The following is a 97,348-nucleotide window of genomic DNA, read 5'->3' as shown; positions in this document are numbered from 1 at the left end:
TCGTCGTCGAAGGGCAGCTCCACGTCTGAATCCTGGGGCGCCCGCCCGGTACGCAGGCGCCCCAGGATTCAGACGTGGAGCTGCCCTTCGACGACGACGAGGTGGACCCGCTCCAGGCGGACGACCCGCGTCCCCAGCGGGTTCCCCAGTTTCCCGCCGGCGCTCGCCGCAGCCGGCGCCAGGGCCCCGGAGAGCGCGCCAACAGCGACCGCGAGCTCGCCTCCCGCTTCGACACCTCGAATGAGTACTCGGACCCCGGGTACGCGCCTGCCTTCCTGTACGTCGAGCGAGGCCCCGGCGCCGGGCAGCTGGTGCCCATCAAACAGGGGGCGCTGGTCATCGGGCGGTCCTCCTCGTCCGACCTCCGCCTGCAGCACCCGTCCATCAGCCGCCGACATGCGCACCTGACCCGCCGCGGCGACCGCTTCTTCCTGAAGGACCTCAGCAGCCAGAACGGCACCTTCCTCAACCGCCATCGCCTCGCCTCGGAGGTCGAGCTGATGCCAGGGGACGAGGTCTCCCTCGGCAATGCCCTGCTGCGCCTGCGCGGCCCCGGTGGAACACCCGCCCACGGGGTGCCCGCCGTCTCCCACGGCGACAAGCCGCCCTCGCGCAGGGCCTTGAGCGCGGTGGGGGTGGCCCTGGGCGCCGCGGCGCTGGGCTCGGGGGTGGCCGCGCTCATCGCGCTGCTTTCCATGCGGATGGCCGACGGAGCGGAGCACACACCCCCCGCTCCGCCACCGGCGGCCCCCGCCTCGCCGGCGGTGGTCGTGTCGGGTGCGCCCTCGCGGGTCGCCGCGGAAGCGCCCGCCGCGAACAGCGCCGAGAAGACAGGCGACACGGCGGTTGGCGCCGCGCCGGCCACGTCGGGAAATCCACCACTCGAAGCGGAGAACGCGCCCCTGACGCCCAAGGCCACGGGCATCAGCGCCCTGAACGTGGCTCGGGGCACCACGAAGCAGGTGCGCCCCGTGGCAGTGGCCCCCTCGAACGAGCGCACGACGGGGAGCAGTGAATCGGCGGCGAACGCCCAGCACCGGGTGCGCAGCCCGGAGTCAGCGCCCTCGAACAAGCGGACGGCCGGGGCGCTCGCTTCGGCGGCGACGCCATCCGACGCCAACTCCTCGAAGGAGATCGAGGTCCTGCGCCGCTACGAAGCGGGGGACGTGGCGGCGGCCCGGGACCTGGCCCAGGCGGAGAAGCTCACCGCGCTGCACGCACAGCTCATCCGCTTCGAGACAGCCGAGGCACAGGCGAAGAAGGCACTGGCGAAGCGGGACTTTCCGGAGGCCATCGCGCAGCTAACGGTTGCCCTCTCCGTGGACGATGCCCTGGCGCACGGCTGGAGCAAACACGGCCCGCCCCTGCGCAAGCAGTTGTCGCGGCTCCATGTCCAGGTCGGCGCGGAGCATGCCGCCGCGAGCCGGGTGGACGAAGCGCGCGCCGCCTTCGAGCAGGCCCTGAAGTACGACACCGGCAACCGCGAGGCCCGCGAGCGGCTCGGCCGGCTCACTGGCGCTTCAGCCCCCTGACCAACAGCATCGCGTTGAGCACCACGAAGGTGACCAGCGCCAGGCACACGAGCAGCAATCCCCTGTCCGCGCCGGGACGCTCACCCTCGATGAGCAGCCACAACCGGCCGTCCCGCGGTTGGAGCTCGCCCATGCGCTCCATCAAGGCCAGGGCCTCGCGATAACGAGCGGCCTCCTCTTGCGCCAGCAGCCGCCCTCGCACCGCGAAGGGGCGCTGGTCGGGCTGCGGTGGTGGACGGCCTTCCGTCCACTGCTCCCCCGGGAGCGCCGGCCGGCGCACCACGAAGGGCGAGTCGCGCAGCCCCACGAGGACATACAGCGCTCCGTCCGCGCGCTCATAGGCGCCCCGGACCGTAGGCACCCCATGCACCTGGGCGTAGCGGTTGGAGACGAGCGACTCGAAGCGGTAGGCCCCTTCCGCGCCCAACGTCAGCGGCACGCTCGGGGACAGGAAATACGACAGGTCCTTCCACTGCATGCCGAGCAGCGCCAGGCCCACGGCGATGGCCATGACCGCGGCCACGGGACGCACGCCCACGCGGCGGCGTGACAACCGGGCCTCGAGCTCCGCGATGCGGCGCGCTCGCGCCTCTTCCGTGGGGGACCGTGGCAGCGGCTCACTCATGGGCGGACATGATGTGGCATGAAAGACGAAGCCCCGAGCTCCCTGATTGGGAACCCGGGGCGACGAGTCTTGGACGGCAGTCCCGCGGCTCAGGCCAGATTGAAGATCTTCTTCAGGTCCGACTCGATTTCATCCTCGGTGCAGTCCTTGGCCAGCGACAGCTCCTTGATGAGCAGGGAGCGCGCCGTATCCAACATCTTGCGCTCGCCGAAGGAGAGGTCCTTGTCGCCCTTCAGGAGGTAGAGGTCGCGGAGCACTTCGGCGATTTCGAACACCGAGCCCGTCTTGATCTTCTCCATGTACTCCCGGTAACGACGGTTCCACGTCGTGGAGTCAACGGAGATGTCCTTCTCCCTGAGGATGGAGTAGACCTGCTTGACGTCCTCCTCGCTGATGATCTCCCGGAGACCGACCGACCCGACCTTGTTGATCGGAATCATGATCCGCATGCCGTTCTCCAGGATGCGCAGCACGTAGAAGGACTGGCGCTGCCCGGCCACCTCGGTGTGTTCGATACCCATCACCTCACCGACGCCCTGGCCCGGGTAGACCGCCTTGTCACCAGTCTTTAAGCTGGTCTGCACTCACTGCCTCCTTGAAAGACTCGTTCCCGGCCTCTCAGCCGGGCACTACTACCACAAACCACATCCACGGGCAACGATAACGCCTTGACCACCCAGGACGCGCCCGACTACGTTGTCGGTTTCTACACGCGGTGTCGGCAGATGTGTGCACCAGTGTGACGGGCGGCGGGTGGGGGTTGGAAGGTGGAACGTCATGCTTGGCGCGACCTGGGCGCGCGTCCTCTCTTCTTTCCCGCCCTGAGCCTGTCACTCGGAGCCCTCTGCGCCCCGGTAACAAGCACGTACGCGGAACCATTTCTCGTTTGCGGGCTTTTACTGGGAACACTCGGGCTGGCGCTTGCCAGGTTGCCTGGTGCGCATCTCGCCGTGCTGGCGTCGCTCTGGGCGGCGGGCGTGGGGCTGGCGCGCTGGGAATCCCAGGTGGAGGTGCCGGCGGAGCTGACCCGAGGCAACGCCATCGTCATCGAGGGAGAAGCGGAGCGGGTGGACCGCTTCGACGGGACGACGCGTGTCCGCCTGGCCGTCGCGCGGGCTGGCGTCGCCCCCGGACCGTTGGCGCCCGTCCGGTTCCGGATGAACCTGTCTCTGCGCGGCGACCCGCCGCCGCTGCTGCCCGGTCAACGTGTCCGGGCGGAGACGAAGCTGCAGCCCGACGCGCCTCCATCCAACCCGGGCGAGAAGGACTTCGGAGCAGCGCGACGGCGACAGGGCGTGGCCTTCACCGGAGGCATGGACGCGCGGCGCCTGGTGGTGCTCTCCGCTGCCCCGGCGTGGCGGGTGTCCTTGGAGGACACGCGCACGCGGTTGGCGGCGGCGGTCCATGCCGTGGCGCCGTCAACGGACGCGGCGGCGCTCTTCCTCACCCTGGCGGCGGGACAACGCGCGGCGCTGGATGATTCATGGGAGGAGGCCTTCTCCCGCGCCGGACTGGCGCACGTGTTGAGCGTCAGCGGGCTGCACGTGGCGGCGCTGGCGCTGATGACGCTCGCGGTGCTGCGGCGGCTGGTGGTGCGCACCGGGGAGCGGTGGCGCATGCTGGATGCGCGGCAGGTGGCGGCCCCCGCGGCGGTGCCCTTCGTCTGGGCCTATGTCGTGTTCACCGACAACCAGCCTCCCGCGGTGCGCTCCGCGGTGATGGCCACGGTGGTGCTGCTGGGATTGGCGCTGTGGCGACGCGCGGACGGACTCAACGGCCTGGCCGCGGCGGCCGTGGTGCTGGTGGCCTGGGCGCCCTCCAGCGTGGCCGACCTGTCGCTGCGGTTGTCGTTCCTCGCCGTGCTGGGACTGGTGCTGCTGTCCCCGCCGCTGCGGCAGGCGCTGCCCCTGGCCGAGCCCGACCCGTCCGAGCCCCACCGCGTCCGGCGCTGGTGGGGGCAAGCCCAGGAGACGGTGGCGCAGACGCTGTGCGCGAGCGCCGCCGCGACGCTGTCGGGGCTCCCCATTGTCGCGGCGACCTTCGGACGGGTGAGTCTCGCGGGGCTCATCTCCAACGTGGTCGCCCTGCCCTTGTGCGGGCTGCTCACGGGCCTGGCCGCGGGGGGCGCCGCGCTCTTCGTCGTGGCCCCCGTGCTGGCCACACCGGTGCTGTGGGCCGGCGCCTGGGCGTCCGAGCTGCTGCTGGTCATCACCCGGCTCTTCGCGGCGGCGCCGTTGGCCTCGGTCGAGGTGCCGTCCCTGGGAGTCCTGTCGGCGCTCTACGCGGCGGGGCTGTTGACGTGGGCGCTGGGCACGGGGCGCTGGCGGCTGGGAGGCCTGTTGGCGCCCGCGGCCGTCGTCGCCGCCATCCTGGCGCCGGCGCTCACGCCGCAGCCCGGGCTGCGCGTCACCTTTCTCTACGTGGGGCAGGGCGACGCCGTGGTCGTCAGCTCCGGAGGTGAGCACATGCTCGTGGATGGCGGCGGCGTTCCAGGCGGCATGGACACCGCGGAGCGCTACATCCTCCCGTACCTGAAGCAGGCGGGCATCTCCCGGCTGGACCTCGCCGTGCTGTCACATCCGCATCCGGACCATGCGCTGGGGCTGGCCTCCGCGCTGAAGCAGGTTCCCACCCAGCGGCTGTGGATGCCCGCGGGCGATGGAGACGGCCCCCTATCACGGCAGGTGGTGGCCGCGGCGGGGACGGCGCTCGTGGAGGAGGTCGAGGTGGGCCACCCGCCCCTGCGCCTGGGCGAGGCGACCATCGAAGTGCTCGGGCCACCGGAGCTGGAAGCACGCGAGCTGCTGGAAGGCGCGAATGACCGAAGCGTGGTGCTGCTGGTGCGCCACGGCGACGTCACCGTGCTCCTCACGGGCGACGTGGAGGCGGATGGAGAGGAGGCCCTGGCGGAACGGCTGGGTCCGGTGACGGTGATGAAGGCCCCTCACCACGGCTCGCGGACCTCGTCCACGCAGGCCCTGCTGGCACGCACGCGCCCACGGCACGTCGTCTTCTGCGTGGGCCGGCGCAACCGGTACGGCTTTCCCCACGAAGACGTGGAGGCGAGATACCGGGCGCTGGGAAGCGAGTGCTGGAGAACCGACCACCATGGCGCCATCACCGTGGAGAGCGACGGCCAGGACGTCCGCATGCTCACCTTCCTGCCCCACGAGCCCTCCCCGCGGGTCATGCCGGTTGCGCGGGCGGAGGGCTCGTCACCAGATTGGGGTCGATGATTCCAGAGGATATCGACCTGCAGCAGCTCACCGCCGACCTGAAGAACGCGCTCGGCCCGGGAGAACCCATCGGGTACCTCCGCGGCAAGTCGGTGATGCGCAACCTGCTCGTGGACATGCGGGGCTTCTCGGAGTTGGAGGCGGAGGAGCTCATCGACACGATGGAGCTTCGCGGCTTCCTCCGCTTCCTGGGGGACCCCACCGAGCGCTCCGTCGCGGACGCGCACTGGGACATCAGTCCCCACGCGTGAGCGCGGCCCCCCTACTCGAACACGAGCCAACCGAAGCGCGGCAGCGCATGAAAGTCGCCGACGAAGAGGGGCGAGAAAGACTGCCCCTCCACCGTGCGGCGGTCATGGTGCTCCAGCCGGTAGAGGTTGAAGCGCCAGCGGTCACCCGGCCGAGGCGGGATGTGCGGGACTTCGGCCAGCCGGTCAAAGGGAATCCGCAGCTCCACTGACCAGCCCTCGTCGCGGTCCGAGCCCTCATCCAACGTGCCCCGCACCTTCACGGCGGACGTCATCCCTGAATCCCAGGAGCGGTCCATGCCCTGCCGACGGGCGGGGAAGTATGCGTCGAAGATGACGTTGTGCGGTGACACCTGGAGCTCGTTGTACGTGCGTCCGTCCGCGTTGGCGTCGAGGAAGATCTCCACCACCTCCTCCTCGTAGATGGGGTCATCGCGCTTGCGCAGCGTGCCCCACACGTCCGGGTCATCCAGGTCGAAGGCCACGTAGAGGAACGTGCCGTCATGGACGAGCCGCGCCTCGGTGCGCAGGCGCGCGGCGCTCCCGTCGAAGCTCCGGCGTAGCACCACCGGCCTGGCCTGCTTCCACGCCGCGTCGTCGAGCACACCGTCGATGGTGGGCGGCTGGCTCACGCGCGGGACGGCGTATTCGGGCAACTCCTGCGCGGCCCCTCCCAACTGCGGCCCCAGCATGCGCTGCGAGCCATCATGCGCCTTGGCGTCGTCCACGGGCAGCCGGGAGTCTCCTCGCCAGAAGCCGAGCATCACGCGCGCGGGCGTGCCTGGCATGGGCACCGAGTGGACATCCTCGATGACCTTGCCCACCGGCCATGACGCCAGCGGCGCGGCGCCACCCTGTACCTCGTGGTCCGCGTTCGTGAGCATGCCGCCGCTGGCGGGGTCCACGACGTGGACGAAGAAGGCGAAGCCCCGCGGCGGCGGGCGGACCGCCTGAAAGTAATGGGCCAACCGCACCTGTGTGCCGGGCGCGGCCTTCTCCGGCGACACCTTGGAGCCCAGGTACACCACCGCTCCACCGGCGAACGTCGCGCCGCTGCGGAACGTGAGGTCCGCGGGCGCCGCGTCCAGGGCGCGGAGCTGCGTGGGCCCGGGAAGGCGGGGCGTCTGCTGACGCGGCCCGGCCTGCTCATCACGACAGGCGGCGGCGAGAAAGGTGACAGCCAGCAGCGGAGCGAGGGCGGAGGACGGGAGACGCATCGGGGCCGCGCATCCTAGCGGGCTTCGCGTCCAATGGGTTCACCCCGAGGTGAGCGAGCAGGCAACCCTCGTGACGCGCTCGCCCTGGAGTCCCGGCAATTGTCATGCCGGGCGGTGGCTCCCATCTTCTCGCCTCAACCGGTGGTTCAGGCCCAAGGGAGGCGCGAATGAAGACTCTACTCAAGGTGGGTGCGGTGGTGGGTGTGCTGGGAGCAGGGAGCGCCATGGCACAGGAGCGACTGGAGTCCTCCGCGGACATGCGCGGACTGACGTTCCTCGTGGGCGGCGGTGTGGAGGGCTACACGAACGCACTGGGGTCCGACATCAACCCCGGCCTCGGCTATGGCGTGACGGTGGCCATCAAGCCCACGAAGGTGCTGGGCCTCGAGCTGGGCTACTCGGGCGCCCTCAACGAATTCGACCAGCGAGTGGTGACGGGCGCCCGGGGCGGCCCGGACCTGGTGCGAAACGGCGCGCACGTGGTGGCCACGCTGGGCCTGGGTGCCGCGCCCGTGCAGCCCTACGTGCTGGGCGGCGTGGGCCTCAGCCGGTACAACGTGCGGGCGCCCACGCTCGCCTTCGCGGATGACACGGTGGGCAACATCCCGGTGGGCGGAGGCCTGCGCATCCACAGGGGCAACTTCACCGCCGATGCCCGGCTCCAGTACAGCTTCCTCCTGGACCAGCAGTTCGCGGCGAACGTCCCGCCCGGCGACGTCACGATTGGCGACCGGAACTTCAGCAGCGGCGGCAACTACGCGGGCACCGTGAACATCGGCGCGACCTGGTAGCGACGCGGCCGCCGGTGCCTGGGCACGCGCCATGCCCGGGCACCTGGCCTCCGCGTCGCGCTCCCCTGTCGCAGAATGCCGGCTTCTGCGAGGGGTGAGCGCGAGGCACGCCCGCCCTCCCAGGCTGAGTGGCGTTGGGAGAAGGCCCCGCATTAGGACGAAGGCATGCGCCCTTTCCTCACGGCGGAGTGGCGGTATCTCGTCATGCTCAACTACGAGGTGGACCCGGAGGTGCTCCGGCCCCTCGTCCCCCGCGACACGGAGTTGGACACCTGGCAGGGCCGGACTTTCGCCAGCATGGTGGGCTTCCGGTTCCTGGACACGCGCGTGCGGGGCCTGCCCGTGCCGTTCCACCGGAACTTCGACGAGGTGAACCTGCGCTTCTACGTGCGCCGCCTCGGCCCCGAGGGCTGGCGGCGAGGCGTGGTGTTCGTGAAGGAAATCGTCCCGCGACAGGCCATCGCCACCGTGGCGCGCGTGCTCTACAACGAGCCGTATGTCGCGCTGCCCATGCGACACGTCGTGGAGATGGAAGGCGCGCACACCGGCGCCCCTGGCCGCGCCGAATATGCGTGGAAGGCGGGGGGACGGTGGCAGCACCTGGCGGCGACGACGCTCGGGCCGCCGCGGGCCAGCGCCCCTGACTCCGAGGCGGAGTTCATCACCGAGCACTACTGGGGCTACACCGCGCAGCGGGACGGCGGCTGCGCCGAGTACCGCGTGGAGCACCCCCGCTGGTCCGTGTGGCAGGTGGACACCACCGTGCTCGATGTCGACGTGGGAGGCCTGTACGGCGCGAGGTTCGTCCCCTTCCTGCGCGGCGAGCCCAGCTCCGCCTTCGTCGCGGACGGCTCGGCCGTGGCCGTGTATCCCGGCACGCGAACGGGCCCCGATGCCGGCCAGTCGTCAGCCTCCGAGACGCCCCGCGCCGCCTGAGCAGGCGCCGCGTCTCCTCCGCGGGTGTCTCGCGCTTCGGACGGCCCCCATCGCCACCGGGACGCACGCGGACGGCAAGTCCGCGGAACCCTGGCCTCCCGAGACGGCCGGCCCGTTGCTCTCGGCTGGCTCATGCGCTTTGAATTCGAACACCTGGGCTCCACCACCCCCTTCGAGCTCGCCGATGGCATCCACCTCCTGGGCGGCGGCCCGGATGACCACATCCGGCTGGAGGGGCTGCCCCCCAGCCTTCTCAGCCTGCGCATCGAGGCGCAGCGGCTCATGGTCGAGGCCGCGCGCACCTTCTCCGTCAATGGCGTGCTCGTCCCCCCGGGGGTCCCGAGGCTGGTGATTCCCGGAGAGGCGCTGGGCCTGCCCGACGACATGGGCCTGCGCGTGCTTCAAGAGGCCGTCAGTGAGCGTGGGCTGGGCACCGTGGCGCTCCTCAAGGGACTGCTGACAGGAACGGACGAACCGGTCCCGTCGCGCGCGGCCACCCTCACCTGCCTCACGGGCCTGGATGTCGGGCGCGTCCATGCGCTCGCGGAGCCCCAGACGGACATTGGCCGAGGCAGCGACGTGGCGATGCGGCTGAGAGACCGGGCGGTGTCCAGGACACATGCGCGCGTCTTCCATGAAGGGGGAGGGTTCTCCCTGGAGGACCTGGGCAGCCCCAACGGCGTCTTCCTCAACGGCCAGCGCATCGAATCCCGGGTTCCGCTGGCGGATGGCGACGTCATCGAAATGGGCCGTTCACTGCTCCGCTTCCAGGCCGCCGTGGAAGAGCCCCCACCCCCCGCCCCACCTGCTGGCGAGCAGGAGACGCCCTCCGACACGGTCAGCCCTCCTTCCGCCGAAGCCACGGAGGAACCCACGCAAGAGGCGCCTCCCCGCGTGCCCAGGCCTCGCGGCGAATGGTGGCTGATTGGCCTGGGCGCGGTGGCGGCCTGCGCGGGAGTAACCGTCACGTGGCTGCTCGCGACGGGGAGCTGACGGCAGGCTCAGCCGGGAACGGGCCCCAGCCCCGCGCGCTCCACCAGGAGCCGGGCGAGCTGCTGATGATGCCGGAAGAAGCTGGTGAAGTGGACGAGCCCCGCCTTGCCCCGGATGGCGTAGACCGTCACGGGCCCGGGCAGGACGTCGAGCTTGCGGATGTCCGCGAAGGTGAAGCGCCGCGTCCGCACCATGCCCTGGTAGGTCAGGCCCCGGGCGTCCACGACGATGTGCGTGCGCCCGTAGTACATGAGCGACACGGCGAAGAAGAGGACGAAGAAGCCCGCTGAGAGGAAGGTCTTGAGCGGGACCTCATCGAAGAATCGGAGGAGGTACACCAGCACGGCAACCCAGAGGAGACCCGCGGCGGCCATGGCCGCTGCGAGGACCCGTCGGGGTCTGAAGACCTGCCGTCCGTTCGGTTCCGCGTCGCGCCCAATCATTCATGGAAGCTAATGCTTGGGGCTGACACGGTCCACCTGCCCTCAGGCTTCCTGCCTGCCGGTCAACGCAGGCGCGCCGCCTTCTGTCGGGATTCTTCCTGGAGCTGGGGGCGGACGTCTTCGGCGGAGGAGGCGGCATAGCGCTCGTAGAGGTCGCGTGCCTCCAGCGTGCGTCCCATGGCACGGAAAGATTCGGCCAGCCCGTAAAGCGGTGACGCCGAGCCGGGCTCCAGCTCCAAGGCGTACTGATAGTCCGCCGCGGCTTCCGCGTAGCGGCGCAGGCCGATGTTGGCGCTGCCTCGCGCGACGAAGGCCACGGCCAGCATGGGCTCATGTTGGATGGCCTGGGTGAGGCTGGTCAGCGCGCCACTGAAGTCCTTGGCCCCGATGCGCTGTACGCCCTGCTCATACGCCCGGCGCGCCAGCGCGCGCGTCGTGTCGGCCACGGGGCCGGAGCCCGGCGCCTGTCCCGCGGCCTGGGGAGAAGCGCCCGCCTGCGCCAGCTTCGCCCGCGCGCGGTCGATGTTCTCCTTCGCGCTCTGCTGGATGGCCGCGTCCGTCGTGAGCGCGGTGGCACGCTCCCACTGCGCGACCGCCTGCCCGTAGTAGCCCAGCACCGCCAGCGCGTTCCCCAGCTTGAACAGGGCCTCCACGTGGCTCGCATCCGCGTGGGATGCATCCAGGAAGGCGAAGGCCGCCTCGCGGTAGCGGCGCTCCTTCATCAAGGCGTCGCCGTCACGGATGCGCGACGCCGCCAGCGCCGGGTTGGACGTCGAGGCCTCCGCGGCAGGCGCCAGCGAGGGCGGCGCGGTGGTCACCGGGAGCGGCTCGGCGCCCATGGCCTTCAGGTGCTCGGTCGCCTTGCGGACCCAGACCTGCTCTCCCTTGCGCTGCTCACGGGCGATGTACGCCTGGTACGCGGGAATCGCCTTTTCCTTCTGGCCGAGCTGACGGTAGCTCTCCCCCAGCCCATAGAAGCCGTCCGCGTCGCCGGGCTCGAGCTCGGTGTAGCGCTCGTAGGCCCGCGCCGCGGTGGCCGCGTCCCCCGTCTTGCGCGCGGCGTAGCCCAGGTTGAACCAGGCCATCTTGAAGCCGGGGTCCGCCTGCGTGGCGTCACGAAAGTGCGTGAGCGCCTCCCGCACCTGCCCCTTGCGGAAGAGCACGCTGCCCAGGCCATTGAGGGCGGCGGGATAGCCGGGCGTGTCGGACAGGGCCTCGCGGTAGGCGGCGGCCGCGTCATCCCAGCGACCACGCGCCAGCGCCGACTCCCCGCGAAGGAAGGCGGCCCGGGCCGCGGCGGACGGCTCCGCGGCGCCCAGCAGCAGGGCCGCGGACAGCGCGATGACGAACCTGCGCAAGACGACCATGACGGCTCCCGGGGTATCGACCCGGAAGCCGTAGCAGAAAAACCAGGGCCGCGTCAGCACGCCCGCGAGCGACGCCAGCCCTTCGCCTCCGCTCAGCTCCGGAACGGGTTCTGGAGCAGCACCGTCTCACCACGGTCGGCGCCCACGGAGACGCACACCACGGGGACGCCGCTGACCTCTTCCACCCGGCGCACGTAGCGCTTGGCGTTCTCCGGCAGCTCGTCGAAGGTCCGCACACCGGCGATCTGCTCGTCCCAGCCCTGGAGCGTCTCGTAGATGGGCTTGACGCGCTCCAGGTCCTCGTAGTCGCCGGGCAGCTCCGTCACCTTCTGGCCGTCCAGTTCGTACGCGGTGCAGATCTGCAGCGTCTTGAGGCCGCTGAGCACGTCCAGCTTGGTGAGGGCCATGCCCCACAGGCCGTTGACGCGCGAGGCGTAGCGCAGCACCACGCCATCCAGCCAGCCGCAGCGACGGGGCCGGCCGGTGGTGGCGCCGAACTCGTCGCCCACCTTGCGCAGCTGGTCACCGGTGGCGTCGTTCAGCTCCGTGGGGAACGGGCCGCCGCCCACGCGCGTGGTGTAGGCCTTGCTGATGCCCATCGCCTTGTCGATGGCCGTGGGGCCCAGCCCCGAGCCCACCGCCGCGTTGCCCGCCACGCAGTTGGATGACGTCACGAAGGGATAGGTGCCGTGGTCCACGTCCAGCAGCGTGCCCTGCGCGCCCTCGAAGAGGATGCGGGCGCCGCGGCGCACCTGGCCGGACAGGTAGAGCGAGGCGTCGTGGACGAAGGGCTTGAGCCGCTCGCCCAGGGCGGTGAACTCCGCCAGCACCTGCGGCACCTCCAACTGCGGCACCGGGTCGCCCGCCCGCGCGCACAAATCCCTCAGTTCGTCCAGCGCCGCCGGCAGCCGGGCCTCGATGCGCGTGCGCAGCCGGTCCGCGTTGAGCAGGTCCCGCATGCGGATGCCGCGACGGGCCACCTTGTCCTCGTACGCGGGGCCAATGCCCCGGCCCGTGGTGCCAATGGCGCTGCCGCCGCGCGCCTTCTCGCGGAAGCTGTCCAGCAGCTTGTGCCACGGGAAGATGACGTGGGCATTGTCGGAGATGAGGAGCTGCGCGTCGTCCTTGAGGAAGCCGCGCACCTTCAGCGCGTCAATCTCCCCGACGAGGACGGCAGGGTCCACCACCACTCCGTTGCCAATCACACACGTCTTACCAGGGTGGAGGATGCCCGAGGGAATCAGGTGGAGAACGGTCTTCTGTCCGCCCACCACCAGCGTGTGGCCCGCGTTGTTGCCGCCCTGGAAACGGACGACGACCTGGGCGTGCTCGGTGAGCAGGTCAACGACCTTGCCCTTCCCCTCATCTCCCCACTGCGCTCCGATGACGACGACGTTCGGCATGGTGCTCGCCGCTTAGCACGCGGGGGGGGCCGGGTGACAGTGTTCCGCGAAGCCACAATGCAGGGCCTGGCAGGCTGCCTTCTCCCTCCCATCCCATTCACCCCTGGCCTCACCGCGTGCCACTGCCCGTGCTGCCCCCGCGAGTCGCCCGGCTGCCTCCTCCAGGCCCCTCGTCCCGGACAGCCACTCGGGCTCCGGCTGGGGCTCGCGCAGGAAGACGACTCCCACCCGCACCGGCACCCCTTCTCGCACCATCCGCCGGGCCACCAGCCCCAGGGCCGCCAGCTCGTAGGTGTACGCGGCCGCTCCCAGCGGATGACGCCCACCGTGTTTGAAGGCCACCACCACCGCCTCCCCTGAGGGTGATTCCCACAGCAGGTCCACCGCGCCCTCGACGCCCACCTCCCCCTCCAGGGCAAGCATGAAGGGCAAGCCCCGGTGAATTGTCTGTGACGGCGCCTCCGCCAGTTCACGTGCGAACGCCGACGTCAGGAAGCGCTCCACGGTGTCCAGCACCGCGCCCATGCCCTCTTCGTCCGACAGCGCGCCCGCGTCACGCAGCAGCGTCTCCAGGTGGGCCCGCCGCTCCGAAGCGTCCACCTCCGGTGCCGCCAGTCGGAGGTCGACGGCGCGGAGCAGCCGCTGCATCAGGTCCTCGGGCCGCTCGGCGGGAAGCCAACCGTCGGGCTCCACCAGCGGCGGCGCGCCACGGGGTAGCACCTCCCAGGGCCATGGCGCACCACGAAGCCCCAGCCGGTGCACGTAGTGGAAGCGGCGCGGACAGGCGATGAAGTCCTGCAGCGCCTCCGCGGAGGCCACCGCGGCGCCCAGGGATTCGGCTTGCGCGACACGCTGTCCCCGCACCCGCAGCAGCGCGGCTTCGACGCGCGCCTCGGCGAGCAACAGGGCCTCTGGACCGGGCGGCTCCGGGTCGGTCGGCGGAGGGAGCGTGTCGACGTCCAGTTCATCGACCAGGCCCCGCAGCTCGGCGTCCACTTCCAGGCGGCTGTCGATGAGGTGCCACCAGGAGTCCTTGCCACCGCGTGGCTCCGCGCCGCCCGCCAGCACCAACCTGTCCCTGGCGCGCGTGAGCGCGACGTAGAGCAGGCGGCGGTACTCGGCGTCCTCGCGCGCCTTCAGCTCCGCGCGCACCCCGTTGAAGCGGCTGGAGGTGTACTCATCCAGCGAATCCGGCACCCACGGCCGCAGGGAGATGCCATGCGTGCGCTCGAAGTGGGCGCGGCCCGAGGTGCTGCGCCTCCGGCCGCCCATGGAAGGCACCACCACCACCGGCCACTCCAGCCCCTTGGCGCTGTGGATGGTGAGGAGCTGCACCGCGCGCGGGTCGCTCGCGTCCAGCAGGTCCGCCTGGGCCTCCGTCGGGTTGTTCTCCGCCAGCATCCGCAGCTCGCGCGCGAAGGCCACGCAGCCGCCCGTGCCGCGCTCGTCCCGCCGCGACGCCAGCGCCAGCAGCTTCTCCACGTTGGCGCTGGCCTGCTCCGCGTAGGGCGAGCCCGCAAGCGCCTCCCGGTAGCCCGTCACGTCCAGCGCGGCCACGAGCAACGCCCTCACGCCCATCCGGTCACGCTCGCGCCTCAGGCCAGGGAGCGCGGCGAGGAAACACTCCAGGCGCTGCCGCTCTCGCTCGGACAGCGACGCCAACACCTGCGCGTCCATCAGCCGGGGCGATGCCAAGGACAGCGGGGCGTCTCCCGCCAGTAGGAACAGCGACGCGTCCTTCAACCCCACCAGGGGCGAGCGCAGCACCGCCGCGAAGGCCAGCGCATCCTCGGCGTCCGCCAGCAGCGCGAGCAGCGAGGCCAGGTCCAGCACCTCCTGCGCGCCGTAGAAGCCACGGCCGCGCAGCACGCGGTGGGGGACACCGTGGCGGATGAGCGCCTGCCGGTACACTTCCAGGTGCGTGAAGGTCCGGAAGAGCATGGCCACGTCACCGCCTCGCGCGGGACGCAGCCCTTCGCCATCCTCGCGCGCCACGGAGGCAGGCGCTCCCGGCGCCAGCAGGCACCGGAGCCGGCGGGCAATCGCGTCCGCGTCCAGCCAGCGCAAGTCCGCCGCCGTGTCCGCCTCCTCCAACTGCAGCCGCTCCACCACCGGCGCGTCCGACAGCGATGGCCTCACCGCGGTGAGGTCGTCCTGCTCAGGGACGTAGATGACCTCGAAGGGCCGGGGCGTCCGGGAGTCGGCGGCGACGAGCACCCCCGCGAAGGCGCGATTGAAGAACGACAGCAGCCCGGGCACGGAGCGTCGGTTGTTCTGAAGGAAGCCGCGCGTGCCGCCCTCCTCCACCAGCTTCGTCGCCAGCACGGAGAAGACGGACACGTCCGCGCCGCGGAACTCGTAGATGGACTGCTTGCGGTCACCCACCGCGCAGAGGAAGGCGGGCTCCAGCGGCAGCGCCGTCACCAAATCCGCGTCCGGCGTCAGCTCGCGAGGACCGTCCTCGCGCCGCTCCGCCAGCAGCAGCACCAGCTCCAACTGGAGGCGGTTGGTGTCCTGGAACTCGTCCACCAGCAGCGCCCCGATGCGCTCCTGCGCCTGGCGGCGGAACTCGGGGTGCGCGCGGAGCAGGTCGCGCGACTTCACCAGCAGGGACGTGAAGTCCAGCACGTTGCGGCGGGACAACTCCTTGTCGTGCCGCGTCTCCACGCGCGTCAGCAGCTCGCGGAACGTCACCTCGAAGGGCGCGGTGCGCCATGCGGCCCAGGCATCATCCAACCGGGGCACAGCGCCATCGCTCTTGCCGAAGACGCGCCAGTAGAGCTCTCGCACGGGCCCCGCGGCGCCCTTGCTGAGCCGCGCGAAGTTGCGACCGTCCGCCTTGAAGCACGCGCGCAGCCACGGGAAGCGCTCGCCCTGCCCGAAGTTCTCCGGCGTCATGTCGTTGAGCGCGCGCTCCAGCCCGCCTAGCAGCCGGCTCCACTCGCCCTTCGCGTCCAGGCCCCGCGCCTCGGCGCACAGCTCCAGGCACCGAGTGATGGACAACTCCAGCTCCGCGCGCGCTTCGGCGGCGTCACTCACGGCGGCCTTCTCCGCGCGCAGCCCTTCCTCGCGCAGCTTGCCGTAGACGGCCCCCAGCGCGGCCACCAGCCCGTCGGAGAAGCCCGAGCCGGAGAAGCCCAGCTCCTGGCACAGCTCCCGGACCTGCGCGTCACCGGCCTCCAGCGCGTCCAGCACCACGCGCTCGCAGACGTCCTGCACCAGCCCCGTCGCCTCGAGCGAGTCCAGCACCTCGAAGTTCGGGTCGATTCCCACCGCGGGCGGCGCGCGGCGCAGCAACTGGCCGCACAGCGAGTGGAAGGTGCCCACCGTGGCCGCGCCCAGCTCCTCGCGCAGTTGCCGCCAGGCTTCCGGCAGCGGGAACGGCTTGTCCAGCCGCGCCAGGGACGCCCGCAGCGCCTCTTCCTGGTCCAGACGCGTCTCGCCCTGCGCCAGCCCGTCCAGGCGCTGACGGACGCGCGAGCGCATCTCCGCGGCGGCCTTGTCCGTGAACGTGAGCATGCACAGCCGTGACGGGCGCACCGCCCCACCGGCCTCGCGCGCGCCGGCCAGCAGGTGCAACGTCATGGTGACCAGGCTGTACGTCTTGCCCGCGCCGGCGCCCGCCATCAGGGCGAGGTTGCGCTCCAGCGCGAAGAGGGACGGCTCGGCGCTCATCCCCCATCCTCCGTCACGCGCCGGTCCGTAATCCGGCACACCGCGCGATAGCCACACGTCCCGCAGTCCTGGGGCCGCGCGGCGAACTGGCCTTGCCGCAGCGTGCCCACCAGCGCCTCCACCGCGTTGGGCAGGTTGAGGCCTTCCTTCTCCGCCACCTTCGCGCGGACCTCGGGGTCCTTCGACAGCAACTCGTCCAGCTCCACGTCGGAGATGACGTCGGACAGGCGGATGGCCATGCCCGTGCGCAGGGAGAACCACGCGGCCTGCCGCGCGTCCGCGTGGCCGCTCTCCCGCGCCGCGTACAGGTACAGCGGGAGCTGGAAGTCCGACGTCAACAGCCGCTCCTTCAGCGAACGCTTCTCCAGCTTGCCCGACTTGTAGTCGATGACGCCCACCTCGCCGCCCGACTTGTCGAGCCGGTCGATGGTGCCCTCGAAGTAAACGGGCTCCTCGCCCGCGTGCAGCACGACGTTGCTCCACTTGTCGTCGCGGGCGGCGGGGCCGAAGCGGAACTCGAAGTTCTCCGGCGTCATCGCGTCGAAGGGCAGGCCGCGCCGCTCATCCACGAGGATTCGGCGGGCCATCGCCCGGGCCCGCTCGTGCGCCAGCTTCCACAGCTCCGGATGCCCCACGTGGTGCATGCGCTCGAAGTCCTTGATGGCGGCCTTGAGCGCGGCGTCCAGCACCTCGTCCGGAACCTCCTCCGGCGCCTTGCCCAACAACTGCTTCTCCTTCAGCGCCGCGAAGACCTCCTCCACCACCTTGTGCCAGAAGGTGCCGCGGCCCCGGGCGTCGAACTCCTCGCCCGGCACGTCCGGCTCGGCCACCTTCAGGCCATACGAGAGGAAGCCCTGGAAGCCGCAGTTGCCGAAGCGCGCCAGCGCCGACGCGGAGAGCGGCCGGGTGATGTCGAAACGGAACGTCTCGCGCAGGGACTCGCGCTGCGTGTCGACGTCCACCGAGCCGGAGTACGGGCCGGGCTGCACCTTCGGATCGCCAAAGAAGAACAGGCGCTCCAGCTCCACCTCCGACAGCTCGCGCGCGCCCGCGTACCAGGCTTCGGGCGCGAAGCGACGCCGGAGCACCGAGGCCGCCGCGTCGGGTTCGGTGACGCGCAGCTTCGGCTGGGACAGGGCTTCCAGCGCCACGCAGCGGCGCAGCTCGGACTCGGTGAGCACTTCGTCCAGCGGCGGAATGGGCGCAAGCGAGCGCGGCGACCACTTCAGCGCCGTGAGCCGGCGCACCTCCTCCAGGAACGCCGACGGCACCTGCTCCTGACCTCCCGCGGACTCCACCGCGAAGGACAGGCTGACGGTCGCCTCGGAGGCCGCCAGCGCGCTGGCGAACAGCAGGCGGTCCTCGGTGAGGCGCCACGCCGCGCGGTCGTCGAATTCGCCGCCCGTGAGCCGGAAGACGTCGCGGCCCAGGTGCTTGTTGAGCGCGGCGCGCTCCGCGTCCGCCAGCAACGGTGACGGAGCGTCACGCCCGGGGAAGCGGCCTTCCGTCAGCCCCGCGAGGAAGAGGTGCTGGAAGGAGCGGCCCGGCAGCTCGGCCACGTCGAGCACCTCGACGGCGGCGCCACGAGGTCCGCGCGGAGGAAGGTGCGCGTCCGCCATCGCGTCACGCAGCCAACGGCCAAAGGTCCGGCGGCGCATCTTCGGTCCGCCGCCCACCGCCTTCATCATCCGCGTCAGGCCCTGCACCCGCAGGCGGAGCGCTTCGCGCGCGGCGTCGTCCCGGGCCCGCGCATCCGCCGCGCGCGCGCCCAGCCCCCCCTCCTCGCGTGGCGCCAACGCGCCCTCCGAGGCCACGAGGCCCAGCCGCTCCACCACCTGCCACCACGCCGCGAGCAGCTCCACGGCGGTGCCTTCTTCGGGGATGCGGCGACAGGCCTCCACCAACATCAGACAGCGCTCACGCAGCAGCTTCACGGCGTCGGCGCGGCGGCTGTCCTGCGCCTTCCGCGTCCCGCTGAGCGCGAGCAGTCGCCGGGCCAGCCCGTCCAGCCGCACGTCGTAGGCGCCCCGGCCTCGCACCGCGCCCAGCCGGTCATCACGCACGGCGGCCTGGGCGAAGAGCGTCGCGGGCGCGTCCGGACCACCGCGTGACAGCGTGGGCGCGTAGCGGCTGCCCATCAGGTCCGCCATGCGCTCGACCGGGAAGCCATCCTCCACCAGCAGCGGCAGGTCCAGCGCCAGCCGCACGGGCCCGGCGAGCCCCAGCGGCTCGCCCCAAGGGAGGCGCACCGGCACGCCCAGCTCCCCCAGCGACTCCGCGAGCCAGCCAGCCTCCGGCCCCAGCTCGCGGTACGCCACCGCGATGTCGCCGGGTGCCACGCCTTCGGCCAGCAGGCGCCGCACGTCCCGCGCCAACAGCCGCGCCTCGTCACGGGCCGTGGCCGCGCTCCACACGCGCAGGGCCGGCACCGCGTCCTTCAACACGTCGCGCGGCGCCCCAGGCGAGAAGAGGTGGCGTCCCAAGTCGATGAAAGGCCGGCCTTCAAACGTCACGTCCGCCTTGAAGAGGTCCACGTGCGTCATGGCGTCGCCGCGGTTCTCGAAGGCGCGGAACAGCGCCGTCAGCGCCGCGTCCGCCGCGGGCGAGCCACCCACCGGCGTCTCCACGCGCAACGTCACCCCGCGGGACTCACACGCCGCCGCCAACGCCAGCAGCAGCTCCAACCCCGAGGGCCGCACGTCGTACACCCCGTGCAGCACGAGCGTGCGCAGCCCCTCCCACCCCACGGGCCACGCGCCTCGGCCCAGCGCCTCGCGCGCGCCGCGCAGCACGTCCTCGCGGTCGGCGAGACAGAGCTCCGCCATCCGCTGTTCGTACAGGTGGTACAGGCGCGCAATCACGCGGACCCGGGTCCTGCGCTCCTGCGGCAGGATTTCCACCGCGTCCTGAAGCTCCCGAGCGGACAGGCGCCCGGCCTTCAGGTCCAGCACCACGTCCAACGCGGCGCGCGCGAAGGCGGGCTCTCGCACATAGTCGCCGAAGGGCGTAGGCCCCAGCTCCAACCCCAGGGAGGCCACCACCGCTCGCGCCGCCACCGCCGGGCACGGACGCCGGTTGAGCTCGCGCGCGCCGCCCATCGCCTGCAGCAACTCCTCCCAGGTCAGCAGGTGCGCGCCCACGCTCAGTCCACTGGCGTCGCCCATGGCCCGCAACGCGGCCTGCCGCCGGCCGGCGTCGGGGAACACGTGGAGGGTGCGGCCAAAGCGGAAGGACATGCGAGGTGGACTCTAGAACGACCGGGCGGGTGACTTTCATGCTCCATTCAAGGCCCGCCGCACAGGTCATTTCCGTGCCTGCCCGGCCGCTGTCCACGTATTCCCGGTCAGTCCATCGATATCCGTGCCGGGCCCCCCGGGCTTACGGCGAGCCTCGGGGGCTCATGAACGCGCCTCCAGTGGCAGCTCCAGCTCGAGCTGTGTGAGCGGAGTCGCCCCCAATCCCGCGCCCAGGAAGAAGCGCGCCAGGGGGCCCTCCGGAACGACGGCGCTCACGGCCAGCGGCTTCCCAGGCCACCGCGCGGTCAGCGCGCCCAGGAGCCTGCGGCCAGCGCCCTGCCCCCGAGCCGAGGGCTCCACGCCCACGGACCGCACCCCCAGCGTGGGCGCCGACACGTCCGCCACCACCGCCACCGCGGGGCCCAGCCGGAACGCACGCGCGGGTAACGCCAGCCCCATGACCGTCGCGGGGGCCAGTTGCCAGGGCAACCCCTGGGGCAGCAGCCGCGCGCACTCCCACGGGTCCACTTCCTCCAGCGCGGATGCACCCGCCAAGGGCTCGGGCGTCCCCATGAAGCCCACCAGCCGGCGCACGCGCTGGAAGCCCAGCCGCTCGTAGAGCCTCACCGCGGGCGCGTTCTGTTCGATGACTTCCAGCAGCAGCCGGGTGTCGCCCCGCGCTCGCGCGTCCGCCAGCAAGGGACGCAGCATGGCGCCGCCCAGCTTGCGATTCCGCCAGGCGGGCACCACCCCCATGCCCGCCACGCGGCGCTCCCGTCCCCGGCGGGCCATCAACACGAGTCCCACGGGCTCCCCGTCCACGCGCGCGACGCGGCTCTCCTCCAGCGAGATGTGCTCGCTGCGCACGCGCGCGTCGAACAAGCCAGGGGCGTCCGACACGGTGACGAAATAGCCCTCGAAGGCGCGGGCGAACAGCGCGGAGAGGGCGCGCAGCGACAGTTCCGACGCGGGAGTCAATTGCATGACGGGGCACGCCTCCAAAGACATGCGCGGCCGAGTCTACGCACGAAGTCACGGAACAGCGCTGGAACCCGACGGGACTGCGCCCGTATGCTGCCACCCGTGCGCCTCCCCTATCGAGCGTTTGCCATTGCCGTCCTGCTGGCCGTCGTCCCCTGCTTCCCCGCCGCCGCGCAAGACGGCTCGGACGCGCCGCGGCTCCATGAACTCCGCTTCGACTGGACCCGGGATGGCGTCATCACCGGCGCGGCCGGCGTGTTGTGGATTTCCAGTGAGGCGTTCTTCAAGGACGACCTGGCCCCGGCGCAGTGCCGCTGGTGCGACCGCGCGCCAGATGGGACGGACCGCCTCAACCGGCTGGACCGCTGGGGACGAGGCCTCGCCGGGTCGACGCCGTCCGCACGCAAACGGGCCCACAACTGGAGCAACATCATCGGCTTCGGCGCGCTGCCCGCGGGAGTGCTCGGCATCCAGTACGCCATGGGCCAGGGATCTGGCGCGCCGACGCGCTACTTCGCCCAGGACGCCACCATCATCGTCCAGAGCGCGGTGGTCGCCTCCCTGGCGAACCAGACGGTGAAGTTCATCGCCGGCCGTGAGCGCCCCTTCGTCCATGTGCTGCCCGAGGACCAGAAGGGCCTCACCGACCACCCCAGCGACAACAACCTCTCCTTCTACAGCGGCCACACCAACCTCGCCTTCTCACTGGTGGTGTCGGCGGGCACCGTCGCCGCGCTGCGCGGCTACAAGCACCAGGCGTGGATCTGGGCGGTGGGCGTGCCCGTGGCCACCTCCGTGGGCCTGCTGCGCATGGGCGCCGACAAGCACTACCTCACGGACGTGGCCACCGGCGCATTGCTCGGCTCGGCGGTCGGCCTCGCCGTGCCCCTGCTGCTCCATGGCCGGAAGGGCGAGGACACGCCGAGCGTCCAGTCAGGGAAGGTCCAGATGACGCCCGTGGCCAGCGCGCGGATGATGGGCATCTCCGGCACCTTCTAGCGCCGCTGCTCAGAGGCCGAACTCCGCGGGGGCGCCCTCTCCCTCCGACGCCAGCGGTGGCAGCGAGCTCATGTCCCAGCGCTGGCCAGCGGTCCATGACACGGCGCCCGACAGGCCCCAGCCCGCGCGCAGGGCCTGACGGTCCTCGTACTCCAACCAGAAGATGGACTCCTGGGATTTGGCCGCCTGGTCCAGGCAGGCGATGCGGGTGGCCGGACGCCCCGGGCCCTCCAGCGTCACCGCGAAGCCCTTGTGCGAATGGCCGCACAGCATCCACTTCGGCAACACCGTGTCCACGAGCCGCCGCGTCACGGGATTGCCAATCCAATAGGAGGGCAACGGCCTCGGCGGTGACGGGTTCTCCTCCCGCGCGCGCTGGACGATGCCTCGCGGCCACTCGTGGACCAGCATCAGGTCCACGTCGCACAAGGCCGCCACCTGCTCGACCTCCGGCGTGCGGAAGTAGCCAGCCTGCTTCACCATGTCCGGCGTGGAGGGGGGCTTCAGCGGCTGGTCGATGAACCGCGGCGCGTGGATGCCCGACAGGTACGCCACCCGCAGTCCGCTCAGCTCGCGAACGCCCGCGCGGCCCAGGTACGTCACGTTCGGCGCCAGCGTGCCGCCCTGCTGGAGGTCGTGCAGCGCCTCGAAGTCCTCGTTGTTGCCGCCAATGAAGTAAAGGGGCCGCTTCACCTGCCGGAGCCCGTCCGCGTATTCCGCGAACTCGGCGGGCATGGCGCGCTTGGCGGCCTTGCGCCGGTGGTCATCCGCGCGGCGGAAGGCCTCCACGTCGCCTACCGCCAACACCAGGTCCACCCGGCGGCCTCGTGCCTGCTCCAGCGCGTCCAGCCACGTCTCCACACGGTGGAAGCGGCCATGAATGTCGCCCACGGCCGCGACAAGTAGGGGTTCCGGCATCTTGCTTGAAAGGCTGCACGCGCCATACCGCCCTGTCGAGTCGAGATCATCCCATGTCGCCAATGGCTGACAGAACGCAGCCTCTCCTGCCGGCCAATCCCCGCCTCGCGGTGGATGACGCACCCCGACCAACCCGTGCCATTGAGGTCCGAAAGCGGCCAGACAGCGGCCACCGGGTATGGGAGCTTGCCCCCCATGAACGGCCTGGACGCCAGCGCGTGCTACCGCGCGATGCAGACCCGAGATGCCCGCTTCGACGGGCGGTTCTTCACCGCCGTCCGGACGACGCGCATCTATTGCCGGCCCATCTGCCCGGCCCGGACGCCCCGGTTCGAGAACTGCACTTTCTATCCGAGCGCCGCCGGGGCGCAGGAGGCGGGCTACCGGCCCTGCCTGCGCTGCCGCCCGGAGACGTCACCGGACCTCGCCTTCTGGCGGGGCACCTCCAACACCGTCGCCCGGGCCCTGGCGCTCATCGCCGAGGGCGGCCTGGATGACGACGGCGCCGGGGTGGAGGCGCTCGCGGACCGGCTGGGCGTCGGGGACCGGCAGCTGCGGCGGTTGTTCCAGCAGCACCTGGGGGCCTCGCCGGTGGCCGTCGCCCAGACGCGGCGCGTGCTGTTCGCCCGGCAGCTCCTGCACGAGACGACCCTGCCCATGGCCGAGGTGGCACTGGCCTCGGGGTTCCGCAGCGTCCGCCGCTTCAACGACGTGTTCCGCGCGCTGTATGGACGGCCTCCCAGCGCGCTCCGCCGGAGCCGGGCCCCCGTGGGCGGTGCCGCCGCGGGTGTCACGCTCTTCATCCCCTACCAGCCCCCCTATGACTGGGACGCGATGCTGGCGCACCTGGAGACACGGGCCCTGCCGGGCCTGGAGCACCTCGAGGCCGGACGCTACCGGCGGACCGTGGCGACCGCGGGCGGTCAGGGCACCGTCGAGGTCTTCCGCGCCCCTGGACGCGACGGGTTGCTCGCAACGCTCCGCCTCCCCCAGGTTCAAGCCCTGCCCACGGTGGTGGCGCAGGTCCGGCGCGTCTTCGACGTGGGCGCGGACATGGACGTCATCCGGGAACACCTGTCCCGGGACGCGCGGCTCGCTCCGCTGGTGTCCCTGCGGCCGGGGCTGCGAGCACCGGGAGGCTGGGACGGCTTCGAGCTCGCGGTCCGGGCCGTACTGGGTCAGCAAGTCACGGTCGCCGCGGCGCGAGGACTCGGGGCGCGGCTGGTCACCGCGTATGGCGAGCCCATGGGCGTCGAAGCAACGGGAGACGCCCGGCTGACGCGCACCTTTCCCCGGCCGGAGCGGCTGGCGCGGGAGGACTTGAGCGCGCTCGGGATGCCCGCCGCCAGGGCACGGACCTTGTCGAGCCTGGCCGCCGCGGCCGTCGCGGACCCGAGGCTGTTCCAGCCGCGGGCCACGCTGGAAGAGACGGTCGAACACTTCAAGCGCATCCCCGGCATCGGAGATTGGACGGCGCACTACATCGCGCTGCGCGCGGTGCGCGAAACGGATGCCTTCCCTTCGGCGGACGTCGCGTTGCTGCGCGCACTCACGGGCGCGGATGGCGTGCGGCCCTCCCCGGAGGAAGCGCTCCGCCGCTCCGGGGCCTGGAGCCCCTGGCGCGCCTATGCCGCGCAGCACCTCTGGGCCGCGGATGCCGCCCGGCCCGGGCCCACACCCCACCTTCCCCATTCCCCTTCGCGACAGAGAGATGACGATGCCCCCGCCGCTGCGCTTGCTCATGGACCGCGCCCCCACGCCCATCGGCTTGATGCTGGTCGTCTGTGACGAAGCGGGCTGCCTTCGCGCGGTCGACTGGGAGGAGTACGAACCCCGGATGCTCCGGCTGCTGCGGCTCCACTACGGCGCGAACGGCCATGTGCTCGAGCCCGCGAGCGACCCGTTTGGCCGGACGACGGCGCTGCAGACCTATCTGCGCGGAGACGTCAGCATCATCGACGCGTTGCCCGTGGCCACCGCGGGCACGCCCTTCCAGCGAGAGGTCTGGCGCGCGCTGCGCGACATCCCCGCGGGCGCCACCACGAGCTACGGCCAACTGGCCCAGCGAATCGGCCGCCCCAAGGCCGTGCGCGCCGTGGGCATGGCCAACGGCGCCAACCCCATTGGCGTGGTGGTCCCCTGCCACCGGGTGGTGGGGGCCAACGCGTCACTGACGGGCTACGGCGGCGGGCTGGAGCGCAAGCAGTGGCTGCTCGACCACGAGCGCCGCCATGCATCGCGCTCCGTGGCCTGAGGCGCGGCACGACGGACGCGCCGAACCGCTGTGCCAGGGCCGGATGGACTACGCGGCCATCAACGCGCTGATGCCGTCGGACGCCTCGTCCTGAGGACAAGCCACCCGGCGGCACCGTGCTCCGGCTCAGCCGCAGCCCAGCGGGTACGTGACCTCCACCAGGGAGCCCGCCTCGGGCGCAGCGGGGCGGTCGAAGAGGATGGCATTCTCGCGGGCGTCGTACTCCCAGCCGGACGTCACGCGGACGCCGTCCACGTCGACGACGACGCGGCCCGGGTCCTCCGGCGTCTCGGACAGGGGGAACTTGCGGTTCGCGCCGAAGGTGCTGTCGGAGAGCTTCTCCAGCGAGCTGGCCCAGTTCGGCGTGCAGATGCTGTCCACCACGCCGCCCGTGGCCTCCGCCAGTTGGCTGTAGCGGCTGCCCGAGCTGCTGGACGTGGGGCACCTGGCCAGGTCCGACGGCCCGACGATGGCATTGACGCTCAGCTTCGAGCGGTCGTTGCCCTTCAGCGCCAGCAGGTACGTCTCATAAAAGGACACCGGCTGCGCGCTGAAGTCCTCCTCGTCCGACACGAAGATGATGGCCAGGCGGGCGTCCTCGCGCAGGAAGCCGCCGTTGCCGTCGTTGGGCTGCGCGGTGCGCGGGTCATCCTCGTGGTAGAGCAGCGGATCCGCCAGCGCGCGGTAGGCGGACTCCAGCCCCTGCTCGTTCCAATGGCAGACGCCCACGCGGGTGTTGTTGGCGAAGACGCCCGCGGCATCCGGGGTCGCCGGGGTGATGATGCGCGGCCGGGAGCCATCCACGGGGAACAGGCGGCCATTCTCCCCGCCCTGCGCGCCGCCCGGGCACTCGGACCAGCCACCCGGAGACGGGTCCAGCCCCGTGGTGGTGACACCGATGCGGTAGTCCACCGCGGCGCCGTCCGCCGCGCTCAAGAAGGCCGCGAAGTTCTGCCCCAAGCTCTGCTGCTCCTCCATCATCGACCCCGAGTTGTCGACCACGAAGAGCACGTCCACCTTCGCCTGTGACTCCTGGAAGAAGCGGTCCGTCTGCTCCGCCTTCGTCACGCCCTGCCCCACCATGCCCGCCGTGTAGACGGAGCCATCCGCCAGGGTGAAGCGCAGCGCCGCGGCGTCATGGCCCTCATCCACCGGCGCATACGTCGCCGTCAGCGTTCGCGTGCCCTGGCCCGTCAGCGTCCAAGGCGCATTGCCGCTACCGTCCAGAGAGAACTCGCCCGCGTCCGCGTCGAACGCGACCTGGCTCACCTGGACGGGCCCGACGCACGAGTTCACGGCCACCAACTCCCGCGTGCGCGGGCCGCACGCCAGCTTGGTGACGCCGAAGTCCACCGTGGTGGGCTGCACCGCGAAGCATCCCACCACGCCCTCGCCCCGCAGCTCCACCAGCGGGTGCCCCTGCGTAGGGCTGTTCACCCAGGCCTCGGCCAGCCCGGAGAAGCCGCCCTCCTCGGACGGCTTGAAGCGGACCACCAGCGTCGCCTTCGCGCCCGGCTCCAGCACGCCGTTGCGCACCGGAGCCGCGGAGAAGCCCCCGTCAGACCCCTGGGCGAGCTGCATCGACGCCAGGTAGCACGCCTCCGCGCCCGTGTTCCGCAGCGTCACCCCCAGCGCCACCTCCGCGCCCACCGGCACCTTGCCGAAGTCCAGTTGCTGGGGCAGCGCGTACTGGCACGGCGCGAACACCTGGCCCCGGCCCTCCAGCGCCACCGCCTCCGTGGCCGCGGAGCCGCTGTCACGCACCGTGACGGAGAGCTGTCCCTGGCTGGCGTCCGGGTTCCCCGCCTTGGGCCGGAAGGTGACGCTCACCCGGGCATTCTGCCCCGCGGGCACCATCACGCTGGCGGGCGCCTGGGCCAGGGTGAAGTAGCCGCCCTGCTGCGTGTCGAGCTGGAGGTCGGTGACACTCACGTCCTCGCGGCAGCGGTTGTAGACGGTGACCTCCCGCGTCGCCGTCATGCCCTCCGCCACCGTGCCAAACGCCAGCCGCCGGGGCAGCACCGTCACGCACGAGCCGCCGCCCTCGCCCGCCAGCGACACCTTGGGGCCCGGGGCGCTGGAGCCCTGCTCGCGCACGCCAATCTCCACCCGCCCGTCGCGCACCTTGCCCACCGCCGCGGGCGTGAAGGCCACGCGCAGCTCCACCGCCGCGCCCGGTGCCAACTGCCCGTTGGCCACCACCGGCTCATTGGCGATGTGGAAGACGCCCTCCGAGCTGTCCACGAGCTGCGAGCCCGAGAAGCTCAACGGCTGCGTGCCCTGGTTGCGCACGGTGATGACCTGCTCCGCCGTGGCCCCCAGCGCCACGCGCCCGAAGTCCACGCGCAGCGGCGTCACCTCCAGCTTGGACGCCACGCCCGTGCCCATCAGCGGCACCACCGCCGGCTCACACCCGTCGCACACCACCACGTGCAGCGCCGCCTCGGCCGCGCCCAGCCGGCGCGGGGCGTAGGCCACCGGCACCATCAACGCCTCGCCCGGCGCCAGCGAGGAGGGCAGCCCCTGCCCGGCGGTGAACTGGTCGGCGTCCGCGCCCTGCACCGACAGCGTCAGCGGACTGTCCACGTCCGATGGGTTGCGCACCGTCACCTCGCGCATCTCCACCAGGCCCATGGCCACGTTGCCGAAGTCGAGCGCCTCCGAGGGCACCTCGAGGAAGGCCTTCACGCCGCGGCCCGACACCGGCACGCGCCCGCCGACCTCCGCGTCGGTGAGGATCTCCACCACGCCCTGAATCTCGCCCTCCACCCGCGGCAGGAAGTGGATTTCAATGTCCTGTTCCCCCCCCGCGGACAGGGTGAAGGGCTCGAAGGGGGGAATGTCCACGTTGGGCACGCTGGAGACGGCGCCTTCCACGCGATAGGAGGCCCGGCCCGCGTTGGCGATTCGCAGCTTGAACGTCTTGGTATGCCCCAGCGCCGCGGGGCCGAAGTCCACAATCTCCGGCCGGACAACAAAGGCGCTCTTCGCTTTTTGAGAGGCGGGCCGCTCACACGCCACCCCTGTCACCATCGCCACCACCAACGCCACCAGCCCAAACGCCCCGCGCATAACGTCCTCCCCGCCCCACCGGGAGACGCCAGGAAAACACCCTGGTTCACCTCACGGCTCAGCGGGGGGCCCTCTGCAACCCCGGTGCCCGGTCCGCCCACAGAGTGGTGAGAGGGGCTCCGACGCGGCAACCCGCTGGCCTCGCAGGGAAACGCCAGCGCCCACCCGGGAAATGTGGGTGTCCTCTCGCAGGACACTCCTGAAATTCCTTCAGGAACTCCAGGTGCCACACAGACGAATCCTCCGTCCGGGCGGGGCAGGCAGCCGGGCCTCCTCGCCTGAGAGGTCGCCAGATGTGGGATGCAGCGCGCAACCCAGGACGTTTCCCCGCATCCAGATGGGTTCCAACGTGTTTCCCCCTACCGGAACGCATATTCAGTGGTAGATCGCCCGCCCATGTCCGAGCCCGACGTCATTTCCCTCAGAGGCGCCAAGGAGCACAACCTCAAGAACGTCTCCTTGGACATTCCCAAGAAGAAGCTCGTCGTCTTCACCGGCGTGTCCGGTTCGGGCAAGAGCTCGCTCGCCTTCGACACCCTCTATGCGGAAGGCCAGCGCCGCTACGTGGAGAGCCTCTCCGCCTATGCCCGGCAGTTCCTGGGACAGATGGAGAAGCCGAAGTACGACACCATTCGCGGCCTGTCGCCCACCATCTCCATCGAGCAGAAGGCGGCCAGCAACAACCCCCGCTCCACGGTGGGCACCGTCACGGAAGTGCACGACTACCTGCGCGTGCTCTACGCCTCCATCGGGGTGCAGCACTGCCCCACCTGTGGCGTGAAGGTGGGCAAGCAGAGCGCGCAGCAGATTGTCGACGAAATCCTCAAGGCCCCCGCGGGCACCAAGCTCCAGGTGCTGGCGCCGCTGGTGACGAACCGCAAGGGCGAGCACAAGGACCTGCTCGCCGAGGCCCAGAAGCGAGGCTTCTCCCGCGCCCGCATCGACGGCGCGCTCAAGAGCCTGGAGGAGCGCATCGAGCTGGACAAGAAGTCCAAGCACGACATCGCGCTCGTCATTGACCGCGTGGTGCTCAAGCCGGACGTGAAGACGCGCCTCACCGACTCCGTGGAGACGGCCCTGCGCGAAGGCAAGGGCACGCTCATCATCACCGACGAGAAGGGCACGCTCGCCTCCGACCGGGTGATGTCCGAGCTCAACGCCTGCTCCAAGTGCGGCCTGTCCTTCGGTGATTTGACGCCCGCGTCCTTCTCCTTCAACAACCCCCTGGGCATGTGCACGGACTGCAACGGCCTGGGCACCAAGCCGGAGATGGACCCGGACCTCATCGTCCCGGACACGTCACGCAGCATCCGCGACGGCGCCATTGAACCGTGGGCCGGCAGCATGAACCGCGGCGAGGGCTGGACGGCCGACTTCGTGGAGAGCCTGGCCAAGGCCTTCAAGATTGACCTGGACGTGCCCTACGCGAAGCTGACCAGGCGAGAGAAGGACACGCTGATGTACGGCGCGGGCGGCAAGTCCTTCACCGTCGCGTGGGGCGAGGGCGGCAAGTACAAGATGGAGTGGGAGGGCCTGGTCGAGCGCATGATGCGCAACTTCAAGACGACCACCTCCGAGGCGCGCCGCACCGAGCTCCAGAAGTACTTCAGCGACAAGCCCTGCCCGTCCTGCAAGGGCGAGCGTCTGAAGCCGGAGAGCCGCGCGGTGAAGGTGCACGGGCGCAGCATCGTCGAGCTGAGCCGGCTGACCATCTCCGACTCGCTGGGCTTCCTGGGCGACATGGCCCTGTCCGCGCACGAGCGGAAGATCGCCACCGAGCTCTTGAAGGAGATTCGCAGCCGCCTGTCCTTCCTGGTGGACGTGGGCCTGGGCTACCTGATGCTGGACCGGACCGCGTCCACGCTGTCGGGCGGTGAGAGCCAGCGCATCCGGCTGGCGTCGCAGATGGGCAGCGAGCTGACGGGCGTCATCTACATCCTGGATGAGCCCTCCATCGGCCTGCACCAGCGCGACAACGGCAAGCTGCTGCTGACGCTCAAGCGCCTGAGGGACCTGGGCAACTCCGTCATCGTCGTGGAGCACGACGAGGAGACGATGGAGGAGGCGGACTGGCTGGTGGACTTCGGGCCGGGCGCGGGCGAGCTGGGCGGCCAGGTGGTGGCCCAGGGCACGCCCGCGGAGGTCATGGCGAACGAGGCCAGCTCCACCGGCGCGTACCTCTCCGGGCGGAAGGAAATCGAGGTCCCCCAGGAGCGCCGCGAGCCTGACCCGAAGCGCAAGCTGGTCATCCAGGGGGCGAAGGAGAACAACCTGAAGAACGTGGACGCGGAGATTCCGCTGGGCGTCTTCAGCGCGATCACCGGCGTGTCCGGCGCGGGCAAGTCCACGCTCATCAACGAGATTCTCTTCCCCGCCCTGGCGCGGCACCTCTACGAGCGCCGCGAGTCCCCCGGCAAGCACAAGGCCGTGCTGGGCATGGAGCACCTGGACAAGGTCATCGACATCGACCAGCGCCCCATTGGCCGCACCCCGCGCAGCAACCCGGCCACGTACACCAAGCTCTTCGACAACATCCGCGAGGTGTTCGCGATGACGCCCGAGGCGCGCGCGTTCGGCTACGGGCCGGGCCGCTTCAGCTTCAACATCAAGGGCGGCCGCTGCGAGGCGTGCGAGGGCGACGGCGTGAAGCTGGTGGAGATGCACTTCCTGGCGGACGTCTACGTGCCCTGCGAGGTGTGCGCCGGCAAGCGCTTCAACGAGGCCACCCTGCGCGTGCGCTACAAGGGGAAGAACGTCGCCGAGGTGCTCGACATGAGCGTGCGCGAGGCGATGGAGCACTTCGGCGCGCACCGCGACATCATGCGCGTGCTGCAGACGCTCCATGACGTCGGCCTGGGCTACATCCGCCTGGGACAGCCCTCCCCCACCCTGTCCGGCGGCGAGGCCCAGCGCATCAAGCTGGCCCGCGAGCTGGCGCGCGTGGCCACCGGCCGCACCCTCTACATCCTCGACGAGCCCACCACCGGCCTGCACTTCGAGGACATCCGCAAGCTGCTGGCCGTGCTCAACCGGCTGGTGGAGGCGGGCAACAGCGTGCTCGTCATCGAGCACAACCTGGACGTCATCAAGAGCGCGGATTGGATCATCGACCTGGGCCCCGAGGGCGGCGCGGGCGGTGGCCTGATTCTGGCCGCCGGCACGCCCGAGCAGGTCGCCGAGGTCGAAGGCAGCCACACCGGCCGCTACCTGGGCCACGTGCTCACCAAGGCCCGCAGGGCCCGCGTGGGCGTGCGCGTGGACGACCCGGCGCCCGCGCCCGTGAAGAAGGGCGCGCGGGGCTGACGACGCACCGCGCAATGCCTCCTGGGAAAATGGAGCGGGGGGGCGGGGGTGCCTTCATTCACCCCCATCCCCCCGCACCACCTTGGAGGAAAGACATCATGTGAAATGATAGGGGCATTCCAATTCCTGTCAAACCCAGCCAGGCAACTTGAGTTGTATCAATAAACACACACGCCCACCGGAATGACGCAGGCAGTCGGGCGGGAGATTTCCGGCGTGGGTGCGGCCAGGGAAGCGCCGGGTGGCGCGGCGGGGCCCATCCGTTCGGTGGAGTCCCGGCGGCGCGTTGGGTAGGGTGCGGCTTCTCGGAATCTAGGAGCCCCCACCTTTCGTCACCAGGGAGCACCCCGTCGTATGGCCCAGGCAACCGCCGCGCAGCGCAGCAAGTTCCCGCCGCAAATCCCCTTCATCATCGGCAACGAGGCGTGTGAGCGCTTCAGCTTCTACGGGATGCGGAACATCCTCACGGTGTTCCTCATCGACTACCTGCTGCGCACGCAGATACCGGACACCGCGCTGCGCGAGGCCGAAGCGAAGAGCCTGATGCACACGTTCATGGCGGGCGTGTACTTCTTCCCGCTCATCGGCGGCTACCTGGCGGACCGCTTCTTCGGGAAGTACCGCATCATCCTGGGGCTGAGCCTGGTGTACTGCCTGGGCCACGCATGCCTCGCCGTCTTCGAGGACAGCGTCCCGGGGTTCTTCACGGGCCTGGCGCTCATCGCCATTGGCAGTGGCGGAATCAAACCCTGCGTGGCGGCCATGGTGGGGGACCAGTTCAACGAGTCCAACAGCCACCTGGTGAAGAAGGTCTTCGCCATCTTCTACTGGACCATCAACTTCGGCTCGTTCTTCGCGTCGCTGTTCATCCCCCTGCTGCTCACGCACTTCGGGCCGTCGGTGGCCTTCGGCATCCCCGGGGTGCTGATGTTCATCGCGACGTTCATCTTCTGGCTGGGCCGTCACAAGTACGTCCGGGTGCCGGCCACGGGCGCCAACCCGCACAGCTTCCTCAAGGTGGTGGCCAGCGCGCTGCGCAACCGGGGCCAGGGCGGCGGCTGGCTGGACGGCGCGAAGCGGGAGCACCCCGAGGAGGCCGTGGACGGCGTGAAGGCGGTGTTCAAGGTGAGCGCGCTGCTGCTCCCCTTCGTGCCCTTCTTCTGGATGCTCTTCGACCAGAAGGCTTCGACGTGGGTGGTGCAGGCCCGGGCCATGGACCCGCAGGTGGGGCCGTTCACCTTCCAGGCCAGCCAGATGCAGTTCGTCAACCCGCTGCTGGTGATGCTGCTCATCCCCTTCCTGACGGCCGTCGTCTACCCGGCCTTCCAGCGCTTCGGCTGGGAGCTGACGCCGCTGCGGCGCATGCCCCTGGGGCTGGTGGTGGGCGCGCTGTCATTCATCATCGCCGGCATCTTCCAGGTGACCATGGAGGGCGGCACGACGCTGAACATCGCGTGGCAGATTCTCCCGTACATCGTGCTGACGCTGGGCGAAATCCTGATGTCCACCACGGGCCTGGAGTTCGCGTACACGCAGGCCCCGCGGGAGATGAAGGGCACCATCCAGAGCGTGTGGCTGGTGACGAACACGCTGGCCAACGTGGCGGTGGCCATCAGCTCCAAGCTGAACGTCTTCACCGGCTCCGGGCAGTTCTTCTTCTATGCCGGCTTCGCGCTGCTGGCCGCCGTGGGCATGGCCCTGGTGGCCCGCCGCTACGTGGTCCGCGACTACTACCAGACGTCCGCGCCCATCCCCACCGAGGAGCGCACCGCCGCCGGTGTGACGCCGGACTCGGCGAAGTCCGCGTAGGGCGCCGAGCCCCCGCGTCAGGAGGCATGCAACGCCGGCGCACCCGAAGCCGGGCGCGCCGGCGCTCACGTGTTCCAGGGCGCCCACGGCACCGCGCATGGGCTCCAGTTGCGCGTGCCGCCCATGCGCGCAGCGCACGCGCCTGGCCGCCACGCAGGCTCCCGGGGGCCCCGCGAAGGGCTGCGCCCGGCCCCTGCCCCGTTGCCGTTGTCACGAACACCACCGCCGCAAGGACGGCGGCGGCATCCGGGACCGGCAGGCTAGGCTGAGAGGACCGCGCGCCCGCGCGCCGCCAGCCGGTACACACCACGATCGCGCGCCATGTATCCGGCCATGACCCACTCGCGACGCACGCTGCAGAAGTCATCGAAGATCGCGCCGATCATCTGATTGAGCTCGGCCTCCCGGTACTCCTCTTGCGCCGGGATTCGGCGGAGGAGCTCCTCGAGCACCAGCTCCTTCTTGCGCCGCTGCACCGGGAGCGCGTTCAGGCGAGGGCCATTGAAGAACGCGCTCAACACGCCGCGGGTCTCGCTGTCGACCTCGGCGGCCGTCGCGGCGCCACGCACCCGCTTCGGTGGTGAGAGCTGTATCGCCACGCGCTGCAGCCGACTGAGATCCGCGATGAAGCGGACCTTCGAGTCAGTGGTCGCGACGAGCAGACCAGCGCTCTCGAGCTTCCGGAGCTGATGGGCCGCGCTCTCGATATCAATCGAGAGCAGCGACGTCAGCTCCGAGAGCGTCCGCGGCGCGTCAATGAGCGCGGCAATCATGCGGAGCCGCGTCGAGTCGGCAAGGCTCCGCAGTAGAACACTCACCTCTTCGAGATCCACGTCCCCCGCCATGCGCTACGGGTACCATCGCGCCTGAAAGCCGTCAATCACGCCTCAGCTGACAAGCAAGTCAAGCGCGCAAGACAAGCGTTGCAACAGGAGGCCGCGCGACGTGGTCAGAAAGAAGTGTCCATCCGGCAACAGCTCGACGTCGAACGCTCCCGTCGTCTCGGCGCGCCACGCCTCGAGTTCCGCACAGGAGATCTCATCCTCGCGCCCTCCGAACACGGTGATGGGGCACGCGAGCGGAGACCGGCGCTCATGAACATACGTATCGCACAGCGACAGGTCGCACCGGAGCGTCGGCAAGAGGAGCCGCAGGAGCTCAGGGTACTCGTCGAGTTCGGGCCGGTTGCTCATCCTCTTCACGTAGGCGACCACCTCGGCGTCCGTGCGCGCCGAGAGCGCGTCCAGCAGTGGAACCGTCGGAGCCTGGTGCGCCGCGGGGAAAAGCGCGAGCGGCCCCGCCCGTCCACGGGCACGCAGCTCGTGCGCCAGCTCGAACGCGACGAGCGCCCCCATGCTGTGTCCATAGAACGCGAACGGCAGGTCGAGCAGCCTGTCGAGGCGCTCCGCGAGCACCGGCACCAGCTCGCGAATCGTGCGAAACGCCGGCTCGGCGAATCGCTCTTCGCGGCCTGGCAACTGGACGGGGCACACCTCGACATCGGGAGGCAGCGCCGCCGACCAGCCCCGGTACGCGGAGGCGCTTCCGCCAGCGAACGGGAAACAGAACAACCGCAGCCGCGCGGACGAACGCGCCTCGTACGCGCCGATCCAAGGGTTCGCCGTCATCGCCCGTCCGCTCGACGCCCCGTGAGAATCCGGTAGTCAATCCGCCGAGCCCCGCGGTCAACAGGAACGATCCACTGGCGCACGCCTTCGAAGCACGTCTCCAGGCGGTCCAGGCATCGGGGAGCTGGCTCCGAGGACCAGATGGCCAGCACGCCGCCGGGCCGGAGGGCCTCCCAACATTGGCGGAGGCCGGCCTCCGAGTAGAGGTCGTGGTTCCCGACCGCCGAGAGCGACTCTGGACCGTTGTCCACGTCGAGGAGCATCAGGTCGTACTCGCCGCTCGCCGCGACAATCGAATCCCGAACGTTTCCCTCACGCACGAGCACCCGCGGATTCGAGAGGTCGGGGACCGGCAGCTCGGCGCGGACGTCGGGGCGCGCGAGGAACGACACCAGCATGGGCTCCAGCTCGACCACGACGGCCCGCGCCACCCGTGAATCGCGCAGCAGTGCCTGCAGCGTGAAGCCGAAGCCGAGCCCGCCGACCAGCACGTGGAGCTCGCCACCTTCGCGGCATTCACGCAAACCAATCTCCGCGAGCGCCTCCTCACTTCGGTGCTCCGCCGAATCCATCAAGAGCTTGCCATTGAGGATCAGCTCGTAGACAGCGTCGCCGTCAGCCTCCTCTCGCCTCTGGAGAACGTACTCGCCCGTCGCCCGGTCCACGCGGACAAGCACGGTTGGCAGCGAATGCTCGAAGGAGAATCTCATTCATGCGTCTCCATGACTCCGCGATTTCGCGCTGAGTCCTCATCACCCCGTCCACTGAAGGCCGCGGGATAGTGCTCTACGTAGAACCGGGACGTCACGGCCGCGTCGGCGTCGAAGAAGACCCGGTAGTTGGGGATCAGGAAGACGGCGAACGACAGCGCCAGGACGGCGCCACCGGAAACAACGAGCGTCATCTCCAGACCGAAGGTCGCGATGAGCCAGCCAGTCACGGCGATCCCCGCCGGCGCCGCGATCGCACCAATAAAGATGCGCACGGAGACCGCGCGAGATCGGAACGCGTCAGGCATCGCGAGCGTCGTCTGCGACTTCAAGGGGATGTTCGCCGCGATGACCGCCATCCCGAACACGAGGAGCATCATCGAAGGGAGCACGACGCCGCGAGCCCAGGGGAGCACCATGATCGCGACGCCGCTCGCCGCGAGGCCGATGAAGACGACCGTGCTCCGGCGAACCCAGCGCTGCACCGTGCCCAGCGCCATCGCGCCGAGGATCGCGCCGACGCTCATGCTCGTCTCGAGCAGTCCCAGCATCCAGGCCGGCTGGTTCTGCGCTTCCTTGACGAAGTAGGCCAGTGAGATGTCGAGCGGTGCGATGGCGAGGTTCAGGAGCCCGGCGAGCACGGCGACGCCGAGCTCGATCGGGATGGAGGTCACGACGCGGACCCCCTCCTTGAGCTCCTGGAACCAGGCTCGGACACTATATAACTGCCGGTCCGCTGACTCAGCGCTTTGCACCTTCGTCACGGCGACGATGGACGCCGTCGCCGCGGTCGCGACGAAATAGGTGCCCGCGTCAATCAGTAGCGCGCCGGCCGGCCCGAGCCAGGACACCACGCCCCCGCCAACCACGCCACCGAGGATGGTCCCGAGCGGCATGATCGCCTGATCCTTCTGGATGGCAATCTCGACGTTCTCACGACTGACCAACTGCGGAATGATGCTCTGCGACACCGACATGAAGAGCGCCGAGCCCACGCCGTGCAGCAGGGAGACGACAACAATGAGGGGCAGATTGAAGTAACCGCGGAGCGCCATGATGCCGAGGAGCAGGGCGGTGCCCAACCGCCAGGCATCGCCGAGCAGGGCGACCCGCTTGCGGCTGAACCTGTCTCCGATCGGACCGAACAAGGGGATGAGCAAGAGCTGCACGAACGTGACAGGCGCGACGATCGTCGCCATCGTCGCGGCCGAGCCGGTCTCATCGAGGATCCACCACGCCAACGCGAGCTTGTTGCAACTGTCCCCGATGACGGAGGCGAGTTGCCCCAGGCGATAGAGCCAGAAGTCGCGGCCGAGCCCTGGCGGCGATGTCGATGTCCGAGGCATTGAAGTCCTACTTGGGTCAGAGCCCATGTCGAGCTCCGGTACGGCACGCCCGGCGGACCGTGGCACCGGCGCTTCTTGTCACGTCCCATCACAGCTCGAAGCGCCGACGCAGGCATGGACACGTCGGAGCTGACCCCGTCGTCGCTCGCCATGAGACGATGCGGGCGAGCCGAAGGGAGTGACCTGTGCGGGGACCTTCGAGTCCCCGACGACTACGAGGTACCTGACGACGGTCCCCGCCGCTCTGGCGCTCCGAAATCGAGCGCCCCACACGCCGGCAGCTCGCTGTCCATTACGCGGAGGGCCACATCGCCAAGCGATGCCTCGACGTTCACGTTGAACTGCTCCAGAATCCGCATGAGCGCGACCTGGACCACGGCCGCGTCGAAGCTGTGCCTCCGCGGGTCGTGATGAATGGCGATCTTCAGATCGCGCTCGGTGATGTAGACATCCAGGTACGCGTCGTAGTGCGCCTGCTCGTTGAAACGAATGTTGCGCACGTGAAAAGGAAGCGACAGGGCCTGGCCGTGGTCCAGGTCGACGCGGTCAATCGAGAAGTTCACGACCGTCAGCAGGCTCGACGGTGTCGTGTGGCCGTACGCCATGATGTCGCTCAGCGACATGTAAGCGAACTCCGACGACAGAATCGCGTGTTGCCGTATCTGAGAGATTGTCCTGGCCACTGTGTCGGCTTCGCGCACGCGCATCGGAACCGTGTTCACGAACAGCCCGCCCATCTTCTCCACGTCTCCCAGTCGAATCATCCTCCCCGACACCACGCAGCCGAAGATCGCTTCTGCCTTCTGGAAGTGATCGAGCACGTACGCTCCCCAGGCGGCGAGCAGGATGTGATTGACCGTGGAGCGGTGACGCCGTGCCAATGCGCCGAGGAGCTCACGCGCGCTTGGACCCCATTCGACGGTGACCGTGACCTTGTGAACGTCGACGTCAGGAGCGGGAAGCGCGGCGCCCGCGCGACAGGTGTGCCCCTCCAGGTACTTCGTCCAATACGCTCCCGCCTTGCGCTCGTCCTGACGTTCGATCCAGTCGAGGTACAGCCGGTACGGCACGCGCGGGAGCTCCGTCTGTTCGATGCGCTCACTGGCGCTGCGATACGTCTCGCAGAACTGATCCTGGAGGAGCCTGCCCGTCCAAGCGTCCGCGATCAGGTGGGAGTAGGACCAGAGGAACGCGTGCCGATCGGGGCCGAGTTTCACGAGTTCGCAGCGCGACGTCTCGACAGCGAGGTCGAAGTTCCGTTCCATGTCCTCCGCGACATGGGACTCGAACGCGCCGTCCGGGTCCGGCAGCCCAGAGAGGTCGCGATACCGCAAGGGCCGCTGACGATAAGGCAGGACCACCTGCCGGGGCCCGTCGAGACCGTCGTTGACGAACACGGTGCGCAGACATTCGTGAGCCTCGACGAGCTTGCTCAGACAACGGTCGACCAGCTCCACCTCGATTGGCCCATTGACGTCGCACAGCATCTGCTCCACGTAGACCCGGTTCTTCTTGTGCAGGTGATGGAAGTACATCCCCTGCTGCACCGGCGACAGCGGGAGGTCGTTCTTCTCTGGGCGTGTGTGTGTCATGACTCTTCCTTCAGCCCCGGAGGCACCGGTTCACATCACAGCCGCTGCGCGTCGCGCGGGCGCCGGCAGGAAGCCGGCTTCCTGCATCTCCAGCACTGACTCCCTGAAGACGCGCACGATGAAGTCGACGTCGGCATCGGTATGCGCTTCGCCGAGGAACGAGGCGAAGCCGTCCAGGATGTGCAACCCCCGGTCCCGCAGGTAGATGAACAAGAGGTCGCCGAAGGGTTGATTCTCCAGGTAGCACGTCTTCCAGACCGAGCCGAAGTGACGGATTTCGAGCGGCGCCTCGACCTCCGTGAAGAACGCGTTGAGCTCCGAGGCGAGGCGCTCGGTCCTGGCGTTGCACGCTCGCTGCAACTCCGGCCCGCGCGCCCTGAGATGAAGGAGCGATGCCCTCGCGGCGGCGAGCGCCAAGGGATGGCGGACAAAAGTGCCGGCGAAGTACGTCACGCCCGCGGTCGGTTTGGAGTCGTCGCCGAACCGCCACGCCCCCCCGTCCAGCGCGTCCATGAACCGGCGCAGGCCGGCGATCACGCCAATCGGCATGCCGCCGCCAATGACCTTGCCGTACGTAGCGAGATCCGCGCGCACGCCGAAGTGCTCCTGCGCTCCGCCCGGCGCGATCCGGAATCCGGTGACGACCTCGTCGAAGATGAGCGCGCAGCCCGATGCGGCGGTGATCCTCCGGACCTCCCGCAGAAACTCGCGAGGCTGAAACTCCGGCCGCCGGCTCTGCACCGGCTCGACCAGAACCGCTGCCAGCACGCCCGCGTTCGCGCGCAACGTCTCCAGCGTTTCAGGCGTACCGTAGTCGAGCACCATGATGTTCTCGGCGGTCGACGGCATGATTCCCGGTGCCGCGGGTATCGCGCGCCCCTTCTTCGTGCCCCGGACAATCACCTCGTCGTTGACGCCGTGGTACGAGTTATTGAACGAGGCGACCATCCGTCGGCCCGTGACGGTCCGGGCGATGCGGAGGGCCCCCATCACCGCCTCGGAACCGGTGTTGCAGAACGCCGCGCGTTCAAACCCGGTGATTTCACAGAGGAGGCGCGCCACCTCGCCCGTCAGTGGGTGCTGGGGGCCCAGTTCGATGCCGCGCTCGAGCTGCTCGCGCACCGCGTCGAGGATGAACGGCGGTGACCAGCCGAAGAAATTCGAGCCGAAGCCGCAGAGCACGTCGACGTATTCGTTCCCATCGACGTCCCATAGCCGTGACCCGAGCGAGCGTTCGACCACGATGGGGTAGACCATCTCCTTGATGTTCGGCCGAAACCCGGTGACCACACGCGGGTCGGCCATGAAGCCGCGGTTCTCTTCGGTGAAGCGCTTGGATCCCTTCGTCTTCGCGCAGTACCGCCGCACGAGCGCCTCCAGACGCGCCCGTTGATTCGGCGTGGGCTCCTGGTTGGTGGTGAGCGTGATGCGTGCGGCCGCGCCGAACGCCCTCTTCGCGTCGTAGACCTCGCGCGTGGCCCCGACGTCGTTCGCCAGCGGCGTGCCGAGCAGGGTGACCGCGGGCTGGTCGGCCCGCGCGTCGGCTGGAGCGCCAATCTCCAGCTGGGAGGCGGCGATGGACGGCGCCGCGGCGTTCGTCGCGAGCGGCGCCCCGCCGAGGAGGGCGAGCTGTTGTGAGATCAGACGAAGTTGCTGTTCGAGGAAGTACTGCACGGTTCCCGGCTCGAACGTCACCGCCGGCGCGGAGGCAGGCACGGCGGGCGCAACCGCCGACACGGGCTTGAGCACCACCGCGGGTGCGACGTCGCCTTGCCCCGGCAGGGCCGGCTGGACGGTGGCCGCGGCTCCCTCCGGTTCGCTCGGCAGGCTCGCTTCAATGTGACGCGCCAGCGCCCCCAAGGTGGGATGCTCCTCGAGCAAGTGCCACAACGTCGTCTCCACGCCGAAGCGCTTTTCAATCGTCAGCGCGATCTGCGTCAGGAACAGCGAGTCAAGACCGAGCTCGACGAAGCTCGTGTTGTCCTCTGATGCACCGACCTCGACTCCCGAGGACTCCTCGATGAGCTGCTTCACCGTGGCCGTGATTGCACCGAGACGCGCTGGACTCGGGGCGCTCGGCGGGGTTCTGGAAGCTTCGGGCGTCGGCTCTGTTGCGCGAGTCACGGCGGTGTCTCCTTCTCGGTACGATGGCGCCATCACGACCTCCGAAGCTGGTGGCGCCCCCTCGATCCAGAACCTCCGCCGCTCGAACGGATAGGTGGGCAAGGGCACGCGTCTTCCGCGCTCTTCGCCGTGGAGCTCGGACCACGCCGGAGAGATGCCCGACAGCCAGAGGTGGCCTGCGGCGTTGAGCAGCGCCGCGTATTCAGCGTCGCCCTCGGCGGTGTCGCCGAGCGACGAGACGGCGATCTGCAGGGCTCGGTCCGTGACCTGTTGCCGCGCGAGCGTCGCGAGCGTCGTGCGCGGCCCGACTTCCAGGAGGAGGCGCCCTGGCGTCTCCCAAAGGGTGCGAATGCCCTCCGCGAAGTGGACGCTCTCGCGCAGATGCCGAGCCCAGTACATGGGGCTCGTGGCCTCGCCTGGCTCGATGAGACGCCCCGTCACCGCGGAGACGAACGGCGTGGTCGGCTTCGACAACGCGACCTTCGAGACGAACTCGGCGAACGGCTCGACGACGGGGTCCATCATCGGCGAATGGAACGCGTGTGAAGTCTGGAGCGGGCGGCAGACGACGCCTTCGTTCGCGAGCTCACGTTCGAGCTCCCGGAGGGGCCCGCTCGGGCCCGACACGACGCACAGCGACGGCCCGTTCACCGATGCGATGGCCAACTCGGGGTGGCGCAAGCGCGGGCGCACCCGCTCCGCGGCGAGGCGCACGGAGAGCATGCCGCCAGGCGGAAGCGACTGCATCAGCCGTCCGCGCTCCGCGACGAGGCGAAGCGCGTCTTCGACAGACATCACCCCCGCGAGCGTCGCGCACACGAACTCGCCAACACTGTGTCCGATCATCGCCTCAGGGATGACCCCCCACATGCGCCAAAGCTGCGCGAGCGCGTATTCAATGACGAAGAGGGCGGGCTGGGTGAACTGCGTCGCGCGCAACAACTCCGCGGCCCGCGTGTCCCCGCCGCTGGCGAACATCACCTCGCGCAGGTCGCGACCGAGCAACGGCTCGAGGATGCGGGCGCACAGGTCGACCACGGCGCGAAACGAGGGCTCGCTCCGGTAGAGCCCAGAGCCCATGCCGACATACTGGGCGCCTTGACCGGGGAACATGAATGCGAGGCGCGCGGGCAGGCTCGGCACCGAGCGAGTCGCGACGCCCGGTGAGCTCAGCTTCGAGATGGCCTCCTCGCGGTCCTTCGCAACGACAATCGACCGTTCACGGAAGCCGCGGCGGCCAACCTGGAGCGTGTACGCGACGTCGGCGACATCCAGCTCGAGGTTGTCCCGCAGATGACGCGAAAGCTCGCGCTTCGCCACGTCCAGCGCCGATGTGCTCCGCGCAGAGACAAGCAGGAGGTGCGCAGGTCGCGACGACGCCCGGTCCGGCCGCTCCGGAGGCTCCTCGACGATGACGTGCGCGTTCGTGCCGCCGACGCCGAACGAGCTGACGCCCGCCCGGAGCGGCCGTTCACCGGTCCAACCAGCGAATTCTGTCTGGACGAAGAATGGGCTGTTCGCGAAGTCGATGTTGGGGTTCGGCCGCGTGAAGTGGAGGCTTGGGGCGAGCTTTCGATGGAAGAGCGAGAACGCCGCCTTGATCAGCCCGGCGGTCCCCGCCGCCGTGACGAGGTGCCCGACGTTGCTCTTGATCGAGCCCAGCGCACAGAACCCCCGGTCGTTCGTCGTCGCTCGAAACGCCTTCGTCAGGGCCTCGACCTCGATGGGGTCCCCAAGCGGCGTCGCCGTTCCGTGGGCCTCTACGTAGGAGATTGAACGGGCAGCGACGCCGCCGTCCTCGAGTGCGCTCGTGATCGCCGCCGCCTGACCGTCGGCGCTCGGCGCCGTGAAGCTCGCCTTGCGGCCGCCGTCGTTGTTGATGCCCACCCCCCGAACGACGGCGTAGATCGTGTCACCGTCGGCCAACGCATCGTCGAGCCGCTTGAGAACGACCAGCGCCGCGCCGTCGCTGAACAGGGTGCCGGTCGCGGACGCGTCGAACGGCTGGCAGCGCCCGTCTCTCGAGAGCATCGCGCCCTCTTGGTAGACATGCCCGCTCCTCACCGGAACGGTGATTGAAACGCCGCCCGCGATCGCCATGTCGCAGTCTCCGGCGCGGAGGCTGCGCACGGCTTCACAGACGGCGACGAGCGACGTGGAGCACGCGGTGTGGACGCCAATCGCGGGGCCCGTGAGGTCGAGCTTGTACGCGGTCCGGGTCGCGACGTAGTCCTTGTCATTGAGGAACATGACCTGGAATGCGCCGAGTTGCTCGACGAGGTCGGGCCTCGCGAGGACCTTGGTGGCGTAGTACGAATTCTGGTAGACGCCGCCGAAGACCCCGATTCTTCCGTCGTAGCCCTCGGGGGTGTACCCGGCATGTTCCAGGGCGGACCACGACGCCTCGAGGAAGACGCGCTGCTGCGGGTCCATGAGCGTCGCTTCGGCCGGCGTGATGCCGAAGAACGCGGCGTCGAACGTGTCGGCGCCCTCGATGATGCCACGCGCCTTGACGTAGCGTGGATCGCGTCGCGCGGCGGCGGCCACCTCGGGGTCGAGCTCCGCGTCCGAGAACCGTGAGACCGAGTCTTTACCGGCCGAGACGTTCCGCCAGAGCTCCTCCACGTCGCGGGCCCCCGGAAAACGGCCGGACATGCCGACGATCGCGACTGGCGCGCGTGGCTCCGATGTCGCCTGCCGGCGCCCGCGCCGCCGCGACGCGCCGCCCGATGCCGTGCCGCGCTGCTCGTCGAGCCACCGCGCCAGGTCACCGAGCCTCGGGTGCTGAAAGAGCTTGAGCACGGGCACATTCAGCCCGTGCTCCTTCTCCAGCAGTGAAACGGCACGCATCGCGAGCAGCGAGGAGCCTCCGAGGTCGAAGAAGCCGTCCCTGGCACCGACCTGGTCGATGCCGAGCACGAAGGCGAAGACCCCCGCGAGCGTCCGTTCGGTCTGCGTCGAGGGCTCGACGAAGTCCGTTCCCATGTCGGGCCGCCTCCCGAGCGGCCTTGGCAGGGCCTTCCGGTCAATCTTCCCGTTCGGCGTGAGCGGCATCTCCTCGAGCCGGACGAAGCGCTGCGGAACCATGTATTCGGGGAGCGTCCGCTTCAGGTGGGCCCGGATGTCCGCCTCCGACACCGAGCCGCCGCGTTCGTCGACGTAATAGCCCACGAGGCGACGATCCCCGGGGTGGTCCTCTCTGACAATCACCGCCGCCTGGCGGAGGCGGGGATGGTTCGTCAACGTGTCTTCGATCTCCCCGAGCTCGATCCGATATCCGCGGAGCTTTACCTGGTTGTCATTCCGGCCCAGACACTCGAGCCGTCCGTCGGGCAAGTACCGGCCGAGGTCCCCGGTTCGATACAGCTTCGCGTCCCTGCCCTCGCGGAACGGGTCGGGCACGAAGCGCCGCTCGGTAAGCTCGGGGCGATTCAGGTAGCCATTGGTGACGCCCTCTCCTCCAATGTAAATCTCGCCAACCACGCCGACGGGCACGAGGTTCATCCTCGGGTCGAGGATGTGAATCTGCGTATTGGCGATCGGACGGCCGATGAGCATCCGGCCGAGTTCGACGCGCCAGAACGTGGACCACACGGTCGTCTCGGTGGGCCCGTACGCATTCCAGACGCTTCCCGCGCGGGGCAGGAGTGCCTCGGCGAGATCCGGGGGCATCGCCTCACCACCGCATACCGCGGTGACACCGCCGCCCCCTTCCCAGCCGGCCCCGAGGAGGAGGCGCCAGGTCGACGGCGTCGCAACCACGAACGAGACCTCGCGCTCGCGTACGATCTGGAGAAGGCGAGCGCCGTCCGTCACCGCATGACGCTTTACCAGGACGATCTTCGCGCCGACCGTGAGCGGAAGGATCACCTCCGTGACGGCGAGGTCGAACGTCAACGTCGCGACCGCAAGCGCGACGTCGCGAGCCGTCATGCCGGGGCACTCGCGCATGCTCAAGACCAGGTTGACGACCGAGCGGTGCGGGACCACCACTCCCTTCGGCTTGCCTGTGGAGCCCGACGTGAAGATGACGTACGCCGTGTCAGCGGGTGTCGCGGACCGCTCGTCACGTGGACGCGACGTCGCCTCCGCGGCGCCCTGCTCCGCCGCATCCTCGACGTCCACGATCCTCGGCACGCCGAGCTCGGCGGAAAACGCGATCCCCCGGGACGAGAGCAGCACCGGGATGTTCGTGTCCGCGGCGACGAAGCGGAGCCGTTCCACGGGATGCGCCGGGTCCAACGGGACGTAGCCGGCGCCTGCTTTCAACACACCGAGAAGACCCGCGATCAAATCAACCGACCGGTCGATGAGCAACCCGACCAAGGTCCCCCGCCCGACGCCCGCTTCCCGCAACGATTGGGCGATCGCTTCGGCCCGCCGGTCGAGAGCTCCGTACGTGATCGTCTCGCCAGCGGCGTCGTCGCCGTCGACCACGACCGCGACCGCGCCCGGGTCCCGAACAACCTGTGCCTCGAAGAGCTCGTGGACGCACCGCTCGACGTCCAGCTCAACGCTGGTTTGATTCCACGACGACAGCAGCCGTCGCTCTCCTTCCGTCAACACCGCCAGCGCGCCTACCTTTGAAGAAGGATGCGTCGCCGCACCGTCGAGCAGGAGCTCGAACACGCCCATCCAGCGGTGCATCGTTTCGTCATCGAACAGCGTCGCGTCGTAGCGAAACTCGCATCGCAGCGCCGGGCCTTCTCGCGTCACGCGCAACAAGAGTTCGAGCCAGTTCTGCACTTCGGCCGGCGGCTCGCCCGAGGTCGGCTCGCCGAAGCTGAATCCGACGGACGTGAAGGGCGCACGGCTCACGTCGGCGGCGGCGTTCATGCGCTGGGCGAGCGCCGCGAGGGAGACTCGACGATGCTGAATGGCTTCCGCGACGTCGCGGCTCACCGCCGTCGTGAGGTCCTCGAGCGCCGCCTCCCCGGGCACGGCCGTTCGCAGCGGCAACGGTTCGGTCTCACCGTCGCCTGCGAGCAAGAGGGTGACGAGCTCCTCATGCCCGGACATCCGGGAAAGGAAGACGAGAAACGTGGACAGGACCACCGAACGGAGTTCGGTGCCGGTGCGCGTGGCGAGCGCATCGAGCGCGGCCACAACCGACGGCGAGACGAGCAACTCCGCTCGCCCCTCCGTCGCTCCTTTCACCGGTGGGCGCGTTCGATCTGTCGGCAGCTCGAGGACCGGAAGCTCACCCGCCAGGCGGGTCGCCCAGTACCGCTCATCGTCATTGCAGCCTTCACAGGTCGACATCTGGGAGAGCGAGGTCCGAGTCATGTTAGAACGCTGCCGGTCAACGCGACCGGCATCTGCTTGATGCGGTTGATGAAGTTCGAACGCGCATGAAGGACGTCGCCGCGCACATGGACGATGACCCTTCGACGGATCATCTCCTCGAGCAGGATTCCGATCTCCACGCGGGCGAGGCGCGCCCCGAGACAAAAATGGGGGCCATATCCGAACGATAGATGCCGGTTTGGAGTCCGCGTGATGTCGAAGACGTCGGGCTCCGGAAACTCTTCTTCATCCCGATTGGCCGCCGCGTAGCACATGACGACACGCTGGCCCTCCTTGATTGAGTGCCCATCGAGCACGGTGTCCTTGGACACGGTCCTCCGGAAGTAGACGACCGGAGTCACCCACCGGAGCATCTCCTCGACCGCGGCCGGGACGAGGGTCGGATCGGCGAAGAGCTTCTCGCGCTCCTGGGGGAACTCGGAGAGCGCGAGCAGGCCACCAGCAATCGTGCTCGCCGTCGTATCGTACGCGCCTGTGACCAGCGACCAGAAGTAGCTCAGGAACATGTCATCGGGAACTGGCTCGCCCTCAGGCCCCGTCGCGTTCGCGAGCGCACTGAGCACGTCGGGCCGAGGGCTGCGGCGGCGCGAATGCATCGCTTCGAGCCCATAGTCGTAGACCTCGTAGAGGGCCCTCATCGCCTGGCTGCCGACCGACTCGTATTCCTTGTCTGTCGGAGGCAGGCCCGCGGCACGGATGAGCACGTCACCCCAGACGCGTGCCCGGTCGAGATCATCAGCCGGAAACCCCAGCACGTCACCGTAGACGACGCGAATCGGGAATGCTTCCGCGACCTCCCGCACGAAGTCGAGGTCACGCATCGCCATCGCGCGGTCAAGGGTGGCAGCGGCGTGAGCCCGGATGCGCTGCTCGCGTTCGGCGACGGCTGCGGGCGTGAACAGCGGAGCGATGATCTTGCGGTAGATCGGGTGTTTTGGCGGATCGAGGTGAGCGAAGCCGTCCCGGCTCATCATGAACTGTGGCGGCAACGGCGGCTCTGGAGCATCCGCGAGCACAATCCCCTTGTTCGAGACATAGGTCGTCGTGTCCTTCGAGACCTCGACGATGTCGCGATAGGTGGTGACGAGCCAGAAGCCATCCGGACGCGCCCCTGCAACGCGCGCCGCGGAGGGAAGCTCGTGCCAGGAGACCGGCGACTGTCGGCGTAGCCGGGCCAGCGCCCCGAACGGGGTACCGCGCGAGAAGGTGTCGACGTCCAAAAGGTCGAATGGCTGCACGAGGATCTCGCTCTCAGGTCAGACCTTCTCGGCGATCACCGCGAACCCCAGGCCGCCCGCATGGTTCACGTCAATTTCAATCACCTTGAAGCCGCAACGCTCCAGCATGAACTGGAGCTCGGAATGGAACAGGAATCGGAAGCTGACCGTGACGGCGATGCGCTCCGGCGCGCCTTTCCTGGCGAACACCGCATCCCACTCCTCGACCTGCGAGTGTCGGTCATTCCGAAACGTCACCGACAGCAGGTATTCGTCACCATCGCGCGTCCGGAAGCGCGTGTGCTCCTGGAGCTTCTGTTCGTAGACCACCTTGTACCGTGGCTGGACGAAATCGGCATAGATGCGCCCGCCCTTGCGCAGGTTCCTGTGGCAGCTCTCAAACAATGCAATCTGTAGCGCGCGGTCGGGGAGCGCGATCACGAGCCCCTCGGGCATGACAATCGAGTCGTACGGCTCCTCGCCGAGGTACGACAGTGCGTCCGCGGTGAGCTGCCGCACCCGCTTCGCGACCGAGGAATCCTCCGCGCGGAGCTTTCCTGCCAGGACCTCCTGCATGGACGACGAGATGTCGACGCTGTCCACCAGGAACCCAGCGCGTGCCAGTGGCACGGTGAGCATGCCGGTCCCAGAGCCGAACTCGAGGACTCGGCGGGTCTTGTCGCGCAGGTGCTTGAAGTAGAACCCGTTGAACAGCTCGGGCTCACGCGATCTCGCCTGGCCGAAGTACGGTGCGTCGTCGTAGATGCGGGATAGGAACTGGTCGTACTGGACGTCGCTCATCGGTCGATGCTCCCATTCGTGCACGTCTGCGACATCCGCCTGCTGACTTCGGCGCTCAGGTTCCCGAAGCTCTGGGCCTCGAAGATAGACATGAGGGGCATCTCGATTGAGAACTCCTTACGAATCTCCATCGCGAGCGCGACGAGCTTCGCGGAGTCCCCACCTTCAATGAAGAAGTTGCTTGAACTCGAGACCGAGTCGACTCCGAGCAGCTTGCACCAGATTTCTCTCAAGGCCGCTTCCATTTTCGTCTCCTGCTTCCGTGTCCTGTCCTGACTTGCTGCCAGCCAACCGGCGCACCACCCACGGGTCGCGATGAGCCCTCCGCCAGTCGAGCCGGCCGCGAATCCCCGTTGATGGCGAGCGAGCACTGGCGTCGGGCAATGAGCGACAACCGTCGGTCCGACACCAGCGAGAGCTCCGTGAACTGCCTCCTGTCCAGCTCGTCACCCCGCGCCGCCGGACGTCGCTCCGGCGTGCAAGAGGTGCTGCTCGCCCTGATGGCCAACGGCATCGGGGACGAGGCGCGCGCGGGTGAAGCAATGGCAAGCACGATATCCCTCGACGGCGAACGACCTCAGGGGCTCACACCCGCCGGTCGCCGAGCAGCGCGCAGAGCTTCGCGATTGTGTCGTTCGCGAACAGCTCGCGAAGCTTGACCGGATAGCCCCACTCTCTCACTGCCTTCGCGACGACCGTCACGGCAAGAGAGTCGCCACCGAGCATGAAGAAGCTGTCGTTCCTGCCAATCCCATCAGGCGAGATTTTCAGGACGTTCGCCCAGGTGCGGACCAACTCGTTCGCGAGCGCGCCGTCCTCCAGTACGGCGCGCGTGTCGTCCTCGCTGACAGTGGGCGGGCTGGCGTCAATGCGCCAGGGCTCGCCGTCGTCGATCACGCCGAGGCCAGCGAGGGCCACGTCAGGCGCGGCGACAATCCGCTGCAGCAGCGCCACGAACCCGCGGCCGAGCGCCTCGACCGTGGACGCGTGAAGGCGTTCGCGCGCGTACTCGAACACCAGGCGGAGGTCGCCATCCGTCGCGCGAACCTCCAGCAGCAGATCGAACTTCGCGGTCCCGTTGTGGACGTCAATCGCTCTGGCCTTCGTATCTCCGAGCCGCAGCGTTTCGGCCCCATCCTCAATCATCGCGACCATCACGTTGAAGACAGAGCGGTTGTCGACCGTACGCGCCACCGCGAGGCTCCGCAGGATGTCCTCGAGTTGCGCGTCCGCGTTCGCCATGTCGCGCAGCAACTCCTTCTTGACGGTCTGCAAGAACTGACCGACCGCGGCGCGCTCATCGAACCGGTAGAGCAGCGGCAGCGTGTTCAGGAACAGCCCTATCACGCCGTGCGTCTCGGGCCGCGACCGCTCGGAGATCGGGCTGCCGATGACGATTTCGTCCTGTCTGGTCAGCCGGTGGAGGTGGAGGGCGAACGAGCCCGCGAACAACATGAACAGCGTCAACTCCTCGCGCCGGCACAGCTCCCGAATCGAACTCGCCAGTTGCTCGTCGACGCAGACGACGTGCTGGTCGCCACGGCCGGTCTCGCATCCGTCAGAGCCCTCCGTGAAGGGCAGCGCGACTGGCCCGAGCCGCGCCCTGGCCAGCTTGTCCTTCCAGTAGGCGAGCTGCGCCATGTACGGCGAGGCCCGCTGTTGGTCTCGCTGCCACGTGGCGTAGTCGACGTAGCGCAGCGACGGCACCGGCCCGAGCTCGCCTCTGTTGTAGGCCGACTGCAGCTCTCGGAAGAAGATGCCCAGCGACGTCTCATCGACGATGACGTGATGGAATTCGAAGAACAAGTACCGGCCGCGGTCCGCCGCATCCACGAGCGTCACCGCCAACAACGGAGCTCGTGACAGGTCGAAGCGAGTCCTCAGCGCACGTAGCGCGTCGGAAAGGTCGTCGGTCGCCGCGACCGTCTGCCGGCGAATGGAGAGCGTGCACTCGCGCTCGATCGCCTGCGACACACCGCTCTCCTCCCAGACGAAGTACGTCCGGAGGCCGTCATGCCGCTTCACCACCGCGTTGAGCGACGCCTCCAGCCAGGCGACGTCGAGCTCGCCCGCGAGCTCGAACACGACGGGCACGCTGTAGCTCATCTGCAACGCGTCATCGGCCGCGAGCACCAGCATGCGCTGCTGCGCCGGCGACAGCGGATACCCTGCCCTGTCGCCAACCGTCTGGATCGCCGTATTCAGGGGCTCACGTTCGCGCTCGATGACCGCCGCCAGCTTCCGGACCGTGTTCGAGCGGAACACCTCATCCAGAGACAACGTGACCCCGAACTCGGCGTGGATGCGGGCCAATAGCCGGGTGGCCTTCAGGGAGTGGCCCCCCAGCGCGAAGAAGCTCTTGTTCACGGCGATGTTGTCGAGCTCGAGAAGCTTCGACCACATCACCGCGAGGCGTCGCTCAACGTCGGTGGCCGGCTGCTCGTCATTCGAGCGTGCTCGTTGACTCCTCGCGCGCGCCCTGACCTCGACGAGGTCGTACTTCCCGGCCTGCGTCAGCGGTATCTCGTCGAGCCGCACGACCTCGGCGGGCACCATGTACTCCGGCAGGCGCGCCCGCAGGTGCTCACGCAGCGCGTCCACGTTGACGGCATCGGACGCGGTGAAGCACGCGACCAGGGCCGCGTCGGGGACAGCCTCGTCGACAAAGACGACCGCCTCCTTCACGCCGTCGTGCAGCAGGAGCTGACGCCGGATGTCCTCGAGCTCGATGCGATACCCGCGCAGCTTGACCTGATCGTCCGAGCGACCACGGAACTCGACCGTGCCATCTGGACGCCACCGGCCAACGTCGCCGGACAGATAGATCCGCTGACCTCGCCACGTCACGAAGCGCTCGGCGGTCCGCTCCGGGTCGTTCAGGTATCCTCGCGCCAGCCCCGGCCCGCTCAACGCGATCTGCCCGAAGACCCCCGGCGGAACTGGCCGAAGCGCGGCGTCGAGGATGTAGAGCCCGACGTTGCCGACCGGCTTCCCAATCACCTGCACCGACTCGACCTCCATGTTCGGATGGAAGGTCGAGACCACCGAGTTCTCCGTCGGGCCGTAGCCGTTGGACAGAGCCACCCGAGGGTTCAACGAGCGGCACAGCGCAACCGTTGCCCGCCGCGTGACATCTCCCGCCAGCGCCACGCCCACGAGTGAGGACAGATCCGCCTCCGAGGCCTCTTCCAGGATTCCGTGAAACAGGGCCGGAGTGAGGCAGCTATGCGTGATTGCATGCTGGCGGATGTGCCGCACGAGCGCAGAGGGCGTGCGGGCCTCGTTGTCCTTCACCAGCACCGTCGTGGCCCCCCCGGCGAGCGACGAGAAGAAGGTCAGGACAAACCCGTCGAAGGCGGACGAGAACACCTGCAACATGCGGTGCCCCGGCGAGACCCCATGCGCCGCGGTCCAGCAGGTGACGGCGTTGACGATGCCCCGATGCTCAATCAAGACGCCTTTGGGCGTTCCGGTCGACCCCGAGGTGAAGATGGCATACGCGATGCCGTCGCGGGCGAACTCGCGCGACGGAGGGAGCGCGATGGCATCGTCACCCGAGGCACTTGCCTCATCCACCGTCAGCACCAAGGCCCCGCCCGGCACCTTGCTTCGCTCCAGGTTGGTCAGCACGCAGCGTGGCGACGCCTGGTCGAGGATCGCGGCGACGCGGGCGGCCGGCAGGTCGGAGCCGACCGGCACGAAGGCGGCACCTGCCTTTCCGACCGCCAGGATCGCCGCGACCATCTCCACGCTTCGGCTGTACAGCAGCACGACGAAGTCGCCCGGCTTGACGCCACGGGCGACAAGCCCCCGCGCGGCGCGCTCGCTCATGGCGTTGAGCTCGGCATAGGTGACGCGCTGGTCGCCGCAGCTCAGCGCGGTCGCCAAAGGGGTCTTCCCCGCCTGCCACTCGAACAGCTCGTGAAGCGCGCAGTCCTCAATGGGACGCACGGTGCCCTGCGAAAACGCGGCCAGCCGCGCCGCGTCCGCATCCGCGAGCCACTCGATGTCGTTGAACGCCCTGGACGTCTCGCGACTGCTCCGGTCGACCAGGAGCGAAAGGTAGCGCGCGAACGACTCGGCCAGCCGCTGCTCGACCACATCCGGATCGAGCACCAGCTCCGCCTCCAGCCTCGTCCCTCGCCGTGAAACGTGGGCGACAAGGGGCGACCGGTCGGACAGGTCCGTGCGGTCATGGAGCGCCTGGGACGAAATCAAGACATGAGCATCGACGAGGTCACGGGAGGCACCGGTGAGCTCGGCCGCGAAGTAATCCTGATTCGAGTAGGCGCCAATCACGGTGCGCTGCGTGATGGCGCCGTTCTCCCTCAGCCCTCCTCCCAGGTCGACCTGATCCTGGAGGAGGACGTAGTCGGCGCCCCCCCGTGATGACGCCAGCGCGCGCGTGGCGGGTTCGCGGTAGGTTGGCGACAGCAACGACACCCGCGGCTCACCGGTAAACCGCGCCACGGCGGCCTTGAATACGGTGACGAACAGGATGTAGACGGCCATGTCCGAGCCGCCCGCGATCCGGAGCAGGTTCCCGGATGCCTCGTCACTGATCTCCAGTCCGACACGGGCTCGGCGTCGCCCAGGAGAGGGGCGATCGACGGACAGATACTGGATCAACGACGCGCACGTGAGCGCGTCCACGCTCCGGTTGCGCCAGTATGTCGTCTGTTTGTTCTTGATCGCTTCTGCCGACAACATCTCGTTCATGCGTACGGACCTGGGGCTCGGGGTTGGCGATGTCGATTCCCGTCAGAACTTCAGCTCCGCGCGCGCGAGGAGTTCCGAGTCCATGCTCGCGGCACCAGCCGGCGGCGCGGGTGACAACAGCCCTGCCCGGACCTTGGCGTTGAACGCTCGCAGCATCCCCTTGATGCGCTCGACGCTCCAGCCTCGACTGAGCAGGTTGAACAGGCTCGGATAGTCGAAGTCATTCTGTGGCAACCACACCGAGTTCTCGATGTGACGATGAAGGTAGTCGACCCACCACTGGGCCTCTCGCGACGTCATCGTGCTGTGCGACCACTCGAACTGAGAGTTCGTCAGATTGTAGTTCGCCGCCTGCTTGTGGATGGGCGTCGACGTGTCGTAGTACCAGAGCTGCGCTCGAAAGAAGTCCGGCTGCGCCGTTTCAATGAGGTCGATCGTCTCGCGGATCGTGCTCTCCGTCTCTCCGGGGAAGCCGACGATGAAAGAGGCGTAGCTCATGATTCCGTGCTGGCGCAGCACCTTGATGCCGCGCCGGTATGCCTCGACACGGGACTTCTTGTTCATGTTCCCGAGGATCGTGGCGCTGCCGGACTCGATGCCGAGAAACACTCCATGGCACCCGGCCTCGCGCATGAGGCCGATGGTCTCCTCGTCGATCTGCTGGAGCCTGAGGTTGCAGTCCCACTTGAACCGGTATCGTCGCTCCTTGAGAAGTCGCAGCAACTCACGGTACCTCCCCAGCGGGACATTGAAGGTGTCGTCGACGAACGTCACACTCCTGACCTCAAGTCGCTCGAGCTCGTCGAGCTCGCGCGCGACCAGGGTCGGCTCGAGGTACTTGTACGACCCTGCGTGGATCGGAAAGCTGCAGAAGGTGCAGGCGTACGGGCAGGAGACCGCGGTCCGGACATTGACCATCTTCCGTCCCCGGTGGCCCACGTCGTTCTCGAACAGGGACCAATCGACGACGTTGTGGCCGAGTTCGCTGGACTCGGTCTCAAGGGCGTTGGCGACGAACTTGCCACCATCTCGATAGATGCAGTTCGCGATGCCGGCAGCAGATGCCCCGTCGATGACCGATTTGATGATATTGACGAGCGCCTGCTCTCCCTGCGAGCTCACGACGTAATAGTCGGCTCCGAGCTGCTCCAGGGTGAACAGGAAGGACTCATGATCGTGAATCTTGTTCTGGGTCGTGATGAACGGACCGCCCAGGATGATCTTCGTGTCCGGCGAGTAGCGCCTGATCGTCTCGATGATGTCGGAGATCGGGAGGGCGACGACATAGTAGGTGGTCGTCACCGCCACGGTACGGACGTGATGGCTCTGGAGCTTCTCGATCAGGTCGGCGCGGCCCTCGCGGTACGAATTGAGGTAGGCGCAGGTCAGGCCGCGCCGACGCAAGAACGTGCACAGATAGGCGATCGTCGCGCTGAAGATGTTGTCGTAATTGAACTCCGACTCGTCCGGCGACCGGTGATACCGGTTGAAGTAGTCCGTGCACGAGACGACCTCGCCATCTTCCTCGTAGAAGCTGGTGCAGATGTCCCTGAACGCGCCCGAGTCCTCACCGAGCTGTCGGATGCTCTCGACGAAAGTCGGGAAGTGCATCTGATGATGGCCGATGACCAAACAATCAACCGTTTCCTTCATCGCGAGACCTTCCTTGTCTGGAGGTGGCGTTCCGTGGCCAGCCGCCTCTCCCGCAGGGTCTTGTCAATGGTGCTCGGACGGAATCGAGGCAATCTCCCTCGTGATGTACTTCTCAATGGATCCGAGCTGCAGGATGCCGTCCGGCGTGAGGTTGATTTGCCGTTCGTCAAACGTGATGAGGCCCAGCTCGGATAGGTACCGGAGTTCCTGCCCATAGACCTCTTGGACGTCGCAACCGAACGCGTCCCTGAACTGCGCTGTCGGGTAGTCGCGAAGCCGCAAGCCATACTGCAGCGCGAAGCGCATCTCCTCGTCGGACGAGAACCGCTGCCCCGAGCCGGTATCGACGAGGCCGCCGCGGACCTTCTCGATGTAGCGCCTGAGAACCTTTTCGTTCAGCACGATCTCGCCATTCATGTAGCTCATCGCGGCCATGCCGAAGCCAATCCACTCACGCGCACGCATCTGCCACAGGCCGTACTGATGCTGGTGGGCGTCCGAGGTCGTGTAGTGAAACGCCGTGTAGCGCTCGTAGCCGTTCGCGACGAGCAACGCCTGCCCCGCGGCCATCTGCTGCTGAAGCCCATCGAAGCGCGTGCGCACCAAGGCTCCGCGCTGGATCTTGCGATCGACCGGCGTGCTCTCGTAGACCCACAGCGGGTAGAGGGCGAGATGGTCCACGCCCAGCATCGAGATCGTCTTCACGTCATTGATGACGTCGTCGGTAGTGCTGCCGGGCAACCCGAAGATGATGTCGACCCCCACCGACTTGATGTTCGCGTCCTTCGCGAGCCTCACCGTCGAGACCGCGTCGGTGAGCGAGTGCCGCCGGCCCACGTCGGCGAGGTTGTTCTCGTTGAAGGTCTGGATGCCAATGTTGAGCTTGAGTCGATCGATACGCGACAGCACTTCGACCTTGTCCTTCGTGATGGTGGTCGGAAAGCCCTCCACGATGATCTCGTGGAGCTCCGAGCAATCGAACGTCTCGAGCACGAAGTCGAACAGGTGCTGTAGCTGACCGGTTCCAAGGATCGTGGGCGTGCCGCCGCCAATCTGGATCGTCTCGATCCGAACACGCTGCTCCTTCAGGATCGCGGCGTAGTGCGCCATCTCCTTCTTGAGGGCTTCGAGGTAGTCCTCCATGATGTCGTGGGTGACGCTCTTGCCCGTGACAATCGCAAACGTGCAGAAGTGGCACCGCGTCGCGCAGAACGGGATGTGAATGTAGATCGCGATGCGACTGTCGCGTCTGCACGTCCGGACGCCAGACGTCTTCCCCACCTCCACGGATGGGTGGTATCGAACAGACAGCTTCTTGAGATCGCTGGTATCCATCGTCCCTCCTTTGAAAAGGTCTCGTGACGCCCCACCACCGCGCGTGGGGCGCGAAGTCCCTATTCCGCGCCGGCGCCCCGGAGCCGCTGCTCGAGCGCATCGACCAGTCGCCGCACGAGCGGCGCTGTCAAAATCGAGAAGTGGTCGCCCGGGATCGTGACCACCTCGAGCTCACGCGAGAAGCGCTCGGTCCACCCGTAGCTGCTCGAGTTCGTCACTTGCCGCGCCGCGCTCTGGGCTCCCTTGATCAGCGTCGCGTGGACGGCGAGAGGCGTGTCCAGCTCACCCACTGGGGCGCGCATGTTCGCGTCGAACACCGCGAAGAAGCGTCGCAGCGTATCGAGGTCAACGCCGCCCCCGGCCAGTCCCGCCTCCTCAAGCCGTCGACGCACCAGCGCGAGGGCGGACTCGTCGTCCAGGCCATCCATCTCCACAGCGGTCACGGGTGCTCCGACCCCGAGGAATTCACCGAAGGCCGTGGCGAACTCCGCCAGCAGGTCAGCACGACGGTGCTCTTCCCAGCGGCTCCGCGTGGGAGCCTGTCCGTCCACCAGGAAGAGATGCGCGACGGAGGCGCCGCTCTCTACGATGCGCCGAGCAAGCGCGTACGCCACCGTCCCGCCGAAGGAGTGGCCGGCCAGCAGGTAGGGGCCATCCGGCTGGATTGCCCGCAGGGCGTGCCAGTAGTGTTCCGCCAGCGCGTCGATGCTGGTGAGGGGTGCTCCTCCGTCCAGCCCGGGAGCCTGGAGCGCGTACAACGGACGATGCTCGGGGAAGGCCCTCGCGAGCGCGCTCAGGTAGACCACCGAGCCGAACACCCCCGGCACGAAGAACACAGGTGCCTTGTCGCCCCTGGACTTCAGCGGAATCGCACACGCGTGGGCGAGGTGCCCGTCTCCGCGACGAGCACCGGAGAGGGCGCGAGCCAGTCCGCGCGCGGTCGGATGCTCAAGCAACCATCGAACCGGCACCTCCATGGCGACGAGCTTGCGCAGGCGTGACGCGACGAGGGTCGCGAGGATGGAGGTCCCTCCCAACGCGAAGAAGTCCGCGTCGAGCGTGACCTCCGTGCCGAGCACGTCGCTGAACACCGAGACAGTGAGCTCCTCGAGGTCATTGCCAACCCGTGAGGAGACCGCGGCTCCAGGCCTGGCGGCAGGCATGGCAAGGGAGTGCTTGTCGACCTTGCCGCTCGACGTCATTGGCAGGTGCGCCAACGAGACGATCTCGCTGGTACACATGTACTCCGGGAGGTGCTCGCGCAGATAGGCACGGTACTCCGCGGGTTCCAGTCTGCGATGCTCGGCCACATAGCCGACGAGGCTCACTGCGGTGCCGCGCCGGAATGCCTTGACGGCGGCGGCCTTCACGTTCGGGTGGCGCGCGAGCAGGGCCTCCACTTCCCTCACCTCGACGCGGAAGCCGTTGACCTTCACCTGGTCATCGAACCGCCCCAGGAACTCCAGGACGCCATCCCTCGTCCACCGGGCGCGGTCCCCCGTGCGATAGGCACGCCCCTTGAAGGGAGCACCGGGCTCGGACGCGATGAACTTCGCCTGCGTCTGTTGTGGATCGCCCAGGTAGCCAATGGCCACGCCAGCGCCAGCGATGATGAGTTCACCGGGGACTCCCGGTGGTTGCGGCCCCCCCCACGGGTCGCATACCCATGCCTGGACGTTGGCCACCGGGGTTCCGATTGGAATCGAGGGGCCGTGGAAACCCGTGGCGTCCCACGCCCCCACGTCGAGCGCCGTCGCCACGATGGTGCCCTCCGTGGGCCCATAGGTGTTGAGGAGCCGAACCTGCGGCGAGGCGACCTTGCGCCAACGCGACACCGACGCCATCGCGGCGGCGTCACCGCCGATCACGACCAGGCGGACGCACTCCGGCAGCGAGTCGATCTCGTTGATCCACCCCTCCCAGAACGCGGTCGGCAGATTGACGACGGAGATCTCATTCGAGACGCAGAGTTCGGAGAAGCGGTGGAAGTCGGCGGCCGACACGTCGTCTCGTAGGACCAGCGTGGCGCCGGCGAGCAGGGTCGGAAAGACCTCCTCGAGGAATGCGTCGAACGTGACAGAGGCGAACTGGAGCGCGCGATCGCCTGGCGTGAGCGCGAAGTTGTCCGCCGCGGCGACGGAGTAGTTCGTCAGCGCACCACGAGAGACGACGACGCCCTTGGGAGCCCCTGTCGATCCCGACGTGTAAATCACGTACGCGGGCGCGTCCGCCCCCACCGGAGCGCGTTCGGCGACCAGCACGGTGTCAACTGCGGGGGCGGCCACGTCGACGCAGAGGCACTCCACGCCTTCAAGTCGCCCAAGCAGCGCCTGGGACGTGAGGACGAGCGCCGGTGCAGCGTCGGCGAGCTTCAGGTCGACGCGCTTCATCGGCTCAGTGGTGCTCAGCGGCACGAAGCACGCGCGCGCACGAAGGACCGCCAACATCGCCGTCACCAGTTCGGGCGAGCGTTCGAAGTGCAGGCCCACCCTGTCCCCGGCCTGGACACCGGCGTGGCGGAGCCGCCGCGCCAGTGCCTCGGCATCACGATGCAGTTCGGCATACGTGACGCGACGTGAGCCCGCCTGGATCGCGACCGCCTCCGGCTGCGCACCAGCCCGCCGAGCGACCAGGTCAAAGACATCATCCCCGGGGCCCGCCGTTGCGGTGTCGTTCCACCGGGTCAGCAGCGCGGTCTCCGCGACCGTCGGGAACCGCAGGTCTCGCAGCCGCCCCTGACTCCCGCACCGCACGAACTCGGAGACGACGTGCCGGAGGGCCTGAAGGAGTTGCTGCGCCAACGCCTCGTCGAACAGCCGCCCGTCATAGCTGCACTGCAGCCGGATCGTGCCCCCTGTTGGGATCACCGCGATGACGACCGGGAGATGCAGCGGGACCGAGAAGCGCATCTCGCCGAACTCGAAGCGCGAGCCGCTGCTGGTCACAGGCGCGGGAAAGTTCTCGAAGACGAGCACGCAGTCGAACAGCTTGAAGGGCCCGGCTCCGGGGAGCAGGTCGCTGCACGCGCGAAGCTGCGCCTGGGTGACGGTGCCGTGCTCGCGCATCAATCCGAGGCGGTGCTGCTGCGCGCTCAGCCAGGCCAGCACGGAAGCCTCAGGCGACAGCTTCGTCCGGGCCGGCAGCGTATTGATCAGGAGCCCCACGCGCTCGTCTGCCTGCGGGCACGACGCGTGTCGACCCGACACGGTCACTCCAAACATGACCTCGTCGCGTCCACAGAGGCGGCTCAGCACATACGCCAGGGCGCCCTGGAACAGGGTGCTCAAGGTCAGCCCATGGCGGGTCGCAAACAGTGAGAGGGGCCTCACCTCGGAGCTGTCCAGCCGCGCGTGACACTCTTGATGGTCGAAGGCCGCGCCGGGCTCCGGTGTCCGGGCCACGGAGTCGAACGTCGTGGCCTCCTCGAAGCCAGCCAGTTCGGCGCGCCAGAACGCCTCCAGGGCGTCGGTGGCACGTTCGGCGCACCACTTCGCGTAGGACTGGATGCTTGGGGGTGGCTCGGCCAGACGGGGCTCCTGGCGACCGAGCAAGCGCGCATGGTACAGGTCGTCCAGGTCCTTGAGGAGGATCGACAGGCTCCAGCCATCGAGCACGATGTGGTGATGGACGATGGCAAGCTGGTACGCGTCCTCGGCATCCTTGAACAGACGGAACCGGACCAGCGCTGGCGAGCTCAGCACGCTGCCTTGTCGCCGGTCCTGTTCGCGGAGGACCGCGAGGTGCTGGCGCCGCGCCGCAGGCTCCAGGCCGCTGAGGTCGGCGAACGAGAACGCGACCTGGACGTCATCGTGGACGCGCTGGTGGCCGATGCCCTCGTCGTCGAGCGCGAAGCTCGCGCGCAGCGCGGGATGCCGTGACACCAGCGTGGCCAGGGCGTCTCGCATGAGCTCCGCGTCGACAGGCCCCGACAGCGGCACCTCGATGTGCTGGAGGTAGAGGTCCGGGGCCCCGCTCACCAGGGAGTGCACGAGCATCGCTTGCTGGGACGCCGACAGTGGCAGGCTGCGACCGTCGGCATCGGCTGCGCTGGGAGTTCGCGGCGGGAGAGCGCAGCGCACCATGCGGGGTGCACTCGCCTGCACCGTGCGCTGCCGCAGGAACACATCCGGGTCGACCTCGAAGCCCTCCTTGCGGGCGCGCATCGCCGCCTGCAAGGCCAGCAGCGAGTCGCCTCCTCGCTCCAGGAAGTCGTCGCGCGTCCCCAGGCGCTCAAGCCCGAGCAGCTCCGCCCAGATGCGACAGAGCAGCGCCTCCTCCGCTGTCGCGGGAGCCGAAAACGCCACCTGCGAGTCGTCTGGTGGAGGGAGGGCCCGTCGGTCGACCTTCTGATGCGCGTTGAGAGGCAGCACCTCCAGGAACACGTAGTTCGCCGGCACCATGTACTCGGGCACGCGCTGTTCCAGGTAGCTGCGGAGCTCGCTCGCGCCAACCGTGGCACCGCTCCTGGCGACCACGTAGGCGACGAGACGCTTGGGGTCGTCGTCTGACGACTGCCAGACGCAGACGACCGCATCGGTCACCCGTGCATGCTGGCGCAGCACCGCTTCTATCTCCGCGGGCTCGATGCGGAAGCCGCGAATCTTGACTTGCTGGTCCGCGCGGCCCAGGAAGTCGAGGTTGCCGTCCGCACGCCACCTCGCGAGGTCGCCAGTTCGATACAGCGGACCGGCGCCGAGCGACGGCGACGTGACGAAGCGCTCCGCCGTCAGCTCCGGCTGGTTCCAGTAGCCCCCCGCCACCCCTGCCCCACCGACGTACAGCTCCCCGACCACGCCACATGGGACGAGCTCCCCGCGCGCGTCCACCACGAAGGCGCTGCTATTGGCGATGGGCTTGCCGATGGGCAGCGGACGGGTGCAGGCGTGGCCGGCTGGCACCTGGAACGTCGTCGAAAACGTGGTGTTCTCGGTCGGGCCGTACCCGTTGACCAGCGTGCACCCCGGCAGCGCCGCGAGCACCTTCGACACCTGCGCCAGCGGCGCCACGTCACCGCCGGTGGCAAGGTACCTCACGTGCTTCAGGGCATCGAGCCGATGCTCGACCAGCAACTTGAACAGCCCCGTGGTCAGCCAGACGACCTCCGCACGCTCGCGCTCCAGCGCCCCGGCGAGGGCGTCGAGCGACAGCTGCCGACCCTCCAGCAGCACCATCGTCGCCCCATTGAGCAGACTTCCCCAGATTTCGAACGTCGCCGCGTCGAACGTCGTCGGGCTCAGGTGTGTGAATCGCAGGCCCCCTGCCCCCGCGAAGTAGTTGGTATTGCATACCAACCGCACCACGCCGCGCTGGCGCACGCATACGCCCTTGGGCCGCCCCGTCGAGCCCGACGTGTACATGATATACGCGAGGTCATCCGCTCCCCCGTGACGCGCCAGGTCCTCGCCCGGCAACGCGTCAATCGCCGCCCCGCGCTCACGCACGTCCACCGTTGGCCGGCCGCCCCCGTCCAGCCCCACCGCGCCATCGGTGAGAATCAGGTCGAGGTCCGTGTCGTTGATGATGAACCGCAGGCGCTCGGCGGGAGCGTGCGGGTCCAGGGGGACATAGGCCGCTCCAGCCTTGAGCACCGCCAGGGTCGACACCAGCGACGCCAGCGAGCGCTCCATCGCAATCCCGACGCGCGCCAGCCGGGTGGGGCTCGCCTCTCGCAGGTAGCGCGCCAGCTGGTTGGCCCGCCGGTTCAACTCGCCGTACGTCACCGACGGCCGCCCCTCCGCGTTCGCGCACACGACCGCAATCGCCTCCGGCCCACCCGCCACGACCGACTCGAAGACCTCCGCGATGCTCCCGCTCGGCAGTTCGGTGACGGGCCCCCGGCCCGCCTCCAGCAGCCCGCGCCGCTCGTCCTCGGAGATGAGCGGCTGCTCCCCAATCGCCCGCTCCGGCTCGGCCAGCATGGACTCCAGCAGCGCCAGGTAGTGCTTCGCCAGCCGTTCCGCCGTCCCGGCGTCGAACAGCGCCGACGCGTAGTTGACGCTCCCCTCCAGCCCCTCCCCCTCGTCACCCAACGTCAGGATGAGGTCGAACATCGCCGAGGTGTGCTCCAGCCGCAGCGGCTGCAGTTCGAGGCCCTTCACGGCCCCTACGGCCGGGAGGTTCTGGAGGGCGAACATCACCTGGAACAAAGGGTTCCTGCCCGGCTCCCGGTCGGGCTGGAGCTCACTCACAATCTCTTCCAGCGACACGTCCTGATGCTCAAGCGCGTCGAGAACGACCTCGCGGACCCTTCGCACGAGGTCCGTGAACGACTCTTCGCCGCGCACACTCACGCGGAGCGGCAGCGTGCTGACGAAGTAGCCCATCGTACCGTGGAAAACGCCGTGCTGACGATTCGCCACCGGCGAACCGATGACCATGTCTTCCTGACGTGTATAGCGATGCAGCAGGGCAACGAAGGCGGACAAGAGCGTCACGTACGACGTCACGTCACGCTCGACGTTGAACTCGGCGAGCCGCTTCTCCAGCGTCGGAGCGACCTGGAACCCCGCGAGTCCTCCTTGATGACTCCGCGCGCCGTCTCTTGCGCGGTCGGTCGGCAGGTCGATCTCCTGGGGCGCCCCCGCGAGCTTCGCCTTCCAGAACTCAAGACTCTGCCGCACCGGCAACTGCGCGCGCCAGGTGACGTAGTCCGTGTACTGAGCTCCCAGCGCCCGATGGCCTGGCTGCGCGCCGCGCGCGTGCGCCTCATAGCCTTCCATGAGTTCGGTCAGGAACAAGCTGACCGACCAGCCGTCGGAGACGATGTGATGCATGGTCGAGACGACGACCGCCTTGTCATCCGCGGTCTGGCTCACCCTGAGCCGGATGAGCGGCCCACGCACCAGGTCAAACGTGCGCGCGGCTTCCTGCTGCACGACTGCCATTGCGGCATCCCTGCGCGACGAGGCCGGCAACGCGCGCAGGTCGTCGTAGGAAAACACTCCCTGAAGAGTGTCATGGGCGATCTGGACCGGCCCGCCATCGCGCAGCTCGAACGTCGTGCGCAGGCCGTCGTGCCGCGAAATGACCTGATTCACGGCCGACGCGAACGCGCCAGCGTCGATGACTCCCGTCACCTCGACGGCGGCAATCATGTTGTAGACGCTGTTCGCGCCGTTCAGCTCGTGCAGGAACCACAGTTGCCGCTGCTGGGGCGCGAGCGGGTAGCTTCGTTCATACGCGTCCGCCCCCTCGTCAATTGAGCGCTCCCCGACCTGAATCGGGAGCAGCCCGTGCGCCGCCAGCACGGCATCCAGGTCCGCGAGCAACGCCGGCTCGGCGGCGATCCGGTGCACGTCCACCATCAGCAGCGCGGCGGAGCCGCCCCGTGCGCCGAGCTCCACCCGCATCAGGGGGGCGGTGCTCAAATCGAACGGCCGCACGAGCTCCTCCGGCTCACGCGCGGGCTGAGCCACTCCGACAGAGAACGGCACCTCCTCATGCACGAGCTTGACGATCCCACCGTCCCGCTCCTCGAAAGAGGTCCGCAACACCTCGTGCCGCCGGATCAACGCACGCAGCGCCTCTTCCAGCCCGCCCACATCCAGTTCCCCGTCGATGTGGCAGGCGCGCGGCCTGTTGTAGCGAGTACCTGCGTCGAGCTCGCTCAGGACGTACGTCCGTCGCTGCCGCGGCGTCGGCGCCGCCACCGCGGCCTGCGCACTCCGTGCCCGCTTCGTCCGTCCCGCGCCGGCCGCCGCGAAGAAGTCCGCCTGCTGCCGGATGGTTGGACGCGCGAGCAGGTCTCGGAGCAGGACGTCGACACCGAGCTCCTTGCGAACGCGTGCCGCCATCAGCATCGCGTTGAGTGAATGACCGCCGAGGTCTGAGAAGTTGTCGGTGCACCCGACGCGTTCCAGGTGGAGGACCTCCCGCCAGATCGCGGCGATCGACTCCTCCAGCGCTGACTGCGGTGGGACGTACGCCGGAGCACCAGTGCGGCGCGCAGCGTCCGGTGCCGGCAGCGCCCGCCGATCCACTTTTCCGCTCGGCAGCAGCGGGAGCGAGGGAAGCGTCACGAACACGGCCGGGATCATGTAGTCCGGCAGATACTGCTCGGCCACGGCGCGCAACTCGCCCGGCGACACGTCATTCGCGGCGACACAGTATGCAACCAGCCCGCGTTGGCCGAGCGCGTCCTCACGTGCCACGACCACCACTTCTCGAACACCCGCGCGCTCCGCCAGCACCGCTTCTATCTCCGCGGGCTCGATGCGGAAGCCGCGAATCTTGACTTGCTGGTCCGCGCGGCCCAGGAAGTCGAGGTTGCCGTCCGCACGCCACCTCGCGAGGTCGCCAGTTCGATACAGCGGACCGGCGCCGAGCGACGGCGACGTGACGAAGCGCTCCGCCGTCAGCTCCGGCTGGTTCCAGTAGCCCCCCGCCACCCCTGCCCCACCGACGTACAGCTCCCCGACCACGCCACATGGGACGAGCTCCCCGCGCGCGTCCACCACGAAGGCGCTGCTATTGGCGATGGGCTTGCCGATGGGCAGCGGACGGGTGCAGGCGTGGCCGGCTGGCACCTGGAACGTCGTCGAAAACGTGGTGTTCTCGGTCGGGCCGTACCCGTTGACCAGCGTGCACCCCGGCAGCGCCGCGAGCACCTTCGACACCTGCGCCAGCGGCGCCACGTCACCGCCGGTGGCAAGGTACCTCACGTGCTTCAGGGCATCGAGCCGATGCTCGACCAGCAACTTGAACAGCCCCGTGGTCAGCCAGACGACCTCCGCACGCTCGCGCTCCAGCGCCCCGGCGAGGGCGTCGAGCGACAGCTGCCGACCCTCCAGCAGCACCATCGTCGCCCCATTGAGCAGACTTCCCCAGATTTCGAACGTCGCCGCGTCGAACGTCGTCGGGCTCAGGTGTGTGAATCGCAGGCCCCCTGCCCCCGCGAAGTAGTTGGTATTGCATACCAACCGCACCACGCCGCGCTGGCGCACGCATACGCCCTTGGGCCGCCCCGTCGAGCCCGACGTGTACATGATATACGCGAGGTCATCCGCTCCCCCGTGACGCGCCAGGTCCTCGCCCGGCAACGCGTCAATCGCCGCCCCGCGCTCACGCACGTCCACCGTTGGCCGGCCGCCCCCGTCCAGCCCCACCGCGCCATCGGTGAGAATCAGGTCGAGGTCCGTGTCGTTGATGATGAACCGCAGGCGCTCGGCGGGAGCGTGCGGGTCCAGGGGGACATAGGCCGCTCCAGCCTTGAGCACCGCCAGGGTCGACACCAGCGACGCCAGCGAGCGCTCCATCGCAATCCCGACGCGCGCCAGCCGGGTGGGGCTCGCCTCTCGCAGGTAGCGCGCCAGCTGGTTGGCCCGCCGGTTCAACTCGCCGTACGTCACCGACGGCCGCCCCTCCGCGTTCGCGCACACGACCGCAATCGCCTCCGGCCCACCCGCCACGACCGACTCGAAGACCTCCGCGATGCTCCCGCTCGGCAGTTCGGTGACGGGCCCCCGGCCCGCCTCCAGCAGCCCGCGCCGCTCGTCCTCGGAGATGAGCGGCTGCTCCCCAATCGCCCGCTCCGGCTCGGCCAGCATGGACTCCAGCAGCGCCAGGTAGTGCTTCGCCAGCCGTTCCGCCGTCCCGGCGTCGAACAGCGCCGACGCGTAGTTGACGCTCCCCTCCAGCCCCTCCCCCTCGTCACCCAACGTCAGGATGAGGTCGAACATCGCCGAGGTGTGCTCCAGCCGCAGCGGCTGCAACGCGAACGTGACCTGGAAGAGCGGATCCGTGCCGACTTCGCGCACGAGGTCTTCCAGCGCCACTGGGTGTTCGAGCGCCTCAAGCACCGTCTCGCGCACCTTCTGCACGAGCGCCGTGAAGGAGTCCTCGCCGCGCACGCCTAGCCGGAGCGGCAATGCACCGCCAGACTGGCCAGGAGCCACCGGCGAGCCGATGACCATGTCTTCCTGGTGCGTGTAGCGATACAGCAGGGCAACGAAGGCGGAGAGGAGCGTCACGTATGGCGTCGCGTCGCGCTCGACGTTGAACTCGGCGAGCTTCTTCTCAAGCGCCGGGGCGACCTGAAACCCCATCAGTCCAGCCTGGTAACTCCGCGCGCCGTCTCGTGCGCGGTCAGTCGGCATGTCAATCGCCTGGGGCGCCCCCGCGAGCCTTGACCGCCAGAACGCCAGGCTCCGCCGCACGGACGCCTCGAGCGCCGTCCCAGGGAGCACGGCCGTAACCGGTTGCTCCACGTCCGCGACGATGCACGCCAGGACCTGCTCGAACCTGGCCAGGACGGCCTCGCCATCGTCAGCGACGGTCTGCAGGACCAGTTGATAGCCGTCGGCGACGTCGTTGATGCTCAGCGCGAAGGGGTAGTGCGTTGCCTCGCCTGCGCGGCCGTCCCGCACGCCGAGGTCCCCATGGAAGAGGCGATCCGTCCCGTCGTCCGTCGCGTGCCTGGTGTTCAGGAGCGCCGAGAACAGCGGGGCTGAGGGCGGAATGCTCGACCAGCTCTGAATCATGGGCAGCGGCACATGGTCATGTGCGGGCAGCTCCGCGAGCAGCGCGTGCATGCGAGAGAGCGCGCCCCGCACGCTTCCCTGGTCGAGGCGGACGCGGACCGGCAGCGTGCTGAGGAACATGCCGGCCGTTGCTTCCAGCCCCACGACCGGCGCCGAACGTCCGTTCAGGACGGTCCCGAACACGACGTCGTCAGTCCCGCCACGCCGGGCGAGGACGACGGCATACGCCAGGTGCATGAGCGCCGCGGGGACCACGGCGCATGCGCGGCTGGTCTCGCGGACCCGCTCGGTCAGGTCGCGTCCCAGCACGCTCCCACGGGTGGCTGGCCTCGCGCGGCGGCCGCGGATTGGGTTCGTCGACTCACGGAGCCCCTCGAGCTGTTCCCGCCAGAAAGACTCGCTCGCCTTCGGGTCACGACTCGACAGGTATGAGACGAAGTTCCGAAACGGGGCGGGCGCCGGAAGGCTCCGGCCCGCGGCCCGGGCGTGGAACTCGCTGGCGAGGTTCCTGAGCAGCACGTCGTCGTCGATGACGTGGTGAAGTACCAGCAGGAGGCTCCAGCCCCCCTGTGGGTTCGGTGCCTCCGTGGCGCGCATGAGGGGCGCCCGCTGCAGATCGAACCCGGTCGCCTGCGCCGCACCGATGGCCAGGAGTTCTTCCTCTGTCGTGACCGACTCGCGCCGATGAGTCGAGAGCGTCGCGCGGCGCCAGACGACCTGCACGGGGCGCGGGCGAATGTGCCACACGACCGATGTACGGAGGATGTCATGCCGCGCGACGAACTCGTCAAGCCCTCGCGTGAAGCGCGCCAGGTCCTGCTCCGCGTCGAAGTGAAGGACGAGGGAGGTCAGATACGGGTCGACCTCCGACGCCAGGTGCTGGAAGACGAACCCCTCCTGCAACGGAGTGAGCGGGTAGATGTCCTGAACATTGCTCGCGCCCCCGGGCACCAGCGCCACGATCTCGTCGATCGAGTCCTGATCCAGCGCCACCAGCGTCAGCATCTCTGGGGTGATCCGCTGCGCGTCGGGTGGGATTTTGTTCGGCTGCGCCTCGTGGAGCTTCCGCAGGGGTTGCAGCCGCCGCGCCAGCTCTCCCACGTCTCCGGCCTCGAACACGTCCTTGGGGCTCACCTGCAATCCGACCGCGCGGAGCTTCTCCAGGAGGCGGATCGCGAGCAGCGAGGTGCCGCCGCGTACGAAGAAGTTGTCGTTGACGCCGACACGCTCGATTCCGAGCACCTCCGCGACCACGGCGCAGGCCTGCCGCTCAGCGGCGGTCACCGGCTCGACGAACTCGGCCGCCTCGGCGGCGCCCGCTGGTTCATCGGCGCTCACCTCATCGACGTACGCGAGGCACTCCGACCTGGTGCCCGTCCGCCCCGCGTCACGCCACCCGTTCGGCAGCGGCTTGTTCGTGGGCCAGATCGAGTATTCGGCCTCGTCGTTGACGAGGACCACATACGTCCTTGGACTGGCCGCGTTTGTCTGTGCCGTCATCGGCGCTCCATTTCGACGTCGCGCCGGGCGCGCCCGACGGGGCCGTCGTGAACGCGCGCGATCGCGGCGAGCTCCGCCAGACACTTCGCCGCCATCAGCTCGGTGATGGTGAACGTGATGCTGCGCTCCCGCGCGGCGCGAACGAGATGTATCGCTCGGAGCGAGTCGCCGCCGAGGTCCACGAAGTTGTCCGAGGCTCCAACCGGCCGAACGTCCAGCACGCGTTCCCAGAGCACCGCGAGCTCGATTTCGAGTTCACTGGTCGGCGGCTCGAACCGGACCTCGTCAGAGCGTGCGTCATCGACCCATTCGAGCAGGCGGCGACGGTCGATCTTCCCGTTGCCGTTCAGGGGCAGCGCCGGCACCGCGACCAGGCGGGCCGGGAGCATGTAGTGCGGCAGAACGCTCGCTGCCTCCTGCCGGATTCGCGCGCGGTCGAGGCGCTGGCCTTCCTTCGCCGTGATCCAGGCGACGATCTTCTTGTCGCCGGCGGCGTCACCGACGAGACCGGCGACGGCCTCGGCGACGGGATGAATCGAGGTCAGGCACGCCTCGATCTCGCCGAGTTCGATCCGGTAGCCGCGGAGCTTCACCTGCTCATCGCAGCGGCCGAGATACTCCAGTTCGCCGCCGCACGTCAGCCGGGCCAGATCGCCGGTTCGATAGAGCCGCCCGTCCCCCGCCCCGCTGTAGGGGTCGGGGATGAAGCGTCGCTCGGTCAACTCGGGCAGGTTCAGGTATCCGCGGGTGACGCCCGCTCCCCGCACGTACATCTCGCCTGGAATCCCGCGCGGCACCGGGGTCTGCGCGGCATCGAGGAGCGTAATCCCCAGGTCAGGAAGCGGCACGCCGATGGGGCTCTTCGATGGCATCCTGGCATCGTCCGCGGTCAGCTGCCGGAAGCTGACGTGAACGGTCGTCTCCGTGATGCCGTACATGTTCACGAGGGAAGGCCGGTCCCAGCCATACTGGGTGGTCCATGCCGACAGCGAGGCTGGATAGAGCGCCTCGCCGCCGAAGATCACCACCCGCAGCGACGCGAGCTTCGGTCGCTCCGCAGCGACCGTGATGAACTGCCGGAACGCCGAGGGGGTCATGTTGAGGACCGTCACCGCGTGCCGGGCGAGCAACGCGAAGAACAGGTCCGGGGACCGCACCACGTTCAAAGGCACGATGACGAGCCGCCCGCCGTACGCCAGACAGCCGAACAGCTCCCATACGGAGAAGTCGAACGCGAACGAGTGGAAGAGGGTCCAGACGTCACGCTCACCAAAGCAGAAGTGGTCGCGCGTCGTGGCCAACAGCCGCGTCACGTTGGCGTGACTGACGAGGACCCCCTTGGGTCTTCCCGTGGAGCCGGACGTGTAGATGCAATAGGCCAGGTTCTTCGGCGTCGTCGTCTTCGGCGGCGCGGACGGAAGCCCCTCGGGGAGCTCGTCGAGGCAGAGGAGCGTCGCGGCGCTCTCCGGGAGCCGTTCGCCGAGACGACGCTGGGTAAGGACGACCGGCGGCCTGGCGTCCTCGAGCATGAACGCAAGCCGGTCTCGCGGGAGGTCCGGATCGAGCGGAAGATACGCGCTGCCTGCTTTGAGGATGGCGAGGATGCCAACGATCATTTCGATCGAGCGCTCGGCACAGAGGCCGATGAGGACATCCGGTCCGGCCCCCATCGCCGTCAGCGCGCCAGCGAGGCAATCCGCGCGCCGGTCCAGCTCACCATAGCAGAGCTGCTCTTCCCCGCAGATGAGCGCGATCGCCTCCGGGCTGTGGCGGGCCCGCTCGGAGACGACCTCATGCAGGCACTGCCGGGGCGGCGCGCCGACCTGGGCCTCGCGCCACAAGGACTCGAGCGCAGCGCGTTCTCGCGCGTCGAGCAGCGGCAGGCAAGAGACGCGCGTGTCCGGCGCCTCGACCACGCCGCGCAAGAGCACGAGGAACTGGTCGGCCAGGCCATCAATCGTTCCATCTGTGAAGAGCTCGGCGGCGTACTCGAACCGGAAGCTTCGTTGGCCGGCCGCCTCGCTCGCGATGAGCGCGAGGTCATGCCGCGGAGCGAACCGCGGCGCCTCGACCGACGTGTCCTGGCTGGCGAACAGCACCTCGCAACGCGACACGCTGGCGTCAGGAGCGAGCCCAGCCGCGAGCAGTTCGACAGGGCCCTCCAGGCGCGTGCGCCCCACCGGGACGGCGTCCCCGATTTGCCTCAGGAACGCACGGAAGCTGGGATCGTCCGAGAGGTCACCACGGAGCATGCTCGTGTCGGAGCAGGAGTTGGCTCGTTGGCTCGGCTCCTGCCGGGTGAGGGCATGGGTTGGCAGACCGACGACGACGCACGTCTCACCGCTCCAGCGCGACAGCAGACACAGCCAGGCCGCGAGGAGCACCGTCTCCGCGCCGCAGCCCTCTGAGAGCGCCAGATGTCGCAGCCGGTCCTCGGTTCGCGCATCGAGGCGTCGGAGAATCATCGCGCCGCATCGGCGGCCTTCTGGCGGGCGCGGCTTGTCCATCGGAAGGTTCAACACAGCCCCTCCAGCCGAAGTGCCAGCACGTTGTTGACAGCCGGGGTGGCGGCCGGCGACGGCGCCGCCCCCCACACTCGCCCCTGCGCGCAAGCAATGGAAAGTTCTCCAGCACGCATCTGAAGCGAGCCTCACACGCCAGAGCCGTCAGTGACCTGAGCGGTTCCGAGGGCTGCCTCGCGGCACCGGGCTTCCGGCTCGGAGGCCGAGCCGATACCTACTCCAGCCGAGGCCCTTCCCCGCCCTGAGCCAGGTCGCTGAAGATCGCCTTCGCGATCGCCTCGCCTTGAGGCGCCAGGACCTCCCGGTTGGCGTTCAGCAACGTGCTCGTGAACCTTGACTGGGTGTACTGCGCCCACGCCTGTACGTCCGCGGAGCGAACGGTGTGGTCCTGCTCCCACACGAAGACATGTATCGGACAGGTGAGCTTGAGCGACTGATCGCAACTGTAATGGTCCAGCGCGACCAGGTCGGCGAGCAGTCCTGGCATGAGTTCGTCGAGGAGCTCCGTGGGCAGGTCCGCCACGGCGTCGCCGTATGCCTCGCGTACGGTCTCCACGTTGGAGCGGCGCTCCGTGGACCAGCCTGCCGGAGTCAGCAGGTGAGGCGCCTTGCAGCTCGAGACGCCGAGGAGGCTAACGAAGTCCTCGGGGAGGCGCCGCGCCACCTCGAAAGCAACGACCGCCCCGTAGCAATGACCGAACAAGGCGATCGGCTGCCGCAAAAAGGGGATCAGCGCTTCGGAGATCTTGTCCGCCAAGGACTCGACGTCGTCGATGGGCGGCTCCTGCATGCGCGTCTCCCGGCCCGGGAGCTGCACTGCAAGCACTTCCATTGAGTCTGGCGCCGACGCCTGCCAGGTGCGGAAGACACTGCCGCCCTTCCCCGCTGGTGGCAAGCACACCAACCGCAGCTCGGGTGCGGGACGCTTGAGTCGGAATGGGAACCAAGTAGAACTCATTGTGGCGGCCTCCGAGCGGTCCTACCCCGTGGAACTCGCCGAACTCAGCTGGAAGTCACGGGTCGGTCCGGCGCCCGACCTCGCCAGAGTCGTATCGCAACCAAGCTCGACGGCGGCACCAACCCCCAGCATGTCGACCCAGAGCACGAGCCTTTTTGCGTTCGCTGTCGAGGTGACCGTGCCCGAAACACCCCGCAGCGGCCCGGAATCAATCGTAAGCTTTTCTCCGACTTCGTACTTCGTAGTCAGGACCACGGGCCGTCCCAGACCGAGCATGAGACGTACCGACCTGATCTGGCTATCAAGCTCCGCGATGCCCATCTGAGAGGTAGGGCTCAGGACGCTCGCGACACACCCCGTATCCTTGAACGCCCCCTTGGTGTGACTGCCCTTGACGAAGACAAAGCCAGGGAAGAGAGGAAGCGAGGAGTCGCGAAGCTTGCGCCCGCTGTACGTCTGCCGAATCACCACCGGCATGTAGTACGGAATCATCCGAGCGCGCAGGAGGCGACACAGCTTCTTTTCCCAACGCGGTCGCGAACGAACACACGTCCAGGGCACAGCCAAGGAATCCCGTCGTGATTCAAATATATTCCACGGGAAGACAAACTCGTCGTGGTCTTCAACCGGGCTGTCGGTCTTTTCGTTTGCCACTACCTCACCCATCTGGACAGGACAGAACCGCGGCGACAAAGCCAACCAGACGCAAGACACACCGCGGGCAACTCACGCCGCAAGGCGTTCATCAAGGGCGGGGGGAGTCTGTCCAAAGATAGCCAATGCATACCCCGCAGCGCAACCTGAAAATCGCCAATCCACAGACATGCCCGCCAACAGTCCCACTGTGCCAATTCCACTCAAAGACACTAGTGGTAAACCCTTACGCCAAATCCAGTTACCATTACACTCTCAAGCGGGCTCGAACAGAATCGCGAAAACGAAGCCAACCACTCACAACGCACACCGTCAGGAATTCTCCCGGGATGGAGAAACCATAAATTTTCAATTCGGGCCATGCGCGACGAGCCCGGTCATGGCAACACCTGGTGACGTCTTGGTGGTGACGCCGCCGAAGCGCCAGCAAGAGAGCTCGTGCCTCCTGTGCGCAGGAGCGGACGAGCGTCGTCCGTGAAGACCACGCCGGATGGATGAGCAACGCCCGCATGGAATTTTCGAATGGGGCAGGCTGCGCCGATGCCAGGTCAGCCAGGCACGCGTCTCGTCACCCACCAGCCCCGCGTCGGCCTTGGCCCAGGCCTGATGCGTTCTCGCGCGCGATGGCCTCCGCCGCCCCATCCATCCCCCGTGACGACAGCGACGCGATGCGTCGTGCATCGCCCTGGAGAAAGCCACCTCCCCGTCGACGAGGCCACAACAGAATGGCAGCCATCGCGGCAGGCCCGGGTGCCCATTGAGGCGCAGGCGTGCCCGGCCACGGAGACGTGAGCCTCTGCTTCCCGGGCCCGCGGCGCGCTTCAGTCCTGTGCCCCAAGCCCGTGGTGGGCGCACAAACACGAACGCCGGCGTACCCTGAGGTACGCCGGCGTGTCGACGTCAGTCACTGATGCTGGGGCAGCGGCTCAGGCCGCCGCCACCGAGCCGCCCTGCGACTCGGAGGTCGGCGCGGCGGGCTTCACTTCGTCCGTGCCGTGCATCATTCGCTTGAGGATGGGCGCGACGAGGAGCAGCACGGCGCCGGCGGCGCCCGTCGCGATGGCAATGGCGCGGAACACGCCAAACTCGCCCATCTGCTCGGAGTATCCACCGAGGACGCCGGCCAGCTTGCTCGCCGCCGCGTTCGCCAGGAACCAAACGCCCATCATCGCGGAGACGATGCGCGCTGGCGCGACCTTGGTCACCATGGAGAGGCCGACGGGCGACAGGCACAGCTCCCCCATCGTGTGGAACAGATAGGCCATCACCACCCACCAGGCAGCCGCCTTGCCCGACGCCGCGCTCTCACTGGAGGCCCCCAGCATGAAGAGGAAGCCGGTGGAGAGGAACATCAGGCCCAGGCCCATCTTCACGGGGATGCTCGGGTCCTTCCCCCGCGCTGCCAGCCTGCTCCAGAGGCCCGCGAAAATCGGCGCCAGCGCGACGATGAAGACGGCGTTGAAGTTCTGGAACCAGGTGGTCGGCATCTCCCAGCCCAGGACGGTGCGGTTGACCTTCGCGTCCGTGTACAAGTTCATCAACCCGCCGGCCTGCTCGAAGCCCGTCCAGAAGGCGACGACGAAGAGGGCAATGATGAAAATCACGACGATGCGATCGATTTCGTCGCGGCTGAAGCCCGACTTCTCCGGGGTGCCCGGCTTCGCCTCGGCGGCGGCCACCATCTTCTCCGGCACCAGGCCCACGTTCCCCAGCAGCTTGCGCTGCAGCGACAGGAAGGCAATCAGGCCCAGGAGCATGCCCACGCCGGCGGCGCCGAAGCCCCAGTGCCAGCCCACGCGCTCACCCAGCGTGCCGCAGATGAAGTTGCCGAGCACCGCGCCCACGTTGATGCCCATGTAGAAGATGGTGAAGGCGCTGTCGCGGCGGCCGTCACCGGGCGCATACAACCCGCCCACCATGGTGGAGATGTTCGGCTTGAAGAAGCCGTTGCCGATGATGAGGAAGCCCAGGCCCGCGTAGAACATCGTCACGCTGGGCAGGGCCAGGACGAGGTGGCCTATCATCATCAACACGCCACCGAGCACCACCGCCCGGCGCTGCCCCATGAAGCGGTCCGCGATGAAGCCGCCGGCGATGGGCGTCAGGTACACCAGGCCCGTATAGGTGCCGTAGAGACTGAGCGCGTCCGCGGTGGACCAGCCAAAGCCTCCGTTGACCTTGCTCGTGAGGAAGAGCACGAGCAGGCCCCGCATGCCGTAATACGACATGCGTTCCCACATCTCAGTGAAGAACAGGAGGTAGAGCCCTCGCGGGTGCCCCTTGCGGGCATCGCCCGCGACTACGGTGCCTTGCATGCCGTGGTTTCCTTGAAAGGAGAGGTGCGACGAAAAAGTGACGTGACTGTAGCAGACACGAGGGCCGAGCCCAGGAGGACACCTGAGTGGATGGGGAATTCCCCTTCTTTGCCGCCCGGACGCCGTGGGCCCGGGCGGGGCCTTTGCGTCCCGCGTCAGCCCAGGCGGCCGACGCGCGGCTCGGACGCGAGGTCGGGCATGCCCCCCGTGACACGGGGCGCCACGGGGCGCAGCGGCAGGCGGACCTCCACCTGCGTGCCCTCCCCTGGAGCACTGCTCAGGGCGATGTTCCCGCCGTGCTGGATGATGATGCGGCGGCTGAGCGCCAACCCCAACCCTGTCCCCTCGCCCGCCGCGCGGGTGGAGAAGAAGGGCTGGAAGAGCCGCTCCATGTCCTCCGGGCGGATGCCCACCCCGTCATCACCAATGGTGACGATGGCCTCGTCGGCCGTGTTGGCCGTGGAGATGCGCACGCGGCCCTTGTCCCCCACCGCGCGCAGGGCGTTGTCCAGGAGGTTGAGCCAGACCTGATTCAGGGCGCCCGGATTGCCTCGCACCGGTTCCCCACAGTGGTACGCGCGCTCCACCTTGACGCCCGGCGGCACCTTCCACGCCAGCACGCTCAGCGTGGAGTCCAGCGACGAATCCAGGGACAGCACCACCGGCGTCTCACTGGTCCGCGTGAAGGAGAGCAGGGATTCGGCCAGGTGGCGGATGCGCTGGCCGCACTCCTCCACGACTTCCAGCATGGCCTTGCTCAGCTCCACGTCCGAGCCTCCGGCCGTCAACATATCCTTGAGCGGCAGCAGGGCGTTCATCAGCCCGTTGAGCGGGTTGCGCACCTCGTGCGCGAAGCCGGACGTGAGCAGACCGATGGCCGCCAGCCGCTCGTTCTCCGCGGCGCGCACCGCCGCCTCGCGCAGGCGCAGCTGGGTTTCAATGCGCGCCAGCAGCTCGTTCGGGCTGAAGGGCTTGCCCAGATAGTCATTCGCCCCGGTGCCCAGGCCCTCCACCTTGGCTGACACCTCCTGACGCGCGGTGAGGAGGATGACGGGGATGTCCACCGTCTGCGGATCATTGCGCAGGGCGACCAGCATCTGCAGGCCAGACATGACAGGCATCATCACGTCCGACACGATGAGGTCCGGCCGCTCGCGCAGCGCGCGCTGCCGCCCGTCATCGCCGTTGATGGCCTCCAGCACCCGATAGTGCTGGGCCAGCATCCTGGCGAGGAAGCTCCGAATCTCCGGGTCGTCTTCCACCACCATGATGCGCGCCGCTTCGGGCCCCGGCCCCGCATGGTCCCTGGCCGGCGGAGGCGCGGCGCCCAGGACGTCCTGGCCCGTCGGCTCCAGCGAGGGGAAGGCCCCAGAGATGCGGCGCTCCCGGCGCACGGGCATGACGGCCTGGCGGCGCTCGCGCAGGTCCTCGCGGATGTGGGCCGTGCCCTTGGGCAGCCGCACACGGAAGGTGGAGCCCTGGCCCAGCTCGCTCGTCACGGAGATGCCGCCCGCGTGCAGCTCCAGCGTCTCCTTCACCAGCGCCAGGCCAATGCCCGAGCCGCCAAAGCGCCGGGTGCCGCTGTTGTCCGCCTGGGAGAAGCGGTCGAAGATGACGGGGATGTCCTGCGGGGCAATGCCCTGGCCGGAGTCCTCCACCTCGATGTGCACGTCCGAGTCGTCCTCGCGCACGCGCACCGTCACCCCGCCCTTCTGGGTGAACTTCAGCGCGTTGCCCAGCAGGTTCTGGAAGACGATGTCCATGCGCTCGTGGTCCACATGGATGGGCGTCACCGTGGCGCCCTCCAGCCGAAGCGTCACGCCCTGCCGGTCCGCCATGGTGTGGAAGGGCGGCACCACGGTGCTGAGGAAGCCGAACAGCTCCAGCGGCTGGTAGCGCAGCCGCGCCTTGCCCGACTCCAACTGCGCCAGGTCCAGCAGGTTGTTGATGAGCCGCAGCAGGCGCTGCGCGCTGCGCTCCATGTTCGTCACCAGCGGAGGAACCTCTGACGGCAGCGACTCCGCCTGCTTCGCCAGCGCCTCCAGCGTCAGCAGGATGAGCGTGAGCGGCGTGCGCAGTTCGTGGCTCACGTTGTCGAAGAACTCGCTCTTGAGCCGGTCCAGCTCCTGCTGCCGCGAGAGCGACGCCTCCAACTTCGTATTGGCCTCGGACAGCTCCTGCGTCCGCTCGGCCACGCGGTCCTCAAGCGCCTTGTTGGCGGCGAAGATCTCCTCGTTGCGCAGCTGCAGGTCCTCCAGGGACGTCTGCAGTCCCTGGTGCTGCTCAGACAGCTTCTCGTCCTTGCGCAGCAGGGCCGCGCGCGTGTCCAGCCACGCCCCCGCCGCCACACCCACCATGCCCAGGGAGCTGACCGCGAAGATGGGCGGCGCCAGGTTCAACGTGCCCGACAGCAGGCCGGCCACCATGCCCGCCATGCCCCCCACGATGTAGCGCCACGCCAGGGGCGGCAGGCTCTGCCAGCGGATGTCGTACTCGCAGCAGTCCGCGCCATCCACCTGACAGCGCAGCTCCTTCACCTCCGCCAGGGGCAGGTTCCAGATGGCGGGGAACGCGGACAGGTTGCCCTGGCGCGCGCGGCAGAAGTTGCGATCTCTTTCGCGGATGCGGCTGACGTAGCGCACCTGCACCCGCGAGTCGGTGAGCGTGTCGATGTGGAAGCCGCCCACGCGGTTGTACGTGTGGTCCAGCTCCAGCGCGCGCTCGTAGACGCTGCGCGGCGTGGCCAGCGCCTTCATCATGTAATAGAGGAAGCCCACCGCCTCCGGACTGGCGATGCTGCGCCCCGCCTTCGTCATGAAGTCCGGATCGCCGGAGTCCTTGTCGAGCACGTCGAAGAGCCGCTCGGTGAACCCCACGGAGACGAAGTTGGTGAGCGTCTCCACGTACGCCAACGTCAGCGGCAGCTCCTCGCGCTGCCACACCCGCACCAGCCGGTCCCGGCCGTAGGTCCGCTCGTAGTACAGCATCACGCTGCGCAGCATCCGGACACTCAGCTCGGGTGTGTCGGGTGCTGACGGTGCGGAGGCCAGTTCCGCGGGGACGGTCAACGCTTCACTCCTTCGGTCGTCAACACCATCGCATATTTGAGGGTGTCGGCGTCGTCCAGGAGTGCGAGGAAGCGTTCACAGAATGCGTCATAGGGGCCGGCGCCCCCGAAAAAGGGCTCAGCGAGCGGGCGCAGCGTCCGGAAGCGAATGACCCAGTCCTCGTGGAGCCGCGCGTCCACCGCGCCCGCCGCCACGTAGAACGGGGAGATGTGCACGCGCACGTCCGCGAGCCCGGCCTTGCGGAACAGGTGGAACAGCTTGCGGCCCGCGTGCAGGTCGAAGCGCGCCGCGCGCAGGGCGGCCAGCAGCTTCTGGCTCTCCGCCTGGAGGTCCTCCGGAAAGGGCCAGTTCCACAACCCCACCCCGTCGATGTCCGCCACCACCACGCGCCCACCCGGCCGGACGACTCGCACCAGCTCCGCGAGCGCGGGGCCCGGCTCTCCCAGGTACTCGAAGACGTACTGGCACCAGACGTAGTCGAAGTGGTCGGCGGGCAGCCGTGTGTCCGGCAGCGCGCCCTGACGCAGCTCCACATTGGGCCTGCCCGCCAGCAGCACCCGGGCCGCCGCCAGGTGTTCGGCCTGTGGCTCGATGCCCACCACGCGGCCTTGCGGCCCCACCACGTCCAGCAGCTCCGAGGTGATGACGCCGGGACCACAGCCCACATCCAGTGCGGCGTCCCCAGACCTCAGTCCGGTGAGCCTCAGCCGGTCCGCGTAGGAGGTGGCGCTCGCCTGCGCTTGCAGGCGGTGCACCTCCTGGGCCGACTCCATCAGGTAGGTCATGCCGCGATGTCCTTGTCATCCACCCGGCCACCACCCCGGCCATGGGCCGCCAGCCGCTCGAAGACGGCGAGCAGGTAGGCGTTCCAATCACGCACGAGCCGGCGGTGGGCCGTGAACTCCATCACCTTGCCCAGGTTGTGGAAACCCAGGGTCTCCAGGGCGGGCAGGTCCGCGTCCGAAGCCAGGCACTCCGCGGTGGAGCGACCCCGCCGGGCCGAGTCCGCCACCGCGTGCGTCACCAGCGCCTGGCGCACGGCATCCGCTTCCCCCGCATCCGGCTCCACCATGACGAGCGAGAAGGCGTTGTACCACTCCGCCCAGAAGAGCCCGGGCGACGAGTCCTCCATGAGGACGAAGCCCTGGGGCCCGTCCTTGCCCTCCACCAGGGCGATGCCGCGCGAGCGCCGCAGCCGCGCGTCCGAGTAGCGCCCGCCCAGCGTCCCCATGGTCATCTCGCCCTCCACCAGGTCCGAGCTGCGCAGGCGCACCACGTCCTGCGTCTCCCGCAGGTGCTGCTCCAGCCAGCGCAAATCGGACGTCTCCGCGGGGCGCACGCGCAAATCCGTCCGAGGCGGCGGCAGCGCGGCGTCCACGGGGAGCCGGCACGGCGTGAAGGCATGCAGGCAGCTCAAGCCCGGGCGCTCCAACCGGCTGGCGATGGCGCCGTAGATTCGCGACGTCCACCGGTTGCGGCAGCGCCACAGCGCGCGCAGGTACTCCACGTCGTCCAGGCTCTCCGCGTAGTCGGCCGCGAGCGCCACCAGCTCCTGGGAGATGGATTCGTGCCGGTGGTAGCCCGGCCGCACCACCAGGTGCTGCGACAGCCAGGTGCGCGAGTAGATGCGCAGCCCGGAGATGTGGCCGTAGAGCCGGCCCTCGCGCTGATAGACGATGGCCTTGGACAGGCCGTGGATGCCGTTGCCCAGCCGCTGGTGCGCGTCCACCAGCGGCTCGGGCGTCGCCGTCTCGTGGAAGGGGTAGTCGGGAAATCGGACGTCCGCGGAGCGGAACAAGTCCCACACGTCGGAGAAGGGCAGCTCGGAGGCGTCGCGCGCATCGGGACACCGCGCCTTGATGAAGGCGTCCAGGATGGCGGCGCGGGCCTCCGGCGCCAGCTCCAGGATGCGCAGGCCGCAGCGGCGCGGGCGGCTCATGCTGGCGCCCTCCTCCGTCACCGTGAGCTGCCCGGTGTCCTGCACCTGCGCGCGGCAGCGCGAGCGCGTGCCGTCCGGCAGCTGCAGCATCACGTCGTCCAGCACCAGCCCCGGCGGGAAGGCCTCCCGGCCCGCGTCGAAGGGAAAGGCGAAGCCGCCGGTGTGCAGGTCCAGCAGCGGGCGGACGATGGCCTCCCCCGTCAGCGGCGAGTTGAAGGACACCGCGAAGGGCCGCTCCGCCGAGGAGCGGAAGCGCAGGCTGTTGCGGCGGTGGTGCAGGCTCAGCGTGCGCGGCAGGGCCACCTCCACCTGGTTCGGCTCCGAGGCCAGCACCGCCGTGGTGCCCACGTGGCACACGCCGCCGAAGTCCAGGCACAGCCGCACCACGTCGCCCGGATGGAAGAGCATGCCCGGCTGCGACTGCTCGCTCAGCACCAGGCGGGACTCCTCCGGCAGCACCTCCGCGCGGGAGAAGTCCACCAACCGGTTGCCTTCGTGCGTGCGCAGCCCGAAGCCCACCCCCGCGCGCACGGCGCGGCGCAGCAGGCCGCGGATGCGCACCGAGTCGTTGAGCAGCGGCGCGGCGGAAGAGCGCGCGTGCTCCACGGGGCGCTCCAGCGACACGCCCAGGTGGAAGCCCTGGCCTTCGTGCGCGCGCAGCGGGCGCACCATGCGCACCGTGGCGTGGCCGGCGCGCAGCACCAGCGTGTCGCCGCGCAGCACCTGGAGCCCTTCCAGCTCCGTGCCCGGCGTGAGCCGCTCGATGCGCACGCTGGACTCCAGGCGCAGGCCCAGCCCCCCCGTGGCCACGTCGAGCAGCCGCGCGCGGAACGTCGTGCCATCCGCCGTGAAGCAGGCCTCCAGGACGCCGTGCGGCTCGCGGCGCTCGGACTCGCGCAGCTCCAGCAACTCCTGGACGGCGCGGCGCAGCGCCGGGCTGGGGTCATCCTCCAGCGTGAAGAACATGTGCCCCGCGGCGGCCACGTCCACCAGGCTGTGGTGGGCCTGCGCGTTGTCCCTGGGGCAGAGCACCGCGCGGATGGAGCGCGGCGTGTAGCGCTCCAGGTCCTTCAACAACCGGGGAAAGATGTCCGGATGCGTCAACACCAGCGCGGGAGCGGATTTCGAGAGGAATTCGACCGCCTCCTGCCGGTTGGAGGCTTCGAGCACTTCGTAGCCATCCAGCAAGGCGCGGAGCCGTCCTCGACGCTCCGCCTCCGGATGCACGACCAGCACTGCGCGCGTCGTCACGGTCATATGTCCTCCTCCACCGGGTCAGAGCCGCCTGCTCCCGGATGAACCACTTCACGGGTCGGAATGTGACCGCCAGCCGCCACCGCCCCGCCGGACCTTCCGACGGCGCCCGCTCACATTCCCCCCGTGGTTCGAAGTTCCCAGATGCAATGGCCGAACCGCATGCGCGGCGTCCGGCCCGGCTCACCATCTTACCGGACCTCATGGGGAAGGGAGTGCCCCAGCATGAGGACAGGGCGGATGTTGGAAAAGGGCCGCCCGCTTGATTCGCGACCACCCGGGCATGAATGAAGTGGGGCAAACCGCACCCTGGCCGGCACTTCCAGTCCCGGTTAAATGTGGGACTCGGGAGGTGCCATGGGCGCCGAAGTCGACTACGCGAAGGAAATCCAGGAGTTCAAGCGTTCCATGAACGCAGTCATCCTGGCGCACTATTACCAGGAGAGCGAAGTTCAGGACCTCGCGGATTTCGTGGGCGACAGCCTGGCACTGGCGCAGGCCGCGGCGCGCACGAAGGCAGACGTCATCGTCTTCTGTGGCGTCCATTTCATGGCGGAGACGGCGAAAATCCTCAACCCGTCCCGGCAGGTGCTGCTGCCGGACCTCAAGGCGGGCTGCTCGCTGTCGGACCGGTGCCCGCCGGGGGCCTTCAAGGCGTTCAAGGACAAACACCCGAACGCCTTCGTGGTGAGCTACGTCAACAGCTCCGCCGCGGTGAAGGCCATGAGCGACGTCATCTGCACGTCGTCCAACGCGGTGAAAATCGTGAACCAGGTGCCGAAGGACCGGCAGATTCTCTTCGCGCCGGACCAGCACCTGGGCCGCTACGTGATGAAGCAGACGGGCCGCGACATGGTGCTGTGGCCGGGCAGTTGCATCGTCCACGAAATCTTCAGCGAGAAGAAGCTGGTGCAGCTGAAGGTGGAGTACCCGGAGGCGGAAGTGGTGGCCCACCCCGAGTGTGAGCAGGCGGTGCTGCGCCACGCGGACTTCATTGGCTCCACCAAGGCGATTCTGGATTACGCGGTGCGTAGCCCGAAGCGGCAGTTCATCGTGGTGACGGAGGCGGGCATCATCCACCAGATGAAGCGGGCCGCGCCGGACAAGACGTTCATCCCCGCGCCGCCGGACAACGGCTGCGCGTGCAACGAGTGCCCGTACATGCGGCTGAACACGCTGGAGAAACTCTGGCGGTGCATGAAGGAGCGCACGCCCGAGCTGACCATGCCCGAGGACCTGCGCGAGGGTGCTCGCGCGCCGCTGCAACGCATGCTGGACTGGTCTCAGTAGACAGTCCGTGGATAACCCGCGGCAGCGGACATTTGCCAACTCGCGTCTTGCACCCCACGAAGCACAATGCGATGGAGCCACCGTGGCCTTCCGATTCCTCGCAGTCCCCGCGCACCGACTGGTGAACTTCCCCCAGGCGTTGCCGGACGATGAGCGCCTCGAGCCGGAGCTGCCTCCGGTCCATGAGGCGGTGGAGCGTGCGCTCACCGGCGCTGAGTTCCGAGACACGCGCGCCAAGGACAGGCTGCGCACCTTGTTGCAGGGGGACCGGCCCCCGTCGCTGGGCGCGCCCGAGGCGGGCTACGGCCCGTCCGCCGTCTTCGCGCAACCTCCCCAGGACCTCCCGGCGCTGCTGCGGCTGGCGGACGAGTTGGAGAACCTGGCGCGCCGCGAGGCGGGTGAGCGCGCCCTGGTGTGGAAGTGCGGAGACTGCGGCGCCCGGTACGCGGTGCCGGTGGCCCTGGTGCGTCAGGTGTCCATCCGCTGCGAGCGCTGCGGCACGCCGGTGGAGCTGGCGGCCACGCGCAGCCTGGGCGAAGAGTCCCTCATCGACCCGTTCCTGGGCGCGGTGAATCACAGCCGCCGGGAGCTGGCCGCCTTCTTCCGCGAGGCCATGGCCCGCGGCTGGCCGGTGCTGGTGGCCGAGGACAAGCGCGTGCCACGCACGCAGCCCTCGGCCTGACGGCGTCCGGCGGAAAACAGGTTCTCGCGCCGCACGGGGGACGGTACCCTTGCCGGCCCCATGCGGCGCGCGCTCGTTCCTCTCCTGCGGTGTCCCCGGTGCCGGCGTGGCGCCCTCCAGCCGGAGGTGGACGCCCCGGTACTCTTCTTCGGTCCGCTGCGCTGCCAGACGTGCGGCGCCAGCCACCCGGTGGCCGAGGGCGTCGCCGACCTGGTGGTGGACCCCGCCGCGTCCGGCCCGCTGCAGCGCGGCATGGAGCAGCGCTGGGTGGCGCGCTCCTATGAGCGCTACATGCGCCCCGTGCTCCAGCGCGCCCTCACCCGTCAGCCGCTGGATGGCGACAGCGAGTTCGTCCTCTACCGCAGCCTCCTGGGCACCCCCGGAGGCCCCGTGCTGGACGTGGGCTGCGGCACGGGACAGCTCGCGCGGCGGCTGGCGCATGAGCCCGACGCGCCGCCCGTGGCCGCGCTCGACGTGTCCCGCGCCATGCTGGAAGAAGGCGTGGCCCAGGTGCGCGAGGCCGGCGTCGCCGTGGACTTCCTGCGCGCCGAAGCCCCCTACCTCCCCTTCCAGGACGGGGTGCTGGGCGCGGTGTTGATGAGTGACGCGCTGCCCTTCGTCGCGGACCTGCCCCGGATGATGATGGAGGTCCACCGCGTGCTGCGGCCCGGAGGCCGCTGGGTGGCCAGCACCTACGCGTCGCCGGGAGCGCCCCGGGCACTGCTCCACCGCGGCGTGGGCCTGCATCCACGGGGGGAGGCCGAATTGCGCCGGGAGGCCGCGGCGGCCGGCTTCGTGCGCTTCGAGCGCGTGGCCCTGCCGTCGCTGCTGGTGGTGAAGGCGGAGAAGGGCTCCGCCCAGACGCCTAGATGAAGATGCCCGCGGACGCGTCGTAGCGCGCCTCGTCGAGCTTCAGGTTCGCGGGCTGGCCGCGCAGCGCGTCCATCACCCGCCGCTTCGGCTTCTTGCACTTGCCGCAATCGCACGAGCCCTTCTTGCACGTGCAGTCCGCCTTGCTGCCGCACTGGCACTTGGCGGCCATGAGCGAGTCCAGCACATCCAACGGGCGCTCCACGCCGCGGGTGGAGGGCTCGGCGTCCGACGGCGTGGCCTTCGCGGGCGTCACTTCCGGGGCAGGACGCCGGTGGGCCTCGCAGGCCTCCGCCGCGCCCGGTGCCAGGAGCAGGCCGCTGGCCATCAGCCCTCCGGCCACCCACGTTCCGATGCGCGTCATGGTGCTCTCCTCGGGGCGCTCCAGGCGCCCCTGCTCGACTGGCGCCTATACCGCAGCCCTCCCTGCCTGCCAAGGCCGACAGCCATACCTTTGTCTACCTGGGACACAGGCGCTGGCCGGGCTGCACGGGCGGCTCGCCGTGCAGGGAGGCGCCGCGTACAGTCCGCGCCTTCCGTGACGCCCCGACACTCCCGCCTCGTCCATGCCGCCGCGCTCGTCCTGGGGGTGCTCCCCCTGTGGGTGTCGCGCCACCTGCCCCTGGTGGACCTGCCCCAGCACCTGTACCTCATCTCCGTCCTGCACCGGCTGGATGACCCCACCACGCTGTACCCGCAGCTGTTCGCCGCGCGTCACGCGCTGACGCCGTACCTGGGCTACTACTACCTGGTCAGCGGCCTCAACTGGCTGCTGCCGCTGGAGCTGGCCAACCGCGTCTTCCTCTCCGCCTACGTGGTGGGGCTGCCGCTCAGCCTCGGCTTCCTGCTGCGCAGCCTGGGCCGGCCCACCTGGCCTGCCCTGCTGGCGCTGCCCTTCGCCTACGGCGACAGCTTCAACTGGGGCTTCATCAACTACTGCGCCGCGCTGCCGCTGACGCTGCTGTGCTGCGGCCTCTTCGTGCGCACGCTGGAGGACACGCCTCGCCGCCGGACGTGGGGCGGCGGGCTGGCGGTGTGCCTGGTCGCGGTGCTCCTCTTCCACGTGCAGGCCTTCGGGTTCCTCGCCTTCGGGCTGCCCTGGCTGCTGCTCACCACGCGCGTGCCCGAGGACGCACAAGCCCGTGGGCTCGCCGCGCGGCTGCGGCCTCGCGTGCCCGCGCTGCTGGGGGTGGTGCCCGGCGTCGCGCTGTTCCTCGGCTGGGTGGTGCTGCGCTTCGGCGAGCCCGCGGACATCCAGCCCGGGGTGCCCTGGAAGGCGTGGGGCCCCACCTTCTCTCCGCAGAACCTGGCGTGGAAGGCCTTCGAGCAGAACCGCGCCGAGCTCTTCCAGGTGCTCGCCAACACCTTCCGGGACGGCTCGGACCGGTGGGCGCTGTACGCCGTGGGCGCGGTGGCGGTGGCGGGCTGGGCCGCGGGACTGCTGCGGCCAGCGCGCGCCAACACGCAGGGCCTGGTGGCGCGCTCGCGGCTGATGGGGTTGGGGCTGCTGGCCCTGGCGCTCTACTTCCTGCTGCCCTTCGACATCCGCGGCTACGTCTACTACCTCAACACGCGCTACGCGCACCTGGCCGCCGCGCTCCTGGTGGCCACCGTCCCAGCGGCCATTCCCGCGTGGCGGAGGCCCCTGCGCGTCGCCGCCCTGGCGTGCGCGGTGGTGCTGGCCTTCGTCATGGCGCGCGGCTACCGCGCCTTCTCCCGCGAGGCGCAGGCCGAATGGGGGCCGCTGGTGGCCGCCACCGCCCCGCGTCCACGTGTCATGGGGTTGATGTTCGACCCCGGCTCCCGGGTGGTGCGACAGCCCGTCTTCATCCACAGCGCGGCGGTGCTGGCCCGGGCGCGCGGCGGCGTGCCCAACTTCACCTTCGCGTCCACGCCGCACTCCCCGCTGCGCTACACCGGCGAGGAGCCCCCCACCTTCCCCTCCGAGTGGCGGCCGCAGCAGTTGGACTACGCGCGGCAGGGCGTCTGGTACGACCACTTCCTCGTGCGCGGCGCGCCGCCGTCGCGAGTGTTCGGTCCGCGACTCCAGTCCGAGCTGGCCGTGGTGGCGGAGCCAGGCAGGAGCGCGCTGGTGCGCCGGCGCTGAGTCCTCCGGCGCGCCTGGCACTGTGATTTGGTGGGCGCAATGCCCGCGCGGGGCATGCCCCGGGACAGGCGCCGTGCAGTAGAAGGTCCGGTATGCGTTCCTCCTCTTCGGACCCTCGCTCCCTGCTGGACGCCCTGCGCTCCGGCGCGCCGCTGCCCGCCTTTCCCGCCGAAGCGGTGGAGTCCGCCCGCGCCCTGGCACGCGACGTGTCCCAGGCCGCCCTCGCCAGCGTGGAGGCGCTTCCGGAGCCGCTGGCCCTGGCCGTGCTCGAAGCCGCCGTGTCGGACGGGCACACCGCCCTGCCGGAGGCCCTGTCATCCTCGTCGGTGAAGGCCCTGGCCAAGGCCGCGAAGAAGGCGCTGTACCAGCTCCGCTCGCGTGGCGTCGCCGTGGCCGGGCCCGCGCGTGCCGCCCCTGTCGAGCCGGCCCGTACCGCCGCGCCCGAGTCCCTCAACGCGCTGGCCAGCGCCGTCACCGGTGGCGGCGAGCGGGCGCTGGTGCTGGCCCGGGTGCTGCGCGGCGCGGGCGTGGAGGTGGTGCAGATGCAGCTGTCCGACGAGCTCGGCGTGGTGGCGCTCCAGTTGGGGGACAGGAACCGCGCCACCTGGCGGAAGCTGGTGAAGGACGGACTGGCCCACGGCGGCATCGTGGAGCTGCCGCTGGAGCAAGCCGCGGTCCTGCTGGCCGAGGCCGCCGGAACCAACCTGCGCACCCGCACGCCCTTCCCCGACGGACTGGACGTGGTGCTGCGCCACTTCGGCGTCCAGCCGCGGCTGTCCCCCACCGAGCTGCCCCCGCCCGAGCCCGAGGACCTCCGCCGCGCGCTGGAAGCCGACGTCCTCCATGACACCGTGGAGCTGGCCTCGTGGCTGCCTCCGGAGCCCGACATGCGGGCCCTGGTGCAGAAGATGGACGAAGTGGTGCACAGCCCCCTGTCGCTGAGCGACGTGCAGCGCCAGGAGCAGCTCCAGGCGGCGGTGCTCGGCGTGGCGCGGGACTTCTTCACCCCCGAGGTGCGCCAGCGCTATGCGCTGCGGCTGTGGCGGATGGCGGACTACTTCGAGCGGAGCAGCCGCCCACGTGAGGCGGAGCTTGCCCGGGCCGAGGCCCGCCGGCTCTTCCATGGGGCCCAGGAGCCCCTCTCCCGCTTCGCCGAGCGGCTCTTCGAGAAGGTGGTGGCCCTGGTGGCCGCCACTGGGGCGCGGGCCGGCGCGGACACCGGCCCCGTGGAGGCCGCGCCGTCCCCCTCGCTGGAGCGGCGCAGCCCCGGCGGGCTCATCATCCCCTGAGCACAGGGGACCCACGCGCGGCCACTCAGGCCGGCGTCACGCGGGCACGCAGGAGCAGGTCCAGGTTCTCCCGCTCCCACGCGACGGCGCGGGCGTAGTCGTGGAATTGCTTCTCGTGTTCCATCAGCTCGGGAGGGTGGATGCAGCGCCGCCCGTCGTCGCCCTTCCGCGTCCGGTACACGTGGTGGAGCATCTCGTGGAAGACAATCCACTCCACGAAGTAGCGGGGCACCACCGGCTGGTCCAACGCCGGGTGGATGCGGATGACCTTCGAGTCCGCGGAGTAGGAGCCCATCTTGATGCTCTTGCGAGGCCCCTTCACCCGCGGCGCCGGGCCATAGGTGATGGCCGCGTCGATGCGGCCGTCGAAGTAGCGCTCGTTCAGCCGGTCGTAGATGCGCTCCAAATCGTGATGCTGCCCCACGGGCTCCAGCCGGATGCGTTTGCGCATCTGCGCCGGAGACAGGCGCCGGATGTAGACGCGGTTGCGCTCGATGAACTTGTCCAGCAGCACGCTGGCGTCCGGGTCACCCTTGCGCACGAAGCTGGCGAGCGCCTGCACCACGTCGTCCGGAGCGACCAGGAACATGTGGTGCAGCCGAAGCCGCCACATGGCCCGCTGGCGTTGGAACGTCAGCATGGTGTGCGTGTTGTCGTGAATCTCCAGCGCCACCTTCGCGCGCAGGCGCGTGCGCAGCCGCCGTTCGAGCACGCGACGCCAGACCTTCAGGAGCCTGTTGGGCTCGGGGACGAGAGGAACCTGCCGGGCCACCCGGCCGGCCGTGTAACTCCGCTTCCTGATTACGTTTTTCTGACTCTTCGGGCGCGCCATAAGGGTTCCGGATTCTACGGACCCGTCTGACATGTGTAAACGCGCTCGGGAAGGCGAAAACCCTGGAATTCCAACGACTTAAGGACACTCAAGCCCACCAGGTCCCACTTGTCCGCCGCTGGGGGAGGATGCCGCATACCCGTCAACCGCCCGATGTCACTAGCGTCGCCTCTTGCACGGAATCTGCAGGACGAGCGGTCCCTCGCTCGCCGGCTCTATAAGGTAGGGTTTTGTACCCTTTGGCTTCCGACGTCCCGGGCACTGGTACTTCACCCGGATGGGGCCCGCGGGCAGCGAGACGAGGGTGTTGATGGGGAGGCGCTCGCCCCCCTCGCGCCGCAGCACGGTGCGGGCGGGTGCATTGAAGCGGACGCTCACCTGCGTGGGCTCCGCGGCGGCGGTGGGCGGCGCATCCGGTTCGGCGGTTGGGGCCGATGCGGCTCCCGGCTCCGGAGGCTTCGTCGGTTCAGTCGGCGCCGTTGCCTCCGGGCGGCCGTCGTCTTGCGCCACGGCGGGCGCGTTCGTGAGCCTGGCGGCAGGCGGCGACTGTCCCGTGACGGGCCGGACGACAGGCGACGCCGTCCCCTGCTGATCCAGCGCGCCGACCGACAAGTCCCGCGGCGGCTTCGCCGACGCCGCCTGCGCGCCGACCATGAACCACCACATCACGCCCATGCCCAGGGCGAGCAGCCCCACGACGCACGCCACCACCCGCACCACCGGACGCTTGCGCGTGGGCGGCGTGGCCCGCGTGTCGGCTGTGAACTCGCCCGAGTCGCCGCGATAGCCCATGGTGGACTCGTCATCCTCCGGATCATCCCGGAGCGTGGGCCGAGGGTCCGTGTACTCCAGCGAGGAGTGGCTCAGGCCGGTGTCCTGGTAGTCCTCGTCGTCCGCTTCCACGTGCCGGGCGCCTCGGGACGGCGGCGGGCTCCGTGGTGGGGGTGGTCGCTGATTCACCGTGGCGGGGGTCAGGGAGACGGACTGGGAGAGCTCCAGGTCCAGCGAGGACGCGCGGCGCGGAGGCACCGGCGTGATGGAGACGGACGAAGCCGCGTCTTCCTCCGGCGGAGGGGGCCTGCGAGAGGCCGCTACGTGAGAGGGAGAAGACGGGCCCGGGCGACGGGTGCGGGGCGCCTCCGCCACGCGCGCGGGAGGAGGCGCCATGTGCGGCGCGGAGCGGCGAACCGGCGGCGGCGGGGTCGCGGCAGGACGGGATGGAATGCCCTTGGGGCGACTCCGCTGCGGCACGGTGGACTCGCCGTCGCCGATGTCCAGGTCCTCCACCACCAGCGCCGCGGCCCGGTAACCCACGGGCGTGGTGGCGACGGCGGTGGACATTTCCGAATCCTCGTCGTCGTCATCCGCCTGGCGGGCAGGCAGCTCGCGAGGGCGCGCCATCTGCGTGGCGGGCTCGGGCTCGTCGCCGGAGAAGGACACCGGCACCGAGTCCCCAGAGGCGCGGCGAGGCGTGGGCCGGGCCGTGAGGCCAGGCGTGAGCTGCGCGCTGGGCACCGGGGCCAGGTCGGACTCGGGTGTGGTGGAGGACAGCGTGGGGGCTGTGGACTCCAGCACGGACGGGCGCCGCGGCGGCTCTGCGTCCAGGGAGAGCCGGCCCCCCTGCAGCGGCACGGTGGCTTCACGCCGGCCGGGGCCCTTGGCCTCGGGGATGTGGAGGATGGTGCGCTCCTCCTCCTCGCCCAGCAGCCGACAGATGTACTCCGACACGTCCAGGCTCTGCCGGAGGGTGCCGGAGGCGAGGAAGGCCTCCAGCGCGTCGTGCACCTCGGACGCGCGCTGGTAGCGCAGGGCGCGGTCCTTGGTGAGGCAGCGCATGACGATGCGCGAGAGCGCCTGCGGGTAATCGTCGCGCAGCAGGTGCGGCGGCGACGGGTCCTCGTAACGGATGGCGTAGAGGATGCCTTCCGTCGTCGGCTTGGCGAAGGGCTGCCGGCCGGTGGTGATTTCGTACAGCATGGTGCCCAGCGCGAAGATGTCCGCGCGGTGGTCCAGCCGCTCCTGCGACACCTGCTCCGGCGCCAGGTAGAGGAACTTGCCCTTGATGACGCCCGGCTTGCTGCGCTCCATGAACGCGCCCGCCTTGGCGATGCCAAAGTCGACCAGCTTGACGCGCCCGTCGTAGCCGATCATCACGTTCTGAGGGCTGACGTCGCGGTGGATCAACTCCAGCGGGCGCCCATCCACGCCACGGCTGTGGTGCGCGTAGTCCAGGCCGGCGGCCACCTGCCCGCAGATGCGCGCGGCCACGCCATAGGGCACCGTGGCGCCGAACTTGGACTCCTCGGCCATGACGCGCCGCAGGTCCACGCCCTCCACGTACTCCATGGCGATGAAGATGTTGTCGCCCTCCTTCCCCAGTTCGTGCACCTGCACGATGTTGGGGTGGTGGAGCTGCGCGGCGATGCGCGCCTCGTCCAGGAACATCTGGACGAACTCGGGCTCCTCCGAGAGGTAGGGGAGGATCCGCTTGAGCACCACCAGCTCGGGGTCCGGCGGTCGCTGGGACAGGAACAGCTCCGCCATGCCTCCCACGGCGAGCCGCTTGATCAGCAGGTAGTTACCGAACGGAATGGCCGTCTGGGGCGAGCTCACGAAGAAAAGCCGTCTGTCTGAAGGTGAATGGGCTGGACTTTTCCGGAGCTTACCCACAATCACCGGCTCCTGGGAGCCAGGGACCCGCTTCGGTGGGTTCCGGACACCCACCCCGCCTTCCGGGCCCAAAAAGAAGCCGCCCCTCCCCGGGTGGGCGAGGGGCGGCTCGTTACGAACCAGCGATAGGAAGACGGACCGTTACGGCACTTCCGCCGGAGTGACCGTTCCCACCATGTCCGTCGTGCAGTCCGTCGGAATCAGGACGTAGGTGTACGGGTTCGTGGTGCCGGGGACGACGCCGTCCGCGTACTGGTTGCACTGGAAGGCCGTGCCACCATCGCTGGTCGTCGTGGTGCCGCCATCCGTGCATACCACGTTCGAGTACGTGTCCCAAACACCCCGGAGGCCGTTTTCAAACGTCACCGTGCCACCGTCCGCAGCAGCAGCGCGCACGTCGCACCCCTCTACGTTGTAGGTCTTGTAGTTGGCCACGAGGATGCCACCCGTCACCTCGAAGCCCAGGTAGGTGTCGTTCTCCGGCTCGTTCGGGCGCTGCTGCATCGCCGCGGGCGTCGCGTTCGTGATGGTCAGCGGGCCCGGAATGTGGACGCGCGTACCGCCAAGCTCCGGATTGGGAACCGCCACGCCACCCTCCGCGTCGCCGAAGCCTTCCGGCACGGTGTTGTCGGGCAGCGGCTCCCCGGAACCCTTCTTGGTGATGACCAGGTTCCCCGTCGCGCCCGTCACATCCAGCCGGAACGCGCTCTTGATGACCGGACGATAGGCCTCGCGCATGTTGGGGGCATTGTCAGTCGCCTGGGCATTGAACGTGCGGAACAAGCCCTGGACACGCAGCACATCGCCCACGACGGGTCCATATGCCTTGGTCTCGTCCGTGTAGAACTTGTCGACGAAGATACCCTCGGTCGGGAAGCACGAATCCACGACCCAGAACCGTGCAGTGTAGTCGCCTTGGTTGCCGCGCGTCATCTGGCTGACGGCCGTCACGATGACCTCGTCCAGCGTCACCGCCTCGCCACGGGTGCCACTCTCGCGCAGCCGTCCGATGGGGCCCTTGCCTTCGACCGGCTCGGGGCAGATCCGCGGGCCGGCGTCCTCGGGAGGCAGACCCGCGTCCGTCCCCGCGTCGGTGCCCGAATCAGCGCCACAGTTACCGATACAGCCCGCATCCGACGTCGGATCCGGATCGCCATCATCCTCCCGGCCAGAGCAGCCAGCAACGGAAGCCATCGTCGCTGCGGTGATCAGCGCCGCGGCGCCCAGCGTTTTGCGCAGTTCCATGTCTCGAGTCTCCATTCATTTCGGCGCCACGATTCGCGCAACGCCGACGCCTGCCGGCCTGAGGATGGGGCCTTATACCGGCGCCTTACGGGGGCCGGCAAGGAAGGCACCCACGGCACTGGTGACACGTGGGTGAACTCCAGGCACGTGAGTCCCGGATTCCACACTGGGTCCGGATTCGGGCCCGACACTCTCAGGATTCCGAGAAAGACGTCCCCCTGGCTTCTGCCCTCAAAGGAGGTACGAAGTCGTCCGGGCCGCGTCGTGAAGAGGCAACTCTACGATGGCTCTTCAGTCCACCGACCTGGATGGCCCGTCGCCGATTTGGGAAAGGTGCACCAGGTCGGCTCTTGTCTAATGGCCGGGAACGGGGATTGCTGAAGCCCACCCTCATGAGCCTCCGCGCCCTTTTCCCCTACGTCACCCTGACTTCGCTGTTCACTGCCTGCATCAACGTTCCCGACATCGTGGACGCACAACCCGATGCAGGCGACATCACTGAGCCCGATGGCGGCCCGCTCGACGGAGAGGTCACGCTCACGTCCGTCGATGGCGCGACGCACGTTCGAGCCACCGTCACACTCCAGATCAGCACGAGCGTGCAGCAACCCGACGCAGTCGAGCTTTCTGTCGGAAACGAACTGCTGGCTTCATTGCAGCCTCCCTACACGTACACCTGGGACACCACCTCGCTGCCCGAGACGACTCACACGCTGGTTGCCCGAGTCACGAAGGGGGGGCGTATCGCGACGAGCGATGAACGGCGGTTCGTCGTGGATCGCACCCCGCCCACCATCATCTCCAGGGAGCCCGCCCCAGATGACGACGCCGTCGCGGCTGGGAGCCCTATTCGCGTTCGCATTTCGGAGCCTGTGCAGAGCGCGACGCTGACCGGAACATCGGTCCGGCTCCGACTGGGAGGCGTCCTCATCGACCGCACTGTCGAACTCACGGAGGATGAGACCCTCCTGACCATCATCCCCACGGAGACAGGTCCCGTACCGCATGAGTTCGAGTTGGCGCTGGCCGACTCGATTACGGATCTGGCCGGCAACCGGCTTGAGGACTCAGGCAGGACGTGGTCATGGCGCGCTCCGGCATGGCTGAGCGTCGGCCCAACAGCGGGAGTCAGCCCTCCCTGGGCGAGTTCACCCCATCTGCACCTTGCCCCGGGCACCGCTCCGCTCCTGACCTGGAGGAACGCCACAAGCATTTCAGTCCGCAGCTTCCAGGAGGGCAACTGGAACAACCTGGGCGGGGACCTCAACGTACGCGCCAATGACATTGATGTGTTCCCGTCAGCCCCCACGGTCATCAACCACGATGGCACCCCATTCGTGAGCTGGACCGAGGAGGAAATTGGCGGAGGCACCGCCTATGTCCGCGCCTGGGTTACCAGCGATTGGCAGTCCGTTGGCGACGCAGTGGACGGGGCGGGCAAGCCAGATCTCCATTTCGGCACCGAGTCGTCTCCGTGGCTCACAGTCATCCAAGACGGTCCGGAGCAGGGAGCAACGAGCATCCGCGTTCGTCGGCAGAACGGTGCGCAGTGGGAGAACGTCGGCGGCGCGTTCCGGGCAGTCACGGCCGAGCTCGGTCGCGTCAGCGACGTGTCCCTGAGATTCCACGCCGCCGTGCCCTACATTGCCTGGTCCGAGTTCGAACTGAACGAGCAGAACCACCCCATCAACGGCCGCGTTCACGTGTGGCGGCGAGTGTCCAATGAGTGGGTACCACTGGGCTCCGCCCTCAAGACTCATTCGTCCGATACCAGTGCGAGCCAGGTGGACATGAACCTGGATGGAAACGGCCATCCGCTGGTCGTCTGGTCAGAGACAACCCCGAACGGGCCAACGGGTACTGCAGCCAACGTCTACGTCTCAAGATGGGACGGCAGTCAGTGGGTTTCTCTGGGAAGCGGCTTGAGCGCCACCCCTGGAAACACCCCCGCGGACCATCCGTCCCTGGCTATGGCTCCCGACGGCACACCGATGGTGGCCTGGAGAGAGAGCGACGGCGCGACGAACCGCGTCCACGTCCGCCAGTGGGCAGGCTTCGAATGGAGGGCCCTCCATGGCTCCAGCAACGTTCTGCCGGACGCCACGAGCGTGGGCAGCCTGAATCTCCAGGTGGACGCGGACGGTATCCCCTGGGTCGCGTGTGAGGCCACGGCCGAAGATGGGCATCCACGAATCTTCGTCTACCGCTTCAACCGTTAGCCAGCCCCATGCCGCCAGTCGCTACACTGGCGGCATGGCATCCTCTCCCCTCCCCTTCCTCCGCGGCCTGCGGCCCACGCTGCACATCGCCCACCGTGGGGGCGCGGCCGTGGCGCCGGAGAACACGCTGGCGGCCTTCCGGCAGGCCGTGGAGCGCTACCGCACGGACATGCTGGAGCTCGACGTCCACCTCACCCGGGATGGGGAGCTTGTCGTCGCCCACGACGCCACGCTTGAGCGCTGCACGGACGGCACCGGCCCCCTGGCCGCGCTCACGCTGGCCGAACTCCAGCGGCTGGACGCGGGCTTCCACTTCACGCCCGATGAAGGCCGCACCTTCCCGTTCCGAGGCCAGGGCGTGCGCATCCCCAGCCTCCGCGAGCTGCTGCGCGCCTTCCCCGACCTGCGCCTCAACGTGGAGCTCAAGCCGGATGTCCCTGGCATCGAGGACACCTTCGCCCAGGTGCTTCAAGAAGGAGGGGCCCTGGAGCGCGTGTGCATGGGCAGTGAGCTGGACACCGTGGCCGAGCGGCTGGCCGCGCGCCTTCCCTCCGCCTGTCACTTCTATCCCCGCGATGCGCTCGCGGCGTTCGTCATCGCCCTGCGTGGCGGGGATACGCCGCCGGAGGATCCGCGCTACACCGTGCTCGACATGCCGCTCTACTTCGGTGAGGTCCGGCTGGTGGACACGGACTTCCTCCGGCAGTGCGCGGCCCGGGGCAAGTGGGTCAACGTCTGGACGGTGGATGACCCAGGGGAGATACGGCAGCTCCTGACGGAAGGCGTCGGCGGCATCATGACCGACCGGCCGGACGTCCTGAGGCAGATCATGGACGCTCCCTCGAAGCCGGGCTAAGCCCCGGATTCATGCCTCGCACCCCCGCTCGCACGCGCTCGAAGCCCGCCCAGGCCGCCCCTGCCCAGGAAGAGGCCCCCTCGGCCCCTCCGCGCTCCCGCAACACGATGCGCGTCAAGGTGCCCAAGGCGCGGCGCTTCGTGGCGCTGGCGGGCAACATCGGCGCGGGCAAGACGACGGCGGCGAAGATGATCAGCCAGGCCTTCGGCTACGAGCTGTTCGACGAGCCCGTCATCGACAACCGCTTCCTGCGTGACTACTACGCGGACATGACTCGCTGGTCCTTCACGCTCCAGCTCGAGTTCCTCATCCGGCGCGTCGAACACCACGAGCTCATCCATTCGTACCGTCGCAGCTGCGTGCAGGACCGCACGCTGTACGAGGACCCGGAAATCTTCGCCAAGTACCTCCACGGCCTGGGGCACCTGACGGACGCGGAGCTGGACCTGTACTACGAGTACTTCCAGCGGCTGTCGCGCCACATCATCCGGCCCGACAAGGTCATCTGCTTCGAGGTCGGCAGCGTGGACGTGCTCCTCCAGCGCATCCGCACCCGAGGCCGTGAGGAGGAGAAGGGCATCCGCCACCAGTTCCTCCGGGGCCTCAACGGCTACTACGCCAGCTTCCCCCAGGTGCTGCAGGAGAAGTACAGCGTGGACTGCCTCACCCTCGACGTGTCGAAGCAGGACATCCGGCGCGGCCGGGGGCGCGAGGAGTTCCTCGACCGCGTCTCCACCTTCCTGGCCTGAGCGGCGCGCCCGCGTCTGTCACCTGCACGGACATTGTCTGGCCCATCGCGTCAGCGCTTGGGATATCCACCGGATGAACCGGCGCGGCCCCGCCGCAGGCTCCGTCCGACAACCCAAGGTGCGAGATGACCGACCCGAGCGCGAAGAATCCGAAGGACACGGAGGTGGTGATGACTCAGCTCATCCTGCCTCCGGACGCCAACAACCTGGATGCCGCCTTCGGCGGCAAGGTGATGCAGTGGATTGACGTCTGCGGGGCCGTGGCCGCGCAGCGCCACTGCCGGCAGGTCGTGGTGACGGCCTCCATGGATGATTTGCACTTCCACGCCCCCATCAAGGTGGGCTGGATCGCCCTGCTGCACGGCAGGGTGCTGGCCGCCTTCCGCACCTCCATGGAGGTGGGCGTCACGGTGCACGCGGAGAACCCGCTCACCGGCGAGCGACACCTCACCACCAGCGCGCTGCTGACCTTCGTGGCCCTCGACAAGGCCGGCAAGCGCGTCCCGGTGCCGCCCCTGCTGATGGAGACAGACGCGGACCGCGCCGCCTTCCAGGAGGCCCAGGCCCGCCGGACGCTGCGGCTGGCCCGGCAGAAGGAGAACCAGTCCTGGCTGAAGGTGATGACGCCCATCGCGGGCGCCTGACGCACGAAGGCCGGGCGAGGCATCCGCCCCGGCCCGGCCTTCCCTCCCGCGTCAGGGGCGTTACCGCGGTGGCTCGGCTCAGGTCGTGAACGACGTGCCGCAGCCGCAGGAGGACTTCGCGTTCGGGTTGTTGAACTTGAAGCCCGAACCGGTGATGGCGGAGACGTAGTCAATCTCCGTGCCCGCGAGGTACTGGCTGCTCATCGGGTCGGAGGCAATCTGCACGCCGTCCTGCTCCCAGACGGCGTCACCAGCCTTGGACTCCTTGACCAGGTTCAGGTCGTAGCCCAGGCCGCTGCAGCCGGCGGGCACGACGCGGATGGAGAAGAAGTAGCCCTCGAAGCCTTGGGCCTTGATGACGCTCTTCACCTGCTGGATGGCGGCGTCCGTCAGGCGCACGGCCACCGGAGTGGCCTGGGAAGCCGGCGAGGCGGCGGGGGCGGCGGAAGTCGTGGGGGTGCTGTCCATGTCCATGTCTCCTCTGGAGGACTTATAACGCCCGGGCCCGGAAAAGCCATGGGCCCAGCCCCTGGGTTATATGCATCCGACATGGCTCGGACCTTCCAGACGCTGCTGGCCGGAGTGAAACAAGAGATTCGCGAGGTCTCCGTGGAGGACGTGAAGCGGCTGCTGGATGCCCGGGCCTCCGTGCGGCTGCTGGACGTCCGGGAGGCGGACGAATACGCAGGTGGCCGGCTGCCCGGCGCCCTACACATTCCAAGGGGTTACCTGGAGCTACGCGTCGAAAGTCAGGTCCAGCGTGACGAGGAGTTGGTCGTCTACTGCGCCGGTGGCACCCGCTCCGCCCTGGCCGCCAAGACGCTGAAGGAGCTGGGGTACGAGCGGGTGGCCTCCCTGGCCGGCGGCTACAACCGGTGGAGTGACGCCGCCCTCCCGGTAGAGAAGCCCTTTGTCCTCACCGCCGAGCAGAAGGAGCGTTACCGTCGCCACCTGAGCCTCCCCGAGGTGGGCGAGGCGGGACAGGCGAAGCTGCTCCAGGCCCGCGTCCTGCTGCTGGGCGCCGGCGGACTGGGCTCGCCGGCGGCGCTGTACCTCGCCGCCGCCGGGGTGGGCACGCTGGGCATCGTCGACTCGGACGTGGTCGACCTGAGCAACCTCCAGCGGCAGGTCATCCACACCCGCGAGCGCCAGGGCCAACCCAAGGTGGCCAGCGCCCGGGCCGCGATTGAAGCCCTCAACCCGGACGTGGAGGTGGTGGGTTTCGAGGAGCGGCTCACCTCGCACAACGTGCTGAAGATTCTGGAGCGCTTCGACCTGGTGCTCGACGGCGGGGACAACTTCCCCACGCGATACCTGCTCAACGACGCGTGCGTCATGCTCGGCAAGCCCAACGTCCACGGCTCCATCTTCCGCTTCGAGGGTCAGGTGACGTCGTTCGTCCCCGGCCAGGGCCCCTGCTACCGCTGCCTCTACCCCGCCCCGCCGCCGCCCGAGTTGGCGCCCTCGTGCGCGGAGGCCGGCGTCCTGGGCGTACTGCCCGGACTCATTGGCCTGCTCCAGGCCACCGAGGCGCTCAAGCTCATCCTTGGCCAAGGTGAACCCCTGGTGGGACGGCTGCTCACCTTCGACGCGCTGGGCACCCGCTTCCAGGAGCTCAAGCTGCGCCGGGACACGCAATGCCCCGTATGCGCGCCGGGCGCGACGGTGGAGCTCATCGACTACGAGCGTTTCTGCGCCGCCCCCACGCCCGCCTGAGGTGCCCACACGCCATGCCCA

57 protein-coding genes are annotated in these 97,348 nt (G+C 68.9%); 21 read left to right on the top strand and 36 right to left on the bottom strand.

Features of this window, described 5'->3' with window-relative positions:
• The first annotated feature begins 74 nt into the window (after positions 1 to 74).
• Positions 75 to 1,532, top strand: coding sequence for an FHA domain-containing protein (locus HV824_RS04270; protein WP_368738020.1), 1,458 nt, complete (start codon positions 75 to 77; stop codon positions 1,530 to 1,532).
• Here the strand turns inward: HV824_RS04270 and HV824_RS04265 are convergent.
• Both HV824_RS04265 and HV824_RS04260 read right to left on the bottom strand, forming a co-directional pair.
• The gene (locus tag HV824_RS04265; protein WP_176415347.1) at positions 1,510 to 2,157 is read right to left on the bottom strand and encodes a hypothetical protein; all 648 of its coding nucleotides are present in this window, start codon (positions 2,155 to 2,157) and stop codon (positions 1,510 to 1,512) included. The genes HV824_RS04270 and HV824_RS04265 overlap by 23 nt on opposite strands.
• A gap of 89 nt (positions 2,158 to 2,246) precedes the next feature.
• Positions 2,247 to 2,741, bottom strand: coding sequence for a CarD family transcriptional regulator (locus HV824_RS04260; protein WP_176422716.1), 495 nt, complete (start codon positions 2,739 to 2,741; stop codon positions 2,247 to 2,249).
• 183 nt (positions 2,742 to 2,924) lie between these two features.
• Between HV824_RS04260 and HV824_RS04255 the strand changes: the two genes are divergently transcribed.
• A complete protein-coding gene (locus HV824_RS04255; RefSeq protein WP_176422715.1) occupies positions 2,925 to 5,393 on the top strand; it encodes a DNA internalization-related competence protein ComEC/Rec2 in 2,469 nt (822 codons plus the stop codon).
• Entirely contained in the window at positions 5,390 to 5,644 is a 255-nt protein-coding gene (locus HV824_RS04250) for a hypothetical protein (protein WP_174258753.1), read from the top strand. The genes HV824_RS04255 and HV824_RS04250 overlap by 4 nt, the downstream gene beginning before the upstream one ends.
• 11 nt (positions 5,645 to 5,655) lie before the next feature.
• Here the strand turns inward: HV824_RS04250 and HV824_RS04245 are convergent, their stop codons facing one another.
• Positions 5,656 to 6,858: a carbohydrate-binding family 9-like protein gene (locus HV824_RS04245; protein ID WP_176422714.1), complete on the bottom strand. Its 1,203-nt coding sequence runs from the start codon at positions 6,856 to 6,858 to the stop codon at positions 5,656 to 5,658.
• 167 nt (positions 6,859 to 7,025) lie between these two features.
• On the opposite strand from HV824_RS04245, the gene HV824_RS04240 reads away from it, so the two are divergent.
• The 3 genes from HV824_RS04240 to HV824_RS04230 all read left to right on the top strand — a co-directional run bounded on the left by HV824_RS04240 (position 7,026) and on the right by HV824_RS04230 (position 9,578).
• On the top strand, positions 7,026 to 7,649 hold the full coding sequence (locus HV824_RS04240; protein WP_255207751.1) for a hypothetical protein: 624 nt from the start codon (positions 7,026 to 7,028) through the stop codon (positions 7,647 to 7,649).
• A 165-nt stretch (positions 7,650 to 7,814) separates the two neighbouring features.
• Positions 7,815 to 8,585 carry a YqjF family protein gene (locus HV824_RS04235; RefSeq protein ID WP_176422712.1) on the top strand — a complete coding sequence of 257 codons (771 nt, stop codon included), beginning with the start codon at positions 7,815 to 7,817 and terminating at the stop codon, positions 8,583 to 8,585.
• Positions 8,586 to 8,717: 132 nt separating this feature from the next.
• Complete coding sequence (locus HV824_RS04230; protein ID WP_176415343.1) at positions 8,718 to 9,578, top strand: FHA domain-containing protein; 861 nt, start codon at positions 8,718 to 8,720, stop codon at positions 9,576 to 9,578.
• 8 nt (positions 9,579 to 9,586) lie between these two features.
• Here the strand turns inward: HV824_RS04230 and HV824_RS04225 are convergent, their stop codons facing one another.
• The 6 genes from HV824_RS04225 to HV824_RS04200 form a co-directional block, all read right to left on the bottom strand.
• Positions 9,587 to 10,021, bottom strand: a complete 435-nt coding sequence (locus HV824_RS04225) for a PH domain-containing protein (RefSeq protein ID WP_176415342.1) — start codon at positions 10,019 to 10,021, stop codon at positions 9,587 to 9,589.
• Positions 10,022 to 10,083: 62 nt separating this feature from the next.
• Positions 10,084 to 11,388, bottom strand: a complete 1,305-nt coding sequence (locus tag HV824_RS04220; protein ID WP_176415341.1) for a tetratricopeptide repeat protein — start codon at positions 11,386 to 11,388, stop codon at positions 10,084 to 10,086.
• A gap of 92 nt (positions 11,389 to 11,480) precedes the next feature.
• Positions 11,481 to 12,791 carry an adenylosuccinate synthase gene (locus tag HV824_RS04215; protein ID WP_176415340.1) on the bottom strand — a complete coding sequence of 437 codons (1,311 nt, stop codon included), beginning with the start codon at positions 12,789 to 12,791 and terminating at the stop codon, positions 11,481 to 11,483.
• A gap of 12 nt (positions 12,792 to 12,803) precedes the next feature.
• A complete protein-coding gene (locus tag HV824_RS04210) occupies positions 12,804 to 16,466 on the bottom strand; it encodes a UvrD-helicase domain-containing protein (RefSeq protein ID WP_176422711.1) in 3,663 nt (1,220 codons plus the stop codon).
• Positions 16,463 to 19,702, bottom strand: coding sequence for a PD-(D/E)XK nuclease family protein (locus HV824_RS04205; RefSeq protein WP_176422710.1), 3,240 nt, complete (start codon positions 19,700 to 19,702; stop codon positions 16,463 to 16,465). The genes HV824_RS04210 and HV824_RS04205 overlap by 4 nt, the downstream gene beginning before the upstream one ends.
• A 162-nt stretch (positions 19,703 to 19,864) precedes the next feature.
• A complete protein-coding gene (locus tag HV824_RS04200) occupies positions 19,865 to 20,686 on the bottom strand; it encodes a GNAT family N-acetyltransferase (protein ID WP_176422709.1) in 822 nt (273 codons plus the stop codon).
• Between the two features lie 87 nt (positions 20,687 to 20,773).
• On the opposite strand from HV824_RS04200, the gene HV824_RS04195 reads away from it, so the two are divergent.
• On the top strand, positions 20,774 to 21,682 hold the full coding sequence (locus HV824_RS04195) for a phosphatase PAP2 family protein (RefSeq protein ID WP_176422708.1): 909 nt from the start codon (positions 20,774 to 20,776) through the stop codon (positions 21,680 to 21,682).
• A 9-nt stretch (positions 21,683 to 21,691) separates the two neighbouring features.
• Here HV824_RS04195 and HV824_RS04190 read toward each other — a convergent pair whose 3' ends face one another.
• Positions 21,692 to 22,600, bottom strand: a complete 909-nt coding sequence (locus HV824_RS04190) for a metallophosphoesterase (RefSeq protein ID WP_176415335.1) — start codon at positions 22,598 to 22,600, stop codon at positions 21,692 to 21,694.
• A 195-nt stretch (positions 22,601 to 22,795) separates the two neighbouring features.
• Here HV824_RS04190 and HV824_RS04185 point away from each other — a divergent pair, with 195 nt between their 5' ends.
• Together HV824_RS04185 and ogt are read left to right on the top strand one after the other, a co-directional pair.
• Positions 22,796 to 24,388 carry an AlkA N-terminal domain-containing protein gene (locus tag HV824_RS04185; RefSeq protein WP_176422707.1) on the top strand — a complete coding sequence of 531 codons (1,593 nt, stop codon included), beginning with the start codon at positions 22,796 to 22,798 and terminating at the stop codon, positions 24,386 to 24,388.
• Positions 24,342 to 24,854 carry a methylated-DNA--[protein]-cysteine S-methyltransferase gene (gene ogt / locus HV824_RS04180; RefSeq protein ID WP_176422706.1) on the top strand — a complete coding sequence of 171 codons (513 nt, stop codon included), beginning with the start codon at positions 24,342 to 24,344 and terminating at the stop codon, positions 24,852 to 24,854. Before HV824_RS04185 ends, ogt begins: the two co-directional genes overlap by 47 nt.
• A gap of 126 nt (positions 24,855 to 24,980) precedes the next feature.
• On the opposite strand, the gene HV824_RS04175 is transcribed toward ogt, so the two are convergent.
• Positions 24,981 to 27,926: a choice-of-anchor D domain-containing protein gene (locus HV824_RS04175; RefSeq protein ID WP_176415332.1), complete on the bottom strand. Its 2,946-nt coding sequence runs from the start codon at positions 27,924 to 27,926 to the stop codon at positions 24,981 to 24,983.
• A gap of 396 nt (positions 27,927 to 28,322) precedes the next feature.
• On the opposite strand from HV824_RS04175, the gene uvrA reads away from it, so the two are divergent.
• Positions 28,323 to 31,229 (top strand): excinuclease ABC subunit UvrA, encoded by a 2,907-nt coding sequence (uvrA, locus tag HV824_RS04170; RefSeq protein WP_176415331.1) that lies wholly within the window; start codon positions 28,323 to 28,325, stop codon positions 31,227 to 31,229.
• Positions 31,230 to 31,583: 354 nt separating this feature from the next.
• Entirely contained in the window at positions 31,584 to 33,038 is a 1,455-nt protein-coding gene (locus tag HV824_RS04165; RefSeq protein WP_176415330.1) for a POT family MFS transporter, read from the top strand.
• A gap of 260 nt (positions 33,039 to 33,298) precedes the next feature.
• Here the strand turns inward: HV824_RS04165 and HV824_RS04160 are convergent, their stop codons facing one another.
• The 20 genes from HV824_RS04160 to HV824_RS04065 all read right to left on the bottom strand — a co-directional run bounded on the left by HV824_RS04160 (position 33,299) and on the right by HV824_RS04065 (position 80,161).
• Positions 33,299 to 33,871, bottom strand: a complete 573-nt coding sequence (locus HV824_RS04160) for a DUF2087 domain-containing protein (RefSeq protein WP_176422705.1) — start codon at positions 33,869 to 33,871, stop codon at positions 33,299 to 33,301.
• A 54-nt stretch (positions 33,872 to 33,925) separates the two neighbouring features.
• A complete protein-coding gene (locus HV824_RS04155) occupies positions 33,926 to 34,666 on the bottom strand; it encodes a thioesterase II family protein (protein WP_176422704.1) in 741 nt (246 codons plus the stop codon).
• Complete coding sequence (locus tag HV824_RS04150) at positions 34,663 to 35,376, bottom strand: spermidine synthase (protein ID WP_176422703.1); 714 nt, start codon at positions 35,374 to 35,376, stop codon at positions 34,663 to 34,665. Before HV824_RS04150 ends, HV824_RS04155 begins: the two co-directional genes overlap by 4 nt.
• Entirely contained in the window at positions 35,373 to 36,722 is a 1,350-nt protein-coding gene (locus tag HV824_RS04145; RefSeq protein WP_176422702.1) for an MFS transporter, read from the bottom strand. The genes HV824_RS04150 and HV824_RS04145 overlap by 4 nt, the downstream gene beginning before the upstream one ends.
• 212 nt (positions 36,723 to 36,934) lie before the next feature.
• On the bottom strand, positions 36,935 to 38,314 hold the full coding sequence (locus tag HV824_RS04140; RefSeq protein ID WP_176422701.1) for a condensation domain-containing protein: 1,380 nt from the start codon (positions 38,312 to 38,314) through the stop codon (positions 36,935 to 36,937).
• A 30-nt stretch (positions 38,315 to 38,344) separates the two neighbouring features.
• Positions 38,345 to 45,700, bottom strand: a complete 7,356-nt coding sequence (locus HV824_RS04135; RefSeq protein ID WP_255207754.1) for a non-ribosomal peptide synthetase/type I polyketide synthase — start codon at positions 45,698 to 45,700, stop codon at positions 38,345 to 38,347.
• Positions 45,701 to 45,720: 20 nt separating this feature from the next.
• Positions 45,721 to 46,983: a cytochrome P450 gene (locus tag HV824_RS38135; protein WP_176415323.1), complete on the bottom strand. Its 1,263-nt coding sequence runs from the start codon at positions 46,981 to 46,983 to the stop codon at positions 45,721 to 45,723.
• Between the two features lie 18 nt (positions 46,984 to 47,001).
• Positions 47,002 to 47,763: a bifunctional 2-polyprenyl-6-hydroxyphenol methylase/3-demethylubiquinol 3-O-methyltransferase UbiG gene (locus HV824_RS04125; RefSeq protein ID WP_176422699.1), complete on the bottom strand. Its 762-nt coding sequence runs from the start codon at positions 47,761 to 47,763 to the stop codon at positions 47,002 to 47,004.
• On the bottom strand, positions 47,760 to 48,008 hold the full coding sequence (locus tag HV824_RS04120; RefSeq protein WP_176415321.1) for an acyl carrier protein: 249 nt from the start codon (positions 48,006 to 48,008) through the stop codon (positions 47,760 to 47,762). The genes HV824_RS04125 and HV824_RS04120 overlap by 4 nt, the downstream gene beginning before the upstream one ends.
• Before the next feature lie 340 nt (positions 48,009 to 48,348).
• Positions 48,349 to 52,482, bottom strand: a complete 4,134-nt coding sequence (locus HV824_RS04115) for a non-ribosomal peptide synthetase (protein WP_176422698.1) — start codon at positions 52,480 to 52,482, stop codon at positions 48,349 to 48,351.
• A 42-nt stretch (positions 52,483 to 52,524) separates the two neighbouring features.
• Positions 52,525 to 54,135, bottom strand: a complete 1,611-nt coding sequence (locus HV824_RS04110) for a radical SAM protein (RefSeq protein ID WP_176422697.1) — start codon at positions 54,133 to 54,135, stop codon at positions 52,525 to 52,527.
• Between the two features lie 63 nt (positions 54,136 to 54,198).
• A complete protein-coding gene (locus HV824_RS04105) occupies positions 54,199 to 55,470 on the bottom strand; it encodes a coproporphyrinogen-III oxidase family protein (RefSeq protein ID WP_176415318.1) in 1,272 nt (423 codons plus the stop codon).
• 59 nt (positions 55,471 to 55,529) lie between these two features.
• On the bottom strand, positions 55,530 to 67,409 hold the full coding sequence (locus HV824_RS04100; RefSeq protein ID WP_176422696.1) for a non-ribosomal peptide synthetase: 11,880 nt from the start codon (positions 67,407 to 67,409) through the stop codon (positions 55,530 to 55,532).
• A gap of 35 nt (positions 67,410 to 67,444) precedes the next feature.
• Positions 67,445 to 69,970, bottom strand: a complete 2,526-nt coding sequence (locus HV824_RS04095; protein ID WP_368738019.1) for an amino acid adenylation domain-containing protein — start codon at positions 69,968 to 69,970, stop codon at positions 67,445 to 67,447.
• 214 nt (positions 69,971 to 70,184) lie between these two features.
• Positions 70,185 to 70,928 carry a thioesterase II family protein gene (locus tag HV824_RS04090; protein WP_176422694.1) on the bottom strand — a complete coding sequence of 248 codons (744 nt, stop codon included), beginning with the start codon at positions 70,926 to 70,928 and terminating at the stop codon, positions 70,185 to 70,187.
• A 21-nt stretch (positions 70,929 to 70,949) separates the two neighbouring features.
• The gene (locus HV824_RS04085) at positions 70,950 to 71,420 is read right to left on the bottom strand and encodes a hypothetical protein (RefSeq protein WP_176415314.1); all 471 of its coding nucleotides are present in this window, start codon (positions 71,418 to 71,420) and stop codon (positions 70,950 to 70,952) included.
• A gap of 1,088 nt (positions 71,421 to 72,508) precedes the next feature.
• Complete coding sequence (locus HV824_RS04080; RefSeq protein ID WP_176422693.1) at positions 72,509 to 73,897, bottom strand: peptide MFS transporter; 1,389 nt, start codon at positions 73,895 to 73,897, stop codon at positions 72,509 to 72,511.
• Between the two features lie 155 nt (positions 73,898 to 74,052).
• Positions 74,053 to 76,965 carry an ATP-binding protein gene (locus HV824_RS04075; RefSeq protein ID WP_176422692.1) on the bottom strand — a complete coding sequence of 971 codons (2,913 nt, stop codon included), beginning with the start codon at positions 76,963 to 76,965 and terminating at the stop codon, positions 74,053 to 74,055.
• Positions 76,962 to 77,750, bottom strand: coding sequence for a methyltransferase domain-containing protein (locus HV824_RS04070; RefSeq protein WP_176415311.1), 789 nt, complete (start codon positions 77,748 to 77,750; stop codon positions 76,962 to 76,964). The genes HV824_RS04075 and HV824_RS04070 overlap by 4 nt, the downstream gene beginning before the upstream one ends.
• Entirely contained in the window at positions 77,747 to 80,161 is a 2,415-nt protein-coding gene (locus tag HV824_RS04065) for a hypothetical protein (protein WP_176415310.1), read from the bottom strand. Before HV824_RS04065 ends, HV824_RS04070 begins: the two co-directional genes overlap by 4 nt.
• Positions 80,162 to 80,515: 354 nt before the next feature.
• On the opposite strand from HV824_RS04065, the gene nadA reads away from it, so the two are divergent.
• The 3 genes from nadA (at position 80,516) to HV824_RS37930 (ending at position 83,003) form a co-directional block, all read left to right on the top strand.
• Positions 80,516 to 81,448, top strand: coding sequence for a quinolinate synthase NadA (nadA, locus tag HV824_RS04060; RefSeq protein WP_176415309.1), 933 nt, complete (start codon positions 80,516 to 80,518; stop codon positions 81,446 to 81,448).
• Between the two features lie 82 nt (positions 81,449 to 81,530).
• Positions 81,531 to 82,130 (top strand): hypothetical protein, encoded by a 600-nt coding sequence (locus HV824_RS04055; protein ID WP_176415308.1) that lies wholly within the window; start codon positions 81,531 to 81,533, stop codon positions 82,128 to 82,130.
• 126 nt (positions 82,131 to 82,256) lie between these two features.
• Positions 82,257 to 83,003: a class I SAM-dependent methyltransferase gene (locus HV824_RS37930; protein ID WP_176422691.1), complete on the top strand. Its 747-nt coding sequence runs from the start codon at positions 82,257 to 82,259 to the stop codon at positions 83,001 to 83,003.
• Here HV824_RS37930 and HV824_RS04045 read toward each other — a convergent pair.
• Positions 82,996 to 83,364 carry a metallothionein gene (locus HV824_RS04045; protein ID WP_176415306.1) on the bottom strand — a complete coding sequence of 123 codons (369 nt, stop codon included), beginning with the start codon at positions 83,362 to 83,364 and terminating at the stop codon, positions 82,996 to 82,998. The two genes, HV824_RS37930 and HV824_RS04045, sit on opposite strands and share 8 nt — an antisense overlap.
• 174 nt (positions 83,365 to 83,538) lie before the next feature.
• Here HV824_RS04045 and HV824_RS04040 point away from each other — a divergent pair, with 174 nt between their 5' ends.
• Positions 83,539 to 85,107, top strand: a complete 1,569-nt coding sequence (locus tag HV824_RS04040) for a hypothetical protein (protein WP_176422690.1) — start codon at positions 83,539 to 83,541, stop codon at positions 85,105 to 85,107.
• 92 nt (positions 85,108 to 85,199) lie between these two features.
• On the top strand, positions 85,200 to 86,396 hold the full coding sequence (locus HV824_RS04035; protein ID WP_176415304.1) for a hypothetical protein: 1,197 nt from the start codon (positions 85,200 to 85,202) through the stop codon (positions 86,394 to 86,396).
• A 25-nt stretch (positions 86,397 to 86,421) separates the two neighbouring features.
• Here the strand turns inward: HV824_RS04035 and HV824_RS04030 are convergent, their stop codons facing one another.
• The 3 genes from HV824_RS04030 to HV824_RS04020 all read right to left on the bottom strand — a co-directional run bounded on the left by HV824_RS04030 (position 86,422) and on the right by HV824_RS04020 (position 91,143).
• Positions 86,422 to 87,168, bottom strand: coding sequence for a hypothetical protein (locus HV824_RS04030; RefSeq protein WP_176415303.1), 747 nt, complete (start codon positions 87,166 to 87,168; stop codon positions 86,422 to 86,424).
• A 219-nt stretch (positions 87,169 to 87,387) separates the two neighbouring features.
• On the bottom strand, positions 87,388 to 89,841 hold the full coding sequence (locus tag HV824_RS04025; protein WP_176415302.1) for a serine/threonine protein kinase: 2,454 nt from the start codon (positions 89,839 to 89,841) through the stop codon (positions 87,388 to 87,390).
• A 198-nt stretch (positions 89,842 to 90,039) separates the two neighbouring features.
• Complete coding sequence (locus HV824_RS04020; protein ID WP_255207748.1) at positions 90,040 to 91,143, bottom strand: hypothetical protein; 1,104 nt, start codon at positions 91,141 to 91,143, stop codon at positions 90,040 to 90,042.
• Positions 91,144 to 91,535: 392 nt separating this feature from the next.
• Between HV824_RS04020 and HV824_RS04015 the strand changes: the two genes are divergently transcribed.
• The 4 genes from HV824_RS04015 to HV824_RS04000 all read left to right on the top strand — a co-directional run bounded on the left by HV824_RS04015 (position 91,536) and on the right by HV824_RS04000 (position 95,611).
• Positions 91,536 to 93,362 (top strand): Ig-like domain-containing protein, encoded by a 1,827-nt coding sequence (locus HV824_RS04015; protein WP_176415300.1) that lies wholly within the window; start codon positions 91,536 to 91,538, stop codon positions 93,360 to 93,362.
• A 34-nt stretch (positions 93,363 to 93,396) separates the two neighbouring features.
• Positions 93,397 to 94,218: a glycerophosphodiester phosphodiesterase gene (locus HV824_RS04010; RefSeq protein WP_176422689.1), complete on the top strand. Its 822-nt coding sequence runs from the start codon at positions 93,397 to 93,399 to the stop codon at positions 94,216 to 94,218.
• Positions 94,219 to 94,229: 11 nt separating this feature from the next.
• Positions 94,230 to 94,967 carry a deoxynucleoside kinase gene (locus HV824_RS04005; RefSeq protein ID WP_176415298.1) on the top strand — a complete coding sequence of 246 codons (738 nt, stop codon included), beginning with the start codon at positions 94,230 to 94,232 and terminating at the stop codon, positions 94,965 to 94,967.
• A 125-nt stretch (positions 94,968 to 95,092) separates the two neighbouring features.
• Positions 95,093 to 95,611, top strand: coding sequence for an acyl-CoA thioesterase (locus HV824_RS04000; protein WP_163784836.1), 519 nt, complete (start codon positions 95,093 to 95,095; stop codon positions 95,609 to 95,611).
• 78 nt (positions 95,612 to 95,689) lie between these two features.
• On the opposite strand, the gene HV824_RS03995 is transcribed toward HV824_RS04000, so the two are convergent.
• Positions 95,690 to 96,079, bottom strand: a complete 390-nt coding sequence (locus HV824_RS03995) for an iron-sulfur cluster assembly accessory protein (RefSeq protein WP_163784835.1) — start codon at positions 96,077 to 96,079, stop codon at positions 95,690 to 95,692.
• 81 nt (positions 96,080 to 96,160) lie between these two features.
• Here HV824_RS03995 and moeB point away from each other — a divergent pair, with 81 nt between their 5' ends.
• Entirely contained in the window at positions 96,161 to 97,327 is a 1,167-nt protein-coding gene (gene moeB, locus HV824_RS03990; RefSeq protein WP_176422688.1) for a molybdopterin-synthase adenylyltransferase MoeB, read from the top strand.
• Positions 97,328 to 97,348: the final 21 nt, after the last annotated feature.

This window comes from Myxococcus sp. AM009 (assembly GCF_013372605.1).
Classification (GTDB): domain Bacteria; phylum Myxococcota; class Myxococcia; order Myxococcales; family Myxococcaceae; genus Myxococcus; species Myxococcus vastator.
This window is presented reverse-complemented; position numbering and strand designations above follow the sequence as displayed.

Bases quoted from the DNA above. Each gene is read 5' to 3' on its own strand.
- uvrA (WP_176415331.1), top strand. From the start codon at position 28,323: ATGTCCGAGCCCGACGTCATTTCCCTCAGAGGCGCCAAGGAGCACAAC.
- ogt (WP_176422706.1), top strand. From the start codon at position 24,342: ATGGACCGCGCCCCCACGCCCATCGGCTTGATGCTGGTCGTCTGTGAC.
- HV824_RS04035 (WP_176415304.1), top strand. From the start codon at position 85,200: ATGCGTTCCTCCTCTTCGGACCCTCGCTCCCTGCTGGACGCCCTGCGC.
- HV824_RS04010 (WP_176422689.1), top strand. From the start codon at position 93,397: ATGGCATCCTCTCCCCTCCCCTTCCTCCGCGGCCTGCGGCCCACGCTG.
- HV824_RS04200 (WP_176422709.1), bottom strand. From the start codon at position 20,686: ATGCAATTGACTCCCGCGTCGGAACTGTCGCTGCGCGCCCTCTCCGCG.
- HV824_RS04045 (WP_176415306.1), bottom strand. From the start codon at position 83,364: ATGACGCGCATCGGAACGTGGGTGGCCGGAGGGCTGATGGCCAGCGGC.
- HV824_RS04000 (WP_163784836.1), top strand. From the start codon at position 95,093: ATGACCGACCCGAGCGCGAAGAATCCGAAGGACACGGAGGTGGTGATG.
- HV824_RS04175 (WP_176415332.1), bottom strand. From the start codon at position 27,926: ATGCGCGGGGCGTTTGGGCTGGTGGCGTTGGTGGTGGCGATGGTGACA.
- HV824_RS04080 (WP_176422693.1), bottom strand. From the start codon at position 73,897: ATGCAAGGCACCGTAGTCGCGGGCGATGCCCGCAAGGGGCACCCGCGA.
- HV824_RS04165 (WP_176415330.1), top strand. From the start codon at position 31,584: ATGGCCCAGGCAACCGCCGCGCAGCGCAGCAAGTTCCCGCCGCAAATC.
- HV824_RS04140 (WP_176422701.1), bottom strand. From the start codon at position 38,314: ATGACACACACACGCCCAGAGAAGAACGACCTCCCGCTGTCGCCGGTG.
- HV824_RS04070 (WP_176415311.1), bottom strand. From the start codon at position 77,750: ATGACCTACCTGATGGAGTCGGCCCAGGAGGTGCACCGCCTGCAAGCG.
- HV824_RS04015 (WP_176415300.1), top strand. From the start codon at position 91,536: ATGAGCCTCCGCGCCCTTTTCCCCTACGTCACCCTGACTTCGCTGTTC.
- HV824_RS04245 (WP_176422714.1), bottom strand. From the start codon at position 6,858: ATGCGTCTCCCGTCCTCCGCCCTCGCTCCGCTGCTGGCTGTCACCTTT.
- HV824_RS04235 (WP_176422712.1), top strand. From the start codon at position 7,815: ATGCGCCCTTTCCTCACGGCGGAGTGGCGGTATCTCGTCATGCTCAAC.
- moeB (WP_176422688.1), top strand. From the start codon at position 96,161: ATGGCTCGGACCTTCCAGACGCTGCTGGCCGGAGTGAAACAAGAGATT.
- HV824_RS04190 (WP_176415335.1), bottom strand. From the start codon at position 22,600: ATGCCGGAACCCCTACTTGTCGCGGCCGTGGGCGACATTCATGGCCGC.
- HV824_RS04155 (WP_176422704.1), bottom strand. From the start codon at position 34,666: ATGACGGCGAACCCTTGGATCGGCGCGTACGAGGCGCGTTCGTCCGCG.
- HV824_RS04265 (WP_176415347.1), bottom strand. From the start codon at position 2,157: ATGAGTGAGCCGCTGCCACGGTCCCCCACGGAAGAGGCGCGAGCGCGC.
- HV824_RS04205 (WP_176422710.1), bottom strand. From the start codon at position 19,702: ATGTCCTTCCGCTTTGGCCGCACCCTCCACGTGTTCCCCGACGCCGGC.
- HV824_RS04185 (WP_176422707.1), top strand. From the start codon at position 22,796: ATGAACGGCCTGGACGCCAGCGCGTGCTACCGCGCGATGCAGACCCGA.
- HV824_RS04090 (WP_176422694.1), bottom strand. From the start codon at position 70,928: ATGAGTTCTACTTGGTTCCCATTCCGACTCAAGCGTCCCGCACCCGAG.
- HV824_RS04085 (WP_176415314.1), bottom strand. From the start codon at position 71,420: ATGATTCCGTACTACATGCCGGTGGTGATTCGGCAGACGTACAGCGGG.
- HV824_RS04110 (WP_176422697.1), bottom strand. From the start codon at position 54,135: ATGAAGGAAACGGTTGATTGTTTGGTCATCGGCCATCATCAGATGCAC.
- HV824_RS04145 (WP_176422702.1), bottom strand. From the start codon at position 36,722: ATGCCTCGGACATCGACATCGCCGCCAGGGCTCGGCCGCGACTTCTGG.
- HV824_RS04225 (WP_176415342.1), bottom strand. From the start codon at position 10,021: ATGATTGGGCGCGACGCGGAACCGAACGGACGGCAGGTCTTCAGACCC.
- HV824_RS04210 (WP_176422711.1), bottom strand. From the start codon at position 16,466: ATGAGCGCCGAGCCGTCCCTCTTCGCGCTGGAGCGCAACCTCGCCCTG.
- HV824_RS04195 (WP_176422708.1), top strand. From the start codon at position 20,774: ATGCTGCCACCCGTGCGCCTCCCCTATCGAGCGTTTGCCATTGCCGTC.
- nadA (WP_176415309.1), top strand. From the start codon at position 80,516: ATGGGCGCCGAAGTCGACTACGCGAAGGAAATCCAGGAGTTCAAGCGT.
- HV824_RS04105 (WP_176415318.1), bottom strand. From the start codon at position 55,470: ATGGATACCAGCGATCTCAAGAAGCTGTCTGTTCGATACCACCCATCC.
- HV824_RS04120 (WP_176415321.1), bottom strand. From the start codon at position 48,008: ATGGAAGCGGCCTTGAGAGAAATCTGGTGCAAGCTGCTCGGAGTCGAC.
- HV824_RS04125 (WP_176422699.1), bottom strand. From the start codon at position 47,763: ATGAGCGACGTCCAGTACGACCAGTTCCTATCCCGCATCTACGACGAC.
- HV824_RS04020 (WP_255207748.1), bottom strand. From the start codon at position 91,143: ATGGAACTGCGCAAAACGCTGGGCGCCGCGGCGCTGATCACCGCAGCG.
- HV824_RS04135 (WP_255207754.1), bottom strand. From the start codon at position 45,700: ATGTCGACCTGTGAAGGCTGCAATGACGATGAGCGGTACTGGGCGACC.
- HV824_RS04230 (WP_176415343.1), top strand. From the start codon at position 8,718: ATGCGCTTTGAATTCGAACACCTGGGCTCCACCACCCCCTTCGAGCTC.
- HV824_RS04250 (WP_174258753.1), top strand. From the start codon at position 5,390: ATGATTCCAGAGGATATCGACCTGCAGCAGCTCACCGCCGACCTGAAG.
- HV824_RS04240 (WP_255207751.1), top strand. From the start codon at position 7,026: ATGAAGACTCTACTCAAGGTGGGTGCGGTGGTGGGTGTGCTGGGAGCA.
- HV824_RS03995 (WP_163784835.1), bottom strand. From the start codon at position 96,079: ATGGACAGCACCCCCACGACTTCCGCCGCCCCCGCCGCCTCGCCGGCT.
- HV824_RS04215 (WP_176415340.1), bottom strand. From the start codon at position 12,791: ATGCCGAACGTCGTCGTCATCGGAGCGCAGTGGGGAGATGAGGGGAAG.
- HV824_RS04005 (WP_176415298.1), top strand. From the start codon at position 94,230: ATGCCTCGCACCCCCGCTCGCACGCGCTCGAAGCCCGCCCAGGCCGCC.
- HV824_RS04220 (WP_176415341.1), bottom strand. From the start codon at position 11,388: ATGGTCGTCTTGCGCAGGTTCGTCATCGCGCTGTCCGCGGCCCTGCTG.
- HV824_RS04115 (WP_176422698.1), bottom strand. From the start codon at position 52,482: ATGAACGAGATGTTGTCGGCAGAAGCGATCAAGAACAAACAGACGACA.
- HV824_RS04065 (WP_176415310.1), bottom strand. From the start codon at position 80,161: ATGACCGTGACGACGCGCGCAGTGCTGGTCGTGCATCCGGAGGCGGAG.
- HV824_RS04150 (WP_176422703.1), bottom strand. From the start codon at position 35,376: ATGAGATTCTCCTTCGAGCATTCGCTGCCAACCGTGCTTGTCCGCGTG.